Origin of the sequence: Streptomyces sp. NPDC101160 (genome assembly GCF_044768205.1) — a bacterium.
GTDB lineage: Bacteria > Actinomycetota > Actinomycetes > Streptomycetales > Streptomycetaceae > Streptomyces.
Genome location: NZ_JBIWPJ010000008.1, coordinates 87,691 through 200,593 on the forward strand (window position 1 = coordinate 87,691; position 112,903 = coordinate 200,593).

Consider the following 112,903-nt stretch of genomic DNA (forward strand, 5'->3'; position numbering starts at 1 on the left):
TGCACAGGTTGCGCCCGTCCTACTCCCCGGGGGGCCCGTGCACCCCCTACAACGGCCCCTTTTCGGCGGCGTAGGGGCGCCCCGCCCCCGGGGGGGGGGGGGCCCCCCCTTCCGGCGATCCGAAGGCCCTACGCGGGCGAGCCCGAGGAGAACCGCCGCAGCAGCGGCGACAGCACGAGCACGGACTTGGTGCGCTCCACGAAGGGCTCGCCCGCGATCCGCTCCAGGACGCGCTCGAAGTGGCGCATGTCCGAGGCGAAGACCTGGACGACGGCGTCCGCGTCACCGGTCACGGTCGACGCGGACACCACCTCCGGATACCGCTCGAGGCCGCGCCGGATGTCCTCCGGCGAGGTGTTGTGGCGGCAGTAGATCTCGACGAACCCCTCCGTCTCCCAGCCGAGCGCCGCCGGGTCCACCCGTACGGTGAAGCCGGTGATGGCGCCCTCGGCCCTGAGCCGGTCCACGCGCCGTTTCACGGCGGGCGCGGAGAGACCGACCAGCGAGCCGATGTCGGCGTAGCTGCGGCGGGCGTCTTCCGCGAGGGCGTGGACGATGCGTTCGTCGAGGTCGTTGAGTCGCACTACGGGTGGATCACTTCTCTGCAGGGGCCTCTGCCAGGACCGGAGCGTCGGCCGTGGCCGTGGCCAGACGGGAGCGGCGCATGCCGTACAGGAAGTAGAACACGAGTCCCGCGGCCATCCAGCAACCGAAGACCACCCAGGTCACGGTGTCGAGGCTGAACATGTTGTACGCGCAGAAGAAGAATCCGAGCACCGGGAAGACCGGGCCGAACGCCACCTTGAAGGTGCGCGGCATGTCGGGGCGGGTGTAGCGGAGCACGATCACCGCGATGTTGACCAGACCGAAGGCGAAGAGGGTGCCGATGCTGGTGGCGTCGACGAGCTTGCCCAGCGGGATGACCGAGGCGAGGACGGCGCAGAAGAGGGAGACGATCACCGTGTTGATGCGCGGGGTGCCGGTCTTGGCGCTGACCTTGCCGAAGACCTTCGGCACCAGGCCGTCGCGGGACATCGCGAAGAGGACGCGGGTCTGGCCGTAGAGCACGGTGAGGACGACGCTCGCGATGGAGATGACGGCGCCGGCGGCGAGCATGGTGCCCCAGAAGGTCTGGCCGGTGACGTCGTTCATGATCGCCGCCAGGGTGGCCTCGGAGCCCGCGAAGTCCTTCCAGTGCCAGGCGCCGACCGCGACGGCGGCGACGAGCACATAGAGGACGGTCACGATGAGCAGCGAGAGCATGATCGCCCGCGGCAGGTCGCGCTTGGGGTTCTTGGCCTCCTCGCCGGCCGTGGAGGCGGCGTCGAAACCGATGTAGGAGAAGAACAGGCTGGCGCTGGCGGCGCCGACGCCCGACATGCCGAGCGGCATGAAGTCCTTGTAGTTGCCGGACTTGAAGCCCATGAAACCGATGGCGCAGAAGAGCGCGAGCGCGGCGATCTTCACGACGACCATGATCGTGTTGACGACGGCGGACTCACGGGCGCCGCCGAGCAGGAACACCATGGCGAGCAGCACGACGATGAGGCCCGGCAGGTTGATGATGCCGCCCTCGCCCGGGGCGGACGACAGCACGTCGGGGATGGTGACGCCGATGGTGCCGTCGAGCAGCTCGTTCAGGTACTCACCCCAGCCGACGGCCACGGCGGCGACCGAGACGCCGTACTCGAGGACCAGACACCAGCCGCAGACCCAGGCGACGAGTTCACCCATCGTTGCGTACGCGTAGGAGTACGAGGAGCCCGCGACCGGGATGGAGCCGGCCAGCTCGGCGTACGAGAGGGCCGAGAAGAGCGCCGTGAGACCGGCGATCACGAAGGACAGCGTGACGGCCGGGCCGGCCTTGGGGACCGCCGAGCCGAGCACGACGAAGATGCCGGTGCCGAGCGTCGCACCGATGCTGATCATGGTCAGCTGCCACATGCCGAGCGAGCGGCGGAGCGAGCCGCCCTCGCCCTGCCCACCCTCTGCGACCAGGTTCTCCACCGGCTTGCGACGGATGAGGGCGGAGAGCCCGGAGGTCCTGCGGGCGGTCGGGACGGACATGTCCTCGACGGGTGGGGCTGCGCCGTGGTCAAGCACTGCGGGGGCTCCTTATCGCTGCCTGTCGACGAGCGGGGACCGCGGCGGTGACGTGGGCAGACAGAAGAAAGCCCACGGGGGAAGGGGGAACCGCCGAGCAGGCGGTCGCCGCCACTCCTGGTACGGGGCATGAGCCTAAGCGCTAATGCTTCGCACTCGTAATGCAGGGTTGTTGCGCAGTGGTGGATGATCATTGCGCGCTTGGGGCACAGACGGGGAAACATTGCGCGCTGCCGCATGAATCGACACATCGGGGGCAATGGGGCACCCTGCCCGCACACCTTGACTCCTCGGGCCGGATCGACCACTCTGCACCCGCCCGAAGGAGGTCCCGTGAGCCCGTCGGCACCCTGGCTGGAGCCCGAACCCTTTCTGCGCGGCACGGCCTGGCGGGACGGCGCCGGCCGGCCGGTACGGGCCGATCCGGCCGACCTGGCACGCCTGCCCTGGGACATCGCCGAGCGGGCCGGACTGCCCGTCGGGGTGCGCCTCGAGTTCACGGCGGCGCCCGGCACCAGGGCGGTCGAGGTGCGCTACCGGGCGGCCGTGCCCGGGGCGGGCGATCCGCTGCGCGCACTGCGGCACGGCTTCGCGCTCTGGCGGGGCGCGCGCTGCCTCGCGGAGGTGTTCGCGGAGCCCGCCGAGCAGGCCACCGTGCGCATCGAACTCCCGTCCGACGGCGGAGAGTTCACGGTGCGGCTGCCGGAGCAGCAGCGGCCGCTCGTCCTCGGACTGCGACCCTCGCGCGGCGGCGCCCTCTCCCCAGCGCCGCACCGCCCGCGCTGGCTGGTTCACGGCGACTCGATCACCGAGGGCTGGTGGGCGACCCGGCCCGCGCACGCCTGGCCCGCCGTGGCCGGCCGGGCGCTCGGCCTCGACCCGGTGAACCTCGGCTACGCGGGCGGGGCGCGCGGCGAACTCCCGCTCGCCGAGCAGCTCGCCCGCCTCCCCGGCGCCCTGATCACCCTCGCCTTCGGCACCAACTGCTGGGCCTCCGTGCCCAGTTCGGCGCCGCTGCTGTACGAGACCACCCGGGCCTTCGTCGCCCTGGTCCGCCGCGGCCACCCGGACACCCCGCTGCTGCTCCTCTCCCCCGTGCTGCGCCCGGCGGCCGAACACACCCGCAACGCCCTCGGCGCCGGCCTCGCGGAGCTCCGTACGGCCATGGAGGAGGCCGTACGGGACCTGGTGGCGGCCGGCGACACCCGCCTCGCCCTGCTGCCCGGGCGCCCGCTGCTCGGCCCCGAGGACCTCGCCGACGGCCTGCACCCGAACGACCGGGGCCACGCGCGGATCGCGGCGGCGGTGGCGGCGGCGCTGCGGGCGGCGGGCTGGGCGGGGCGAGCGGGCCGGGAGAGCCGGGTGGGGCGGGGTGGCTGAGAACGCCGCAGGGCCCCCGGGAACGGATTCCCGGGGGCCCTGCGGACGGATTCGGCCGATGCCGCCGATACGTTTCGGCGACTAGCTCCAGCTGGCGTGCAGCGGCTTGCCCTCCGCGTAACCGGCGGCGGACTGGATGCCGACGACGGCCTTCTCCTCGAACTCGGCGAGCGAGGCCGCACCGGCGTAGGTGCAGGAGGAGCGGACACCGGCGATGATCGAGTCGATCAGGTCCTCGACGCCCGGGCGCTGCGGGTCGAGGAACATCCGGGAGGTGGAGATGCCCTCCTCGAACAGCGCCTTGCGGGCGCGGTCGTACGAGGACTCGTCGGAGGTCCGGTTCTTGACGGCGCGGGCCGAGGCCATGCCGAAGGACTCCTTGTAGGCACGGCCCTTGGCGTCGTGCTGGAGGTCGCCCGGGGACTCGTAGGTGCCGGCGAACCAGGAGCCGATCATCACGTTGGACGCGCCGGCGGCCAGCGCCATGGCGACGTCGCGCGGGTGCCGGACACCGCCGTCGGCCCACACGTGCTTGCCGTACTTCTTCGCCTCGGCGGCGCACTCCAGGACGGCCGAGAACTGCGGGCGGCCCACGCCGGTCATCATGCGGGTGGTGCACATGGCGCCGGGGCCCACACCGACCTTGATGATGTCCGCGCCGGCCTCGATGAGGTCCTTGACGCCCTCGGCGGCGACGATGTTGCCGGCCACGATCGGGACGTGCGGGTCGAGCGCCCGGACGGTCCTGATCGCGCTGATCATCGACTCCTGGTGGCCGTGCGCGGTGTCGATGACGAGCGTGTCCACGCCCGCGTCGAGCAGCAGCTTGGCCTTGCCCGCGACGTCACCGTTGATGCCGACGGCGGCGGCGATGCGCAGCCTGCCCTCGCCGTCCACGGCCGGGTTGTAGAGGGTCGCGCGCAGCGCGCCCTTGCGGGTGAGGATGCCGACCAGCTTGCCGTCGGCGTCGACGGCCGGGGCGTAGCGGCGGTTGGCGGCGTCGAGGGTGTTGAACGCCTCGCGCGGCTCGATGTCGGCGTCGAGCAGCAGCAGGTCCCTGGACATGACCTCGGACAGCTGGGTGAAGCGGTCCACGCCGGACAGGTCGGCGTCGGTGACGACGCCGACCGGGCGCCGGTCCTCGTCGACGACGACACCGGCGTCGTGCGCGCGCTTGGGCAGCAGCGAGAGCGCGTCGGCGACGGTCTGGTGGGGCTCCAGGACGATCGGGGTGTCCAGGACCAGGTGGCGGGACTTCACCCAGGCGATGACGTCGGTGACGACGTCGATCGGGATGTCCTGCGGAATGACGACCAGGCCGCCACGACGGGCGACGGTCTCGGCCATGCGACGGCCGGCGATGGCGGTCATGTTCGCGACGACCAGCGGAATCGTCGTACCCGTACCGTCGGGCGAGGAGAGATCCACGGCCTGGCGGGAACCGACGGCCGAGCGGCTCGGCACCATGAACACATCGTCGTACGTGAGGTCGTACGGCGGCTTGACGTCATTGAGGAAACGCACGTGCTGACATCCCAGTCGTTCGGATCGGCCCCTAGGCATTTCAGCCAGGGGAAAAAGCACGTAGTTCAGTGTTGCACGGGGGGTGCCGCGGGCGGAGGGGACGGATCATCCGAGCCTGACGACGGGGCGTCTGTCGGATCCTCCAATCCGGCGACTTCGCCGCCGAGCCAGAGCAGGACCGCGAGGCCGGCCGAGCTGGCCCGGGCAGCCGCCGAGAACACCTCCTGGGCGACGGTCCACTCCTCCGGTTCGGCCTCGGCGTAAGCCTGCCAGCCCGTCACCACGATCGCCATGGGTCGGCGCATATCCGCGAGGCAGTCGGCGAGCGCGTCCCAGTTGCGGCCGAACCAGACCGGCAGCGGGAGCGCGCGGACACAGCGGTTCATGAAGGCCGTCTTGTCGGTGACCCCGTGGAGGTCGAGGACGGTGAGGTCCCCGAGCTCCTCGAGTCTCGCCCCGATCCCGGTCATCCCGCGACCACCTCCCGGAAGCTCGCGTAGTGGTCGTCCGTGTAGTAGACCTCGCCGTCGCCGCCGGTGACGAGCCGCCGGGCCCCGCGGTCGCGCTCGCCCGGGGTCCTGACCGTGTACTCGTGGTAATAGCCGCGCTTTTCCTTCGGCAGGACGCGCTCGAAGTTCGAGAACACCGCGCCGTCCTTGGCGTATGGGAAGGGCCCGCCGGCCCGGATGAGGACCAGCGTCTTCCGCGCCTCGGCCGGCAGCTGCGACTCCCGGACGGTGGGGAGGCCGGAGCGGGCGGACGGCGCAGCCGTCGAAACCGCTGCCGTCGTACGGGTCGGGGTCGCCGAGTCGCTGCCCGCCCCGCCGCCGGAGCACCCGGTCAGGAACAGCGAGGCCCCGGCGAGCAGGGCGAGCCCGAGCCGGGCGCATCGAGAGAACATGCCCCGATGCTGCCACCGCGACGCCGACCCCATTCCGGGGACGCGCCGCGGGGAGGAAGGCGGGCCGGGTCGGGCCCCGGGGTGACCACCGCACCGGGGCCCGGCCGCCTTCGGGTCAGATGCCGTCCGGGTCCGCGCGGTCGAGGGCCGGGCGGGGGCCGGGGCTGGACTCGGTGAGCAGGTAGTCGGCGGCCGAGCGGTCGGTCACCAGGCTGGTGACGAGGCCTGAGCGGAGCACCGCGCCGATCGCCGCCGCCTTGCGGTGGCCGCCCGCGATGGCGACGACCTCGGGGATCCGGCGCAGCCGGTCCGTCTCGACGGTGATGCACCGCTCGCCGAGGTCGCGGCCGACCCGGCGGCCCTCCGCGTCGAAGAGGTGCGCCGACATCTCGGCGGCGACGCCGAGCGAGGCGTAGTGGGCGCGCTCCTCCTCCGACAGCATGTCGTGGACGGTGGAGACGCCCGGCTCCCAGGAGCCGATGGACACGCAGGCGACCGTCACCTTGTCGAAGTACTCGAAGGCCCGGGCGATGCCGGTCTGGCTGCGCAGCGCGTTGGCGGTCGCCGCGTCGGGCAGCAGCATCGGCGCGTAGATGGGGTGCGCCTCGCCGCCGGAGACCTGTGCGGCCCGCCGGACCGCCTCGACCGAGCCGCGCTCGGCCGTGCCCGCGTCGTACACGCCGGTGAGCTGCACGACGGTGCAGGGCGGCAGCCGGTCGAGCGCGGCGGCCATGTGGATCGTGGAGCGGCCCCAGGCGAGGCCGAGCACGTCGCCCTCGGTGACCAGCTCGCCGAGCAGGTCGGCCGCGACCTCGCCGAGGTTCTCCGGGTCGGGCGACTCCTCCTCGCCCTCCGCCGGGGACTCGACGACGACGGCATGACGCAGGCCGTAGCGGGCACGGAGCGCGTCGGAGCGCTCGGCGTCCAGCTCGGCCGGTACGCGGATCTCGATGCGCACGAGGTCGCGCTCAAGGGCGGTCTCCAGGACCCGGGCCACCTTGAAGCGGCTCACGCCGAACTCCTCGGCGATCTGGATCTTGGACTTGCCCTCGAGGTAGAAGCGACGGGCCATGGCCGCCGCCTGCACGAGCTCCGCGGGTCCCATCCGCAGGGCTGACCGTCCCGCCGACATACCCGCCACCGCGATCTCCTCACTGCTGTTCACGTGCCGCTGCCGCGCTTCATTTGCTGCTGGTGCTGCTGCCACTGGTGCTGACACTGGTGGTGCCAGTGCTACTGCTGTTCCTGGTGCTGTTCACACTCTGGACCCACTGTTCATCCTGTCAGATCCGGCGGGCCCAGAACGGCCGTGTCGGCGGCCCGACGGGCCGCGTTCACGTACCGGTGGGTCAGTGGAGGCTCAGTGGCCACACGCCCACGCGGCGGAGGCGCTCGCGGCCTCCGCCCTGTCCCGCAGCGAGCGGACCGCGGCGGCCGGGTCGGCGGCTCCGTAGACCGCGGAACCGGCCACGAAGACGTCCGCGCCGGCCTCGGCGCACCGCTCGATGGTGGCCTCGGAGACGCCGCCGTCGACCTGGAGCCAGAGCTCGAGACCGTGCTTGGAGATCAGCTCACGGGTGCGGCGGATCTTCGGCAGCATGATGTCGAGGAAGGCCTGACCGCCGAAGCCGGGCTCGACCGTCATGATCAGCAGCATGTCCAGCTCGGGGAGCAGGTCCTCGAACGGCTCGATGGGCGTGGCCGGCTTGAGCGCCATCGACGCCCGGGCCCCCTTGGCGCGGATCTCCCGGGCCAGGCGTACGGGCGCGGCCGCGGCCTCCACGTGGAAGGTGACGGAGCCGGCGCCGGCCTCCACGTACTGCGGGGCCCAGCGGTCCGGGTCCTCGATCATCAGATGGCAGTCGAGCGGGGTGTCGGTGGCCCGGGCCAGCGATTCGACGACGGGCACGCCCAGCGTCAGGTTGGGCACGAAGTGGTTGTCCATCACGTCGACGTGCAGCCAGTCGGCCCCGTCGACCGCCTTCGCCTCATCGGCGAGCCGGGCGAAGTCCGCGGACAGGATGCTGGGATTGATCTGCGCCATGTGCCAAGCCTGCCATGTTCTTGAGGACTTCTTTGCCGCTGCGGAGTTTGAATCCTAGGGGGTACCGAGCGTACTGGTACAGACCAGGAGAAAACTCCGCCGCGAAGTGACCTCCGAGCGCCTCCGAGCCGGCGTCAGGCCGTGCGGCGGATCAACGCCAGATACATGGCGTCCGTACCGTGCAGATGCGGCCACAGCTGGACGTCCGGACCGTCGCCGAGGTCCGGTACGCCGGGCAGCAGCGGGCGGGCGTCGATCAGCTCGGCGCCGCCGACCTTCTTCAGGACGTCGTCGACGACCACCCGGGTCTCGGCCAGGTGCGGGGAGCAGGTCGCGTAGCCGACCACGCCGCCGATCCGGACCGCGCGCAGCGCCTCGGTGAGCAGCCCGCGCTGCAGCGGGGCGAAGCCGTCGAGGTCGCCGGGGCGGCGGCGCCAGCGCGCCTCGGGGCGGCGGCGCAGCGCGCCGAGCCCGGAGCAGGGCACGTCCATCAGGACCCGGTCGAAGCTGCCCTCGCCCCACGGCGGGCGGGTGCCGTCGGCGGCGATGACCTGGTACGGGCCGGGGTTGCCGGCCAGCGCGCGCTCGACGAGCCGGGCGCGGTGCGGCTGCTTCTCGGAGGCGAGCAGGGCGGCGCCGCGCTCGGCGGCGAGGGCGCCGAGCAGGGCCGCCTTGCCGCCCGGGCCGGCGCAGCCGTCGAGCCAGCGGGTGTCGGGGCCGTCGAGCGGCGCGTTGGCGAGCGCGATCGCCACGAGCTGGCTGCCCTCGTCCTGCACGCCGGCCCGGCTCTCCCGCACGGCCTCGATGGTGCCCGGATCGCCGCCCTCGGCCATGCGCAGCGCGTACGGGGACCAGCGGCCGGGCTCGGTCTCGGCGGCCTGCTCCAGCTCCGCGACGGTGGCGCGGCCGGGGCGGGCGACCAGGGTGACCTCGGGCCGCTCGTTGTCGGCCGCGAGCAGCGCCTCGATGCCGGCCCGGCCGCCGCCGAGCGCGTCCCAGAGCGCGGAGACCACCCAGCGGGGGTGGGAGTGGACGACCGCGAGGTGGTCCTCGGCGTCCTCGTCGTACGGCGGCGCGACCCGCGCCACCCAGGTCTCGAAGTCGTCCTGCGCGATCTTGCGGAGGACGGCGTTCACGAACTTGGCCCGCCCGTCCCCGAGCACCACCCGCGCCAGCTCCACGGTCGCGGACACGGCGGCGTGGCTCGGGATCCGCGTCCCGAGCAACTGGTGCGCCCCGAGCGACAGCACGTCGAGCACCGGCGGGTCGACCTCCCGCAGCGGCCGGTCCACGCACGCCGCGATGATCGCGTCGTACGTCCCCTGCCGCCGCAGCGTCCCGTACACCAGCTCGGTCGCGAGCGCCGCGTCCCGCCCGTCGAACCCCTCGTTCTTCTCCCGCGCCTTCTTCAGCAGCGGCGGCAGCACGAGGTTGGCGTACGCGTCCCGCTCGTCCACGGCCCGCAGCACCTCGAACGCGAGGATCCGCACGGGATCCTTCTTGGGCCGGCGGTGGGGCCTGGGGGCCTTGCCCGAGGTGGGCTGGGGCGCACGACGACGTGCCTGCTCGCTCAAAGGTGCTCCGCGTGACGAAATGAGGGGTCGAACCCCCTCAGCCTACGTCCGCGCGCCACGACCGGGGAAAACGGGCCCGCGGGGCCCGGTCAGGCCCCGACCCGCTCCCCCGCCGCGATCCGTACGCCGCGTGCCCAGTCCGCCGCCTTCATCGGCTTCTTGCCCTGGGGCTGGACCCAGAGCAGTTCGACGGCGTGGGAGCCGGTGCCGACGTGCACGTTGTTCTTGCCGACGGCGAGTTCGCCGGGGGCGAGGTCGGTGCGGTCCGGGAGGAGGGCGACCTGGATGAGCTTGAGGCGTTCGCCGCGGAAGAGGGTCCAGGCGCCGGGGGCCGGGGTGCAGCCGCGGACGACGCGGTCGACGCGGAGGGCCGGGGCCTTGAAGTCGACGTGGGCGTCCTCGACCTGGATCTTCGGGGCGAGGGTGATGCCGTCGGCGGGCTGCGGGACCGCCTTGAGGGAGCCGTCCTCGATGCCGTCCATGGTCGCCGCGAGCAGCCCGGCGCCCGCGAAGGCGAGCCGGGTGAGCAGGTCGCCGCTGGTGTCGGTGGGGCGGACGTCCTCGGTGACGACGCCGTACACCGGGCCGGAGTCCAGGCCCTCCTCGATCTGGAAGGTGGACGCGCCGGTCACCTCGTCACCGGCCATGATCGAGTGCTGCACGGGCGCGGCGCCGCGCCACGCGGGGAGCAGCGAGAAGTGCAGGTTGACCCAGCCGTGGGTGGGGATGTCGAGGGCGACGCGGGGCAGCAGCGCGCCGTACGCGACGACCGGGCAGCAGTCCGGCGCGATCTCCCGCAGCCGGGCCAGGAACGCCTCGTCGCGCGGCCGCTCCGGCTTCAGGACCTCGATCCCGGCCTCCGCCGCCCGCTCGGCGACGGGGCTCGCGAGGAGCCGCCGCCCGCGCCCCGCGGGGGCGTCGGGCCGGGTGACGACGGCGGCCACCTCGTGCCGCCCGGAGGCGAGCAGGGCGTCCAGGGCGGGTACGGCGACCTCGGGGGTGCCGGCGAAGACGAGCTTCACGCGCGAAAACCTCGTATCTCGGGGCGTAGGAAGGGCAGCGCACCAGTCTAGGCCGCGTCCGCCCGCGACGCCCTCGGGGGCGTACGCGAGGACGAGCGCCCCGCGCATATGCGGATACGCCCCCGCAGCGTGACCCAACTCCCCGTGGCGCGTTGGTCAAGAGAGATTGACCGAAACGGGTCGCCCTCCCCCAGCGACCCGCCCCTTTTCACGCCGGTTCGAGAGGCTCATCCATGGCCGACCACGCCACCCACGACGCCCAGGCCCGGGCAAGTCTGCACCTGCTCGTGCGGGACATCGAGCGGGTCCGGCGGCAGGTGGACGCACTGCGCACGCTGACGGCCCAGCTGGGCAATGTCTACCGCCCTCGCCGCTCCGCCCCTTCGACGGGCTTCGTCGTCTACGGGCGCGCCCCCGCCCCGACCGTCCGTCTCGCCCAGGAACTGCGGGACAGCGTCGAGACCCTGGTGACCGCGGCCGTCGACTTCGACCGCTCGCTCGGGTTCTCGTGGGACGCGGTGGGCTCCGCGCTCGGAGTCACCAAGCAGGCGGTGCACCGCCGTTACGGTTCCCGCCGCGCCCCGCAGCCGGGCGGCGGCCCGCTGGAGCAGGACCGTACGCAGGAGGCGGGCGCGACCCGCACGCTGCCGGTCGTCCCGTCGGCCCGCAGCATGCCGCCGCAGCCGACCTCGGGCAGCCGGACCCTGCGCGAGGAGCCGCGCCCGCCGGCGTTCCCGGCCCCGCGCAACGGCTGACCGGCGCGGCACAGCCGACAGACCCCCGCTCCGTGCAACGGCCGGCCGCCACCGCGCGGCCCACGCGCCCGCCGCGTTCCCTCGGTGCCCGCACAGCGGTTGACCACCGCAGGGCACCCGGCCCGCCCGCCGGCGCTCCCCGCCGAGCGCAACGGCTGACGGTCACGCAGCCGCCCCCGAAGGCCGCCCGCCCCCGCGGGCGGCCTTCGTGTCGTCGGCCCTGCGGGCGGGCGTGGGGCCCCCGCGCGGGCGTAGGGCCTCCGCGCGGGCGGGCCGGCCTCCCCTCAGCCCGCGCGCGGCCTCGGGCAGTCGGACGGGCTGTCAGCCGATGTCCGGCGGGTCCACCCGGACCCGGACCGGTTCCCCGCCGCCCCGTGCCAGGCGGGCCGCCTGGGCCTTCTTCAGGGCGGTGGCCAGGGCCGCGCCGCTGCCCGGCGGGACGCGGATCAGGGCCCGCTCCCACTGTTCGCCCGGCGGGGTGTCGCCGGGGCGGCGGGGGCCGCCGGGGCGGGTGACGGGGAGTGGGACGGGGCCCAGGATCTCGGCGTCCGGGGGCAGTTCGGCGGCGGCCAGGAACGCGGCGAGGGCCTCCGGCGGGCCGGAGGCGGCCGCCATCCGGGAGACCGGCGGGAAGCCCAGCTCGGCCCGCTCGGCGAGTTCGCGCTGCGCGTGGCCGACCGGGTCCCAGCGGACGAGGGCCTGCACGGGCCGCAGGGTCGGCTCGGCGACGACCACGACGGTGCCGCCGTCCCCCTGGCCCCGTACGAGCGAGGCCGCGTCGATCCAGCGGCGCAGCGCCTCCTCGCCGGCCCGCAGGTCGGGGCGGCCGAGCATGGCCCAACCGTCGAGGAGCAGCGCGGCCGCGTAGCCGCCGTCGGCGACGGGTTCGGCGCCGGGGGTGCTCACCACCAGGGCGGGGCGTCCTGGGACGCGGTCGAGGACGTGGTCGCGTCCGGAGGTCCGTACGGGCACGGCCGGGAACGCCCGGCCCAGCTCCTCGGCCGTACGCCGGGCGCCGACGACCTGGGCGCGCAGCCGGTCGGAGCCGCAGGCAACGCAGTGCCAGTCGGGCGCGCCCCGGCCGCACCAGCCGCAGTGCAGCTCCCGCTGTTCGGGGGCCTCCAGGGGCCCGGAGCAGTGCCGGCAGCGGGCGGGCGTCCGGCACCGCTCGCACGCCAGCCGCGGTACGTAACCGCGGCGCGGCACCTGGACGAGCACCGGGCCCGTCTTCAGTCCCTCGCGCACCACCTGCCAGGCGAGCGTCGGCAGCCGGGCGGCGCGGGCGGCCTCGTCGCGGGCGAGGTCGGTGTCGCCGACGGTGCGGACGAGCGGCGCTGCCGTGCGCACCTGGTCGCGGGCTGGCAGCAGGGGCTGGGCCCAGCCGGACTCGACGAGCTGGGCGGCCTCGACGGTGCAGCTGGTGGAGCCGAGCAGGAAGGCGCAGCGGTCGTGGGCGGCGCGCAGCAGCAGCACGTCCCGGGCGTGCGGCTGCGGGGCGTGCGGCTCGCTGTGGCTGGAGTCGCCGTCGTCCCAGATGACGGCGAGCCCGAGCTCCCGTACGGGCGCGAACATGGCCGCCCGGGTGCCGACGACGGCCCGCACGGCGCCGCGCCGGACGGCGAGCCACTGCGCGTACCGCTTCTCGGGGCCGGCCTCGGCGGTGAGCAGCGCGTGCCGGCCCTCGTCGAGCAGCCCGGTGAGGGCCGCGTCGACGCGGGCGGCGACCCTGCCGTCGGGGACGACGACGAGCGCACCGCGCCCGGAGGCGAGGGTCGCGGCGACGGCCCGGGCGATCTCCTCGGCCCAGTGCGGACCGGGCAGCGCGTTCCACACGGCCCGGGGCGCGCCGCCGCGCGCCAGCGACTCCAGGAACGCGGCCCCGCGCTCGTACCGCACCCAGCTCCCCGGCGCCGGTGCGGCGGGCGGCGGCAGCGGCTCGGGCGAGGGCTTGCGCTCGGCGCTCGCGTTGCGCGGCGGCACGGCGAGCTGGAGCACGTCGGCGAGACTTCCCGCGTACCGGTCGGCGACCGCGCGGGCGAGCCCGAGCAGCTCCGGCCCGAGCACCGGTTCCGGCGAGACGACGTCGGCGAGCGCGGCCAGCGGCCCCGAGTAGTCCGACTCGGCGCGCCGCTCCACCAGGAAGCCGTCGATCAGCCGCCCGCCCTCGCGCCGCCCGCCCCGCACCTTGTGCGCCCCGGCCCCGAACCGCACCCGCACCCGCACTCCGGGCTGTGCCGCCGCGTCCAGCTCCTCCGGCACGGCGTAGTCGAAGAACTGGTCGAGATGGAGCACGCCCTTGTTCACCACGACACGGGCCACCGGCAGCTCCTTCGCCAGTGCGGCCCCCCGCCACGTCCGCGGCTTGGCCCGCGGCACCTTCGCCTGCCGCACGGTCTCCCGGATGAGCGCGAGCTGCTCGGGCTCCGGCTGCCCGGCCGGCCCCGGCTCCCCCGCGGACTTCTCGTTCTCGCTGCTCACAGCGTCATACCTACCAGACGCCACCGACAGACGGCCGCGGGCCGGCGAACGGTCCGCGGCCGCCGTCCGGTCAGCTGCCCGGCTTGGTGCAGACCGTGCTGGTTCCGTTGGTCACGCAGGCGCGGACCGCGGGGCTCGGCACGCCGGCCATGCCGGTGGCACCGCTGGTGGTGCGCTCGGCGATCGTGCGGTAGACGCCGTCGGCACCCTTGTCCTCGATCCAGATCCTCGCCCCGGCCGTGGCGGGCACGGTGCCGTCGGCCCAGGCGTAGACGCCGGTGCGGGACCAGCGCGGGTCACCGGTCTTCAGGGCGACCGAGCCGCCGCCGCTCAGGGTGACGCGCTGCCCCTCGGTGGGGCCGGACCACCACCAGTCGGTGATCGTGGTCGGGTCGAGGCCGGTGCAGGGCTCGGCGCAGGGGGCGTCGGGGCGCTGGATGTTGCCCGGGGGGAAGCCGCCGTCACAGCCCCATTCCTTGCCGTCGTCGAAACAGGCCCGGATCCGGCGGTTGCCGGCCCAGTTCGCGACGAACATCCCGGTGCGGCCGGAGGTGGTGCGGGATGCCTCGGGCCGGGCGAGGGGCGTGAGCACCAGGCGCTTCTCGGCTCCCACCCGGTCCTGGTACTCGAGCCAGGCGCGCGCCTTGGTGCTGTTCGGCGGCAGTTCGGCCTCGGCCCAGCGGTACTCGTGCTCGGGGTCCCAGGCGGGCGTGCCCTCGTAGACCGTGACCTTGCCGCCCTGGTAGGCGGAGACCGCGGCGACCTGACGCGGCTCGTGGTTCTCGAGCCAGGTGACGGTGGAGGCGTCGACGCCCTCGCAGGGCAGCTGGGCGCACGGCGCCTGGGTGGGCACGACGGCCGCCGTGCCGTCGTCCTTGGTGCAGCGCGTCTCGCTGCCGTCGGTGACGCAGGCCCGCAGCTCGCCGAGGGACACGAAGGCGTGGGTGTGGCCGGAGGTGGTGCGGCGGCCGTTGTCCCCGCCGATGGAGACCCAGATGTTGCCCCAGCGGCCGGCGCCCTCGTACTGCTCCAGCCACATGCGGGAGCCCGCGGTGGGGAGACCCGTGTCGGCCCAGCTGTACTGGGTGCCGTAATAGGCCTGCCCGGTGACGATCTGGACCCAGGCGCCGCCGGCCAGCTGGACCCTCTTGGCCGCGTCACGCGTCGGGCCGTACGACCACGAGGTGACGGTGTCCGGGTCGACCTCATCGCAGTGGTCCTGGCAGGGGACGACCGGGGCGACCTCCCTGGCGGGGTTGACGCCGGCGCCGTAGCCGCCGGTGCAGCCCTGCTGGACGCCGTCGTTGACACAGGCCCGGACGAACTCTCCGTCGTCGAACATGGCCGTGGTTCCCGAGACGGTACGGAACGCCGACGGATGCTTGATCAGGTCGGGCTCCAAGGTCCAGTCGTTGGGCTCGATCATGTCGGACAGCCACGCCTTGACGCCCGGCTTCGCCGGCAGGGTCACCTCCGCCCAGGCGTAGGTCTCGGAGCTGTCCCAGCTCGGCTTGCCCTGGTAGAGCTTCAGGCTCGCGCCGCTGCTCAGGGTGAACTGGTCGATCACCTTGGGCGCCGACGCCCAGGAGGTCACGGCCTTCGGGTCGGCGCCGTCACAGCCCTTGGACGGGCACGGTCTGGTCTGGGCCGTCACCGCGGCGGCCGGCACGGTGGCCGCGCCGAGCAGCGCGATTCCGAACAGGGCCGAGGCGGCCGTCAGGAACCGGCGTAACTTTCCCCGCACTCTTCTCACTTCTCCTCTGAAGACTCTGGAATCTGTGATCACCATCAACACCCAGAGCCCTCTCTCCGCCCTCTCGGCGGCCTCCCTTCCGCCTCGGACCCAGAGGCCCTCCGGTCCCGGGGGCCGCCGGAGGCGGACACGCGTGAGGGCCCCGGACCGCAATGCGGTCCGGGGCCCTCACGGGGAAGCAGTGCCTCCTACAGGCCGGCGGCCTTCTTCAGCGCGTCCACGCGGTCCGTGCGCTCCCAGGTGAAGTCCGGCAGCTCACGGCCGAAGTGGCCGTAGGCGGCGGTCTGGGCGTAGATCGGGCGGAGCAGGTCGAGGTCGCGGATGATCGCGGCCGGGCGGAGGTCGAAGACCTCGGCGATGGCCTGCTCGATCTTGTCCGTGTCGACCGTGTTGGTGCCGAAGGTCTCGACGAAGAGACCGACGGGCTCGGCCTTGCCGATCGCGTACGCGACCTGGACCTCGCAGCGCGAGGCGAGGCCCGCGGCGACGACGTTCTTGGCGACCCAGCGCATGGCGTAGGCGGCCGAGCGGTCGACCTTGGACGGGTCCTTGCCGGAGAAGGCGCCGCCACCGTGGCGGGCCATGCCGCCGTAGGTGTCGATGATGATCTTGCGACCGGTGAGGCCGGCGTCGCCCATCGGGCCGCCGATCTCGAAGCGGCCGGTCGGGTTGACCAGGAGGCGGTAGCCCTCGGTGTCGAGCTTGATGCCGTCCTCGACGAGCTGCTTGAGGACGTGCTCGACGACGAACTCGCGGATGTCGGGCGCGAGGAGCGACTCGAGGTCGATGTCGGAGGCGTGCTGCGAGGAGACGACGACCGTGTCGAGGCGGACGGCCTTGTCGCCGTCGTACTCGATGGTGACCTGGGTCTTGCCGTCGGGGCGCAGGTACGGGATGGTCCCGTTCTTGCGGACCTCGGTCAGGCGGCGCGAGAGGCGGTGCGCGAGGTAGATCGGGAGCGGCATGAGCTCCGGGGTCTCGTCCGACGCGTAGCCGAACATCAGGCCCTGGTCGCCGGCGCCCTGCTTGTCGAGCTCGTCCTCGTCACCCTCGACGCGGGCCTCGTAGGCGCTGTCGACGCCCTGCGCGATGTCCGGGGACTGCGACCCGATGGAGACCGAGACGCCGCAGGAGGCGCCGTCGAAGCCCTTCTTCGAGGAGTCGTACCCGATCTCGAGGATCTTGCCGCGGACGAGGGTGGGGATGTCCGCCCAGGCCTTGGTGGTGACCTCACCTGCGACGTGCACGAGGCCGGTGGTGATCAGCGTCTCGACGGCGACGCGGGAGGTGGGGTCCTCCTTGAGCAGCGCGTCGAGGATGGTGTCGCTGATCTGGTCAGCGATCTTGTCGGGGTGACCCTCGGTCACGGACTCCGAGGTGAACAGTCGACGGGACACAACGCTCCCTGGGGTTGCAGCGGCTGCTGGCTATCGATTGCGGACCGGCAGGGGGCTGCGCCCCGCGACGTTCCGAGAACAGTCTATCGGGCACGATCGGGCAGATGGCCAGGTCCCCGGCCGTGGATAGCGTGATCTGTGCGGTATTCGACCTTGAACCGCGCGATGATCAGGCCGCAGACCTGGCCCTTTGTCCAAAAGTGCCGGGTTTGCCGTCGTCAGCTCGGCGCAGTGCGCACGCCGTGCCGCGTTGCCGTGGAATTCACTCCGACACGGTACGCAGACGCGGCACCACGAGGTCCCAGACCGTCTCCGCGAGGGCCTCCTTCGGCCCGTACGGTACGGGGGTCTCGGCACCGTCGGCGGCGAGGATCACGGCCTCGTTCTCCTCCGAGCCGAAGGTCTTGCGCTCCCCCACCTCGTTGACGACCAGCAGGTCACAGCCCTTTCGGCGGAGCTTGGTGCGTCCGTTGGCGAGCACGTCGTCCGTCTCGGCGGCGAAGCCGACGACGACCTGGCCGGGCAGCGCGCGCTCGGCGGAGATCTCCGCGAGGATGTCGGGGTTGCGGACCAGCTCGACGGTGGGTGCGCCGCCGTCGTCGGTCTTCTTGATCTTTCCGGTGGCGTAGGAGGCGGGGCGAAAATCGGCCACCGCCGCGGCCATCACGACCGCGTCCGCGTCCGCGGCGGCCTTCAGCACGGCCTCGCGGAGCTGGACGGCGGTGCCGACCCGCACCACGTCGACGCCCGCCGGGTCGGGCAGCCCGGTGTTGGCCTCGATCAGGGTGACCCGGGCGCCGCGGGCAGCGGCGGCCTTGGCGAGCGCGTAGCCCTGCTTGCCGGAGGAGCGGTTGCCCAGGTAGCGGACCGGGTCCAGGGGCTCGCGGGTGCCGCCGGCGCTGACCACGACATGGCGGCCGGCCAGGTCGGGCGCCGCGGCACCGCGCGCCAGACGGTGCCTGTTCAAGATGTGTCGGCAGATCTCGAAGATCTCGCCGGGGTCGGGCAGCCGGCCCTTGCCGGTGTCGACGCCGGTGAGGCGGCCGACGGCGGGCTCGATGACGACGGCGCCGCGACGGCGCAGCGTGGCCACGTTCTCCTGGGTGGCCGGGTGCTCCCACATCTCGGTGTGCATGGCCGGGGCGAACACCACCGGACAGCGGGCGGTGAGCAGGGTGTTGGTGAGCAGGTCGTCGGCGAGGCCGTGGGCGGCCTTGGCGAGCATGTCGGCGGTGGCGGGGGCGACGACGACGAGGTCGGCGGCCTGGCCGATGCGGACGTGCGGGACCTCGTGGACGCTCTCCCAGACCTCGGTGGAGACGGGGTTGCCGGAGAGGGCGGACCAGGTGGCCGCGCCGACGAAGCGCAGGGCGGAGTCGGTGGGGACGACACGGACGTCGTGCCCGGACTCGGTGAGCCGGCGCAGCAGCTCGCACGCCTTGTAGGCGGCGATGCCGCCGCTCACGCCCAGGACGACCTTCGGCTTGGTCACGATTGCCACTCCCCGCACTCGGATGCGTACGACTCCATGAGACACCACAGGCCCGGCGGATGTTCCGCCGGGCCTGTGGCCGATACTTCCGGATGCTTACTGAGCCGGGCCCTCGATGGCCTCGGAGGTCAGCAGGCCCGCGTTGATCTCGCGCAGCGCGATCGAGAGCGGCTTCTCGTGGACGTGGGTGTCGACGAGCGGACCGACGTACTCGAGCAGGCCCTCGCCCAGCTGCGAGTAGTACGCGTTGATCTGGCGCGCGCGCTTGGCGGCGTAGATCACGAGGCTGTACTTGGAGTCCGTCGCCTCGAGCAGCTCGTCGATCGGCGGGTTGATGATGCCCTCGGGCGCGGTGATGGAAGAGGACACGCTCTACCTTCCGAAGATGGATATCCGATCACGGATCATGACGGATAAAAGATCAGACAACGTTCATCAACGTTAGCAGCTCACGCGCGACGTCCTCGACCGAGGTGTTGACGAGCGTGGTGTCGAACTCCGACTCGGCCGCGAGTTCGATCTTCGCGGCGTCCAGCCGGCGCTCGATGACCTCGGGCGACTCGGTGCCGCGGCCGGTGAGCCGGCGGACCAGCTCCTCCCAGCTCGGCGGGGCCAGGAAGACCAGCTGGGCCTCGCTCATGGAGTCCTTCACCTGGCGCGCGCCCTGGAGGTCGATCTCCAGGAGAACGGGCTCGCCGGCCTCCAGGCGGTCCAGGACCGCGCGGCGCGGGGTGCCGTAGCGGTTGCCCGCGAACTCGGCCCACTCCAGCAGCTCGCCGTTGGCGACCAGCTTGTCGAACTCGTCGTCCGTGACGAAGAAGTACTGGACGCCGTGCTTCTCGCCGGGCCTCGGCTTCCGTGTCGTGGCCGACACCGAGAGCCAGACCTCGGGGTGGACCTTGCGCATATGAGCGACGACCGTGCTCTTCCCCACCCCGGAGGGGCCGGAGAGCACGGTCAGCCGCGGACGTACCTCTGCTGCCATGCAGCGATTATTCCAGCTTCACCGGGGTGCCCGGGACGCGCGGTCCCGGGCCGCCGGTGCCGCCGGGGCGCCATCAGGCGCCGGCGCCGCCGAACTCGCGCTCCAGGGAGGCGATCTGGTTGGAGCCGAGACCGCGCACACGACGGCTCTCGGAGATGCCGAGGCGCTCCATGATCTGCTTGGCGCGGACCTTGCCCACGCCCGGCAGGGACTCGAGCAGCGCGGAGACCTTCATCTTGCCGATGACGTCGTTCTCCTGGCCCTGCTTGATGACCTCGTGGAGAGAGGCGCCGGAGTGCTTGAGTCGATTCTTGACCTCGGCCCGCTCCCGGCGAGCCGCGGCGGCCTTTTCGAGCGCGGCTGCGCGCTGTTCAGGGGTAAGGGGCGGAAGAGCCACGCCTACGTCACCTCGGATGTCGAACTGTCGGATACGGACCGGTGGGAAGCCGGGCACGCCACACGAGTGGAGCACCCACACCAGTGGAGCAGCGAACCGCGTGGAGTACGCCGAACGCCGACTCTGTCCCGGAGACTAGCGGCCACGGGCGCTCCAGTCAGCGAGAACAGAGGAAAAGTCCTGGTCAGCATCGACCGACCAGGACTTTTCGGGCATTTCGCCCCAGTTTTGGGTCAACTTTTGTCAAGGAGTGAGACGGCTCAGACACGCCGCTCCGACCTGCGGATTGGCGAGAAAGCGCCCCGGAAGGCCTCCGAGGTGCCTCAGCCGGCCACGGACTCCCGGATCTCGTTCGCGTAACGTTCCGCCGCCGAGCGCAGCGCACCGGCGTCCGGACCCGCCTTCAGGACCCCGCGGCTGACGTTCGGGACCACGTTGCGGACGGCCGCGCCGAACACCTTCGGCAGGTCGGCCGGGGTCGCGCCCTGGGCGCCGATGCCGGGGGCGAGCAGCGGGCCGTTGATGGCCAGGTCGAAGGCGGACAGATCGCCGAGCGTGGCGCCGACGACCGCGCCGAAGGAGCCCATCGGGGTCTCCCCCGCGTTCTCCTCGGCCAGGTGCGCCAGCATCGTCGCGCCGATGGTCCGGCCGTCCTCGCGGACCGCGCGCTGCACCTCCGCGCCCTCCGGGTTGGAGGTCAGCGCGAGGACGAAGAGGCCGGCGCCGGACGCGCGGGCCAGGTCGACGGCCGGCTTCAGGGAGCCGTAACCGAGGTACGGGGAGACCGTCAGCGCGTCCGAGAAGAGCGGCGAGTCGGGGCGCAGGAACGCCTCCGCGTACGCGCCCATGGTGGAGCCGATGTCGCCGCGCTTGGCGTCCATCACGACCAGACCGCCGGCCTGCCGCAGATCGGCGGTCGCGCGCTCCAGGACGGCGACGCCGCGCGAGCCGAAGCGCTCGAAGAAGGCGGCCTGCGGCTTGAAGACGGCGACGGTGCCGGCCAGGGCCTCGACGACGGTGTACGTGAAGCGCTCCAGGCCCGCGATGTCGTCGGCCAGGCCCCAGGAGTCGAGCAGCGCCGCGTGCGGGTCGATGCCGACGCACAGCGGGCCGCGCTCGTCCATGGCGGCGCGCAGGCGGGTGCCGAAGGGGGCCAGGGCGGGGGCCGGGGTGTTCTCCAGGGTCACTTCGCGGCCTTTCGGGTGTCGGCGCCGACGGCCTCGGCGAGGGTGGCGTACGGGGAGGCCGCGAGGCGCGCGGCGAGGCCCTTGTGGATGGCGCGGGCGTAGAACGGGCCCTCGTAGATGAAGGCGCTGTAGCCCTGGATCAGGGTGGCGCCGGCCAGGATCCGCTGCCAGGCGTCCTCGGCGTTCTCGATGCCGCCGACGCCGACGAGCACCATCCGGTCGCCCACGCGCGCGTAGAGGCGGCGCAGCACCTCCAGGGAGCGCTGCTTGACGGGGGCGCCGGACAGGCCGCCGGTCTCCTTGACGAGGGCCGGGTCGGACTTCAGGCCGAGGCCCTCGCGGGCGATGGTGGTGTTGGTGGCGATGATGCCGTCGAGGCCGAGCTCCAGGGCCAGGTCGGCGACGGCGTCCACGTCCTCGTCGGCGAGGTCGGGGGCGATCTTGACCAGGAGCGGGACGCGGCGGCCGGTCACGGAGCGGTCGGCGGCCTCGCGTACGGCGGTGAGCAGCGGGCGCAGCGACTCGGTGGCCTGGAGGTTGCGCAGGCCCGGGGTGTTCGGCGAGGAGACGTTGACGACCAGGTAGTCGGCGTGCCGGGCGAGCCGCTCGGTGGACTTCACGTAGTCGGCGGCGGCCTCGGCCTCGGGCACGACCTTGGTCTTGCCGATGTTGACGCCGACGACCGTCCTGAACACCGGGTTGCGGGCGGCCAGGCGGGCGGCGACGGCGGCCGAGCCCTCGTTGTTGAAGCCCATGCGGTTGATCAGGGCGCGGTCCTGGACCAGCCGGAAGAGCCGCTTCTTGGGGTTGCCCGGCTGGGCCTCGCCCGTCACGGTGCCGATCTCGACGTGGTCGAAGCCCAGCATGGACATGCCGTCGATGGCGACGGCGTTCTTGTCGAAGCCGGCGGCGAGGCCGAAGGGGCCGTGCATGCGCAGGCCCAGGGCCTCGGTGCGCAGCTCCTTGTGGCGCGGGGCGAGGACGGCCGCGACGAAGGTGCGCAGGACCGGGGTGCGGGCGGCGAGCCGGATCCAGCGGAAGGCCAGGTAGTGGGCCTTCTCGGGGTCCATCCGCTTGAAGACCAGGTTGAAGAAGAACTTGTACATATGTCTCAGATGTCCAGGTCTGCTCGTGACGAGGGGGACACCGGCAGGTCGTGCCGGTGCCCCCCTCGTCGTTCGGGCTGCTTAGTCGCGGGCCGCGGTCAGGTGCTCCGCGTGCTCCTGGAGCGAGCGGACGCCCACCTCGCCGCGTCCGAGGGCCTCGATGCCCTGGACGGCCGCCGCGAGGGCCTGGACCGTGGTCAGGCACGGGACGGAGCGGGCCACCGCCGCCGTACGGATCTCGTAGCCGTCGAGGCGGCCGCCGGTGCCGTACGGGGTGTTGACGATCAGGTCGACCTGGCCGTCGTGGATGAGCTGGACGATGGTCTTCTCGCCGTTCGGGCCCTCGCCCTCGGACTGCTTGCGCACGATCGTGGCGTTGATGCCGTTGCGCTTGAGCACCTCGGCCGTGCCGGAGGTGGCGAGCAGCTCGAAGCCGTGGGCGACCAGCTCACGGGCCGGGAAGATCATCGAGCGCTTGTCGCGGTTGGCGACCGAGATGAAGGCGCGGCCCTTGGTGGGCAGCGGGCCGTAGGCGCCGGCCTGCGACTTGGCGTACGCCGTGCCGAAGACCGCGTCGATGCCCATGACCTCACCGGTGGAGCGCATCTCCGGGCCGAGGACGGTGTCCACGCCGCGGCCGTGCACGTCGCGGAAGCGCGACCACGGCATCACGGCCTCCTTGACGGAGATCGGCGCGTCGAGCGGCAGGGTGCCGCCGTCGCCGGTCTTCGGCAGCAGGCCCTCGGCGCGCAGCTCGGCGATGGTGGCGCCGAGCGAGATGCGGGCGGCGGCCTTCGCGAGCGGCACCGCGGTCGCCTTCGAGGTGAAGGGGACGGTGCGGGAGGCGCGCGGGTTGGCCTCGAGGACGTAGAGGATGTCGCCGGCCATCGCGAACTGGATGTTGATCAGGCCGCGCACACCGACGCCCTTGGCGATGGCCTCGGTGGAGGCGCGCAGGCGCTTGATGTCGAAGCCGCCGAGGGTGATCGGGGGCAGGGCGCAGGCCGAGTCGCCGGAGTGGATGCCGGCCTCCTCGATGTGCTCCATGACACCGCCGAGGTACAGCTCCTCGCCGTCGTAGAGCGCGTCGACGTCGATCTCGATGGCGTCGTCGAGGAAGCGGTCGACGAGGACCGGGCGGGTCGGGGAGATCTCGGTGGACTCGGCGATGTACGCCTCCAGGCGCGCCTCGTCGTAGACGATCTCCATGCCGCGGCCGCCGAGCACGTACGACGGGCGTACGAGCACGGGGTAGCCGATCTCGTCGGCGATGGCCTTGGCGCCGGCGAAGGTGGTCGCGGTGCCGTGCTTCGGGGCCGGCAGGCCCGCGTCGGCGAGCACCTGGCCGAAGGCGCCGCGGTCCTCGGCGGCGTGGATGGCCTCCGGGGAGGTGCCGACGACCGGCACGCCGTTGTCCTTGAGCGCCTGGGCGAGACCCAGCGGGGTCTGGCCGCCGAGCTGGACGACGACACCGGCGATCGGGCCGGCGAGCGACTCGGCGTGGACGATCTCGAGGACGTCCTCGAGCGTCAGCGGCTCGAAGTACAGGCGGTCGGAGGTGTCGTAGTCCGTGGAGACGGTCTCCGGGTTGCAGTTGACCATCACGGTCTCGTAGCCCGCGTCGCTGAGCGCGAAGGAGGCGTGGACGCAGGAGTAGTCGAACTCGATGCCCTGGCCGATGCGGTTCGGGCCGGAGCCCAGGATGATCACGGCGGGCTTGGTACGCGGCGCGACCTCGCTCTCCTCGTCGTACGAGGAGTAGAAGTACGGGGTCTTCGCGGCGAACTCGGCGGCGCAGGTGTCGACCGTCTTGTAGACCGGGCGGACGCCGAGGGCGTGCCGGACCTCGCGGACGACATCCTCGCGCAGGCCGCGGATGTCGGCGATCTGGGCGTCGGAGAAGCCGTGCCGCTTGGCCTCGGCGAGCAGCTCGGGGTCGAGCTTCTCGGCCTCGGCGAGCTCGTCGGCGATCTCCTTGATGAGGAAGAGCTGGTCGACGAACCACGGGTCGATCTTCGTGAACTCGAAGACCTCCTCGGGCGTGGCGCCCGCGCGGATGGCCTGCATGACCGTGTTGATCCGGCCGTCGGTCGGGCGGACCGCCTCGCGCAGCAGCTCGGCCTTGTCGCCCGGCTCGCCGGTGAAGGCGAACTGCGAGCCCTTCTTCTCCAGCGAGCGCAGGGCCTTCTGCAGGGCCTCGGTGAAGTTGCGGCCGATCGCCATGGCCTCGCCGACCGACTTCATGGTCGTGGTCAGCGTGGAGTCGGCGGACGGGAACTTCTCGAAGGCGAAGCGCGGGGCCTTGACGACGACGTAGTCGAGGGTCGGCTCGAAGGAGGCCGGGGTCTTCTCGGTGATGTCGTTCGGGATCTCGTCCAGCGTGTAGCCGACGGCGAGCCGGGCGGCGATCTTGGCGATCGGGAAGCCGGTGGCCTTGGAGGCGAGCGCGGAGGAGCGGGAGACGCGCGGGTTCATCTCGATGACGATGATGCGGCCGTCGTCCGGGTTGACCGCGAACTGGATGTTGCAGCCGCCGGTGTCGACGCCGACCTCGCGGATGATCGCGATGCCGATGTCGCGCAGCACCTGGTACTCACGGTCGGTGAGCGTCATCGCCGGGGCGACGGTGATCGAGTCACCGGTGTGCACGCCCATGGGGTCGAAGTTCTCGATGGAGCAGACGACCACGACGTTGTCGTGCTTGTCGCGCATGAGCTCCAGCTCGTACTCCTTCCAGCCGAGGATGGACTCCTCCAGGAGCACCTCGGTGGTCGGGGAGAGCGTGAGGCCCTGGCCGGCGATGCGGCGCAGCTCCTCCTCGTCGTGGGCGAAGCCGGAGCCGGCGCCGCCCATGGTGAAGGAGGGGCGGACGACGACGGGGTAGCCGCCGAGCGTCTCGACGCCCTTGAGGACGTCGTCCATCGAGTGGCAGATGACCGAGCGGGCGGACTCGCCGTGGCCGATCTTGGCGTTGACGGCCTCGACGACGCCCTTGAAGAGGTCGCGGTCCTCGCCCTTGTGGATCGCCTCGACGTTGGCGCCGATGAGCTCGACGCCGTACTTCTCGAGGACGCCCTGCTCGTGCATGGAGATCGCCGTGTTGAGGGCCGTCTGGCCGCCCAGCGTCGGCAGGAGGGCGTCGGGGCGCTCCTTGGCGATGATCTTCTCGACGAACTCCGGGGTGATCGGCTCGACGTAGGTGGCGTCGGCGATCTCCGGGTCGGTCATGATCGTGGCCGGGTTGGAGTTGACCAGGATGACGCGCAGGCCCTCGGACTTGAGGACCCGGCAGGCCTGGGTGCCGGAGTAGTCGAACTCGGCGGCCTGGCCGATGACGATCGGGCCGGAGCCGATGACCAGGACGGACTGGATATCGGTGCGCTTAGGCACGCTCGGCCTCCATGAGGGTCACGAAGCGGTCGAAGAGGTACGCGGCGTCGTGCGGGCCCGCGGCCGCCTCGGGGTGGTACTGGACGGAGAAGGCCGGCTGGTCGAGCAGCTGCAGGCCCTCCACGACGTTGTCGTTCAGGCACACGTGGGAGACCTCGGCGCGCCCGAAGGGGGTGTCGGAGACCTTGTCGAGCGGCGCGTCGACGGCGAAGCCGTGGTTGTGCGCGGTGACCTCGACCTTGCCCGTGGTGCGGTCCTGGACCGGCTGGTTGATGCCCCGGTGGCCGTACTTCAGCTTGTAGGTGCCGAAGCCGAGCGCGCGGCCGAGGATCTGGTTGCCGAAGCAGATGCCGAAGAGCGGGGTCCTGCGGCGCAGGACCTCCTGCATGACGGCGACGGGGCCGTCGGCGGTGGCCGGGTCGCCCGGGCCGTTGGAGAAGAACACACCGTCGGGGTTGACGGCGTAGACGTCCTCGGCGGTGGCGGTGGCGGGCAGCACGTGGACCTCGATGCCGCGCTCGGCCATCCGGTGCGGGGTCATGCCCTTGATGCCGAGGTCGACGGCGGCGACGGTGAACTTCTTCTCACCGATCGCGGGGACGACGTACGTCTCCTTGGTGGCGACCTCGGCGGAGAGGTCGGCGCCGCTCATCTCGGGCGCCTGGCGGACCTCGGCGAGCATGGTGCCCTCGTCGGGGAGCGCGCTGCCGGAGAAGATGCCGACGCGCATGGCGCCGCGCTCGCGCAGGTGGCGGGTGAGGGCGCGGGTGTCGATGCCCTGGATGCCGACGACGCCCTGGTGGCGCAGCTCCTCGTCGAGGGAGCGCTGGGCGCGCCAGTTGGAGGAGACGCGGGCGGGGTCGCGGACGACGTAGCCGGCCACCCAGATGCGGGCGGACTCGGGGTCCTCGTCGTTGACGCCGGTGTTGCCGACGTGCGGGGCGGTCATGACGACGACCTGGCGGTGGTACGACGGGTCGGTGAGGGTCTCCTGGTAGCCGGTCATGCCGGTGGAGAACACGGCCTCGCCGAAGGTCTCCCCCACGGCCCCGTAGGCGCGGCCGCGGAAGATGCGGCCGTCCTCCAGGACGAGTACGGCGGGAACCTTGCTGGCTCCCCTGGTGGAGGTTGTCATCGTGCGATGCCTTCCGTCGTGCTTGCGGTGTTCAGGTTGTTCAGGGTCTCGACCCAGGCGGCGTGCTCGTCCGCCCGGTCGGCGCGGAAGCCGGAGTCGAGCAGCTTGCCGCCGTGCTCCCAGGTGACGACCAGGAGGCCGCCCTCGGTGAGGACCTTCCCGGCGATGCCCTTGTCGAGGCGGGCCTCGCGCAGGGCCGCGGCCGGGATGAGGAAGTCGTTCGCCCCGGGGCGTACGACGCCGATCCCGGCGTCCGTCAGGGTGAGCTCGGCGCGGCTGCGCAGCCCGAGGCCGTGGGCGACGATCCGGTCGAGCCACTGTCCGGCGGTGGTGGAGCCGTGGTAGCGGCCGCTGAGCCTCAGCTTCGCCTCACCCGGGGCCTGCGGCACCTCGGGGAGTTCCGGGAGGTCGGACTGGAGGCTGCCGCGCCACTTCCATCCCTGGCGCATCAGCCAGTAGACGAGGGTGACGAAGAGCAGCAGTCCGGCGACCCAGCCGAGCCGTCCGGCCCAGTCGGTGACCTCGGCGGACTTCTGTCCGGCCGCGAGGGGGACGAGCGGTGCGAGTGGTACGAGTGGTGTCACGCCAGCTTCCCGTCGACGAGCGTTGCCCGGCCCCGCAGGAACGTGTGGGTGACGCGTCCCGGCAGCTCGCGGCCCTCGTAGGGGGTGTTGCGGCTGCGGGAGGCGAAGTCGGCGGGGTCCACGACACCACGGTATGCCGGATCGACCAGCGTCAGGTTGGCGGGCTCACCTGCCGAGACGGGGCGTCCGTGCTCCGTGGCCCGGCCGATCTGCGCGGGCTTGACGGACATCCGGTCGGCGACGCCGGCCCAGTCGAGCAGCCCGGTCTCGACCATCGTCTGCTGGACCACGGAGAGCGCGGTCTCCAGGCCGACCATGCCCATGGCGGCGGCGGCCCACTCGCAGTCCTTGTCCTCGTGCGGGTGCGGGGCGTGGTCGGTGGCCACGATGTCGATCGTGCCGTCGGCGAGGGCCTCGCGCAGCGCCATCACGTCACGCTCGGTGCGCAGCGGCGGGTTGACCTTGTAGACCGGGTTGTACGAGCGGACCAGCTCGTCCGTGAGGAGGAGGTGGTGCGGGGTGACCTCGGCGGTGACGTCGATGCCGCGGGACTTGGCCCAGCGGACGATCTCGACGGAGCCGGCGGTGGAGAGGTGGCAGATGTGCACGCGGGAGCCGACGTGCTCGGCGAGCAGGACGTCGCGGGCGATGATCGACTCCTCGGCGACCGCCGGCCAGCCGCCGAGGCCCAGCTCGGCGGAGACGACGCCCTCGTTCATCTGGGCGCCCTCGGTGAGCCGGGGCTCCTGGGCGTGCTGGGCGACGACACCGCCGAACGCCTTCACGTACTCCAGGGCGCGGCGCATGATCACGGCGTCGTCGACGCACTTGCCGTCGTCGGAGAAGACGGTGACGCCGGCGGCGGAGTCGTGCATGGCCCCGAGCTCGGCGAGCTTCTTGCCCTCGAGGCCGACGGTGACGGCGCCGACGGGCTGCACGTCGCAGTAGCCGGCCTCCTTGCCGAGGCGGTAGACCTGCTCGACGACGCCGGCGGTGTCGGCGACCGGGTGGGTGTTGGCCATGGCGAAGACGGCCGTGTAGCCGCCGGAGGCGGCGGCGCGGGTGCCGGTGAGGACGGTCTCGGAGTCCTCGCGGCCCGGCTCGCGCAGATGGGTGTGCAGGTCGACGAGGCCGGGCAGCAGGATCTGGCCCTCGGCCTCGATCACCTGGGCGCCGTCGGCCGACAGGCCCGTGCCGACCTCAGCGATGGTCTCGCCGTCGATCAGGACGTCCTGCGCCTCGCCGCCGAGCACCTTCGCACCACGGATCAGGATCTTGCTCATGGGGTTCGGTTCTCCTCGGTGGTCAGGCGGTGGTGGCGGGGGCGGCGGGCTCGGAGCCGCCGAGCAGCAGGTAGAGGACGGCCATCCGGATGGAGACGCCGTTGGCGACCTGCTCGACGACCGTGCAGCGGTCGGAGTCGGCGACCTCGGCGGTGATCTCCATGCCGCGGACCATCGGGCCGGGGTGCATGACGATCGCGTGCTCGGGCATCTTCGCCATCCGGTCGCCGTCGAGCCCGTAGCGGCGCGAGTACTCGCGCTCGGTCGGGAAGAAGGCGGCGTTCATCCGCTCGCGCTGCACACGCAGCATCATCACCGCGTCGGACTTCGGCAGCACGCTGTCGAGGTCGTACGAGACCTCGCAGGGCCAGCTCTCCACGCCGACCGGGACCAGGGTGGGCGGGGCCACCAGGGTGACCTCGGCGCCGAGGGTGTGCAGCAGGTCGACGTTGGAGCGGGCGACCCGGCTGTGCAGGACGTCGCCGACGAGCGTGATGCGCTTGCCGGCCAGGTCCTTGCCGAGACCGGCGTCGCGGCCGACCAGGCGGCGGCGCATGGTGAAGGCGTCCAGCAGGGCCTGGGTGGGGTGCTGGTGGGTGCCGTCACCGGCGTTGATGACGGGGGCGTCGATCCAGCCGGAGGTGGCCAGGCGGTACGGGGCGCCGGAGGCGCTGTGCCGGATGACGACGGCGTCGACGCCCATCGCCTCCAGGGTCTGCGCGGTGTCCTTGAGCGACTCGCCCTTGGAGACGCTGGAGCCCTTGGCCGCGAAGTTGATCACGTCGGCGGAGAGGCGCTTCTCGGCCGCCTCGAAGGAGATCCGGGTGCGGGTGGAGTCCTCGAAGAAGAGGTTGCAGATGGTCCGGCCGCGCAGGGTCGGAAGCTTCTTGATGGGCCGGTCGGCCACCCGGGCCATCTCCTCGGCGGTGTCGAGGATCAGGACGGCGTCGTCGCGGGTGAGGTCGGCGGCCGAGATGAGGTGACGCATCATCGGGGTTTTTCTCCGTGGTGGGGAGGATGAGGGCAGACGGGTGCGCAGGGGTGTGCCCCGGTCCCGTCAGAGGCCGGTGAAGGTGTCAGGAGGCGGGCTTGCTGCCGAGCAGCACGGTGTCGCGACCGTCCTCCTCGGCGAGCTGGACCTTGACCGTCTCCCGCAGCGACGTGGGGAGGTTCTTGCCGACGTAGTCGGCGCGGATCGGAAGTTCGCGGTGGCCGCGGTCGACGAGGACCGCGAGCTGGACGGCGCGCGGGCGACCGATGTCGCCGAGGGCGTCGAGCGCGGCGCGGATGGTGCGGCCGGAGAAGAGGACGTCGTCGACGAGGACGACGAGACGGCCGTCGATGCCGTCGCCGGGGATCTCCGTGCGCCCGATGGCGCGGGCCGGCTTCAGCCGCAGGTCGTCCCGGTACATCGTGATGTCGAGGGAGCCGACCGGGATGGCGGTGCCGGTGATCGATTCGAGCTTCTCGGCGAGCCGCCGGGCGAGGAACACACCGCGGGTCGGGATGCCGAGGAGGACCACGTCGTCGGCGCCCTTGGCGCGCTCGACGATCTCGTGGGCGATGCGGGTCAGGACCCGCGCGATGTCGGGGGCCTCGAGAACGGGCCTCGCCGTATCGGCGTACTGCGCTTGAGCGTCCATGTGGAAACGGACCTCCTTCTCCGCCTCACGGGACGGACCTTAAAGGACGTCGGAATTGCGCCGTCCACCTTACCAGGGGCGGACGGCGTGCCTGCTCACCACCCGGGCGCCACTCCGGACGCCGTCCCTCGGGAGGGGGCGGTATGGACCATTCGGCTTGACGGGAGAGTGTCACGCTGCGTAACCTCACAGTGAGTTACCAGCCGCGCGGCGCAGCCGCACTTCGTCACAGCGAGCGGGAGCGTTATGTCAAGCGAATACGCAAAGCAGCTCGGGGCCAAACTCCGTGCGATCCGCACCCAGCAGGGCCTTTCCCTCCACGGCGTGGAGGAGAAGTCCCAGGGCCGCTGGAAGGCGGTCGTGGTGGGGTCCTACGAGCGCGGCGACCGCGCCGTGACCGTGCAGCGGCTTGCCGAGCTCGCTGACTTCTACGGGGTGCCGGTGCAGGAACTGCTGCCGGGCACCACGCCGGGCGGGGCCGCCGAGCCGCCGCCGAAGCTGGTCCTGGACCTGGAGCGGCTGGCCCACGTGCCCGCCGAGAAGGCCGGCCCGCTGCAGCGCTACGCGGCGACGATCCAGTCGCAGCGCGGTGACTACAACGGCAAGGTGCTGTCGATCCGCCAGGACGACCTGCGCACCCTCGCCGTGATCTACGACCAGTCCCCCTCGGTCCTCACCGAGCAGCTGATCAGCTGGGGCGTGCTCGACGCGGACGCGCGCCGCGCGGTCGCCCATGAGGACGCGAGCTGACCTTCAGGGTCGTCGCAGAAACGTGCCGCCGGGGCCCCGGGAGTCATCACGACTCCCGGGGCCCCGGCGCTTTCGCCTACCAGTGCGGCGGTACGACGAAGGGGCCCGCAGCACACGAGGTGCTGCGGGCCCCTTTCGACTGCCTGAGGGCTCGTGGACGGACTAGGCGTCCGCGTCCCGGCGCAGCCGCGGCTTCAGGTCCTTGAAGCGCGCGAGCAGACCGTTGACGAAGGTCGGCGACTCGTCCGTGGAGAACTCCTTGGCGAGGTTCACGGCCTCGTCGATCGCCACCGCGTCCGGCGTGCCGTCCTCCCAGATCAGCTCGTACGCGGCGAGGCGCACGATGTTCCGGTCGGCGGCCGGCATCCGGTCGAGGTCCCAGTCCACCGCGTAGGTGGCGATGAGCTCGTCGATCCGGGCCACGTGCTTGGCGTAGCCCTCGACCAGCTGCATGGTGAACTCGTTGACCGGCGGCTGGCGGTCGTCGTTCCGGTGCATCCGGACCTGGTCCGCGAGGACCTCCTGCACCGAGGCACCGCGCTGGTCGGCCTCGAACAGGATCTGGAAGGCCCGCCTGCGGGCCTTGCTCCGGGCAGCCACGGTTAGTCGTTCACCCGGCCGAGGTAGGCGCTGGTGCGGGTGTCGACCTTGACCTTCTCACCGGTGGTGACGAAGAGCGGGACCTGGATCTCGTGGCCGGTCTCCAGCGTGGCGGGCTTGGTGCCACCGGTGGAGCGGTCGCCCTGGACGCCCGGGTCGGTGTGCTTGATCTCCAGGACCACGGCGGCCGGGAGCTCGACGTAGAGCACCTCGCCCTCGTGGCGCGCGACGGAGGCCTCGAAGCCCTCGATGAGGAAGTTGGCGGCGTCGCCGACGGTCTTGCGGTCGACGTGCAGCTGGTCGTACGTCTCCATGTCCATGAAGACGAAGTAGTCGCCCTCCATGTAGGAGAACTGCATGTCACGGCGGTCGATGGTGGCGGTGTCGACCTTCACGCCAGCGTTGAAGGTCTTGTCGACGACCTTGCCGGACAGCACGTTCTTGAGCTTGGTGCGCACGAAGGCCGGGCCCTTGCCGGGCTTGACGTGCTGGAACTCGACGACGGACCAGAGCTGGCCGCCTTCGAGCTTGAGCACCATGCCGTTCTTGAGGTCGTTCGTGGAAGCCACGGTTGCGGAATCTCCTGGACTGACGGACCAAGAGGCATGGCGCGCGCTACAGCGCGAGCAGCTCCTTGGTCGTGATGGTGAGTAGCTCGGGTCCGCCGTCCGCCTCCTGGCGTACGACGAGCGTGTCATCGATCCGGACCCCGCCCCGGCCCGGGAGGTGGACCCCCGGTTCGACGGTGACCGGCACACAAGCGTCCAGTTTACCCATGGCCGCGGGTGCGAGCTGCGGGTCCTCGTCGATTTCCAGGCCCACGCCGTGCCCGGTGAGGGCCGTGGTCGCGTCTCCGTGGCCCGCCGCGGCGAGGATCTGCCGGGCCGCGCGGTCCACGTCGCGGTAGTCGGCGCCGGGCGCGAGGGCCTCCCGGCCGGCCCGCTGAGCGGCGAAGACGAGGTCGTAGAGCTCGATCTGCCAGTCGGCCGGTGTGGTGCCGATGACGAAGGTGCGGCCGATCTCGCAGCGGTAGCCGCGGTAGCTGGCACCGAGACAGACGGAGAGGAAGTCACCCTCCTCGACCCGCCGGTCGGTGGGCTTGTGCCCGGGCCGTCCGGAGTGCGGCCCGGTGGCCACGGAGGTGGGGAAGGCGGCGCCGTCGGCGCCGTGGTCCACCAGTCGCCGCTCCAGCTCCAGCGCGAGGTGCCGCTCGGTCCGGCCGACCAGGATGGACTCCAGGAGTTCGCCGAGGGCCTGGTCGGCGATCTCGGCGGCGATCCGCAGACAGGCGATCTCGTCCTCGTCCTTGACGATCCGCAGCTGCTCGACGGCCGTCGACAGGTCGGCGAGCCGCAGGCCGGGCGCCACGGAGCCCATGGCCCGGTGCCGGGCGACGGTCAGGTGGTGCTCCTCCACGGAGAGGGCGTCCGTGCCCGCCTTGCGGGCGAAGTCGACGGCCGCGACCGCCGGATCGCCGCCGTCGACGGGCAGCACCAGCTGCCGCAGCAGCTCGTCGACGTGCCCGTCGGCCGGATCGCCGGCCGGGGCGGTCGGACGGAGCAGCACGTCCTCGTCGGGGCCGAGCAGCAGCACGGCGCCGGCGGGCGAACCACCCGTGAGATAGCGGACGTTGGCGGGCCGGGAGACCAGGGCCGCCGGGCTGCCCGTGGCCGCGCACCGGTCACGCAGCCGTACCCGACGCTCCGCATACACCTCTGACATGTTCCGAGCCTACGAGCGCCCGGACACCCCGGCCTGTTGTGCGCCGCCGACCGGGCGCGGCCGACCGGTCCTAGCCGAGGGGCTGGCCGGATATCGCGCGGGCGAGGACGTCGTCCAGGACCCGGGCGGTGGTCTCCACGTCGTACGAGGAGTTGTCGATGATCGGCAGCCCGGAGCCGTACCAGCCGGCCATCCGGCCGTGGATCGCGGCGACCTCCTCGTCGGAGAGGCGCCGGTTGCCGCTGCGCTCGGCGTTGCGCTCCAGGACGACGTCCAGGCCGGGCAGCAGCACGACGGGCAGCAGGCCGGGGCCGACATGGCGCTTCCAGCCGCCGAGGCCGACGACCGGCCAGTCGGGGAAGACGGCGTCGTCGAGGATGCAGGAGATCCCGTTGGCGAGGAAGTTGCGGGCGGCGAAGCCGCAGGTGCGGCGGGCGAGCCGGTACTGCGCCTCGGAGTTCTCGTTCCAGCCGGACTGGGGGTCGGCGAAGCCGGAGCAGACCCATTCGCGCACGTCGTCGAGGCTGATGTGGGCGGTCGGCACCGGCCGGCGGGCGGCCCAGTGCCGGGCGACGGTGGTCTTGCCCGCTCCGGCCGGGCCGATGAGCAGCACGGCGATGGTCGCCGCACCGGTGCCGGCGACCGGCGGCGGCAGCACGACGTGCCCGGTGGCCGGGCCGCCGCTCCAGCCGGCCGGGGCCCCGTGCGTGCCCGGGGCCGGGGCCGCGCCCGGCGGCGGGTACGGGTGGTGCCCGGGCGGCGGGGGCACCGGCGGGTGCGGACCGTGGGCGGGCGCCTGGGGGTGGTGAGCCGGCACGGCGGAGGCGGGGGCCTGCGGATGGTGCGCCGGTGCGCCGGGGGCCGGGGCTTGCGGATGGTGAGCCGATACGGCGGCGGCGGGAGCCTGCGGATGGTGAGCCGGCACGGCGGAGGCGGGCGCCTGGGGATGGTGAGCCGGTACGGCGGCGGGCGCCTGGGGAGGGGCGGGGGCGGGGGCCTGCGGGTCGTGCGGCAGTCCCACCGGGTGACCCACCGGTACCTGCGGCGGCAGCGGAGCCCCCATCCCGTGCTGCATCCGGTGCCACTCCGTCTCGTCCGCCGTCAGTTCCGTTGCCGGAACGTTACCGCCCCCGGCTTCCGCAAGGGAAACGGCCGGGGGCGGCTGAAGGTGCCCGGGAGGGCGGGACGGTCAGGCGTCCAGTTCCTCCACGAGCGCGCGCAGGGCGAGCCGGTAGGAGCCGATGCCGAAGCCGGCGACGGTCCCGGTGGCCACGGCGGCGACCACCGAGGTGTGCCGGAACTCCTCGCGGGTGTACGGGTTCGAGATGTGCACCTCGATCAGCGGCGCGGTGCGCTGGGCGGCCGCGTCGCGCATCCCGTACGAGTAGTGGGTGAAGGCACCCGGGTTGAGGACGACCGGGATCGAGCCGTCGGCGGCCTCGTGCAGCCAGCGGATCATCTCGCCCTCGTCGTTGGTCTCGCGCACCTCGACGTCCAGGCCCAGCTGCTCGCCGAGGCTCCGGCAGGACTCGACGAGCCCCTTGTAGGAGGTGGCGCCGTAGATGTCGGGCTCGCGGGAGCCGAGCCGGCCCAGGTTCGGGCCGTTGAGCACGAGGACGCGACGCAGCCCGGTCACGCGGCCACCTCGCCGTACGCCGCGAGGAGGACGGCCGGGTCGGGGCCCTCCATGACGACCGGCTTGCCGAGACCGTCGAGGACGATGAAGCGCAGCAGGTCGCCGCGGGACTTCTTGTCGACCTTCATGGTCTCCAGGAGCTTGGGCCACTGGTCGTAGCGGTAGGTGAGCGGCAGTCCGACGGACTCCAGGACGGTGCGGTGCCGGTCGGCGGTGGCGTCGTCGAGGCGGCCGGCGAGCCGGCCGAGCTCGGCGGCGAAGAGCATGCCGACGGAGACGGCGGCGCCGTGACGCCACTTGTACCGCTCGTTCTTCTCGATGGCGTGCGCGAGGGTGTGCCCGTAGTTGAGGATCTCGCGGCGGCCGGCCTCCTTGAGGTCGCCGGAGACGACCTCGGCCTTGACCTTGATCGACCGCACGATCAGCTCGGCGGTGTGCGGGCCGGCCGGGGTGCGGGCGGCCTCGGGGTCGGCCTCGATCAGGTCGAGGATGACCGGGTCGGCGATGAAGCCGGCCTTGATGACCTCGGCGAGGCCGGAGACGTAGTCGTTGACCGGCAGCGAGTCGAGCGCGGCCAGGTCGCAGAGGACGCCGGCCGGCGGGTGGAAGGAGCCGACGAGGTTCTTGCCCTCGGCGGTGTTGATGCCGGTCTTGCCTCCGACGGCCGCGTCGACCATGCCGAGCACGGTGGTCGGCACGGCGATCCAGCGCACGCCGCGCAGCCAGGTCGCGGCGACGAAGCCGGCCAGGTCGGTGGTGGCGCCGCCGCCGACGCCGACGATGACGTCGCTGCGGGTGAAGCCGGTCTGGCCGAGCGCCTTCCAGCAGTAGGCGGCGACCTCGGCGGTCTTGGCCTCCTCGGCGTTGGGTACCTGGATGGCGACGGCCTCGTAGCCCTGGTCCGCGAGGTCGGCGCGCAGCGCCTCACCGGTCTCGGCGAGCGCCTCGGGGTGGATCACCGCCACGCGCTTGGCGCCGGCGCCGATGAGCCCGGCGAGGTCGCCGAGCAGCTGCCGGCCGACCAGCACCTCGTACGGATCGGTGCCCGCGGAGCCGCCGACCTGGATACGGGTCACTTCCTGGTCCGTCATACGTCCTTCAACTCCAGTGCGTCGAGGACCGCCTGGGCGACCTCTTCGGGGGTGCGCTCGTCGGTGGCGACGACGACGCTCGCGACTTCTTCGTACAGATGGCGGCGCGCGTCCATCAGCTCGCGCCACTGGCGGCGCGGGTTGACGGCGAGCAGCGGCCGGGCGGCGCCGAGTCCGACGCGACGGACGGCCGCCTCGACGTCCATGGAGAGGTACGCGACGGGCAGCGGGGCGAGCAGGGCGCGGGTGCCGGGGTCGAGCACGGCGCCGCCGCCGAGCGCGAGGATGCCCTCGTGCTCGGCGACGGCGGTGCGGACGGCTTCCCGCTCCAGGGCGCGGAAGTGCTCCTCGCCGTCCTCGACGAAGATGTCCGCGATCTCGCGTCCCTCGGTGGCGACGATGTCCGCGTCGGTGTCCCGGTAGGCGGCGCCGAGCCGTTCGGCGAGCAGCGCGCCCACCGTGGACTTGCCGGAGCCCATGGGGCCGACGAGGACGACGACGGGTCCGCCGGTCACCGGATGTGCAGGTTGTCGAGGTACGACTGGACGTTGCGGCGGGTCTCGGGGACGCTGTCGCCGCCGAACTTCTCGACGACGGCGTCCGCGAGGACGAGCGCGACCATCGCCTCGGCGACGATGCCGGCGGCCGGGACGGCGCAGACGTCGGAGCGCTGGTGGTGGGCGGCGGCGGCCTCGCCGGTGGCGACGTCGACGGTGGCGAGGGCGCGCGGGACGGTCGCGATGGGCTTCATCGCGGCGCGTACGCGCAGCAGCTCACCGGTGGTCAGACCGCCCTCGGTGCCGCCGGCGCGGCCGGAGGCGCGCGTGATGCCGTCCGGGCCCTTGACGATCTCGTCGTGGGCCTTCGAGCCGGGCACGCGGGCGAGGTCGAAGCCGTCGCCGACCTCGACACCCTTGATGGCCTGGATGCCCATGAGCGCGGCGGCGAGCCGCGCGTCGAGCCGGCGGTCCCAGTGGACGTGCGAGCCGAGGCCGACGGGCACGCCGTACGCGAGGACCTCGACGACGCCGCCGAGGGTGTCGCCGTCCTTGTGGGCCTGGTCGATCTCGGCGACCATCGCCTTCGACGCGTCGGCGTCGAGGCAGCGCACCGGGTCGGCGTCGAGCCGCTCGACGTCGGCCGGGGTCGGGTAGACGCCGTACGGCGCCTTCGCGGCGGCCAGCTCCACGACGTGCGACACGATCTCGATGCCGGCCGCCTCCTTCAGGAAGGAGCGGGCCACGGCGCCGAGCGCGACGCGGGCCGCGGTCTCCCGGGCGCTGGCGCGCTCCAGGATCGGCCGGGCCTCGTCGAAGCCGTACTTCTGCATGCCGGCGAGGTCGGCGTGGCCGGGGCGCGGGCGGGTCAGGGGCGCGTTGCGGCCCGTCTCCTTGAGCTCCGCGGGGTCGACCGGGTCGGCCGACATGACCTTCTCCCACTTGGGCCACTCGGTGTTGCCGACCATGACCGCGATCGGCGAGCCGAGCGAGAGGCCGTGCCGGACGCCGCCGAGGAAGGTGACCTCGTCCTGCTCGAACTTCATGCGGGCACCGCGTCCATAGCCGAGGCGCCGCCGTGCGAGATGGTCCGCCACCAGCTCCGTGGTGACCGGAACGCCTGCCGGAAGTCCTTCAAGGGTCGCGACCAGCGCGGGGCCGTGCGACTCCCCCGCCGTCAGCCAACGCAACCTGCTCAACGATGCTCCTCATGCTCGCGCCTGGGCACTGCGGCGCGACCCGGGTGCGCGGCCCCGGTCCGCCGCCCCCGATCCTCCCACGTCCGGCGCGCCGATCGATCGCCGGTCCACGGGTCGGAACGCAAGTCTCGCGTGGCGAGCGCCACACTCATGTCAGGACACGGTCGGAAACGTCAGACCGCGGCCGGGAACGTCAGAGCCGGGCGAGCGGACGCCGGCGGGGATCAGCTCTCGCCGAGCGGCTTCCGCCGCGCCCGCCACCATGTGCGGCCGCGGGTCACCACCTCGTAGACGAGCAGAGCGCCACCGAGGGCGAGCACGGGATACCGGACCCAGTCGGGCATCGCCATGAGCGCGACCCTCACCAGCCCCAGCAGCAGGCGCACCAGGTCGAATCCGGCTTCCCACTTGGACGCGAGCAGCACGTCCCCGTCCCCCTGTCTGTCTTCCGTCTTCCCGCCCAGCCGTCAGCGCTCGCCGAGCGCCTTCTCCCCCGCCGCCCGCATGGCCGCGAGCGGCCCGGGCGCCCGGCCGGTCATCTGCTCGACCTGGAGCACCGCCTGGTGCACGAGCAGGTCGAGGCCGCCGACCACCTTGCCGCCGCGGGCCGACCAGGCGGCCGCGATCCGGGTCGGCCACGGGTCGTACAGCACGTCGAAGAGGGTGCCGGGCGCGTCGGGGACGGCCACGGCCAGCGTGTCCGTGGTCCCGGCGGGCGTGGTCGCGATCACCAGCGGCGCGGCGAACGCCTCGGCCGCGTCCTCCCAGGCCGCGGTGCGCACGTCGACGCCGAGCCGCTCGCCCCAGCCGCGCATCTCCTCGGCGCGCGCCTCGCTCCGTACGTACGCGGTGACCGGCCCGGAGCAGATCCGCGCGAGCGCGGCCAGCGCCGAGGAGGCGGTGGCGCCGGCCCCGAGGACCGCCGCCGAGTCGACCTTCTCGACGCCCCGCTCGCGCAGCGCGGCGACCATGCCGGGGATGTCGGTGTTGTCGCCGACGCGGCGGCCGTCCTCGGTGAGGACGACCGTGTTGACCGCCTCGACCGAGGCCGCGGTGTCGGTGATCTCGTCGAGCAGCGGGATGATCGCCCGCTTGAGCGGCATCGTGAGCGAGAGCCCCGCCCACGACGCGTCGAGCTCCCGCACGAAGCCGGGGAGCGCGGCCTCGTCGACCTCGAAGCGGTCGTACGACCAGTCGTCGAGGCCGAGCTCCCGGTAGGCGGCCCGGTGCAGGACCGGGGAGAGCGAGTGGGCGATGGGCGAGCCGAGCACGGCCGCCCGTCGGCTGGTGGTCATCTCAGTTTCCCGCGTTGAACTTCTCGACGAGCCTGTCGTGCTCGGCGAGGGTCTTGGCGAATTCGGTCTTGTTCATGCCGTCGGTGGCGACGAAGTACATCCAGCCGTCCTTCGTCGGGTTCATCGCGGCCACCAGGGCTTCCTTGCCCGGGTTGTCGATCGGCCCGGGTGTCAGGCCCTTCTGCCGGTACGTGTTGTACGGGTCGGGGTTGTTCAGGATCTCCTTGCGGGTGATCTTGATCTTGCTCTGACCCATCAGATAGTTGTACGTCGAGTCGAACTGCAGGAGCTGGTAGGTCTCCTTGTTCTCCGGACTCAGGCGGTTGTAGACGACCTCGGCCATCTTGGTGAAGTCGTCGTGGGTCTTGCCCTCGGCCTGCACCAGGCTGGCGAGGGTCAGCAGCTCCCAGGGGCCCTTGAGCCCGAGGTCCTTCGCCTTCGACTCCAGGTCGAGCTCGATGTACTCGGCGTTCGAGCGCGCGACCATCTTGCGCAGCACGTCCTCGGGCTTGTTCCCCTTGGCGACCGGGTAGCTCGACGGGAAGAGGAAGCCCTCCAGCGGGTCCTTCACGTTCTCGTGGTTCTTGGCCCAGTCGGGCAGGCCGAGGCTGTTCGCCTGTTTGACCGCGACGTCCTTGGTGGTGCCCGGTTTGAGGTCGAGGCGCTTGTCGATCTCCGCGTACACCCAGGCGTTCCGGCGGCCCTCGGGGATGACGAAGTTGGCCTGGCTCACCGGGTTCAGCATGAGAGCCACGGCGCTCTCGGCCGACATCCCCTTCCTCAAGGTGTAGACGCCGGCCTGGATGGTGATCCCCTTGGGGTTCTTCTGCTGGGCCGACACGAAGGCGTCGACGCTCTTGACCACGCCGGCCTTCTTGAGGATGTTGCCGATCTCGTAACCGCCGGCGGCGTTCGGGATCTCGACCTGGATGTCGCCCGTGCCCTCGCCGACATAGTCGGGGGCCGCGCCGAACTTGCCCTGGTAGAACTTGTAGCCGACGTAGCCGAGTCCGCCCACGCCGCCCAGGATGACGGCGGCGACCACCAGGCACGCCATGCCGTTCTTGGCCTTGCGGCCTTTGTTGCCTTTGCCGGACTTGCCGCCCTTGCCGCTCCGGCGGCCGCGGCGGCCGCCCGGCTCCTCCGCGTACCCGTCCTCGTCCTCGTCGTCGCGACCGTCGTCGCCGCCGGTGAAGAAGGGGTGGGTCTCCTCCGGCTCGGACTCCGGCCCCGACGGCTCCGACGGTCCCGACGGATCCTGCTGCGTCTGCCAGTCGTCGACCGGCTGCGGCGGCACCTGGCGCCGGCCGGGAGGCTGGGGCGGGGGGTACGCCTCGGGGGTGCCGTAGAGGTCGGGCTGCTGGCCGCCGTAGGGGTCGGCGGGCGGGGCGTTGTACGGCATGGCGGCCTGACCGGTCTCCCAGTTGCCGCCGTCGTACTGCTGTGCGGGATACCCGGGCGTGTCGTAACCGCCCGGGTTCCCCTGTCCGTACTGCTGCTCCCCGTACTGCTGTTCGGCGTACTGCTGCGCGCCGTAGCCCTGCGCCTGCTGCTGGTACATGCCGTCGGCATGCGGATGCTGGGGCTGCTGGGCGTGCTGCTGCCCGTAAGGGTCCTGGTGGGCGTACGGGTCCTGGTGGCCGTACTGCGCCTGTTGCGGGTACTGCTGCTGCTGGCCTTCCCACCCCTGGTCCCCGTACAGCGGGTCCGTGGGGTGCCACGGTTCGGAGCCGGGGCTCCGGCCATACTCAGTCATCGATCCCCAAACAGCCGCGAGGCTTCCGGACGTTCCGCCTCTACGTAGTGCGGCAGCTGTTCGAACACCGCCGCATCGCGCGGAACGTTACCGTATCGCGATCAGATGACCACTTCGACGCCCTCACCGGGCGGATTACCTGATACCCGTTCGGACTCAAGAGCGTTCTGAAGGATGATCACAGCGGCGGCCTGGTCGATGACGGAACGTCCCTTCTTCGACTTCACACCGGAGGCCCGCAGCCCCTGGGTCGCCGTCACCGTGGTCATCCGCTCGTCCACCAGCCGGACCGGGACCGGGGCGATGCCCTTCGCCATCTCGCGGGCGAAGGCGCGGACCTTCGTCGCGGCCGGGCCCTCCCGCCCGCTCAGCGAGCGGGGCAGGCCCACGACGACCTCGATCGGCTCGTACTCCTCGACGATCTGGCGCAGCCGCCGGTGGGCGGCCGGGACGTCACGCCCCGGCACGGTCTCCACCGGCGTGGCGAGCACCCCGTCGGGGTCGCACGAGGCGACCCCGATCCGGGCGTCCCCGACGTCGACCGCGATGCGGCGGCCTCGACGCATCGTCACGCGATCTCCAGCACCTGACGCTCGACGGCCTCGATGGCGGCGCCGACGGCCTCCGGGTTCTGGCCGCCGCCCTGGGCGACGTCCGGCTTGCCGCCACCGCCGCCGCCGAGGGTCTTGGCGGCCGTGCGGACCAGCTCGCCGGCCTTGAAGCCGCGCTCGCGGGCGGCCTCGTTGGTGGCGATGACCGTCAGCGGCTTGCCGTTGGCCGTGGTGAACAGGGCCACGACGGCGGGACGGTCGGAGGGGATGCGGCCGCGCACGTCGAGGACCAGCTTGCGCAGGTCGTCGGCGCCGGTGCCGTCCGGCACCTGACCGGTGACGAGGGCGACGCCGCGCACGTCCTGGGCGGAGTCGACCAGACCGGCGGCGGCCTGCAGGACCTTCTCCGCGCGGAACTTCTCGATCTCCTTCTCGGCGTCCTTCAGCTTGCCGAGCATGGCGGAGATCTTCTCCGGCAGCTCCTCCGAGCGGCCCTTGACCAGCTCCTGCAGCTGGGCGACGACCGTGTGCTCACGGGCGAGGAAGTTGTACGCGTCGACGCCGACCAGGGCCTCGATGCGGCGCACGCCCGAGCCGATCGACGACTCGCCGAGCAGCTTCACCAGGCCCAGCTGGGCGGTGTTGTGGACGTGCGTACCACCGCACAGCTCCTTGGAGAAGTCGCCGATGGTGACGACGCGGACCTGCTCGCCGTACTTCTCGCCGAACTCGGCGATGGCGCCCTGGCGCTTGGCCTCGTCGATCGGCATGACCTCGGCGTGCACGTCGAGCTCGCGCGACAGCACCTCGTTGATCTTCTGCTCGACGTCCGTGAGGACGGTGCCGGGGACGGCGTTCGGCGAGCCGAAGTCGAAGCGGAAGCGGCCCGGGGAGTTCTCCGAACCGGCCTGGGCGGCGGTCGGGCCGAGGGCGTCGCGCAGCGCCTGGTGGGTCAGGTGGGTGGCGCTGTGGGCGCGGGCGATGGCCCGGCGGCGGCGCACGTCGATGGCGGCGTAGGCGGTGGCGCCCACGGTGACCTCGCCGACCTGCACCGAACCCTTGTGCACGGAGACGCCGGGGACCGGCTGCTGCACGTCGCGGATCTCGATGACGGCGCCGGAGTGCAGCTTGATCCGGCCGTGGTCGGCGAGCTGGCCGCCGCCCTCGGCGTAGAACGGGGTGCGGTCGAGGACGACCTCGACGTCGTCGCCCTCCGAGGCGGCCGGCGACGGGACACCGTTGACCAGCAGGCCGACGACGGTGGTCTCGCCCTCGGTGTTGGTGTAACCGGTGAACTGGGTGGCGCCGGCGGTGTCGGCGATCTCGCGGTACGAGGTGACGTCGGCGTGGCCGGTCTTCTTGGCCTGGGCGTCGGCCTTGGCGCGCTCCCGCTGCTCCTTCATCAGGCGGCGGAAGCCGGCCTCGTCCACGGAGAGGCCCTGCTCGGCGGCCATCTCCAGGGTGAGGTCGATCGGGAAGCCCCAGGTGTCGTGGAGCAGGAACGCCTTGTCGCCGGAGAGGACCGTGCCGCCGGCGGCCTTGGTCTCGGTGACGGCGGTGTCGAGGATGTTGGTGCCGCCCTTGAGGGCCTTCAGGAACGCGGCCTCCTCGGCGAGGGCGACCGTCTCGATGCGCTTGCGGTCGGTCTCCAGCTCCGGGTACTGCTCGCCCATCGTCCGGATGACGGTGTCGACGAGCTCGCCGACGACCGGGCCGGTGGCGCCGAGCATGCGCATGTTGCGGACGGCACGGCGCATGATGCGGCGCAGCACGTAGCCGCGGCCCTCGTTGCCCGGGGTGACGCCGTCACCGATGAGCATGACGGAGGTGCGCATGTGGTCGGCGACCACGCGCAGCGAGACGTCCGAGTCGTGGGCCTTGCCGTAGGAGACGCCGGTGAGCTCGGTGGCCTTGTCGATGACGACCTTGAGGGTGTCCGTCTCGTACATGTTCTGCACGCCCTGGAGGATCATCGCCAGGCGCTCGAGACCGAGGCCGGTGTCGATGTTCTTGGACGGCAGGTCGCCGAGGATCTCGAAGTCCTCCTTGCCGATGCCCTGGCCCCGCTCGTACTGCATGAAGACGAGGTTCCAGATCTCGACGTACCGCTCGTCGTTGACGGCCGGGCCGCCCTCGACGCCGAATTCGGGGCCGCGGTCGTAGTTGATCTCGGAGCAGGGGCCGCAGGGGCCGGGGACGCCCATGGACCAGAAGTTGTCCTTCTTGCCGAGGCGCTGGATGCGCTCGGCCGGGACGCCCACGACGTCGCGCCAGATCTGCTCGGCCTCGTCGTCGTCCTGGTAGACGGTGATCCAGAGCTTCTCCGGCTCGAGCCCGTAGCCGCCGTGCTCCACCGGGCTGGTCAGCAGCTCCCAGGCGAGCTTGATGGCGCCTTCCTTGAAGTAGTCGCCGAAGGAGAAGTTGCCGCACATCTGGAAGAACGTGCCGTGGCGGGTGGTCTTGCCGACCTCTTCGATGTCGGGCGTGCGCACGCACTTCTGCACGCTGGAGGCGCGCTTGAAGGGGGGCTTCGTCTCCCCCAGGAAGTAGGGCTTGAACGGCACCATGCCCGCGTTGACCAGCAGCAGAGTCGGGTCGTCCGCGATGAGCGACGCCGAAGGGACGACGGTGTGCCCGCGCTCCTCGAAGAAGCTCAGCCAGCGGCGGCGGATTTCAGCCGACTCCATCAGTGGTCCTCATTCCGGTTGTACGAGAGCGTGTATACGCCTGTCGTGTCTGTCGTGTCTGCGGTGTTACGGGCGCCGAGCGCGGCCCGGCCGCGCGGGGCCGGCAGGGCCCGGCCCGGTTCCGGCTCCACGGGCGCGTCCAGGCCGAGCGCCTCGCCGAGCTCGGCCTCGCGCTGCGCCATGTTCGCCCGCACGTCGAGGGCGAAGTCCACAGCGCGGTCCTTGAGCCGGTGACCGGCCTCGACGGCCTTGTCGGCCGCCTTGAGCGCCAGGTTCTCCGGGGTCAGCTGCTTGAGCTTCCGGTTGACCTTGGTGGTGGCCCACACGCCGGCTGCGGCGCCCGCGGTGAACCAGAACGTACGGCGGAACATCGTGCTCAGCCCTTCTGCTTCCGGCGCCTCGCGGACGGCACGGCGCGGCCGACGATCACCGTACGCCGCTCGGTCGCGGCCGGTGCGTCCGGCCGGCCGCGGCCCAGCGCGCGGCGCACGCCGTAACCGAAGGCGGCGACCTTGACGAGCGGGCCGCCGAAGGTGGAGGCGACGGTGGTGGACAGCGCGGAGGCGTTGGCGGTGACCTCCTGGACGTCCGAGGCGATGGCGTCGACCCGGTCGAGCTGGGTCTGCGCCGCGCGTACGGCCGTGGAGGCGTCGGCGAGCAGCGGAACGGCCTGGTCGGTCACGTCCGCGACGAGCCTCGTGGTCGCCTTGAGCGTCTGCGCCAGCCTCACCAGCACCACGGCGAGGAAGGAGACGAGGATCGCCCAGAACACGGCCACCAGGATCCCGGCAACCTCACCACCGGTCACTGCGCACCGCTCTCTGCTGTCGTCGGGCCCCCGACGGTCGTCGGAACCCTGTTGATAAACGTCCTCCGACCCTATCGCGCCGGAGGTCTCTCGCCGTACCGCATTAGCGCTCGTGGGACGGGAGTTGCACGCAGTCGATTGTACGGAGCGCGCGCGGGTGAGTACGCTCCGTGTCCCATGCGACGGAGCAATCTCCCGGCGGAGCTGAACCGGTTCGTGGGAAGGGCCGCCGAACAGGACGAACTGGCCCTGCTCCTCGGCGAGTTCCGTCTGGTCACGGTCGTCGGGGTGGGCGGGGTCGGCAAGACCAGGCTGGTGCTGCGCTCCGCGGCGGCACTGCAGAAACGCTTTGCCGACGGGGTCCGGCTCGCCGAGCTGGCCTCCCTGCGCGACCCCGAGCTGGTGGCGCACGCGCTGGTCGAGGCGCTCGGTCTGACCGACCACACCGTGCGCGGGCCGCGCGAGGTGCTCGTGGAGCACCTCGCCGAGCTGCGGCTGCTGCTCGTGGTGGACGGCTTCGAGCACCTGGTGGAGGAGTGCGCGGCGCTGCTGCGGGAGCTGCTGCGCGGCTGCCCGGGGCTCACCGTCCTGGCGGCGGGCCGCCGGCCGCTGCGCGTGGACGGCGAGGCGGTGCTCACGCTGGCGCCGATGGCGGACGCCGACGCGATGGAGCTGCTCGCGGGCCGCGCGGCGGAGGCGGGGGCGCCGCGGGTGGCCGACGCGGGGATCCTGCGGGAGCTGTGCCGGCGGCTCGACGGGATCCCGCTCGCGCTCGAACTGGCGGCGGCGCGACTGCCGCTACTCACGGCGGAGCAGCTGCTCCGCCGGCTCGACGACCGCTTCCGGCTCCTCGACGGCGGGCGGCGGGGCGCGCTCGCCCGGCACCAGACGCTGCGCACGGCGATCGGCTGGAGCCACGAGCTGTGCACGCCGGAGGAGCGGCTGCTGTGGGCGCGGCTCTCGGTGTTCGCCGGGCCGTTCGACCTGGAGGCGGTGGAGTACGTGTGCGGGGGCACCGAACTGCCCGCGGACCGGGTCCTCGACGTGCTGGGCGAACTGCTCGCGCAGTCCCTCGTGGCCCGCGAGGAGACGGCGGCGGGCCCGCGCTACCGGATGCTCGACACGGTCGCCGCGTACGGGGCGGAGTGGCTGTCGGCGCTCGGCGACACGGAGCGGATGCGGCGCCGGCACCGGGACTGGTACATGGGGCTGGCGACCTGGTGCGAGCTGGAGTGGTTCAGTCCCCGGCAGGCGGAGGTGGCGGCGGCGACGGACGTGGCGCTGCCGAATCTGCGCGCGGCGCTCGAACTGTGCCTGGAGGTGCCGGAGGACGCCTCGCTCGCCCAGCATCTGGCGGGGACGCTGTGGTTCTACTGGGCGGGGTGCGGGCGCCTTTCGGAGGGCCGGCACTGGCTGGACCGCTCGCTCGGCGTGGCCGCGGAGCACGAGGACGCGCGGCTCAAGGCGCTGTGGGTGCTCGGCTATGTGGCGATCCTGCAGGGCGACGACACGGCGGCGGTGGCGGCGCTGCACGAGTGCGCGGAGCGGGCGCGGGACTCGGGCAACGCGATGGCGGGGGCGTACGCGACGCACCGGCTGGGCTGTCTGGCGCTGCTCTCGGACGACCTGCCGCGCGCCGAGGAACTGATCGGCCGGTCCCTTGAGGCGTACCGGGAGCTGGGCGAGCTGAACAGCAACGTGCTGATGGGCCAGGTCGAGCTGGCGCTCGCGCGGGCCTTCCAGGGTGATCTGGAGGGGGCGGTGGCGCTGTGCGCGGAGGTCCGGGAGATCTGCGAGGAGCGCGGCGAGCGCTGGACCCGGGCGTACGCGCTCTATGTGCTGGCGTACGCGGCGCTGACCGGCGGCGACCACGCGGCGGCGCGCGAGCTGCTCACCGAGTGCCTCACGATCAACCACCTCTTCCACGACCTGGTGGGCCTGGTGCTCGCGCTCGAACTGCTCGCCCTGGTGACGATGGCGGAGGGCGATCCGGCGGAGGCGGCGGTGCTGCAGGGCGCGGCGATGCCGGTGTGGGACGCGGTGGGTCTGCCGCTGTTCGGCTCGGCGAACTTCAACGGGCCGCGGCTGCTGTGCGAGCGGCAGGCGAGCGAGGCGCTCGGCGCCGAGGGGTACGCGGCCTGGTACGGCGAGGGGCAGGCGCTGTCGCTGGACGCGGCGGTGGACCGGGCGCTCGCCGAGCGCCGGGATCCGGCCGGCCCCGGGGGTGCGGGCGCCGGGGCGCAGCCGCGCCCGTTCCGTACCGGCCGGGCACCGGTCCCGGACACGCGGAAGCCCGCCGGCTCCCCCTCCACGTCGGGTGGGGAAGCGGCGGGCTGAACACCGCGGGGGTGGTACTACGGCCTGCTGGAGATCAGCGGGCGTAGTACTCGACGACCAGCTGCTCGTCGCAGATGACCGGGATTTCCTTGCGGTTCGGGTCGCGGTCGAGGCGGAAGGCCAGGGCCTTCAGGTTGACCTGCAGGTAGCGCGGGGTCTCGCCCTCGGCGGCGAAGCCACCCTCACGAGCGACCTGGAAGAGGGTCTTGTTGCGCGACTTCTCGCGGACCATCACGACGTCGTCGGGACGGACGCGGAAGGACGGCTTGTCGACCTTGCCACCGTTGACCTGGATGTGGCCGTGGACGACCATCTGACGGGCCTGGTAGATGGTGCGGGCGATGCCCGAACGCAGGACCAGGGCGTCGAGGCGCAGCTCGAGCTCGACGACCAGCGCCTCGCCCGTCTTGCCCTCGGCCTTCTTGGCGCGGTCGTAGGCGCGCGCCATCTGGCGCTCGCTGATGTCGTACTGGGCGCGCAGACGCTGCTTCTCGAGCAGACGGACCTTGTAGTCCGAGTTCTGCTTGCGGCCACGGCCGTGCTCGCCCGGCGGGTAGGGGCGGGCCTCGAAGTACTTGACGGCCTTCGGGGTCAGCGCGATGCCGAGGGCACGCGACTTCTTGACCTTGGGACGGGACTGGTTCGCCATGAACCAACCTCTCTCACTGTTTCGAATACGGCTTCACCAGGGTTAGGGAGGTCGCAATCCGCAGCCGGGGAAACCCGTCGGGTCCGCGAGGGACCTGCCGGGCAGCCGCTCCCTGGTCTGGGCACATACGTGCAGCACGCGAACGACCCACCGCCCGCTCCGGGGATTCCCGGTGGTGGTGGGTTGCCCGCGACACCTTCGAAGGTGCGCGACGCTCCTGGAGTCCCCGCCCGAAGGCCGGGGCTCCGGCTGCCTGTCCCGTTCTGGTGATGCCGGCCGAAGCCGGACACGGGACGCAGCACTTCAGACGAGTGTACCGGGTCCGCCGGACGCCCCGTACCCCGGCCTCGTCAGCCCTCGCCCCTGAGGCGCTCGCGGACCTTCTCCACCACGTCCGCGTACCGCGCCTCCGCGCCGTAGCGCGTCGGCTCGTAGTACCGCCGGCCGTGGACGGTGTCCGGGGCGTACTGCTGCGGCGCGATGGCGCCCGGGACGTCGTGCGGGTACACGTACCCCTGGGCGTGGCCGAGCTTGGCCGCGCCCTTGTAGTGGCCGTCGCGCAGATGCGGCGGGACCGGGCCGGCGAGGCCCGCCTGGACGTCGGCCCGGGCGGCGAAGATCGCGTTCGTCGCCGCGTTGGACTTCGGGGCCAGGGCCAGGGCGATGGTGGCGTGGCTCAGGGTCAGCGCCGCCTCGGGGAAGCCGATCATGGCGACGGCCTGGGCGGCGGCCACGGCGATCGGCAGCGCGTTCGGATCGGCGAGGCCGATGTCCTCGCTCGCGGAGATCATCAGGCGCCGGGCGATGAACCGGGGGTCCTCGCCCGCCTCGATCATCCGCGCCAGGTAGTGCAGCGCCGCGTCCACGTCCGAGCCGCGGATCGACTTGATGAGGGCGCTCGCCACGTCGTAGTGCTGGTCGCCGTCCCGGTCGTACTTCACCGCGGCCCGGTCGACGGTCTCCTCGACCGTCTCCAGACTGATCGCCGGCTCCCCCTTGGCGAGCGCCGCGCCGGCCGCCGCCTCCAGGGCCGTCAGGGCGCGCCGGGCGTCGCCGCCGGCGATCCGCAGCAGATGCGACTCGGCGTCCTCGTCGAGGGTGACCGCCCCGCCGAGTCCGCGCTCCTCCGTCAGGGCCCGGTGGAGCAGTCCGCGCAGGTCGTCGTCGGTGAGCGGCTCCAAGGTGAGCAGCAGCGAGCGGGAGAGCAGCGGGGAGATCACCGAGAAGTACGGGTTCTCCGTGGTCGCGGCGATGAGCGTCACCCAGCGGTTCTCGACGGCCGGGAGCAGCGAGTCCTGCTGGGCCTTGGAGAAGCGGTGGATCTCGTCGAGGAAGAGGACGGTCTCCCGGCCGAAGCCGCCCACGGCCCGCCGGGCCCCGTCGATGACGGCGCGGACCTCCTTGACGCCGGCCGTGATCGCGGAGAGCTCGACGAAGCGCTTGTTGGTGGCCTTGGAGACCACGTACGCGAGGGTGGTCTTCCCGATGCCGGGCGGCCCCCACAGGATCACCGAGGAGGCACCGGCCGGGCCGCCGGTGCCGTCACCGACGAGGCGGCGCAGCGGCGAGCCCGGCTTGAGCAGATGGCCCTGGCCCACGACCTCGTCGAGGGTGCGCGGGCGCATCCGCACGGCCAGCGGGCTGCTGGCCGGGTCCTTCTCCTGGCGTTCTTCCGCGGCGGCGGTGAAAAGGTCGGGCTCCACGTTGATGAAGCCTAAGCGAGACCACTGACAGCGCGGTGTGCCTCCGTGGACCTCAGCTGGTCCAGAAGTCCCACCAGCGGGTCAGGATCAGCATGCCGATGATGCCGATGTGCAGCACCGGCAGGACCCAGGTGAACTCGTCGAAGAAGGTGCGCAGGCCCTGCGGGGCGGGGATGACGCCCCGGCGGACGTTGTGCGAGGTCGTGTACCAGAACATGACGATGGTGGCGACCCAGGCCAGGCAGCACCACAGGCACAGGGCGTTGATCTCGTACAGCGACTGGGTCATCAGCCAGGTGCAGAAGCCGACGCCGAAGACCGTGCCGGCGTTGAGGCCGAGCCAGTACCAGCGGCGGTAGCGGGCGCCGGCGAGCAGGCCGACGCCGATGGCGATCACCACGGAGTACGTGACGAGGCCGAGCATCGGGTTCGGGAAGCCGAACGCCGAGGCCTGCTCGCTCTTCATCACGCTGCCGCAGGAGACGATCGGGTTCAGGCTGCACCCGGGGACGAAGTTCGGGTTCTCCAGGAGCTTGAACTTGTCGAGCGTGATCACCCAGGACGCCAGCAGCCCGGCGGCGCCGGTGATCACCAGAAGCCAGGCGAGGCCACGGCCGGCGCCGATGGTGCGGGAGTCCTCCCGCCCGGCGGTCTCGTTCGCGGCCGCTGCTTTCGTCATGTCGGTCTACTCGCTCTTCTCACTCGGGGCACAGGCACGGTCATTCTGCCGCACACGTTCGCACGGGCGGCGTGAGCGGTGGGTAAGGGCGGGATCTCGACGGCCGAGCGGCCGCCCGTACTGCCGGAAGGGCCCCCGGCGCGGTGCCGGGGGCCCTTCTCGGTACAGCCGTACGGGACGGACTCAGGCGAGCTTCGCCTTCACCGCGTCCACCAGCTCGGCCAGCGCGACCGGCTGCTGCTCGCCGGACTCCATGTCCTTGAGCTGGACCACGCCCTCGGCGAGGTCGCGCTCGCCGGCGACCACGGTGAGGCGGGCACCGGAGCGGTTGGCGTCCTTCATCGAGCCCTTGAGGCCCTTGCCGCCGAAGGAGAAGTCAGCGGCGACACCGGCCCGGCGCAGCTCGGTGACCTTGCCGAACAGCACCCGTCGGGCCTCCTCGCCGATCGCCACGGCGAAGACGCTGGTGGCCGGCGGGATGTCGAGCTCGACGCCCTCGGCCTCCAGGGCCAGGACCGTGCGGTCCACGCCGAGCGCCCAGCCGACGGACGGCAGCGCGGGGCCGCCGATCATCTCGGACAGGCCGTCGTAGCGGCCGCCGCCGCCGACCGCGGACTGCGAGCCGAGACCGTCGTGGACGAACTCGAACGTGGTCCGGGTGTAGTAGTCCAGGCCGCGCACCAGCTTCGGGTCGTCCTCGAAGACCACGCCCGCCGCGGTGATCAGCGCGCGCACCTCCTCGTGGTACGCCTTGCACGCGTCGCACAGGTAGTCGCGCAGCAGCGGCGCGTCGACCAGCTGCTTCTGCACGTCGGCCCGCTTGTCGTCGAGGACCCGCAGCGGGTTGATCTCGGCGCGGCGCAGGGTCTCCTCGTCCAGGTCGAGACCGCGCAGGAAGGTCTGCAGGGCCTCGCGGTAGACGGGGCGGCACTCCTTGTCGCCGAGCGAGTTCAGCAGGATGCGGAAGTTCCGCAGGCCGAGCGAGCGGTAGGCCTGGTCGGCCAGGATGATCAGCTCGGCGTCGAGCGCCGGGTCCTCGGCGCCGATGGCCTCGGCACCGACCTGCGAGAAGTGCCTGTAGCGGCCCTTCTGCGGGCGCTCGTAGCGGTAGTAGGAGCCCGAGTACCAGAGCTTGACCGGGAGGTTGCCCTGCTTGTGCAGGCTGGCCTCCAGGGCCGCGCGCAGCACGGACGCGGTGCCCTCGGGACGCAGGGCGAGCCTGTCGCCGCCCTTGGTCTCGAAGGCGTACATCTCCTTGGTGACGATGTCGGTGGACTCACCGACACCGCGGGCGAACAGGTTGACGTCCTCGAAGCCGGGGGTCTCGACATAGCCGTAGCCGGACGTCCGCAGCGGCGCGGCGATCGCGTCGCGGACCGCCAGGTACTTCGCCGAGAACGGCGGGATCAGGTCGTACGTGCCCTTGGGGGCCTTGAAGGTGCTCACGGAAGTCTCTCGTCACATTCCTCGTCGGGGAGCCTGGAAGTCACTCCCGAGGCCGGCCGCCACCTGCCGCAGATAGGGGTTGGTGGCGCGCTCCTGGCCGATGGTCGTCTGGGGACCGTGCCCCGACAGGACCACGGTCGAGTTGTCGAGCGGCAGGCACACACGGGCCAGCGACGCGAGCATCTCGTCCATGTCACCGCCGGGCAGGTCGGTGCGTCCGATGGAGCCGGCGAAGAGCAGGTCGCCGGAGAAGAACACGGAGGGGATCTCCGTGGTCTCCGGGGTCCTGAAGGTCACCGACCCCTTGGTATGACCAGGGGCGTGCGCGACGCCGAGTTCGAGGCCCGCGAGCTTCAGCTCGGCGCCGTCGGTGAGCTCGCGCACGTCGTCCGGCTCGCCCACGGTCAGCTCGCCCATGAGGGGCATCCCGATGGAGCGGCCGAGGGCCTTCTCCGGGTCGCTCATCATGTACCGGTCGTCGGGGTGGATCCACGCGGGTACGTCATGGGCGCCGCAGACCGGGACGACGGAGGCGACGTGGTCGATGTGGCCGTGGGTGAGGACCACCGCGACGGGCTTGAGCCGATGCTTCTTCAGCGTCTCCTCGACTCCCTGGGCGGCCTGGTGGCCCGGGTCGATGATGACGCACTCCTCGCCTGCGGCGGGGGCGACCACGTAGCAGTTGGTGCCCCAGGCCCCGGCGGGGAACCCGGCAATCAGCACGATCGTCCTTCTGTGTCGTCCGGCAGATGGCTGCGGCGGTGCGGAAAGCAACGGAATGCAGCAGATCAGAGCCTACCGGCGGTGTCTGTTCCACAGCCAACCCGTATACGGTACGGGCACATCCGGCCAGGACTGAACAGACGATCGACATCGACAAGGAGCGGACCCGGTGGTCAGCAGCGATCAGCGGCGGCGGCAGCTCGCCAGGGAGAAGTACGTGCGGCAGCAGCAGCGCCGGGAGGAGGCGCGGCGCAAGGCGCGACGGAACACCGTCATCGCCTCCTCGCTCGCGGTGGTGCTCGCGGCGGGCGGCGCCGTGTGGGCCTCGGTGGCACTGTCCGGCGACGACTCCAACGGCACGGACAACGTGGCGTCGGAGGCCTCGAAGACGCCGAGCGCGGAGCCGTCCACGCCCCCGCAGCCCGAGCCCGCGATGGCGATCGACAAGAAGGCCACGTACACGATGGCCCTCAAGACCAACGTCGGCGACATCACGGTCACGATGGACGCGGCGAAGGCCCCGCACACCGTGAACTCCTTCAAGCACCTCGCCGACAAGAAGTTCTTCGACGGCACCAAGTGCCACCGCCTCACCACCTCGGGCATCTACGTGCTCCAGTGCGGCGACCCGAAGGGCGACGGCACCGGCGGCCCGGGCTACTCCATCCCGGACGAGAACCTGAACGGCCTCGGCAAGGCCGGCAAGGACGGCACGGTCACCTTCCCGAAGGGCACCGTGGCGATGGCGAACGCCGGCCCGGGCACCGGCGGCAGCCAGTTCTTCCTCGTCTACAAGGACACCAAGCTGCCCCCGAACTACACCCCGTTCGGCACCTTCGACCCGGCGGGCGTCAAGGTCGTCGAGGACGTGGCCAAGGCCGGCGTCCAGGGCGGCTCGGGCGACGGCGCGCCGCAGAAGGCCGTCACGATCGAGAAGGCCACCGTCGCCAAGAAGTGAGCCGGTGGGCGGGACGGAGGCGGCCCGGCGGGCGCACCCGGGCGTGACCGTTGAATTTCGGTCGCGCTGAGTGCGGACAGCCGGGCCGCCGTTCGCCTAGATTGGCGTTGTGCAGCGCAGGCCGCCGGCCGCGCTGTGGAGGGCGGGCGAGGCCCGCCGGGAAACCGTGGACGATGCCAGGGGCGGGAACCCCGCGCCGGCATCATGTTGAGGAGGCGCTGTGAGCAGCGACCCGTGGGGCCGCGTCGACGAGACGGGCACCGTGTACGTGCGTACGGCCGAGGGCGAGCAGGTCGTCGGATCGTGGCAGGCCGGCAGCCCCGAGGAGGCGCTGGCCTACTTCGAGCGCAAGTACGAGGGCCTGGTGGTCGAGATCGGCCTCCTCGAGAAGCGGGTGAGGACCACCGACCTCTCGGCGAAGGACGCGACGGCCGCCATCGAGCACATCCGCCACCAGGTGGACGAGCACCACGTGGTCGGCGACCTGGCCGCCCTCTCGGCCCGGCTGGACAAGCTGGCCGAGACGGTGGAGTCGCGCCGTGAGGAGCGCAAGGTCCAGAAGGCGAAGCAGGCCGACGAGGCCCGCTCCGCCAAGGAGGCCCTGGTCACCGAGGCCGAGGAGCTGGCGCAGAGCGAGCAGTGGCGCGCCGCCGGCGAGCGGCTGCGGGCGCTCGTGGACACCTGGAAGGGCCTGCCCCGGCTCGACCGCAAGTCCGACGACGAGCTGTGGCACCGTTTCTCGCACGCCCGCTCGGCCTTCTCCAAGCGTCGCAAGGCCCACTTCGCCGCGCTGGACGCGCAGCGCGAGGACGCCCGCAAGACGAAGGAGCGTCTGGTCGCCGAGGCCGAGTCCCTGCAGAACTCGAACGACTGGGGCGCGACGGCCGCCCGCTACCGCGAGCTGATGGCGGAGTGGAAGGCGGCGGGCCGGGCCCAGCGCGAGCACGAGGACGACCTGTGGAACCGCTTCCGCGGCGCCCAGGACGTGTTCTTCGCGGCCCGCGGCGAGGTGTTCGCCGAGCGCGACGCCGAGCAGACCGAGAACCTCAAGCTGAAGGAGGAGCTCGCGGCCGAGGCGGAGAAGCTGGTGCCCGTGACGGACCTGAAGGCGGCCCGCGCCGCGTTCCGTGCCGTCAACGAGCGCTGGGAGGCCATCGGCCACGTCCCGCGCGACGCCCGCCCCCGCATCGAGGGCCGGATGCACGCCGTGGAGCGCGCGATCCAGGAGGCCGAGGAGGCCGAGTGGCGCCGCACCAACCCGGAGGCGCGGGCCCGCGCCGCGGGCCTCACGGGCCAGCTCCAGGACGCGGTCGACAAGCTGCGCAAGCAGATCGACGCGGCCCGTGCGGCGGGCAACGACGCCAAGGCCGACAAGCTCGCCAAGGAGCTCGAAGGCCGTCAGGCGCTGCTCGACCAGGCGCTGAAGGGTCTGCAGGAGTTCGGCGGCTGAGTCGTCCGCTGCCGTAGCCGTACGGTACGAGGAAGGGCCCCCGGCGACTCCCGCCGGGGGCCCTTCCTCGTACCGCCTCGTACGACCGCTACGGCCGGCGCGCGCTGGTCACGCGGTACACGTCGTAAACGCCCTCCACGCTCCGCACGGCCTTCAGGACGTGGCCCAGGTGCTTGGGGTCGCCCATCTCGAAGGTGAAGCGCGAGGTGGCCACCCGGTCGCGGGAGGTCTGCACGGCCGCCGACAGGATGTTGACGTGCTGGTCCGACAGGACCCGGGTGACGTCCGAGAGGAGCCGGGACCGGTCCAGGGCCTCGACCTGGATGGCGACGAGGAAGACCGAGGACTGCGTGGGCGCCCACTCGACGTCCAGGATCCGCTCGGGCTCCCGGGACAGCGACTCCACGTTGACGCAGTCGCTGCGGTGGACGGAGACGCCGCTGCCGCGGGTGACGAAGCCGATGATCGGGTCGCCGGGCACCGGGGTGCAGCAGCGGGCCAGCTTCACCCACACGTCGTCGACGCCCTTGACCACCACGCCCGGGTCGGAACCGGCACGCCGCTTGGAGCGGCCGCGGACCGGCGGGTGGGTCTCGGCGATGTCCTCGGTCGCGGCCTCCTCGCCGCCGAGCGCCTGGACCAGCTTCTGCACGATGGACTGGGCCGTGACATGGCCTTCGCCGATCGCCGCGTACAGCGAGGAGATGTCGCTGTAGCGCATCTCGTGGGCGAGGGTGACCAGCGAGTCGCCGGTGAGGATGCGCTGGATCGGCAGGCCCTGCTTGCGCATGGCCCGGGCGATGGCGTCCTTGCCCTGCTCGATGGCCTCGTCGCGGCGTTCCTTGGAGAACCAGGCGCGGATCTTGTTGCGGGCGCGCGGCGACTTGACGAAGCCGAGCCAGTCCCGGGAGGGTCCGGCGCCGGCCGCCTTGGAGGTGAAGACCTCGACCAGGTCGCCGTTGTCGAGGGTCGACTCCAGCGGCACCAGCCGGCCGTTGACCCGGGCTCCTATGGTGCGGTGGCCGACCTCGGTGTGGACCGCGTACGAGAAGTCGACGGGGGTCGCGCCGGCGGGCAGCGCGATGACGTCGCCCTTGGGCGTGAAGACGAAGACCTCGTTGCGGGAGAGGTCGAAGCGCAGCGACTCCAGGAACTCCGAGGGGTCCTCGGTCTCCTTCTGCCAGTCGAGCAGCTGGCGCAGCCACGCCATGTCGTTGAGGTGGTCGTCCTTGCCGGCCTTCTTCGGCACGTCGGCGCGCACCTTGGAGGCGCCGGCGACGGCCTCCTGCTTGTACTTCCAGTGCGCGGCGATGCCGTACTCGGCGCGGCGGTGCATGTCGAAGGTGCGGATCTGCAGCTCGACCGGCTTGCCGTTGGGTCCGATGACCGTCGTGTGCAGCGACTGGTACATGTTGAACTTCGGCATCGCGATGTAGTCCTTGAACCGGCCGGGGACCGGGTTCCATCGCGCGTGGACGGTGCCGAGGGCCGCGTAGCAGTCGCGGACGGTGTCCACGAGCACGCGGATGCCGACCAGGTCGTAGATCTCCGCGAAGTCACGGCCGCGGACGATCATCTTCTGGTAGACGCTGTAGTAGTGCTTGGGGCGGCCGGTGACGGTGGCCTTGATGCGGGCGGCCCGGAGGTCGGCCTGGACCTCGTCGGTCACTATGGCCAGGTACTCGTCGCGCTTGGGGGCGCGCTCGGCGACCAGCCGGACGATCTCGTCGTACATCTTGGGGTAGAGGATCGCGAAGGCGAGGTCCTCCAGCTCCCACTTGATGGTGTTCATGCCCAGCCGGTGCGCCAGCGGGGCGTAGATCTCCAGGGTCTCGCGGGCCTTCTTCTCCTGCTTCTCCCGCTTGAGGTAGCGCATGGTGCGCATGTTGTGCAGGCGGTCGGCGAGCTTGATGACGAGGACTCGGGGGTCCTTGGCCATGGCGACGACCATCTTGCGGACGGTCTCGGCCTGCGCGGCCTCGCCGAACCTGACCTTGTCGAGCTTGGTGACACCGTCGACGAGGAGCGTGACCTGGTCGCCGAAGTCCCGGCGCAGGTCCTCCAGGCCGTACTCGGTGTCCTCGACGGTGTCGTGCAGCAGCCCGGCCATCAGGGTCGCCGGGTCCATGCCGAGCTCGGCGAGGATCGTGGTGACGGCGAGCGGGTGCGTGATGTACGGGTCGCCGCTCTTGCGCTTCTGGCCGCGGTGCCAGCGCTCGGCGACCTGGTAGGCGCGCTCGATCTGGCGCAGGGTCGCCGTCTCGATCTTCGGGTCGTTGGAGCGGACGATCCGCAGCAGCGGTTCGAGGACCGGGTTGTACGGGGAGGAGCGCTGGACGCCCAGCCGGGCGAGGCGCGCGCGGACGCGGCTGGAGGAGCCGCCCGAGCGGGCCGGCGGCGCCGGCGTGGGCCGGGCGGCCGGAGCCGGTGCGGGCGCCGAGGGCCTGGGCCTGGTCTCCGCAGGCGGGTTCTGGGACGCGCCGGCTCCCGGCGCGGCCTGGCCGGCCTGCTTGTCGGGCTGCGCGGCGGAGAGTGGCTGGGCCTCGTCTGGCAAGAGCGCTCCTCTGGGGGTCCCCCCGGACGGGGTCTGGGGGAGGTTCCGGGTCCCCCGGTCAGGCCCGGAAAGGCCATCGTATCGACCTGACGGTGCCGGTGCTCACGCGGCTGAGTGCTGAGACGGCCGCCGTCAAGACCATGGTGCTCCGCCCGGGACCCGTTGCGGGGCTTGTCCGGAAAACGACGGGGGCGGGCCGGGGAATTCCCGGCGCCGCCCCGGGACGCCGACCACCCGGTCCCGGCCACGGGGCGCGGGGAACGGGCCCGTCACCATACGAAACCGCCCCGGCGCGAGGCGTGGGCCTCGGGCCGGGGCGGTTTCGTACCGGTCTGGGGTCAGACGGTGATCAGCGCCGTGAGCGGGGCGCCGGACAGTGCGGGCTCCAGGCGGGCGCGGCCCGGCAGGAAGCCGAGCTCCATGAGGACCGCGACGCCGGCGACCTCCGCGCCGGCGCGGCGGATGAGCTCGATGGAGGCCTCGGCGGTGCCGCCGGTGGCGAGGACGTCGTCGATGACCATGACGCGGTCGCCCGCGGCCAGGTCCTCAGCGTGCACCTCGATCTCGGCGGTGCCGTACTCCAGCTCGTACGCCTGCCGCAGGGTGGCCCCGGGCAGCTTCCCGGCCTTGCGGACCGGGATGAAGCCGAGTCCGGCGCGGACGGCGACCGGAGCGGCCAGGATGAAGCCGCGGGCCTCCAGGCCGACGATCTTCGTGGCGCCGGCGTCCTTGCAGAGCCCGGCGAGCGCGTCGGTGAGCGCCGTGAACGCCTCCGGGTCCGCGAGCAGCGGGGTGATGTCCTTGAACAGCACCCCGGGCTTCGGGTAGTCGGGGACGTCCCGGATGCGGCTCAGCAGCAGCTCGGCGGTCATCCGCGGCGCTCCGAGGAGCGGCCGCGGCGCGAGCGCTGGCCGACGACGGCCGGCTCGGGGTCGCCGTACTCGTCGCCGTCGACGCTCTCGCCCTTGGCGGCAGCGGCGGCCCGCTTGGCCAGGACGCGCTTCTTCAGCGCCTGCATGGCCGGCTCGCGCTCCTTGAGGTCGGCGACCAGCGGCGTGGCGATGAAGATCGAGGAGTACGCACCGGCGGCGAGACCCACGAACAGCGACAGCGAGATGTCGTTCAGCATGCCGGCGCCGAGCACGCCGCCGCCGATGAAGAGCAGACCGGCGACCGGCAGCAGGGCCACGACGGTGGTGTTGATCGAGCGGACCAGGGTGCCGTTGATCGACCGGTTGGCGATGTCGCTGTAGGTCCAGCGGGTCTGCTTGGTGATGCCCTTCGTCTGCTCCTTGAGGGAGTCGAAGACGACGACCGTGTCGTAGAGCGAGTAACCGAGGATCGTCAGCAGACCGATGACCGTACCGACCGTGACCTCGAAGCCGACCAGCGAGTAGATGCCGACGGTGATGGTGAGGTCGTGGATGAGCGCGACGAGCGCCGCGACGGCCATCCGCCACTCGAAGGCGATGGCGAGGTAGATCACCACGAGGATCATGAAGACCCCGAGGCCCGTCCACGCCTTGGTGGCGATCTGGTCACCCCAGCTGGGGCCGACGATCTCGGCCGCGATCTTCGTCTCGTCGGAGACGTTCAGGTCCTTGGCGAGCTCCGCGCGGACCTGGTCGGACTTGTCCGTGTCGAGGCCGCCGACCTGGATGCGCAGCGAGCCGTTGCCGAGCTTCTGGACGAGCGCCTCGTGGCCGGAGGCCTCCTTGGCGTACTCGGTGGCCTGCGAGACCGAGACGTCCGTCTTCGGGGTGGTGAAGACGGCACCGCCCTGGAACTCGATGCCCATGTTCAGTCCGCGCACCGCGAGCGCGACGATCGCCGTGATGGTGATCAGGATCGAGATGCCGTACCAGATCCTGCGGTTGCCGATGAAGTCGTAACCGACCTCACCTCGGTGGAGCCGGGCGCCGAGATCTCCGAGCTTCGACATCTCACGCCTCCTTCGTGTCGACAGCGCCAGCGGCGGAAGCGGACGTACGGCGGGTGCGGCGCAGCGGCGGCTTGGCGCCGAGGCTCTTCGGGTCCAGGCCGGACCACTTGTGGCCATTGCCGAAGAACTTCGTACGGGCCAGCAGCGTCATGACCGGCTTGGTGAAGAGGAACACCACGACGATGTCGAGGAGCGTGGTCAGGCCGAGCGTAAAGGCGAAGCCCTTGACCTTGCCGACGGTGACGATGAAGAGCACCGCGGCGGCGAGGAACGACACGAAGTCGGAGACCAGGATGGTGCGGCGGGCCCGCGGCCAGGCGCGCTCGACGGCCGGGCGCAGGGTGCGGCCCTCGCGGATCTCGTCCCGGATGCGTTCGAAGTACACGATGAACGAGTCCGCGGTGATACCGATGGCCACGATGGCGCCACAGACGGCCGGCAGGTTCAGCGCGAAGCCGATGCCCGGGCCGAGCAGGGCCATGATCACGTAGGTGAGCAGGGCCGAGACGCCGAGGCTGAGCAGGGCGATCACCGACAGGCCGCGGTAGTAGACCACCAGGTAGATGATGACCAGGCCGAGGCCGATGGCGCCGGCGATCAGACCCGCCTGGAGCTGGTCGCTGCCGAGGGCGGCGGTGACGGTGTCGACGCTCTGGGTCTGGAAGGACAGCGGCAGGGCACCGTACGACAGGATGTTGCCGAGGTCCTGGGCCGACTGCTGGTTGAAGCTGCCGGAGATCTCGGCGCTGGCGGACAGCGTCTGGCGCACGGACGGGGCCGAGACGACCTCGCCGTCGAGGACGATCGCGAACTGGTTCTGCGGCTCGGTCTGCGCCGACAGCTTGCTGGTGATCGTCTGGAACTTCTTCGAACCGGCGTCCGTGAAGTCCATGGTCACGATCCACATGCCACGGCGCTGGTCGAAGACGCCCTTGGCGTCGTCGACGTCCGTGCCCTCGACCTCGGCCGGACCGAGCAGGTACTTCTCCCACTGGCCGATGCTGTTCTTGCCACAGGCGACGGTCGGGTCGGTCGGCTTGACGCCCTGACCGGCGGCGGAGCGCTGCTTGGCGTCGAGGCAGTTCAGCGAGGCGAACTTCTGCTGCAGGGCCGCGGTGGCGGCGTCAGCGGTCGGGTTCGGCTTCGGCGTGCCGGTCGCCTTCGGCGACGGGGACGAAGAGGAGCTCGCGGTGGCCGTCGGGCTCGGGGCCTTCAGGGCCTCGGTGACGGCGCGGCCCTGGGTGGAGGCGGTGGCCGTCGGGGTGGCGGTCTTGCCGTCCTTGGCCTTGTCGTCCTTGCCCTTGTCCGCGGTGGGCGCGGAGGCGGTGGGCTTGGGCGAGCCGGACTTGGTGCCGCTCGGGGTGGCGCTCGGCTTCGGCTGCGGCTGCTCGGCCGCGGCCACGGCGAGGACCGGCCGGAAGTACAGCTGGGCGGTGGTGCCGACCTGCTCGCGAGCCTGCTTCTCGTTCGTCCCCTTGGGGATGTTGACGATGATGTTCTCGCGGCCCTGCGTCTGGACCTCGGCCTCGGAGACACCCAGACCGTTGACACGGCGCTCGATGATGCCGACCGCCGTGTTCATGTTGGTCTCGTTGACGGCGGACTCCTGTCCGGGCTCCGCCTTCGCCTTGAGCGTGATCGACGTGCCGCCGGCCAGGTCGATGCCCAGGCGCGGGGTGGTGTGCCCCGACCAGAACATGCCGCCGGTGAGCGCGACCATGGCGATCAGAATGAGTGCCAGGGCGCGGCCCGGCCGGCTCTGGCCCCCCGCCGGCCTTCGGCCCTTCTTCGGTGCTGCCACCTTGTCGTTTCTCCCTGTCCAAACCGCCCCCACCGGTTGGGCGGGAGACGGCCACGAAGTGTGTGTGGGGACGTGCCCCCGGGGACCTGCCCCCGCAGACGTGAGACCGTCGCGGGAGCCGCGCGCCGCCGGGTGGGCGGACGCGCGGCTCCCGCGCTCGACTACTTGGCCTCGGTCTCGCCGTCCGCCTTGCCGTCCTTGTCGCCCTCGCCGGCGTCGGCCTTCTTGGTGAGGTCCGTCTTGACCTCGGCCGAGGTCTCCTCGGCGGCCGCGTCGACGGTCTCGGTCAGCGACGAGGCGTCGTCCGGGACGACGGTCTCCGGGTCGTCGCCGTGGACGATCCGGTTGTACTCGGAGTCCTCCAGGACGGCGCCGATGGCGTTCTTCGCGTAGACCGCGTGGACGCCGGGCGCGACCTCGAGGAGGACGGTCTCGTCGCCGATCTCCTTGACGGTGGCGTACATCCCCCCGATCGTGCGTACGCCGGTTCCGGGCTGCATCTGGTTGCGCATCTCCGCCGCCTGCGACTGCTTCTTCTTGGCAGAGCGGGTCATGAGGAACATGGCCCCGATGAGCACGATGAACGGGAGGAGCATGCCGATGTTATTCACGGGACGGAATTTCCTTCGCAAGGCCGGGGAAGACTCCGCGGCCTGATTCGGGGGTGGATGCGCCGACCATAAGGGCGGCATCGGCGGAGTCTAGGCGAGTCCGCATCGATGGAACAACGCCCAGCATCGCACCCCGGTTCCCTAATGGGCGAGTCTCCGCGCCGTCACGCCCCGAAGAGACCCTGTTGTCCCGTTCCCGACCCGCCGCCGGCCGGCCCCGGGCCCGCTGCCTGCGGCGGAACCATTCCGAGGTGGCTCCAGGCCGCCGGAGTGGCGACCCGGCCACGGGGCGTACGGGCCAGGAGTCCCTCCCGTACGAGGAAGGGTTCGGCGACCTCCTCGACGGTCTCGCGCTCCTCCCCCACGGCGACGGCGAGGGTGGACAGACCGACCGGTCCGCCGCCGAAGAGCTTGAGGAGCGCCTGCAGGACCGCGCGGTCGAGGCGGTCGAGCCCGCGGCTGTCCACCTCGTACACGCCGAGGGCCGCCGCGGCGATCTCGCGGGTGATCACGCCGTCGGCCCTGACCTGGGCGTAGTCGCGGACGCGGCGCAGGAGCCGGTTGGCGATGCGGGGGGTGCCGCGGGAGCGGCCGGCGATCTCGGCGGCGCCGTCGGTGTCGATCTCGACGTCGAGGAGCCCGGCGGAGCGGCGCACCACCCGCTCCAGCTCGTGCGGCTCGTAGAACTCCATGTGCGCGGTGAAGCCGAAGCGGTCGCGCAGCGGCGGCGGCAGCAGGCCGGCCCGGGTGGTGGCGCCGACCAGGGTGAAGGGCGGCAGCTCCAGGGGGATGGCGGTGGCGCCGGGGCCCTTGCCGACGATGACGTCGACGCGGAAGTCCTCCATCGCCATGTAGAGCATCTCCTCGGCGGGCCGGGACATCCGGTGGATCTCGTCGAGGAAGAGGATCTCGCCCTCCTGGAGGGAGGAGAGGATCGCGGCGAGGTCGCCGGCGTGCTGGATGGCGGGGCCGCTGGTGATCCTGATCGGCGCGTTCATCTCCGCGGCGATGATCATCGACAGGGTGGTCTTGCCGAGGCCGGGGGCGCCGGAGAGCAGCACGTGGTCGGCGGTGGCGCCGCGCTGGCGGGCGGCCTTGAGGACGAGGTCGAGCTGCTGGCGGACCTTCTCCTGGCCGACGAACTCGCTGAGGTCCTTGGGGCGCAGCGCGGCCTCGACGGCCTGGTCGTCGCCCTCGGCGGAGGCGCCGACGAGGCGCGCGTCCGGCTCGGCGGTGTCCGTCTCGTCGTCCCAGTTCACGGTGTCTGCCTTCTCGGTGGTGGTGCGGTGGGGTGTGGGGTGCGGGGCGGTGGGATGCGGGGCGGTGGGGGGCGCCTGCGGCGGGCCGTTCCCCACCCCGCCCCTTCCCGGCTGTGACATGTGCGGCTCCGCCGCGTGGGGGGGGCTCCGCCCCGGACCCCGAACGGCCTGCGGCCGTGGCCTCGAACGCCGGACGGGCTGAAAATCAGCCCGTCAGCGCGCGCGGTTCAGGGTCTGCAGCGCGGCCCTCAGCAGCTGCGGCACCGGGGCGGAGCCGCCCGCGGCGATCGCGGCCTCGGCCTGCGGCGTCACCGCCGCCACCGCCTCCTCCGCCTCGCGGCTCGCGTAGCCGAGGCCGATGAGGGCGGCGGAGAGCTGTTCGGTCCAGGGGGCGGGGCCGGTGGCGGCCGCGCGCTGGGCGCCGACGAGACCGCTGCTGCCGAGCGGGGCGCCGAGCTTGTCCTTGAGTTCGAGGAGGAGCTTCTGGGCGCCCTTCTTGCCGATGCCGGGGACGGCGGTCAGCGCCTTCTCGTCGCCGGTGGAGACGGCGAGGCGCAGCGCGTCGGGGCTGTGCACGCCGAGCATGGCCTGGGCGAGCCGGGGGCCGACGCCGCTGGCGGTCTGGAGCAGCTCGAAGACCTGGCGCTCGTCGTCGTCCGCGAAGCCGTACAGGGTGAGCGAGTCCTCCCGTACGACCAGGGAGGTGGCCAGGCGGGCGTGCTCGCCGATCCGGAGGCCGGCGATGGTGTTCGGGGTGCACTGGACGGCCATGCCGACGCCGCCGACCTCGACGACGGCGGTCGTGGGGGCGAGCGCGGCGACCGGGCCGCTGACGAAGGCGATCATGACGTGCGGCCTTTCGAGGCGTGCAGGGCGACGGCCTGCTGGAGGCGGTTCTGGGCGGGGGCGCGCCAGATGTGACAGATGGCGAGGGCGAGGGCGTCGGCGGCGTCGGCCGGTCTGGGCGGCGCGGAGAGCCGGAGCAACCGGGTGACCATGGCGCCGACCTGGGCCTTGTCGGCGCGTCCGCTGCCGGTGACGGCGGCCTTGACCTCGCTGGGGGTGTGCAGGGCGACGGGCAGTCCGCGGCGGCTGGCGCACAGCATGGCGACGGCGCTGGCCTGGGCGGTGCCCATCACCGTACGCACGTTGTGCTGGCTGAACACCCGCTCCACGGCGACGAGTTCGGGCTGGAAGCGGTCGAGCCACTCCTCTATGCCGCGCTCGATGCCGACGAGTCGCTGCCCGATGTCGGCATCGGCGGGCGTGCGGACGACACCGACGCCGAGCATGGTCAGCGGGCGTCCCGCGACGCCCTCGACCACGCCCACACCGCACCGGGTGAGTCCGGGGTCCACCCCGAGTACGCGCACGCCGCCCCTCCCTGATCGCACTGTTCGCAAGTCTGTTTGTGCAGGCTATCGGCTGCCACTGACAACGCGTGACAAAGCAGCGGGCCGACGGGATGTGTCCCCGTCGGCCCGCTGCCGGAAATCCGCGATCAGGTCGTGATCAGGCGTCGACCTTCTCCATGACCTCGTCGCTGACGTCGAAGTTGGCGAAGACGTTCTGCACGTCGTCGCTGTCCTCGAGGGCGTCGATCAGCTTGAACATCTTGCGCGCGCCCTCCTCGTCGAGCTCGACCTGCATGGTCGGGACGAAGCTGGACTCGGCCGAGTCGTAGTCGATGCCGGCCTCTTGGAGCGCGGTGCGGACCGCGACCAGGTCGGTGGCCTCGCTGATGACCTCGAAGCTCTCGCCGAGGTCGTTGACCTCCTCGGCACCCGCGTCGAGCACGACCTCCAGGACGTCGTCCTCGGTCCGGTCGCCCTTGGGCAGCACGACGACGCCCTTGCGGTTGAACAGGTACGAGACGGAGCCCGGGTCGGCCATCGAGCCGCCGTTACGGGTCATGGCGACACGCACGTCGGAGGCGGCGCGGTTGCGGTTGTCGGTGAGGCACTCGATGAGCACCGCGACACCGTTCGGGCCGTAACCCTCGTACATGATCGTCGCGTAGTCGACGCCGCCGGCCTCGAGACCACCGCCGCGCTTGACCGCGGAGTCGATGTTCTTGTTCGGGACCGACTGCTTCTTCGCCTTCTGGATGGCGTCGAAGAGCGTCGGGTTACCCTCGGGGTCGGCACCGCCGGTACGGGCCGCGACCTCGATGTTCTTGATCAGCTTCGCGAAGAGCTTGCCGCGCTTGGCATCGATCACGGCCTTCTTGTGCTTCGTCGTAGCCCATTTAGAGTGGCCGGACATCTGCCTGTCTCCTTCGCGTAACCATTTTCTGAACGAACCCCAGAGATCCTACCGGGAACGGATCAGCGCTCGGCGCGCACCATGTCCACGAACAGGCCGTGGATCCGGTGGTCGCCGGTGAGCTCGGGGTGGAACGAGGTGGCGAGGGCCTTGCCCTGCCGCACGGCGACGATGTGGCCGCCGTGCTCGGCGAGCACCTCGACCTCGGCGCCGACGGACTCCACCCACGGCGCACGGATGAAGACGCCCTCGACGGGGGTGTCTATTCCGGCGACGGTGACGCCCGCCTCGAAGGACTCGTTCTGCCGCCCGAAGGCGTTGCGGCGCACGATCATGTCGATGCCGCCGAAGGTCTCCTGGCCCGAGCGCGGGTCGAGGATCTTGTCGGCGAGCATGATCAGGCCGGCGCAGGTGCCGTAGACGGGCATGCCCGCGGCGATCCGCTCACGCAGCGGCTCCATCAGGCCGAACAGCACGGCCAGCTTGGAGATGGTGGTGGACTCGCCACCGGGGATGACCAGGCCGTCGACCTCGGCGAGCTCCTCGGGGCGCCGGACCGGCCTGGCCACGGCGTCAGCCGCGGCCAGGGCGATCAGGTGCTCCCGTACGTCGCCCTGGAGGGCCAGGACACCAATGACGGGAGTGTGGCTCATGGTGCTTACCAGCCGCGCTTCGCGTAGCGCTCGGCCTCGGGCAGGGTGTCGCAGTTGATGCCGACCATGGCCTCGCCCAGGTTGCGGGAGGCGTCCGCGATGACCTTCGGGTCGTCGAAGAAGGTGGTGGCCTTCACGATGGCGGCGGCGCGCTTGGCCGGGTCGCCCGACTTGAAGATGCCGGAGCCGACGAAGACGCCCTCGGCGCCGAGCTGGCGCATCAGCGCGGCGTCGGCCGGGGTGGCGACGCCACCGGCGGAGAACAGCACGACCGGGAGCTTGCCGAGCTCGGCGACCTCCTTGACGAGCTCGTACGGGGCGCGCAGCTCCTTGGCGGCGGCGTACAGCTCGTTGTTGTCGAGGGCGCGCAGCTGGCCGATCTCGTTCTTGATCTGACGCAGGTGGCGGACGGCCTCGACGACGTTGCCGGTGCCGGCCTCGCCCTTGGAGCGGATCATGGCCGCGCCCTCGGCGATGCGGCGCAGGGCCTCGCCCAGGTTGGTGGCGCCACAGACGAAGGGGGTGGTGAAGGCCCACTTGTCGGAGTGGTTGATCTCGTCGGCCGGGGTGAGGACCTCGGACTCGTCGATGTAGTCGACACCGAGGGACTGCAGGACCTGGGCCTCGACGAAGTGACCGATGCGGGACTTGGCCATGACCGGGATGGAGACGGCCTCGATGATCTCTTCGATCATGTTGGGGTCGGACATGCGGGCCACGCCGCCGTCCTTGCGGATGTCGGCCGGGACCCGCTCCAGGGCCATGACGGCCACGGCGCCCGCGTCCTCGGCGATCTTCGCCTGCTCGGCGTTGACGACGTCCATGATCACGCCGCCCTTGAGCTGCTCGGCCATGCCGCGCTTGACGCGGGCGGTGCCGGTCTCGGGGGACTGGACGTTGGTGGAAGGCGTGGTGGACACGGGGTACCTCACTCGTGACAACGGGGTTGACGACTAGAGCGAGGAAACAGGCCACGGGCGGTCCACATCAAGGGCCAATGCGGACCCGGTGGCTCGTTTTGGCTCGTTACGAAGGCGAAGGGCCGTCAGGCCGGGCGATCCGCAAGGGCGACGGGCGGTTCGTCGTCCATTTCGAAGGCCATGGGGAACGGGGCGTGACCGGCCAGCCGGAACCAGCGGACCTTGCGGTGCCGGCGCAGCGCCCGCGCGGCCCGTACGGCGTCGTTGTGGAACCGCCGGGCCATCGGCACGCGGCGCACGGCCGCCGCGAGCTCTCCCGCGGCCTCCTCGCCGCCCGGCGCCTGCCGCAGGACGTCCACCTGCTCCGGCTCCCCGAACACCGCCCGCAGCGCCTGGCTGAGCTCGCTCTCCGCGACCTCCCGCTGGTCCTCCTCGGCCTGCCGGGCCGCGTGCGCCGCCTCGTACAGCACGATCGACGCGGCCGGGTCGAGGACCCCCGACGTGGCGAGCTCCTGGGTGACCGAGGCGCGCCGCAGCAACTGCGCGTCGAGCGCGGCGCGGGCGGCGTCGATGCGGGTGTGGAGGCGGTCGAGGCGGCCGGCGGTCCAGCTCAGATAGACGCCGACGAGGATCAGCGCCAAGACGGTCCAGATCAGTGTTTCGGTCACGGGCGCACAGGCTACCGGGCGGTGCACGGCGGCCCGTCGGCTCCACTACGGCCCCCGGCCCCGCGCCCGCCCCCGGCGGGCGCCCCCTACAGGCCCAGCCGCGCCCGCAAGCCGCCGCCCGTTCGTTCGTCCGTCGCCACCGACGCCGCGCCGTCCGTCACCGTCTCGTACACCGCGAGGATGTCCGAGCCGACCGTGGACCAGTCGAAGCGGCGCACGTGCGCCGAGCCGCGCTCGCTGAGTTCGGTGCGGCGGGCCTTGTCGCCGAGGAGGCGGATCGCGCGGTCGGCGAGGTCGTCGGCGTCCTCGTTGGCGAAGAGCTCGCCGGCCGCGCCCTGGTCGAGGACCTGGGCGAAGGCGTCCAGGTCGGCGGCGAGCACGGGCGCGCCCGCGGACAGCGCCTCGACGAGGATGATGCCGAAGCTCTCGCCGCCCGTGTTGGGGGCGACGTACACGTCGACGCTGCGCAGCAGGCGCGCCTTGTCCTCGTCGCTGACCATGCCGAGGAACTCGACGCGCGAGCGCATCTCGGCGGGCAGGGAGGCGACGGCCTCCTCCTCGTCGCCGCGGCCGGCGACGAGGAGCCGGGTGTCCGGGCGCTCGGTGAGGATCTTCGGCAGGGCGCGCATCAGGACGGGCAGGCCCTTGCGCGGCTCGTCGATGCGCCCGATGAAGCCGAGCGTTCCTCCCTGCCACTCCTTCTTCGGCTCGGCGCGGGCGAAGAAGTCGACGTCGACGCCGTTGGGGATGACGACGGCGTCGCCGCCGAGGTGCTCGACCAGGGTGCGCCGGGCGTACTCGCTGACGGCGATCCGCGCGCTGATCTTCTCCAGGGCCGGCTGCAGGATCGGGTACGCGGCGATCATCGCCCGCGAGCGCGGGTTGGAGGTGTGGAAGGTGGCCACGATGGGGCCCTGCGCCGCCCAGCAGGTGAGCAGCCCGAGCGACGGGGAGGTCGGTTCGTGGATGTGGACGACGTCGAAGGTGCCGTCGTGCAGCCAGCGCCGGACCCGCGCGGCGGAGAGGAAGCCGAAGTTGAGGCGGGCGACGGAGCCGTTGTACGGCACGGGCACGGCGCGCCCGGCGGAGACGACGTACGGCGGCAGCGGCGTGTCGTCGTCGGCGGGCGCGAGGACGGAGACCTCGTGGCCGAGCCGGATCAGGTGCTCCGCGAGGTCGCGGATGTGGAACTGGACGCCGCCCGGCACGTCCCAGGAGTACGGGCAGACGATGCCGATCCTCAAGAGCGGTTCGCCTCCAGGTCCGCCAGCCACAGCCGCTGGAGCATGTGCCAGTCCTCCGGGTGGTCCGCGATCCCGCCGGCGAACGCGTCGGCGAGGGCCTGTGTCATGACGGACGTCTTCTCGGCGCGCGTGCCCGACTCGGGCACCTCGACGGGCGCGTGGACACGGCCCTGCATGACGTCGCTGTCGTCGTACCAGAGCGTCACCGGCAGCAGCAGCGCCCCGGTCTGCTGGGCGAGCATCGCGGGCCCGGCGGGCATCCGCGCCTTCTCGCCGAAGAAGTCCACCTCGACGCCGGAGGCGGACAGGTCGCGGTCGGCGACCAGGCAGACGAGCCCGCCGGCCCGCAGCCGCCGTGCCAGGGTGCCGAAGGCGGCCCCGCCGGTGTGCGGCAGGACCTCCATGCCGAGGGACTCGCGGTAGGCGACGAACCGGTCGTACAGCGTCTCGGGCTTGAGCCGCTCGGCGACGGTGGTGAAGGGCACGCCGAGCGCCCGGGTGACCCACACGCCGGCGAGGTCCCAGTTGCCCATGTGCGGCAGCGCGAGGACGACGCCCTTGCCGGCCGCGAGCCCGTCGGTCAGGTAATGGATGTCCTTGGGGTCGAAGCTGTTCGCCGCCCGTTCGCTGCTCCAGGTGGGCAGCCGGAAGGACTCCATCCAGTAGCGCATGTACGAGCGCATGCCGGCCTTCGACAGCTCCTGGAGCCGCGCCGGCGTCGGGTCCGGCACGATCCGCGCGAGATTGGCCTCCAGGCGCAGCACGCTCTTGCCGCGCCGCTTCCACGCGGTGTCGGCGATCCGCCGGCCGAGGCCCTTGGCCACCGGCTCGGGCAGCTTCTTCACGGTGGCCCAGCCGAGCCCGTAAAGACCGTCCGTCAGCTTCTCCCGCATGCCGCCGCTCACGACGTCGCCTCACTCCCCCGGGCGGCGGCGTCCGCCTCCGCCGCTTCCCTGCGTACCGTCACGACCCGCTGTCCGAGGGTCACCGCCGAGCCGACCGCCACGATCCACAGGGCGATGGGCAAAAGCACCTGGATGCCGGGCACGCCGAACTTGTGCAGACCGGCGAAACCGGCCGCGACCAGCGAGATCACCAGCCGCTCGGCCCGCTCGACCAGACCGTTGACGGCGACCGGCAGGCCGATCGACTCGCCGCGCGCCTTGGTGTACGACACCACCTGGCCGGCGGCCAGGCAGAAGATCGACACGGCGCACAGGACGTTGTCGTCGCCCTTGCCCGCGTACCAGAGCGCGAAGCCGCCGAAGATCGCCCCGTCGGCGACCCGGTCGAGCGTCGAGTCGAGGAAGGCGCCCCAGCGGCTGGAGAGGCCGGCCTGCCGCGCCATGTTGCCGTCCACGAGGTCCGAGAAGACGAACAGCGTGATGACGATCGTGCCCCAGAAGAACTCTCCGCGCGGGAAGAAGACCAGCGCGCCGGCCACCACCCCGGCGGTGCCGATGAGCGTGACGGTGTCGGGGCTGACGCCCCGGCGGAGCAGAAACGCGGCGAACGGTGTGAGGACACGCGTAAAAAACGCACGCGCGTACTTGTTCAGCATGGCCTTGTGGCCTTCCCGAGGTTCATGGGCCGCGCGGCCCCTACGACCACCGGCTCGCCCATCGTAGCCACGCGGGCCCCGACCGGAGCGGCGGCACCCGGGAACGGCTCGCAGGAACGCCGCGCGGCCGCCGCCGGGCCGCCGGGCGTACGACGTATGGACGCACCGTGACGTCGGTGCAAAGCTCGAAGGACGACCGCGGGCGTCCCCGGAGCCGCACGCGACACGCGCCACACCGGGCCGTCCTCGCGCTCCCCCGCGCCCGCGCCGCCACCTCACCGTGCGAGCAGTCGGGAGGAACATCATGGGCGACAAGGCGAACCCCCACTCCGGAGCCGCCGGCAGGGCTCCAACGGCCGACCGGCCCTCGGCCGTACGGAACGTGGTGCTGGTCGGCCACAGCGGATCGGGCAAGACGACCCTCGTCGAGGCCCTGGCCCAGACCGCGGGCGCGGTCAACCGGGCCGGGCGCGTCGAGGACGGCGGCACCGTCTCGGACTACGACGAGATCGAGCACCGCCAGCAGCGTTCCGTACAGCTCTCGCTCGTCCCCGTCGAATGGGACGGCTGCAAGATCAATCTTCTGGACACCCCCGGATACGCCGACTTCGTCGGGGAGCTGAGGGCCGGTCTGCGCGCGGCGGACGCGGCCCTCTTCGTCGTCTCGGCGGCCCAGGAGCCCGACGCGCTCGTCGGCTCGACCCGCGCCGTGTGGGAGGAGTGCGCGGCCGTCGGCATGCCCCGGGCGATCGTCGTCACCCATCTCGACACGGCCCGCACCGACTACACCCAGCTCACGGAGATCCTCGCGTCGCTCTTCGGCGGCGACGACCCCGACGCCGTGCTCCCGCTCTACCTGCCCGTGCGCGGCGCCGAGGCCGCCGACGGGCACGCCCCGGCCACCGGCCTGGTGGGGCTGCTCACCGAGCGGGTCTTCGACTACACCACGGGCGTACGGCGGGAGGATCCGCCCGACGAGACACAGCGGCCGCTGATCGCCGCGTCCCGGGCCCGGCTCATCGAGGGGATCATCGCCGAGAGCGAGGACGAGACCCTGATGGACCGCTATCTCGGCGGCGAGGACATCGACCTCAAGACGCTGATCGACGACCTGGAGAAGGCGGTCGCGCGCGGCACCTTCCACCCGGTGCTCGCCGCCGCCCCCGCGTCGGACGGCGGCAAGCAGGGCCTGGGCACGGTCGAGCTCCTCGAACTCATCACGGGCGGCTTCCCCACCCCGCTGGAGCGCGAGGCGCCGGCCGTCACCACGCCCGGAGGCGCGTCCCGCCCGGCGGTGGTGTGCGACCCGGACGGGCCGCTGGTCGCCGAGGTGGTGAAGACCTCCTCCGACCCGTACGTGGGCCGGATCTCGCTGGTCCGCATCTTCTCCGGCACGCTGCGTCCCGACGAGACCGTGCACGTGTCGGGCCACGGGCTCACCGACCGCGGGCACGAGGACCACGACGTCGACGAACGGGTGGGCGCGCTCACCTCCCCGTTCGGCAAACAGCAGCGCACCCTCGCCCACGCCGTGGCCGGCGACCTCGCCTGCGTGGCCAAACTGGGCCGCGCCGAGACCGGCGACACGCTCTCCTCCAAGGACGCGCCGCTCCTGATGGAGCCGTGGTCCATGCCGGAGCCGCTGCTGCCACTGGCGATCGAGGCGCACAGCAAGGCCGACGAGGACCGGCTCTCGCAGGGCCTCGCCCGGCTCGTCGCCGAGGACCCGACCATGCGGCTCGAACAGAACCAGGACACCCACCAGGTGGTGCTCTGGTGCCTGGGCGAGGCGCACGCCGACGTGGCCCTGGAGCGGCTGCGCGGCCGGTACGGCGTACAGGTCGACACCGTGCCGCACAAGGTGTCGCTGCGTGAGACCTTCGGCACCGCCTCCGCCGGCCGCGGCCGGCACGTCAAGCAGTCCGGCGGTCACGGCCAGTACGCGATCTGCGAGATCGACGTCGAACCGCTGCCGCCGGGCAGCGGCATCGAGTTCGTCGACAAGGTCGTCGGCGGCGCCGTCCCGCGCCAGTTCATCCCCTCCGTGGAGAAGGGCATCCGCAGCCAGGCGGCCAAGGGAGTCGCCGCCGGATACCCGCTGGTCGACATCCGGGTCACCCTGCGCGACGGCAAGGCGCACTCGGTGGACTCCTCCGACGCCGCCTTCCAGACCGCCGGAGCCCTCGCCCTGCGCGAGGCCGCCGCTGACGTGCCGATCCACCTCCTGGAGCCGGTCGCGGAGGTGACCGTGCTCGTCCCCGACGACTACGTCGGGCCGGTGATGAGCGACCTGTCCGGACGGCGCGGCCGGGTCGTCGGCACCGAACAGGTCGGCCCCGGCCGCACCCTGGTGCGCGCCGAGGTCCCGGAGATCGAGATCGGGCGCTACGCGATCGACCTGCGCTCCGTGTCGCACGGCACCGGAAGCTTCGACCGCACCTACGCCCGGCACGAGCCGATGCCCGCCCACCTCGCCGACAAGATCCGCGAACAGGCGGAGAAGGGCGCCTGATCGGCCCCGTACCCCAGCCCGAGGAGCCGTCCCTGACGGACCGACAGCCGATGCCGCCCGCCAACTCCCCTCCGGCGGGCGGCATTCGGCCATTCGGTCGTCCCGGCCCGCTCCCGTGACGCATCCGTCGTCGCCCGGTTACGCTGTGGTGCCCAGCTCAGAAGGTGTGCGGGGCACGGCGGTTGGGAACAGCCCGCACAGGAACCGTGGCGATGGGGGCGGCAGTGACGATCGGCAGTTTCGGACCCGGGGCACAGATCCCCCTGCAGGGCTCGGACGCACAGACGGCGGCGACCTTTGCCCTCGCCTCCGCCGCGTACCGCGACAGCCCCGTCGAGACGATCCTCGATGCCAACAACGAGTGGCACAAGACGACGGTCAAGGAGGGCAAATGGACCAAGCTGTTCCGGCCCGACCTCGGTGAGGCGTTCTCCCGCGCCGTCCAGGTACGGATGCTCGGCGGCGCCCGCAAACCACTCATCCAGTCCTTCGGCGCCGAACCCCAGCCGGTCGTCGAGCACTGCCTCGCGGCCACCCGCATCCGCAAGCAGCGCGACATCAAACTGACCCTGGTCACCGTCGTCTTCGGGGTGCTGTTCCTGCCCGGACTGCTGCTCTGGCTCGGCGTCATCCAGCTCCGCCGCACCGTCGCCGGGAACGAGAACAGGCGCACCAGCGCCCTCGGCACCGCCCTGCTCGCCGCCGCCGGCCTCTTCGCCGTGCTCGTCCTGCTCAAGCTGCCCTTCGACGGACTGCTGTTCAACTACCTGCGCGCCATGATCGTCGCCCCCGTCGTCGGCTGGTTCCTGGCCCGGCGCATCTGCGAGACCACCGCCGTCGACCTGCGCGCACGCTGGACCGGCCTGCTCAGCGGCGGCGGCGTCGGCGCCGCCATCCCCGAGGCCGTACCGAAGGACCCCACCGAGAAGACCGCCGAGGAACTCCGCGTCAACCTGGAGAAACTCACCGCCGAGCAGCAGTCCAACGTCGTCTTCTACGCCGGCCCCAAGGGAATACTGGGCATGGGCACCCGTTGGGGCAGCTGGACCCTCGCCGAGGAGCTCTTCCCCCAGAACGGCAAGGAGATCCACGACTTCCGCGCCTGGGACGTCGTCCGCAAGATCTACACCGAGCTCACCCTGCTCGAACGCGGCTCGCTCAAGACCGGCTTCCCCAAGCCCACCGTCAAGCACTGGATCGTCTCCCCCGTCGGCGAGGGCGCCGACGAGGTCGCCCGCCCCGAGGGCGAGAACATCGTCCACTACCAGGTGAAGCCGCACGAGATACAGCGCATCTGCAACGACCAGCAGTTCGGCAGCGGCAACCGCCACTACCTCGGCGTCCAGTTCACGCTGTGGGACGGCCAGCTCGTCCTCACCATGATGGTGACGGTCACCTCGCTCCACCACACCCTGCGCGTCGAGGTCACCGGCCACGCCCTCGGCCCGGTCCACTCCCTCTTCACGACGAAGCCGAAGGCGAAGACGAAGGAGGTCTCCAAGACCGTCAGGTTCTGGGAGACCAGAGAGATCACACTGCCGCTGACCGACACCGACGACGTCGTCCGTCAGGCCGTGCGCGCCCCGCTCACCTGGTTCCCGCCGATCCTCGACTTCCTCGGCGGCAAGCTCGTCCTGCCCGAGCCCTTCGGCCTGCGCCACGCCTGGGCCGGCCAGCCCTGGCGGCACCGCTTCATGGCCGACGACGCCATCCGCGCCGCCACGCCGGTGCTGCGCGCGGTCCACGCCGCGACCCTCAAGGTGCTCGACGAGCACGGCGTGGACACCGAGAAGTTCAGCGCCCGCTCGCTGCTGCTGAGCGGCGGGATCCAGGATCCGGGCCCGAAGAAGGCGGACATCTACGACGCGTAGGCGTCACACGGGATACGAAATGCGGGATACGAAATGCGGGATCCAATATCTCGGATATCGGATCCCGCATTTCGTATCCCGCAGGCTGCTACCGGTCAGATACCGGCGGGCCAGGCGTCGGCCAGCATCTTCCGCGTGTCCGCCAGCAGCTGCGGCAGCACCTTCGTGTGCCCGACCACCGGCATGAAGTTCGTGTCCCCGCCCCAGCGCGGCACCACGTGCTGGTGCAGATGCGCGGCGATCCCGGCACCCGCCACCGAACCCTGGTTCATCCCGATGTTGAACCCGTGCGCCCCCGAAGCCGCCCGCAGCGCCACCATCGCCCGCTTGGTGAACTCCGCCAGCTCCGAGGTCTCGTCCGCGTCCAGGTCGGTGTAGTCCGCGACATGCCGGTACGGGACCACCATCAGGTGCCCGCCGTTGTACGGGTACAGGTTGAGCACCGCGTACACGCTCGTGCCCCGCGCGATCACCAGACCGTCCTCGTCCGACTTCGCCGGGATCGTGCAGAAGGGACAGCCGTCCTCGGCGCCCGGCCCGGTCGGCTTGTTCTCGCCCTGGATGTACGCCATCCGGTGAGGCGTCCACAGGCGCTGGAACGCGTCCTGCGTCCCCACTCCGATCTGCTGCTCCGGCTCAGTCGTCATGCTGTGCAGCATATTGCGTCGCCCGTTCGGAACGTGTCGCCGGGGCGGGAGATCCGTGCACCGGCCATGCTGATCGGATGAGCGACAGTCCGCCGACACCTCCGCGACAGGAACGCTGGGACCGACGGATGGAGACCCCGCTGGCGGTGTCGTCCCTGGTCTACCTCGGCGCGTACGCGATCCGTGTCCTCGCCCACGACCTGCCCGACGTCTGGCGGGACATCTGCCTGGCGCTGACCTTCGCCGCCTGGACGGTCTTCGTCGTCGACTACGGCGTGCGTCTCCGGCTCAGCGGTCTCACCCCGTGGCGCTTCGTGCGCCGCCACTTCCTCGACACCGTCGTCCTCCTGCTGCCGCTGCTGCGCCCGCTGCGCGTGGTGCGCGTCTACGACAAGATGCAGCGCCGCCACGACCAGCCCCGGCTCACCCTCTACGCCCGCGTCATGGCGTACGCGGGCCTCTCGACGGGTCTGATCGGCTTCGCCGGATCGCTCGCCGTCTACCAGGCGGAGTACGGCGCCCCGGGCGCGACGATCCGTACCTTCGGCGACTCGGTGTGGTGGACCTGCGCGACTCTGGCGACGGTGGGCTACGGCGACGTGACCCCGGTGACCCCGTGGGGCCGTGTGATCGCCGTGGGCCTGATGGCCTGCGGGCTCGCGCTGCTCGGCGCGGTGACGGGTTCGTTCTCGTCCTGGCTGGTCCAGGTGTTCACGCGGGAGGACGAGCGGGAGGACGGGAAGAGGCCCCCGGGGGGATCCCCGGGGGCCTCCTGACCTGCTCGTGAGTCCGTCAGGTCATCAGACCTGGACGCGGCGCTCCACCACGTCGGCGAGCTTCGCCAGCGCGTCCTCGCGCGGGATGCCGTTCTCCTGCGAACCGTCGCGGTAGCGGAAGGAGACCGTGCCGGCGCTCATGTCGTCGTCACCGACGATGATCATGAACGGCACCTTGAGCTTCTGGTGGTTCCGGATCTTCTTCTGCATACGGTCCGAGGAGGCGTCCACCTCGACCCGCAGACCCTTCTTCTTCGCCTCGGCGGCGAACTCCTGCAGGTACTCGATGTGCGCGTCGCCGATCGGGATGCCGACCGCCTGGACCGGGGCCAGCCACGGCGGCATGGCGCCCGCGTAGTGCTCCAGGAGCACGGCGAAGAAGCGCTCGATCGAGCCGAACAGCGCGCGGTGGATCATGACCGGGCGCTGGCGGGAGCCGTCCGGCGCGGTGTACTCCAGGTTGAAGCGCTCCGGCAGGTTGAAGTCGAGCTGCACGGTCGACATCTGCCAGGTACGGCCGATGGCGTCGCGCGCCTGCACGGAGATCTTCGGGCCGTAGAACGCGGCGCCGCCCGGGTCGGGGGTCAGCGGGAGGCCCTGCTTCTCGGCGACCTGCTGGAGGACCGAGGTGGCCTCCTCCCAGACCTCGTCCGAGCCGACGAACTTCTCCGGGTCCTTGGTGGACAGCTCCAGGTAGAAGTCGGTCAGACCGTAGTCGCGCAGCAGGTTGAGCACGAAGGTGAGGGTCCGGTCGAGCTCCTCCGCCATCTGCTCACGGGTGCAGTAGATGTGCGCGTCGTCCTGGGTGAAGCCACGGGCACGGGTCAGGCCGTGCACGACACCCGACTTCTCGTACCGGTACACGGTGCCGAACTCGAACAGCCTCAAGGGCAGCTCACGATAGCTGCGCCCGCGCGCGTCGAAGATCAGGTTGTGCATCGGGCAGTTCATGGGCTTGAGGTAGTAGTCCGTACCACCGTCGAGCTGCATGGGGGGGTACATGCCCTCCGCGTACCAGTCCAGGTGGCCGCTCTTCTCGAAGAGGGCACCCTTGGTCGCGTGCGGCGAGTAGACGAACTCGTAGCCCTCCTCCTCGTGCCGCCTGCGGCTGTAGTCCTCCATGACCCGGCGGATGATGCCGCCCTTGGGGTGGAAGACGGCGAGGCCGGAGCCGATCTCGTCCGGGATGGAGAAGAGGTCGAGCTCGTTGCCGAGCTTGCGGTGGTCGCGCTTCTCGGCCTCGGCGAGGAAGTCGAGGTGGGCCTTCAGCTCCTCCTTCGACGGCCAGGCGGTGCCGTAGATGCGCTGGAGCATCGGGTTCTTCTCGCTGCCGCGCCAGTAGGCGGCCGCGTTGCGCATCAGCTTGAACGCCGGGATGTTCCGGGTCGTGGGCAGGTGCGGACCGCGACAGAGGTCCTTCCAGCACAGCTCGCCGGTCTTCGCGTCCAGGTTGTCGTAGATGGTCAGCTCGCCGCCGCCCACCTCGACGTTCGCGCCGTCGTCGGTCGAGGCCGCGCCCTTGATGCCGATGAGCTCCAGCTTGTACGGCTCGTCGGCGAGCTCCTCGCGGGCCGCCTCGTCGGTGACGACGCGGCGCGAGAAGCGCTGGCCGCGCTTCTGGATCTCCTGCATCTTCTTCTCGATGGCCTTGAGATCCTCGGGCGTGAACGGCTTCGCCACGTCGAAGTCGTAGTAGAAGCCGTCCCGGACCGGCGGGCCGATGCCCAGCTTGGCCTCGGGGAAGAGCTCCTGCACGGCCTGGGCCATGACGTGCGCGGTGGAGTGGCGCAGGATGTTGAGGCCGTCCTCGGAGGAGATCTCCACGCCCTCGACGACGTCGCCCTCGGCGAGCTCGTACGACAGGTCCTTCAGCTCGCCCGCGACACGGGCGGCGATGACGGTGCGGTCGTCGGCGAACAGGGCGCCGGCCGTGGTGCCCGCGCTCACCGTCCTCTCCTCTGGCCCGGAGGCGGACTGGACGGTCACACGGACTTCAGACACGGGTGCTCCATACATAGGGGCGCAGGCAGACACGAGGTGCCGGCGCCGGCGGTGCGCGGCAGAGACGAGGTGCCGCGCAAGCCTTGATCCTACCCGGGGCCCGTGCCGGGCCCTCAGTCCTCGGCGGGCCCGCACGCCTCCTCGAAGACGTCGAGGTTCTCCTGGAGCGATTTCATCAGCCGGTCCCGTTCCGCGTCGTCCACCTGCACCGGTAGGACCTCGCTCGCGTCCGTCAGGCGCCGGAAGCCGCCGCGGCTCTCGAGCCGGCCGACGACCCGGATCGGGAGGCCGACGAGGTGCGCGTGGCCGGCGGTGCGGTAGCCCTCCTCGTCGAGGGTGACGCGGACGTGGCCGACCTCGGCGCCGGCCAGGACGCGGAGCCGTACGGTGCCCTCGCCGCGCGGGCCGGAGCGGCGCATGCGGACGACGGTGCCGGTGATGCGTACGGGTACGGAGGGCTCGCCGGCCCGGTAGCGGACGCCGGCCTCGCGCAGCGCGGGCAGGTCACCGGGCGAGAACTCGACGGGCTCGGGGCGGGCCGCGCAGCCCTCGGGGACGCCGGCGGCCGGGGACCATTCCAGGGCGATGCTGGCGCCCTCCGTACCGCGCACGAGCGCGACGAGCGCGTCGGTGAGCTCGCGGCTGACGCCGGCCTCGACGGCGGTGTCGAACGCCTCCATGCCGCCGGTGGCGCGCCGGTAGTCGACGGCCTCGCGGGCCGCGTACAGGGCGTGGTAGAGCCGCACCGAGACGGCGCGGCCGGGGTCGACCGGCAGGAAGGCGGTCAGTCCGCGGCCGCCGGGCGCCGCGCCGACGACGACGGACTCCAGGGAGGCCTGGGCCTGCCGGCGGTGCCGGGCGCCGTGGTAGCCGGCGCGGCCACGGACGGCGAGCGCGCCGGCCAGGAGCACTCCGCGGGCGGCGGATCTGAGCTGTTCCTGCACGGGCCAGGGCACCGTCCCGGCCGGGCCCGGCGGCACGTCGCGCCACCAGCGGATCTCGTCGCTGGGCACGGTGAGGCCGGTGAGGACCTCGCGGGCGGAGGGCGTGGCGCTGCGGGCGAGGGCGGTGAGGGCCTCGCCGATCAGGTCCTCGCAGTCGGGGAAGGCGCGGCTGTCCGGGACGAGGAGGCTGGTGCCGCGGCTGCCGGCCTCGGGTCCCGGCGGGCTCCAGCGGCTGTAGCGGCCGGGGGCGCCGCCGCGGCGCCGCCAGCCGTGCCGGGCGAGCAGCGCGCCGAGGACCCGCGGGTCGACGCGGCCGGGGTCGGGGGTGTCGCCCGCGTCGGCCCAGGGTCCGCGGGGCGCGGCGGGGACGCCGGTCCAGTGGCCGGGGAGTTCGCCGGGCGCGGGGTGGGGGCGAAAGGGCGGGGACGAGGGCGGTGGTGCGGGGCGGGCGGGCGGGAGCGCGGGGCCGGTGCCGTGGCCGGCCCCGTTCTCGGGTTCGTCGATCGGCCGGTGCATCAGGGTCTCCCTCCCACGCCGACCCGCGCCATGATCTCGCAGAGCGCCCGGTCGTCGAAGATCCGCGTCGTCGGGATGCGCACGGTGGTCCGGTGGCGTCCCGTGACCGGGTGGCCGGCCAGGTTGATCCAGTAGCAGCAGTGCCGCAGGTCGAGCCGGTCGTGGCCGGCCCGGAGCCAGTCCTCGCGGTCCCGGGGCACGAGCATCACGACCAGGATCTTGTGGACGGCGACCGGGGTGCGGGCGAGCTTCACCAGGTGCTCGTTGTCGAGCGTGAACGGGAAGGAGCCCGGCCCGTCCCGGGGCGCCGCCGTCCGGGGCGGTATCTGGTAGGTGCATTTCAGCTGCACCTTGATGGTGACCTCGTCGTCGATGGTGTGGTCCGGTGCGCTGTGGCTGACGTGCCAGTCGATGCCGTTGTCCGGGAACGGCTGCGAGAGCGAGCAGCCGGCCGCCGCCGCGACCGCGTGGAGGTATCCGACCTGGAGGGTCTCCATGCAGGCGGTGGTGGCGAGTGAGCCGCGCAGCGGTGCTGCCCGCTGGGGCGGCAGCCCTCCCGATTCCGGCTGGGCGAGCGCCATGTCAATGTCCTTCCCCGTCACCTCTGTTGTGACCGGTCCGCGTACGGCGCAAACAGCCCGGGTATCAACGATTCGGGCAGGGGGATGGCCATCTGCCGCGCACGTGCGAGGAGTTCGGGGATGACGACGCACTGGTACGAGGGGCCCCTGGCCGCTTTCGACACGGAGACCACGGGAGTGGACGTCGAGCAGGACCGCATCGTGTCCGCCGCGCTCGTCGTCCAGGACGCGGCGGGCATGCGTCCGCGGGTGACGCGCTGGCTGGTGAATCCGGGCATACCGGTGCCGCCGGAGGCCACGGCCGTGCACGGTCTGACGGACGATCACCTCCAGCGGAACGGGCGGTGGCCGTCGCCGGTGGTGGAGGAGCTGGCCCGGGCGATAGCCGAACAGAGCGCGGCGGGACGGCCGTTGGTGGTCATGAACGCGCCGTTCGACCTGACGATCCTCGACCGTGAGCTGCGCCGCCATCGCGCGTCCTCGCTGGGCCGCTATCTGGAGCACGTGCCGCTGTGCGTGCTCGACCCGCGGGTCCTGGACAAGCACCTGGACCGGTACCGCAAGGGCCGGCGGACGCTGGCGGACCTGTGCGAGCACTACGAGGTCCTGCTCGACGGCGCGCACGACGCGGCGGCGGACGCGCGGGCGGCGATGGAGGTCGTACGGGCGGTGGGGCGGCGGTTCGCCTCGCGGCTCGAGCGGCTGACGCCGGGCGAGCTGCACACGCTCCAGTCGGTGTGGCACGCGGCGCAGGCGCGGGGACTGCAGGCGTGGTTCGCTCGGCAGGGTACGCCGGAGACGGTGGACCCGGCGTGGCCGCTGCGTCCGGAGCTGCGGACGGCGGCGTGATCCCGGGTCAGGAATGGCCGAGGCCGGTCCGTCTTCTGACGGACCGGCCTCTCCCGGTGGGCGATACTGGGATCGAACCAGTGACCCCTTCGGTGTGAACGAAGTGCTCTCCCGCTGAGCTAATCGCCCGGGCAACGGGTGAAACCATACAGGCCCTCGCGCCCTTCGTTCAAACCGGCGGGGCCGGGCGGCGCAGGTGGGCGGCGAGTCCGCGGCGGCCGCCGCGCATCATCAGGGCGTGGTTGGCGCGGAACAGGGGCCGGCCGGGGACGGCGAGGGCGCGCATGAGCGGATTCCTGACGTCGACCTCCTGCTCGTAGAGCGCGCGGGTGGCGGTGCCGCCGGGCAGGGCGGTGAGCGTCCAGCGGGCCCAGCCCTCCAGGTCGCCGCCGAGCGTGATCTCCAGGACGCCGGCGGCGGGGTCGCGGCGCCGGGCCTCGGCGGTGACGTGGAGGTCGTACGGGAGGAGGGAGCGGAAGCGGGCGGTGCCGGTGCGCTCGCCGTGCGGGACGACCTCGCGGACCTGGGGCCACCACAGGGGGTACTCCTCGGCGCGTTCCAGGACGGCGTAGACGGCGTCGGGCGGGGCGGTGAGGCGCCAGACGGTGCGGAAGCGGTAGTGGCACCAGTCCATGGGGCCAGTGTGGGCTACTCAGGGCCGGATCTGAGTATCCGCGCGCATTCCTCGGCGTTGTGTCCGGGGCCACACTCCGGTTATGGATTCCTCCCTGCCTCCCGCGGAAGAGCTGGTGCTCGTCGACCGCGAACTGGCCCGACTCGACGCCCGCCGGGCGCAGTTGCTGCTCCGCCGTGACTGGCTGCTGCGGGTGATCGGCTCGCAGGTGCCGGCCCTCGGGTCGGCGCACCCGTCCGTCGCACCCCGGCCCGCGGCCGTGCCGCCCCGCGCGGAGGCGACACCGCGCAGCACGCAGAACGTGCTCCTGACGCTCGGCGGGGTGCTGCTCACGGTCGCGGCGCTGGTGTTCACGCTGGTCAGCTGGGGGACGATGGGCATCGGGGGCCGGGCGGCCGTGCTCGCGGTGGTGACCTCGGGCGCGCTCGGCGCACCGGCCCTGCTGCTGCGCCGGGGGCTCGCGTCGACGGCGGAGGCGGTGGCGGCGCTGGGTCTGGTCCTGACGGTCCTCGACGCGTACGCGCTGCACCGGGTGGCGCTGGCGGACACGGGCGGTCTTGCGTACACGGCGGCGGCGTCGGCGGTCCTGGCCGGGATGTGGGCGGGGTACGGCTCGGCCCTGTCGCGGCTGCGGTTGCCGGTCCCGGCGGCGGTGGTCGCGGCCCAACTCCCGCTGCCCCTCGGGGTGCTGGCCGCCGGTGGCGGTGTGCTGCCGGTGGCGTGGGCGGCGCTCGCGACGGCCGTGCTCGACCTGGTGCTGGTCCTCTTCACGACGCCGCTCGCGCCGCGGGTGGCGGCGGGTGCCGGCGCGGCCGGTCTGGGCGGCTGGGCGTTCCTCACCGGCCTGGCGCTCTCGCTCTCGTCACCGCTGCGGGGCGCGCTGCTGCTGCTCGCCTGCGCCGGGGTGCTCGGGTACCTCGCGGTGCGTCAGCCGCGTTCGGGTCTCGCCTCGGCCACGGGGGCCGGTCTGGCGGGGATCGCCGCGGTGGGTGGTCTGCTGCGTGCGGTGGCGCCGGAGGCGTGGATCATGCCCGGGTACGCGCTGTGCGCGGTGCTGCTGGCGGGGGCGGCGTGGCGGCTGCTCGCGGGGGTGCCGGCGCTGCGGAACGGGTTCGCGCTCGCGGGGGCCGGGGTGCTCGGCCTGGCCGTCGCGTGGGCGCTGCCGCCGGTCGTGGTCGGTGTGGTGGGGCCGCTGGCGCGGACGACGGACGTCTGGTCGGGTGCGCACGCCGAGCGGGCGCTGTCCGGCTATCCGGCGACCTCGCTCCTGGTGCTGCTGCTCGCGGCCGGCGCCCTCGCGGCGGTGCCGCGCCGGTGGGGCCGCTGGGGCGCCGTCGCGGTGGGCTGGGCGCTGCTGGTCGGTCTGCCGGTGTCCCTGGACCTGCCGTACGGGGCGACGCTCGCGGTCCAGCTCGTGGCGACGGCGACGGGCCTGGCACTGTCGGTGCGCCCGGGGGTCCTGACGCGCGGCCTGACCGGGCCCGAGGTGTCCGAGGCATCCGAGGCGTCCAAGGCTCCTGAGGCGGGCGAGGCCTCCGTGGCTTCTGAGGCTTCTGCAGCTTCTGCGACTTCTCAGGCTTCCGAGGCGCCCGCGCAGGGCGTGTCCGGACCGTGGCCGGGCTGGGCGCCGCGAGTCGGAGCTCCCGTCTCCCGTACGGCGGAGCCGGAGGCCGTCGTGGCGTGGCTCGGCCTCGGGTGCGGCCTCGCCGCCGCACTGTCGGCGGTGGCGCTGGGGCTCGACACGCGGGTGGCGACGTTCACGGTGCTGGGGGTGCTCGCGGTGCTGCTCGGCGGGGTCGCGGCGTACGGGGCCGGGGCGCAGCGCCTGGTCGGGGCGAGCGCGGCGGTGCTCGCGGTGGCCGGTCTCGTCGGGGCGGGTGCGGCGGCCGGGGATGCGGGCGCGGCGGTGAGCGGCCTGGTGCTGCTCGCCGTGCCGGCGGGGACGGCGGCGGTCGGGGCGCGACTGCGGCGCCACCCGGTGGCTGTGGCGGTGGAGGCGACGGGTGCCGCGGTGGGGCTGTGCGGTCTCGGGCTCGGTGCGGCCGCGGGGCGGCCCGCGCTGCTCGCGCTCGGGCTCGGCCTGGCCGGCGTGATCGCGTCGGCGACGGCGCTGCGGGCGGAGCGGCGCACGGTGGCCGGGGCGACGGCGGTGGTGCTGTTCGTGCTCGCCGCGTGGGTGCGTCTGGCGGTCTGGAGCGTCGTTGCCCCGGAGGCGTACGCGCTGCCGGTGACCATCCCGGCCCTGGCGGTGGGCGTACTGCGGCGGCGCCGCGATCCGGAGGCCTCGTCCTGGACGGCGTACGGGCCGGGCCTGGCGGTCACGCTGGTGCCGAGCCTGTTCGCGGCCTGGACGGACGCGCACTGGCTGCGTCCGCTGCTGCTCGGGCTCGCGGCGCTCGCGGTGACGCTGCTCGGTGCGCGGTTCCGGCTGCAGGCGCTGCTGGTGCTCGGCGGTGCGGTGCTCGTCCTGGACGGGCTGCACGAGCTGGCGCCGTACGTGGTGCAGGTGGTGGGCGCGCTGCCGCGCTGGCTGCCGCCGGCCCTGGCGGGGCTGCTGCTGCTCGCGGTGGGGGCGACGTACGAGCAGCGGCTGCGCGAGGCCCGCCGGCTGCGGGAGCGGCTGGGGAGGATGCGCTGACGCGGCCGGGTCGCGGCCCCGGCCGCGACCCGGCGCGGGAACGCCGAAAGCCCGGCGACGCGGGAACGCCGAAGGCCCGGAGACTTGTCGTCTCCGGGCCTTCGGTCCGGGTGGTGGGCGATACTGGGTTCGAACCAGTGACCTCTTCGGTGTGAACGAAGCGCTCTCCCACTGAGCTAATCGCCCGGGCGCACCGCAAACATTACCGCATGTCAGCGGGCCTCCCGAACCACCTCCGGGTCACTGGTCGATCTTCCACGGCATGACGAAGCCGAACTTCCAGAGGTAGACGCCCACGAGCACGGCCACGATCGCCAGGCCGATGCTGGTGAGGATGATGTTCCGGCGCCGGACCTTGGGGTCGAGGGCGCGCTGGGCGGCCTCGGTGACCTTCCGCTTGGTCCAGCGGAGCACCAGCTGGGCCCAGACGAACTCGGTCGCCCAGATCGCCATGCCGGCGAAGATCACCAGCCAGCCGGGGCCGGGCAGCGGCAGCATCACGATGCCGGCGCCGACCACGGCGAGTCCGACGACGAAGACGCCGACCTGCCAGCTCACGTGCAGGGTCCGGCGCGCCTTGATGAACTCGGGGGCCCGGGACCCCAGCGGCGCTTCCTCGGTCGTCTCCGGCTTCTCCTGGCCGGCCGCGCCGTCCGCCGCGGGCTCCCCCGCCCGCTCGTCACTGTCCGCATTCATGGGCCCCAACCTACCGGAACGCCCCGTCCGTCGCGGCCTCCTGAAATGGCGGTATTACCCAAAGTTACACACCGCCAAACGAGCTACCTGAACGATCACAAAACAGACAGAGGGGTTTACAACGGCACCGTAGGTGGCATGTCGATTTCGCCGACGTGCGAATCCCCGAGCGCACACTGAGCGAAAGGCCCTGGCGCTTATGAACACCACGGTCAGCTGCGAGCTGCACCTGCGCCTCGTTGTGTCGAGCGAGTCCTCACTGCCTGTACCCGCGGGCCTGCGGTATGACACGGCCGATCCGTATGCCGTGCACGCCACCTTCCACACCGGAGCCGAGGAGACGGTCGAGTGGGTCTTCGCCCGCGACCTTCTCGCCGAGGGGCTGCACCGGCCCACCGGCACGGGCGACGTCCGGGTCTGGCCGTCCCGAAGCCACGGCCAGGGAGTCGTCTGCATCGCACTGAGTTCCCCCGAGGGCGAAGCCCTGCTCGAGGCCCCGGCGAGGGCCCTGGAGTCGTTCCTGAAGCGGACCGACGCCGCGGTGCCACCGGGCACCGAGCACCGGCACTTCGACCTCGACACGGAGCTCTCCCACATCCTGGCCGACAGCTGAGCCAGCCCGAGAGCCGCACGGCGCCGTCCGACTCGGGGCGACGGCGCCGCGCGGGCAACCGCTTACGCCTTCCCATCGGCGCCCTCCACCGCGCACCCCGCGCGGCGGAGGGCGCCGATGCCCGTTTCCGGGTCGCGCTAGAGTCAGCGCAATTCCGCGGGCGCCCGCCCGCAGCCGGCCAGGGAGCGCATCGTGCTGATCCCCCACGACACCCGCATCGCCCTCGACACCGTCGTCGATCTGATGAACACCGCCCCACAGGGCGACCGCGACGACGAGCTCGGGGACATCCCGGCGCTGCAGTCCTTCGTGCTCAGGAACAAGATCAGCGACGTCGGTGAGCTCGGAGCCGACGACCTGAAGGCCGTCCGCGAGGTGCGCGAGCGGTTCGCGGCCGTCTTCTCGGCGCCCGACGCCCGGATCGCCGCGACGCTGATCAACCAGCTGGTCGCCGCCGCCGGCACGACGCCGCAGCTCACCGACCACGACGGCTACGACTGGCACGTGCACTACTTCGCGCCGGGGGCCTCGGTCGCCGACCACCTGGGCGCCGACTGCGGCATGGCGCTGGCCTTCATCGTCGTCGCGGGCGAGCAGGAGCGGCTGCGCCGCTGCGAGGCCCCGGACTGCGGCCGGGCCTTCGTCGACCTCTCCCGCAACCGCTCCCGCCGCTACTGCGACAGCCGCACCTGCGGCAACCGGCTGCACGTGGCCGCGTACCGGGCCCGCCGCAAGGAAGCCGCGAGCTGAGTCCGCCCGCCGCCCGCCTCACAGCAGGAACAGGTCGTGGACGGCGGCCATGAGCAGCAGTCCGCCGATCACCGCGAGGAAGATCATCAACGGCGGCTGGGAGAGCGCGAACAGACAGCCGCGCGGCTCCTCGGCAGGGGGTGCGGTGGAGGTGGGGACGGGGTCCCGCGAGGTATCGAGCATCTCGCGGGGATGATCGCGCACAGCGCGCCCCGGTAATCCCGCAACACACCCCACGGCCGGGTCCGTTCACCCCATCCCGTGGACGCCGGGAACGAGAAGCGTCAGAAGCGGTCGGATCGAGGACCGGTCCCGGTCATATTCCGTGCTTCTTCAGAATCGCCTCGATGTCGCTGAAGTCCTCGTCGCCGGTCCCGGCCCGCGGCTTCGTGGTCGCGCCGCGCTGACCCGCGCCGAGCGACGGAGCCGACGCGGCCGGCGCGGCCGGCGCCACGGCCCCGCGGCCCTCTCCCCCGGCGGCCACCGCGCGCCCGGCCCGGCGCCGCTCCACCGCCCGCGTGGCCAGCAGGAGCAGCCAGGCCCCGCCGAGCACACCGAAGCCGGCCCAGGCGACCGGGCTGAAGGCCGTGTCCGCGAGCCACTGCACCGCGCCCGTCATCACCAGGCCGAGCAGGAGCAGCGCATAGGCGGCTGTCCGGGCCGCGGCCAGGTACTTCTTGCGGAAGGCCATGACCGCGGCGATGCCCAGGCCCGCCGCGGACACCGCGGAGCAGATGGTCTCGGCAAGCATGCGATCCTCCAGGTCACGAGTGGTGCCCCACGAGCGGTACGCCACGATCGGTACGTCGCGAGTGGTCTGTCAGGGGTCGTCTGTCACGGGTCGGTCCGTCGCGGGTGGTACGTCCCTTCCATCCTGCACCGCCCGGGCCGCCCACGGCCATGCCCGGAGCCCCGGATCAGGGACATCTCCGGGTCGCCCCCCAGGGACCGGCGGATGGGAGACTTCTTCCCATGAGTGAGTCCACCACCCCCGCCTCCCCGGTCGTCCTGGAGACCTGGTTCGACCTGCAGTGCCCCGACTGCTTCAAGGCCCTCGACGACGTCCGCGCGCTGCGCGAGAAGTACGGCGCCCGCCTCGACGTGCAGCTGCGCCACTTCCCGCTGGCCAAGCACAAGCACGCCTACGCCGCGGCCCAGGCCGCCGAGGAGGCGTTCGCCCAGGGCAGGGGCTGGGAGTACACGGAGGCACTGCTCGCCAGGACCGCCGACCTCGGCGAGCGCGGCGAGCCCGTCCTCCTTGAGGTGGCGGGCGAACTGGGCCTGGACGCCGAGGAGTTCGACACCGCCCTGATCGACGGCCGGCACCTGCTCACCGTCGACGCCGACGAGGCCGAAGGCAAGGCGATCAAGGTCACCGGCACCCCGACCTATGTGGTCGGCGGCGAGCGCCTCGACGGCGGCCAGAGCCAGGACGGCCTGCGCGCGCGCATCGAGGAGATCGCCGACCGCCTCCTCGCGGGCTGACGGCCCTACAGCAGGCTCTTGGCGCTGTTCAGGCAGGTCGTGCGGTATCCCAGCGACTCGTAGAGGCGGATCGCCGGGGTGTTGCCCGTGAAGACGTGGAGTCCGAGCAGGCGCTCCCCGGCCGCCCGCACGGTCTGCTCGGCGAGCAGCATCAGCGCCCGGCCGTAGCCGTGTCCGCGGTGCTCCTCGACGACCTCGATGTCGTACACGTACCCGCCGCGCGTCCCCGGCTCCACGTCGCGGAAGCCGGTCCACACCCGGCCGACCACCTGTCCGTCCCGGACGGCCAGGTGGAACGCCATGCCCGGGGTGGCCAGGCCGTTCGGCAGCAGCTCCCGGTGGCCGGCCTCCGCCTTGGCGCGGGCCTGGTCCGCCGGCATGCCGCGCTCGATCCAGCTCCGGGCGTACTTCTCCCGCGCCCCGGCCTCCCACGGTCCGAACTCGGCCTCAATCATGGACCGCACCTCGAAACCGGGCGGCAGCGCGGCCGGCCGCTCCGGCAGCTCCTTGACCATGTTCCGGCTGCGCTCCGTGTAGCCGAGCGAGCGGGCCATCCGCAGCGCCGGCTCCACCGCCGTGGGCACCTGGACCAGCACCTGCCGGCAGCCCCAGTCGCGCAGCACCTCCTCCGAGGCGAGCGCCGCCACCGTACCGCGGCCGCGGCCGCGGTACGGTTCGGCGACCCGGAGGCTCTTGATGACGCCCGTGGCGGGACCGAAGCCGGGGTCGGTGGAGACATGCACGGAGCCGACGACGCGGCCGTTCACGCAGATGTCGTACGTGCGGGAACGGCCGCCGTCGGCGGAGCGCTGGAGCGGCTCGGACGGCCGCAGGGTGGTGGTCATCACCGGTGTTCTACCCGTCCTGGCGCCGCCCGTCATCCGGTCGGAAGGGGTCAGCCGCGCTTCGGGTCGCGGTCCTGGGCCGCCCGCTCGTCGAAGACGCGCATGGCCTTGGCGGTGACCGGTCCCGGGGTCCCGGCGAGTTCCCGGTCGTCGACCCGGTGCACGGCCTGGATGTCGCGCAGGGTCGAGGTCAGGAAGATCTCGTCGGCGCTCTCCAGGACCTCCAGCGGCAGGTCGGTCTCCTCGGCGCCGGTCCACTCCACGGCGAGGGCGCGGGTGATGCCCGCGAGGCAGCCGGAGGAGACGGGCGGGGTGAGGATGCGGCCGCCGACGACCACGAAGACGTTGGAGCCGGTGCCCTCGCAGAGCTGTCCGACCGTGTTGCCGAACAGCGCCTCGGAGGCGCCGCGCTCGCGCGCCCGGGCGAGGGCGACGACGTTCTCGGCGTACGAGGTGGTCTTCAGGCCGGTGAGCGCGCCGCGTTCGTTGCGGGTCCACGGCACGGTGATCACGGCGGTGGAGTCCGGGCGGCGGGTGGTCTCGCCGAGGGCCACGACCAGGCTCGGCCCGGAGTCGCCGCGCTCGGAGCCGAGCGGGGAGAGCCCGCCGGTGTACGTGATGCGGAGCCGGCCGAGTTCCATCGGGTTGGCCGCGAGGACGGCGGCGCAGGCGCGGCGGACCTCGTCGAGGTCCGGGTCGGGCAGGCCCAGGCCGCGGGCGGAGCGGGTGAGCCGCTCCAGGTGGAGGGTGAGGGCGAACGTTTCGCCGCGCTCGGCCTTGACCGTCTCGAAGATGCCGTCGCCGACGGTGAGCCCGTGGTCCAGGACGGACACCTGCGCGGCCCCGGCGTCGTGCAGTGCGCCGTTGACCCAGAGTTTCATCGGGATATGGCCTTTCCAGTCGCCTCGTACGCGTCGCTCGGCTCGTACCCGCCCGACGCTATCGCGACGAGCCGCGACGCCTTCAGTTCGGTCTCGGCCCACTCGCGCTCGGGGTCGGAGCCCCAGGTGATGCCGGCGCCGGTGCCGAAGCGCAGCATGCCCGCGGCCCGGTCGATCCAGAAGGTGCGGATGCCCACGGCGAGCTCGGCGGTGCGCCGGTCGGCGTCGACCCAGCCGATGCCGCCGCAGTAGGGGCCGCGCGGGGCGGTCTCCAGGGCCTCGATGATCCGCAGGGCGCTGGACTTGGGGGCGCCGGTCACGGAGCCGGGCGGGAAGGTGGCGGCGAGCAGCTCGCGCCAGCCGGCCCCGGCCCGCAGCTCGCCGCGGACCGTGGAGACCAGGTGCACGAGGCCGGGGTGCGGCTCGACGGCGCAGAGCTCGGGCACGGTGACGGACCCGGTGGCGCTGACCCGGCCCAGGTCGTTGCGGACCAGGTCCACGATCATCACGTTCTCGGCGTGGTCCTTCTCCAGGAGGTCCGCGGCGGTCCTGCCGGTGCCCTTGATGGGGCCGGACTCGACGGTGCTGCCGGTGCGGCGCAGATACAGCTCGGGCGAGGCGGTGGCGATCTCCACGCCGTGCGCGGGCAGCCGGATCGTTCCGGCGTACGGCGCGGGGTTGTCGCGGGCCAGCAGCGCGGTGAGCGCGTCGACGTCGGCGCCGTCCGGGTCGGGCAGCGGCGCGGACATCACCCGGCAGAGGTTCGCCTGGTAGACCTCGCCGCGCGCGATGTGCTCGCGGACCTGGCGCACGCCCGCCGTGTACGCGGCGCGGTCGAGCGAGGACGTCCAGTCGCCGGCGGCGGGGCCGCGCCAGGCTCCGGGCACCGGCGCGGGGATGGGGTCGGGACGCACGTCGCCGAAGCGGGCGCAGGTCAGGCGGCCCTCGAAGTCCGCGCAGACCGCCCAGAAGCCGGTGGAGTCCAGGGCCTCGGGATCATGGGTGACGTCCCGGAGGTCGGTGGCGAGGAGGCCGCCGAAGCGCGCCAGAGGAGTGTGGGTGTGCACTCTTGCGAGTCTAGGGCGGCGGCCGGAAGGGGGTCCCGGGCCGCCCGGAGGCGGCTCCCTGCCACCTCGGGGACACGAGGAGTGAACGTCGTACGAACGCTCCCGCACCGCCCGGTGCGCGCCGCGCGCGGACCCCGGCCGGTGCCCCGGAGGGGGTGCAGGTCAGCACGCTGCGCAAACGCGTTTTTGTACTGGCCGAGGAATCCGCTAAAGTTCAACACGTCGCCGGGACGCGGAAGCGAAACGGAAACGACAAGCGGACGTGGCTCAGTTGGTAGAGCATCACCTTGCCAAGGTGAGGGTCGCGAGTTCGAATCTCGTCGTCCGCTCGATGTGGGGGATCATCCCGAACCCCTGTTATCACTCCTGGTGGAGTGGCCGAGAGGCGAGGCAACGGCCTGCAAAGCCGTCTACACGGGTTCAAATCCCGTCTCCACCTCCAAGGACGATTAGCTCAGCGGGAGAGCGCTTCCCTGACACGGAAGAGGTCACTGGTTCAATCCCAGTATCGTCCACTGGACCCTCGGGTCCTGGATCCTCGGATCCCCCGCGCGATTAGCTCAGCGGGAGAGCGCTTCCCTGACACGGAAGAGGTCACTGGTTCAATCCCAGTATCGCGCACTGGACCTTCGGGTTCTTGATCTTCGAGTCACCCGCGCGATTAGCTCAGCGGGAGAGCGCTTCCCTGACACGGAAGAGGTCACTGGTTCAATCCCAGTATCGCGCACCGGATCTTCGGATCCTCGACTCTCGGATCGCCCGCGCGATTAGCTCAGCGGGAGAGCGCTTCCCTGACACGGAAGAGGTCACTGGTTCAATCCCAGTATCGCGCACCAGAGATGAGCCCCCGGCCGCTGCTCGCGGCCGGGGGCTTCGTCGTGTCTGGGAGCGCGCCTGAGGAGGGGGGCCGCCCCCGGAGGGGCGGCGCGCAGCCTCAGGAGGAGAACAGCAGCCGGCCGAAGCCGCCCCTGTGGTGGTGGCCGCCGTGGTGACCGTGGTGCCCGCCGTGGTGCGGGGCGCCCCAGGCCGGGGCCGCGGGCTGCGCCGGGTAGGCCGGCGGCGGCGCCTGCTTCACCCACTGCGACTCCAGCTGGGTCAGGGCCTCCAGCTCGCCGTAGTCCAGGAAGATGCCGCGGCAGCCGCTGCACTGCTCGATCTGGACGCCGCTGCGGTTGTAGGTGTGCATGGGCGCGTGGCACTTGGGACACTGCATGCGGATCTCAACTCCCTGCCGTTCGAATGGTGCTCTCACCCTAGGGGGACGCAGGCGGGGCCAACTCGGTTCGGAGCGTACCGATTCGGGCACAGGTGTCGATCATCACGTCCTCCACCTCGTCCAGCGGGCGTTCCTCGACAGTGGACTTGGCGACGGCGAGCGCCGCGGTCTGCACGGTCAGCGCGCGGGCCGGGACGTCGAGCCGCGACCAGGGATCGGAGCCGGGCGCCTGGCCCGGCGCCTGGCCGGGGGCCGCGGTCGCCGGGCCGCCGGCCGCCTCGTACGCGCCGAGGAAGCGCGCCCAGACCTGCGGCGCCAGCAGTCCCGCCGCGAACCACGCCGCCGGGCGGGCCAGATCCCAGGCCGGGTCGCCGACGCCGAGGTCGTCGACGTCGATCAGCCGCCAGTGCGGGCCGCCGCCCGGCCGGACCAGCTGGCCCAGATGGAAGTCGCCGTGGCAGAGCGCCCGGTACGGCCCGGGCCCCGCCTCCGCCGGCTCCGGGACAGTGCGCCAGGCGCGCAGCACCGTGGCCGTGGCCGGATGGTCCGGGGCGGCGCGGCGCATCCGCTCCACCGCGAGCGCTGCCTTCACCGGCGCCCGCATCGCCGGCAGGCCCGGCGGGGCCGGGGTGCGGTGCAGCAGGGCGAGCAGCCGGGCCGCCGCCTCCCAGGGGGCCGCGTCCGGGTCGGCCGGGTCGACGGGGACGCCGTACGGCCAGGCGGTGAGCGGGCGGTTCTCCGCGGGGGCGGACGTGCGCGGCGCGGGGAGCGAGGCCGGGAGGGGCGGGGACGGGAAGGGTGTGGCCGGGAGAGACGGGGCCGAGGGCGGCAGTGGCGGAAAGGCCGAGGCCGGGAGAGACGGGGCCGAGGGCGGCAGTGGCGGAAAGGCCGAGGCCGGGAGAGACGGGGCCGGGGGCGGCGAGGCTGGGAAGGGCGAGGCCGGGAGAGACGGCGCCGGGAACGGCACGGCCAGGAACGGCGGGGACGGGAGAGACGGGGCCGGGAGGGGCGGGAGGAGTACGTCCGCCAGGGCCGGGAGGGCCGCGACGGCGGTGCGCGAGCGCAGCTCCTCCGGGTCGCCGCCGGGGGCGTGCGCCTTCAGGACGAGGTCCCCGTGCCGTACGACCGTGCCGTCGTCCCGGTCCGCGAGCAGGTCCACCGGGCACGGGCAGGACGACGCCCCGTCGGGGTGGGCCGCGGCCCGTGCGAGCGCGTGCAGGCGGGTGAGATCGGTTTCCTCCACCCCGGGAGCCTAAGGGGCGCGGACCCGCCCGGGAAAAGCGCGAGGGCCGGTCAGCTCCCCAGCTGACCGGCCACACGCTGCCGTCCGCCGCACCCCCGTCCCCACGGGGTTGTTGGCCGGATGTCCCCGACCCGGGCCGCTCTCCCGGGTCCGGGGCGCCGCTCAGCGCCCCAGCATCACGCCCACGGACGACGCCTGTGTGACCACCGCGTCCCAGCCGCCGAAGACGACCACGAGCAGGGCCGCGAGAGGGAGGACCATGGCGGTCGCCACCAGCGGGTGACGGCGGCCGGTGGGACGGGGATTCATCCGCGGGGCCGGGATTGCCATGGTTCCTCTCCTGTCGAGCGCACTGTTCGGACCGTCCGGCCGTGCGGACCGGTGGGTCGGCGCGGCGGGTGCGGTGACCTCGGGGGACGAGTGCTGCACCCGCCGCTTGACATCCAATCTAGGCAGCGCGGGCCGCTCGGGCGTCATGCCCGCGTACCGACTTGCGGGCCTCCGGGAGGATGACGTCCGTCCCTCCGGAGTACTCCCCTGGGTGGAGACGGATCCTCCCGGCCCAGGGTCTTCCCGGAGGGGGTGGGTGACGTCGGTCACGTTTCACCCGCGCGCTCGGGGTGTCGGCCGGACGGACTCCCAACAAGCCTGATACGAGGGGGTGTTGGCGGCCGCTTGTGCTGACCGGGCCTCAAGTGTCCCCCTCAGCACTGACAATCGATGCGGCCCGGAGGGCGCGGCCTGTGAGCACGCCGCCGCGGCGGTACGTAAGCTGTGCCACGTCGAACGGACGAGGGGACGGACATGGCGATGATGCGGCTCCGGCGCGAGGACCCGCGGATCGTCGGGTCCTTCCGGCTGCACCGCCGGCTCGGGGCCGGCGGAATGGGAGTCGTGTACCTCGGCTCCGACCGCCGTGGGCAGCGCGTGGCGCTCAAGGTCATCCGGCCCGACCTGGCCGAGGACCAGGAGTTCCGCTCCCGCTTCGCGCGCGAGGTGTCCGCCGCCCGGCGGATCCGCGGCGGCTGCACCGCCCGGCTCGTCGCCGCCGACCTGGAGGCCGACCGGCCCTGGTTCGCCACCCAGTACGTGCCCGGGCCCTCCCTGCACGACCGGGTCGCCGAGGAGGGTCCGCTGCGGGCCGCCGACGTCGCCGGGATCGGCGCCGCCCTCTCCGAGGGCCTGGTCGCCGTGCACGAGGCCGGGGTCGTGCACCGCGACCTCAAGCCGTCGAACATCCTGCTCTCCCCCAAGGGCCCCCGCATCATCGACTTCGGCATCGCCTGGGCCACAGGCGCCAGCACGCTGACGCACGTGGGCACCGCCGTCGGCTCCCCCGGCTTCCTCGCGCCCGAGCAGGTGCGGGGCGCCCCGGTCACCGCCGCGACCGACGTCTTCTCGCTCGGCGCCACCCTGGCGTACGCGGCCATGGGCGACTCCCCGTTCGGGCACGGCAGTTCCGAGGTCATGCTCTACCGCGTCGTGCACGAGGAGCCGCAGCTGTACGGCGTGCCCGACGCCCTCGCTCCGCTCGTCCGGGCCTGCCTGGCGAAGGATCCGGAGGAACGTCCCAGCACCCTCCAGCTGTCCATGCGGCTCAAGGAGATCGCCGCCCGCGAGGCCCAGGGCCTGCCCGCCGCCGCCCGGCCGCCCGTACCGCTGCGGGACCGCGACCGGGGCGACGAGCGCGGCGCCGGGGGCATGCGGCCCACGGAGCGGTACACCGAGCGGACGACGGAGCGGTCGGCGGCGGAACGGGCGGGCGAGCGGGCGCCTGAGCGCGGCGAGCGCCGGTCGGCCGGCGAGCGGCCCACCGGCGGGCAGGGGCGGCCGGTCGGCGCCCGGCCCCCGGCTTCCCGGCCGTCGTCCTCGCGTACGGGCGGGAGCTCCCGGGCCTCGCAGTCCCGGCCGGGCGGCCGCAGCACCTCCACCGGACTGCGGCCCGCCAACCCGCGGCTGCTGCGGCAGCGGATCTTCGTCTTCGTCGTGGTGACGCTGGTGGTGGCGCTGGGCATCGCGGCGGCGCAGGCGCTGCAGGGCTGACGCCGCGGACCTGCCACCGCGGAAGCGGCCGAGGCGAAGCAGGCGGCCGCGGTCTGCCGCTACGGAAGCGCGCAGGCCACACAGGCCGCCGCGGACCTGCCGCCACGGAAGCGCGCAGGCCACACAGGCCGCCGCGGACCTGCCGCCACGGGACCGGCGCAGGCGCCTCAGGCCTGCGGGCGGCCGCTCGTCACCGCGTAGAAGGCCACCGCGGCGGCCGCCCCCACGTTCAGCGAGTCCACGCCGTGCGCCATCGGGATGCGGACCCATTCGTCCGCCGCGCGCAGCGCCTGCGTCGACAGGCCCTCGCCCTCCGCGCCCAGCATCAGCGCCACCCGGTCCAGCTTGTGCGGGGCCGCCTCGTCGATCGAGGCCGCCCGGTCCGCCGGGGTCAGCGCGAGCAGCTTGAAGCCCGCCTCGCGGACCGCCTCCAGACCGCGCGGCCAGGTGTCGAGTCGGGCGTACGGCACCGAGAACACCGCGCCCATCGAGACCTTCACGGAACGGCGGTACAGCGGGTCCGCGCAGTCCGGGGACAGCAGCACCGCGTCCATGCCGAGCGCCGCCGCGCTGCGGAAGATCGCACCGATGTTGGTGTGGTCGTTCACCGCCTCCATCACCGCCACCCGGCGGGCGCCCGCGAGCAGCTCCGGCGCCGTCGGCAGCGGCTTGCGCTGCATCGAGGCCAGCGCGCCGCGGTGCACGTGGTAACCGGTCACGCGCTCGGCGAGGTCCGGGCTCACCGCGTACACGGGAGCGGGGAGTTCGTCGATGACGTCGCGCATGACGTCGACCCACTTCGCCGAGAGCAGCATCGAGCGCATCTCGTAGCCGGCGTCCTTGGCGCGGCGGATGACCTTCTCGCCCTCGGCGATGAACAGGCCCTCGGCGGGCTCGCGTCTGCGGCGCAGCTCGACATCGGTCAGTCCGGTGTAGTCGCGCAGACGCGGGTCGTCGGGGTCGTCGATCGTGATGAGTTCGGCCACGAGGTGATACTGCCCTGTTCCTGGGGTGGTGCCAATGCGAAGGGGTGCGGGACGGGACCCGCCAGTGGTCCGGGCTAGTGGTCCGAGGGCTGCGGCGGCTTGTTCGGGCCCTCGTGCACCACGTCGCCGATGACGATCACCGCCGGCGGGCGCACCTCCTCGGCCTTCACCGTCTCCGCCACCGTCGCCAGCGTCGCGTCCACCCGGCGCTGGGTGGCCGTCGTGCCCTCCTGGACCAGGGCCAGCGGGGTGTCAGGCGACTTGCCGTGTGCGATCAGCGTCTCCGCGATCTTGCCGATCTTGTCGACGCCCATGAGGATCACGAGGGTCCCGGTCAGCTTCGCGAGCGAGCCCCAGTCGACCAGGGAACGCGGGTCGTCGGGCGCGACGTGACCGCTCACGACCGTGAACTCGTGCGCCACGCCCCGGTGCGTGACCGGGATGCCGACCGCGCCCGGCACGGAGATCGAGCTGGAGATGCCCGGCACCACCGTGCACGGGATGCCCGCGGCGGCCAGCGCCTGCGCCTCCTCCATGCCGCGGCCGAAGACGAACGGGTCGCCGCCCTTCAGGCGGACCACCGACCTGCCCTGCTTCGCGTGCTCGATCAGCGCGTTGTTGATGGCCTCCTGGGCCATGTAACGGCCGTAGGGGATCTTCGCGGCGTCGATGACCTCGACGTGCGGCGGCAGCTCGCTGAGCAGGTCGCGCGGGCCGAGCCGGTCCGCGATCACCACGTCCGCCTCGGCGAGCAGGCGCCGGCCGCGGACCGTGATCAGGTCCGGGTCGCCGGGGCCGCCGCCGACCAGGGCGACGAACGGGGTACGGGCGCGGTGCGCGGGCGCCGCGAGCGAACCGTCGCGCAGGCCCTCCACGATCGCGTCCCGCACGGCCGCCGAGCGGCGCGGGTCGTGGCCGGTGAGCACCGCGACCGTCACGCCTTCACTGGCCCCGGTCGCCGGGGTCCACGCGGTGGCCGCCTCGGCGTCGTCCGAGCGCACGCACCAGGTCTTCGTCCGCTCGGCCTCGGCGGAGATGGCGGCGTTCGCGACCGGGTCGCTGGTCGCGACGAGCGCGTACCAGGCGTCGGCCAGGTCGCCCTCCTCGTACCGGCGCTTGATCCAGGTGATCTCGCCGGCCTCGGCCATCGCGTCCACGGAGGGGGTGGCCGAGGGGGAGACCAGGGTGACCCGCGCGCCGGCCGCGATCAGCGCGGGCAGCCTGCGCTGGGCGACCTGGCCGCCGCCGAACACGACGACGCGGCGGCCGGCGAGGCGCAGTCCGACGGGGTAGGCGGGGTGCTCGGCGTGCTCGGCCATGGTGCGGGCGGCTCCTCGGGGCGGCGGGTCTCGGGCGGTGCTTGGCGCACCTCACCCTATCGGTGACCTGCGGGCTTCACTCTGTGACGGATGTCCCCTCGGCAGAGCGCCGTCGGTCGGTGCGCGGGGGATGTGCACGTCCCCCACTCCCGGTCGTTCATGGGGAGTGGGGGACGTCTCGCTGCTGCGTTCGCTGCTGCGTTCGCTGCTGGTTCTCGGTGACGCCGGCTACTTCTCGGTGACGCCGGCCGAGTCGAACGTGGCCACCTCGTGCATCGCGCGCGCCGCGCTCTGCACCACCGGGAGGGCGAGGAGCGCGCCCGTGCCCTCACCGAGGCGGAGGTCCAGGTCGACCAGCGGGCGCAGGCCCAGCTTGTTGAGGGCGGCGACGTGGCCCGGCTCGGCGCTGCGGTGGCCGGCGATGCAGGCCGCGAGGGACTCGGGCGCGATGGCCCGGGCCACGAGCGCGGCCGCGCCGGTGGAGACGCCGTCCAGGATGACCGGGGTACGGAGCGAGGCCGCGCCCAGGATGAGGCCGACGAGCGCCGCGTGCTCCAGGCCGCCGATCGCGGCGAGGACGCCGATCGGGTCCGCCGGGTCCGGCTTGTGGAGGTCGAGCGCGCGGCGGACCACGTCCACCTTGCGGGCGTGCATCTCGTCGTTGATGCCCGTGCCGCGGCCGGTGACCTCGGTCGGGTCCACGCCGGTGTAGACCGAGATGAGGGCCGCGGACGCGGTGGTGTTCGCGATGCCCATCTCGCCGGTGAGGAGCGCCTTGTTGCCGGCGGCCACCAGGTCGCGGGCCGTCTCGATGCCCACCTCGATGGCGGCGACGGCCTCTTCGCGGGTCATGGCCTGGCCGATGGTGAAGTCGGCGGTGCCCGGCCTGACCTTGCGCGGCAGCAGGCCCGGGGTGGAGGGCAGGTCGCTCGCGACGCCCACGTCGATGACGCAGACCTCGGCGCCGACCTGGTTGGCGAACGCGTTGCAGACCGCTCCCCCGCCGAGGAAGTTCGCGACCATCTGGCCGGTGACCTCCTGCGGCCAGGCGGTGACGCCCTGGGCGTGCACGCCGTGGTCACCGGCGAAGATCGCGACGGCGGCCGGCTCCGGGATCGGCGGCGGGCAGACCCGGGAGAGCCCGGCGAGCTGCGCGGAGATGATCTCCAGCATGCCGAGCGCCCCGGCGGGCTTCGTCATGCGCTTCTGCCGCTCCCAGGCCTCGCCGAGCGCCTTGGCGTCCAGCGGACGGATGTTGGCGACGGTCTCCTGGAGCAGGTCGTGCGGCTCCTCGCCGGGCAGCGCGCGGCGGCCGTACGTCTCCTCGTGGACCACCCAGGACAGCGGGCGGCGCTTGGACCAGCCCGCCTGCATCAGCTCGGGCTCGTCCGGGAACTCGTCGACGTAGCCGACGCAGAGGTACGCGACCACTTCGAGGTGCTCGGGCAGGCCGAGGGCGCGGACCATCTCGCGCTCGTCGAAGAAGCTGACCCAGCCGACGCCCAGGCCCTCGGCGCGGGCGGCGAGCCAGAGGTTCTCGACGGCGAGCGCCGAGGAGTACGGGGCCATCTGCGGCTGCGTGTAGCGGCCGAGGGTGTGGCGGCCGCCCCGGGTCGGGTCGGCGGTCACGACGATGTTCACCGGGGTGTCGAGGATGGCCTCGATCTTCAGTTCCTTGAACTGCTTCGCCCGGCCCTTGGGCAGCGACTTGGCGTACGCCTCGCGCTGGGTCGCGGCCAGCTCGTGCATCGTCCGGCGGGTCTCCGCGGACCGGATGACGACGAAGTCCCACGGCTGCGAGTGGCCGACGGACGGTGCCGTGTGGGCCGCCTCCAGTACACGGAGCAGCACCTCGTGCGGGATCGGGTCCGGGCGGAAGCCGTTGCGGATGTCGCGGCGCTCGCGCATCACGCGCAGCACGGCCTCGCGCTCGGCCTCGTCGTAGCCCGGGGCCCGTTCGGTGACCGGGGTCTCCTGCTGCGGCTGCTCGGCCTGGGGCTCGGCCTCGGGCTCGGCCTCCGCCGTGCGGGCTTCCCCCGTGGTGGCTTCGGCCGTGGGGGCCTCTGCCGTGGGGGCCTCCGCCGCCGCGCCGGTCTCTTCCGCCAGGGCGTCCTCAGCCGGGGCCGGGGCCGCGGGCTGGACTTCGGCCTCGGCCTCCGGCGCCTGCGCGGCTTCCTGCGGGGCCTCGGGGGCGGCGGCCACCGGCGCCTCCGCGGCGACCGGCTGCTCCGGCGCCTCCGGGGCGGCCTCGGGCTGCTGCTCCGGGGTGCCCTCGGCGGCGACCGGGACCTGCTCGGCGGCCACCTCGACCGGAGCCGGGGCCTCCATCACGGCCTCCGCCGTCACGGGCGCCTCCGCCACCGGGGCGGGCTGCTCGGGGGCGGCCTCGGCCGGGGCCGCCGGCTCGCCCTCGCGCGGGGCGGGGACGACGGCCGGGGCCTCCTTGGCGACCGGCTCGGCTTCGGCGGCCGGTACGGGTACGGGCTCGGGCTCGACGACCGGCTCCTCGGCGGGGGCCTCGGCCACCGGCTCGGCGACGGCCGGCTCGGCGACGGCCGGCTCGGCGGCCGGCGGCGCCTCCGTCACGGGCTCCGCCGTCACGGGCGCCTCCGCGGCCACCGGGGCCTGCTCGGCGACCGGGGCCTGCTCGGCGACCGGCTGCGGCTCGGGAGCGGGCTCCGGCTGCGGGGTCGGGGCCAGGTGCGGGGCGGTCGGGACGGAGCCCTCGACCGGGACGAACTGGGCGACCGGCGGAACGACCGCCTCCACCGGCGCGGCCACGGGGGCCGGGGCCTCCTGCGGCTGGGCGGTCCACGGCACGGCGCCCTGCGGGGCGGTCTGCTGGTCCTGCGGGATGTCCAGGTACTCCGGACCCATGGTCGGCGGGCCGGGCGTAGGGACGGGCATCGGGGCCGGCGCGGTGGCGGCCGCGGGCGCCGGTACGGGCACGGGCTGCGGGGCGGCGACCGGCGCGGCCGGGCCGCGGTCGGCGAGCGAGCGGACCACGCCGCCGGTGGCGTCCGGCGGCACGGGCGGGCCCATGTGCAGCGGACGGCGGGCGGGCGGCGGGGTGGGCGCGGCCTGCGGCTCGGGCATGCGGACGCCGCCGAGGTCGACGGAGCCGGAGTCGCGGCCGGCCGCCTCGTGGGCGCCGGTGTCGAGGATGCCGGGCTGGTAGCCGTGCTCGGTGACGACGGGCTGCTCCTGCGGGACGGTCAGGGGCACGCCGTGCGCGGGGGTGGGCAGCGGGGGCAGCGGGACGCCCTGCGGCGGGGTCGCGCCGGTGACCTGCTCCAGGGGGGCGGTCAGCGGGTCGACGTCCATCGCCGGCGGGGCGGGCACGGTGACCGGCGGCGCGGGCATGACGCCCGGCGGCTGCTCGCTCCAGGCGCCCTGCGCGCCCGGCATCAGGAGCACTTCGTCGTCCTCGGCCGCGTGCGCCGCGTGGGCCGCGTCGGCTGTGCTGGCTGTGTCCTCGGAGGGGCTCGGGTAGGTGAACGCGCCGGGGGCGGGGACGCCCGGCTGCTCGACCGTGCCCGCGTTCTCCGGCAGCCCCTCGCCGGGGATCTGGCCGGTGTCCGTCATGCTGCGTACCCCTCGCCCATCGGTTGTGCTCCTTCAGACCTGCGCCCGTCGACAAGAACGAGCGTGCGCGCCGCTCGGCACGAGACCCGCGGACACCCATGCATTGTCGCGGTCTTCGGCCATCGTGGCAGGCGGATCCGCCACGGTGCGCTGTGGACTGCGCCACGTCGCGCGGTCCCCCGGTTGCTCCGTACCACACCAGGGGTCCAAGAGGGCCCCTTTTTCCGGACATTGGAGAACAAACCGCCGGCTGTCCGGGGGCGGTACAACAATCGGCCAGCCTACCCCGCTCGGTGGGCGGCGCGATCACGGGTGGGGCCCCGTGAGACGCGGCGGAGTTCGCGAGGGAGTCCGCGGGAGATGCGCGCGAGGGGCCGTCAGGTCCGGCGGCCGGACAGGAGGAAGACGACGGATCGGGCGCGCTCGGTCCAGTCGGCCGGGTCGAGGCCGACGGTCTGCAGCAGGGCGCACTCGACCTCGTAGCCGCCGTCGGCCAGGGCGTTGCTCATGGCCTCGGCCTCGTCGCGGGTGGCGGCGTGCGCGACGATCCGTTCGGGCCTGCGGTCGGTGCAGGCGGTGACGACGGGGACGCCGCCGCCGCCGATGCGTACGACATCGGGCTCGGGGAGCCGTTCGAGTACGTGCGGGGCGCGCCCGGGGACGGCCTGGAGCTGGACGCCGGCGGCGCGGGCGGCGGTCTCGGTGCGGGCGCAGGCCTCGGGGTCGGCGTCGACGGCGAGGACGGCGGCGCCGAGGCGGGCGGCCTCGACGGCGAAGGCGCCGCCGGCGCAGCCGACGTCCCAGACGAGGTCGCCGACGCGCGGGCCCAGGCGGCCGAGTTGGGCGGCGCGCAGGGTGGGGTCCTGGCCGGTGTGGCCGCCGGTGTCCTCGGCGGGCAGCGCCCAGCCGCGTACCGCCGGGGTGTCGTGGCCCATCAGCCAGCCGCCCGCGGGGGCGCCGCCGGGGGCGCCGCCGCCGATGACGAGGACGACGTTGGGGTCGCGCCAGACGTGGTCGGCGGCCTTGTCGGAGGTGAGGACGGTGACCTGTTCGCGTTCGGTGCCGAGCTCCTCGCAGATGACGAAGGTGCGGTGGACTCCGTCGAGGAGCAGGGCGAGTTCGGCGGGTCCGGCGCCGGGCGAGGTGAGGACGGCGACCTTGGGGTGGGCGCGGCAGACGTTGACGGCGCGGCGCAGGGTGCGCTGGTGGGCGACGACGACGCGGGCGTCGTCCCAGGGCATGCCGGCCCGGGCGAAGGCGGCGGCGACGGAGGAGACGGCGGGCACGACCTCGACTTCCAGGCCGTGTTCGGGGGCGCGCAGGGTGCGGACGACGCCGAAGAGGCCGGGGTCGCCGTCGGCGAGGACGACGGCGGTGCCGCGGTGGCCGGCGATGCGGCGGGCGGCGAGGTCGACGCTGCCGAGCCGGACGCGTTCGGCGGCGGCCGGTACCTCGGGAAGCGCCAGGTGGTGCGCGGCGCCGGCCACGAGCGTGGCGGCGGCGAGCGCGGACCGGGCCGCCTCGGTGAGGGGCGAGCCGTCCCAGCCGATCACCGTGACCCGGTCGGCCATCTGTGTCTGTCTCCCTGGGGTGGGTGTGCGGGTCGGGGGCTGTCGAGCCTACCCGGGCGGTCAGCCCCAGTCGGCGTAGGTGGAGAGGCCGGCCTCGGACATCTGGTCGGCGACGCCGTCGAGGTCCTCGGGGAGCAGGCTCCACACGATGAGGTCGGTGCGGATGTCGGTCCATTCGCCGCTCTCGGTCTGGCTGCGCGCTATCCAGGCGTTGCGGAGCACGCCCTCGCTGATGCAGCCGACCTTCTGGGCGACCTGCTGGGAGGCGGTGTTGTCGGCGGCGGTGCGCAGTTCGAGGCGTTCGAAGCCGCGGTCGCCGAAGAGCCACTGGGCGACGGCGAGGACGGATTCGGTGGCGTATCCCTCGCCGCGGGCCCAGGGGGCGGTGACGTAGGCGATCTCGGTCGCGCGGGTGCGCCAGTTGGTGTGGTGGAGATGGACGGTGCCGACCAGGCGCTGGGTGAGGAACTCGGTGACGGCGAAGACGATGCCGCGGCCCTCGGCGCGTTCCGCAGGAGCGATCCTGCGCACCCAGGCCTCGGCGTCGGCGGAGGTGTAGGGGTGCGGTACGGAGGTCCAGGCGACGACGAGTTCGTCGTTCATCATCTCCACGAAGGCGGGGATGTCGGCCTCTTCGTATGGGCGCAGCACCAACCGGTCCGTGCTGATGGAGACGTCCGGGAAGGTCGTAGTCATGCGCAACTCCATACGTGAATGACCGTGAACGCACAGCATGCAGCATGCGGCTGCCGCCTCGCATGCGCGGGTGACACGGGTGAGCCGAAGGCCCCGTGCGCCGGACGGGGCGCGCGGGGCCTTCTGGGCAGTGGACGGTACCGCGTGGGCGCGGTCCACGGGGGTGGTACGCGAGGACTACTGGGCGGCGGCGCCGAAGGCCGGGACCACCGAGCCCTTGTAGGTGTCGTCGATGTACTTCTTCACCTCGGGCGAGTTGAGGAGCTTGGCCAGCTTCTGCACGCGGGCGTCCTTCTCGTTGCCGGCCTTGACGGCGAGGAAGTTGGCGTAGGGGTTGCCCTCCGCCTTCTCCAGGGCGAGGGCGTCCTTCGCCGGGGACAGCTTGGCCTCGATGGCGTAGTTGCCGTTGATGACGGCCGCGTCGACGTCGTTCAGGGCGCGGGGCACGGTGGCGGCCTCCAGCTCCTTGAACTCCAGGCCCTTCTTGTCGGTGATGTCGGAGAGCTTGGCGTCGGTGCCGATGCCGGGCTTCAGGGTGATGAGGCCGTTGTCGGCGAGCAGGTGGAGCGCACGGCCCTCGTTGGTGGTGTCGTTGGGGACGGCGACGGTCTGGCCGGCCTTGATGTCCTTCACCGACTTGACCTTCTTGGAGTAGAGGCCGAGCGGCTCCAGGTGGACGTTGACCACCGGGACGATGTGGGTGCCGTTCTTCTTGTTGAAGTCGTCGAGGTACGGCTTGTGCTGGAAGTAGTTGGCGTCGACCTGGCCGGACTCGGTGGCGGTGTTCGGCAGGACGTAGTCCGTGAACTCCTTCACCTCCAGCTTCAGACCGGCCTTCGCGGCGAGGTTGTCCTTGACGAAGTTGAGGATGTCCGCGTGCGGCGTCGGGGACGCGGCGACGACCAGCGGCTTGTCGGCGGAGCCGGCGCCGTCCTTGGTGGAGGACGGGTCGGAGGAGGTGCCGCAGGCGGTCAGGCCGAGGGCGAGGGCGGCGGTGGCGGCGATGCCCGCGGTGAGCTTGATGTTCTTGCGCACGAAGAGTGCCTCTTTCCGGGTGGAGCGGATACTTCGCCTGGACAACAAGTCCGGGCTGTTTCTTCGGGTTGCGAAGTCTGGGGGTCCGGCGCGGCGGGGCGGTTACGAGGCGCGGCCGCGGCGGGCGAGGAGGCGGACGGCGCCGTCTCCGATGAGCTGGACGACGGTCACGATCACGACCAGGACGACGACGGTCACGAGCATGAAGGTGGTGTCGAAGCGCTGGTATCCGTAGGTGATGGCCTTGGATCCGAGGCCCTCGCCGCCGACCGCGCCGGCCATGGCGGAGTAGCCGATGAGCACGATCACGGTGGTGGTGACGGCTGAGACCAGGGACGGCAGGGCCTGCGGGAGCAGCACCTTGCGGACGATGGTGGGGATGCCGCCGCCCATGGCCTGGACGGCTTCGACGAGCCCGTGGTCGACCTCGCGGATGGCGGTCTCGACGAGGCGCGCGAAGAACGGGATGGCGCCGATGGCGAGCGGCACGATCATCGCGGTCGGTCCGATGAAGGTGCCGACGACGAAGGTGGTGAAGGGGATCAGGGCGATCAGCAGGATGATGAAGGGCAGCGAGCGGCCCACGTTCACGATCGCGCCGACGACCTTGTTCACCGGCCGGTTCTGCAGCAGTCCGCCCTTGTCGGTGAGGACGAGGAGGATGCCGAGGGGGAGGCCGCCGAGGATGGTGACGACGGTGGCCCACAGGACCATGTAGAGGGTGTCGACGGTGCCCTGCTCGAGCAGCGGCTGCATCTCGGACCAGGTCACTTGGCACCTTCCTTGACCAGCGCGGAGGCCTCGGTGGAGGCCTGCGCGGGCACGTGCGCGTCCTGCGCGTCTTCGACGATCTCGACCTGGAGGCCCTGCTCGCGCAGGAAGCCGACGGGGACGACGTTCTCCTCGTAGCGGCCGGGGAGCTCGATGCGCATCCGGCCGATCTGGCGGCCGCCGACGGTGTCCATGGCGGCGCCGAGGATCGAGATGTCGATGTTGTACGTACGGGAGAGCTGCGAGATCACCGGCTGGGTGGCGGTCTCGCCGTGGAACGTGACGTCGACGACCGTGTGTTCGGGGCCGGTGGCGGTGCCGCCGACCGGGAACAGCTCGGCGGCCAGCTGCGAGCCGGGCGTGGCGAGCAGTTCGCCGACGGTGCCGGACTCGACGATGCGGCCCTTCTGCATGAGGGCGGCCGAGTCGCAGATGGTCTTGACGACGTCCATCTCGTGCGTGATCAGCAGAACGGTGAGGCCGAGCTGCTGGTTGAGGTCGCGCAGGAGCTGGAGGATGGAGCGGGTGGTCTCCGGGTCGAGGGCGCTGGTGGCCTCGTCGGAGAGCAGCACCTTGGGCTCGCCGGCCAGGGCGCGGGCGATGCCGACGCGCTGCTTCTGGCCGCCGGAGAGCTGGCCGGGGTAGGCCTTGGCCTTGTCGGCGAGGCCGACGAGGTCGAGGAGTTCCAGGGCGCGGCGGGAGCGCTCGGCGCCGGAGACGCCGAGGATCTCCAGGGGGAGCTCGATGTTGTCCTTGACGGTGCGCGAGGACAGCAGGTTGAAGTGCTGGAAGACCATGCCGATGCTGCTGCGCGCCCGGCGCAGGTCCCTGCCCGCGCGGCGGCCCTTGCCGGCGAGGGCGGTGAGGTCGACGCCGTCGACGGTCACGGTGCCGGAGGTGGGGCGCTCCAGAAGGTTGACGCAGCGGATGAGCGAGGACTTGCCGGCGCCGCTCTGGCCGATCACGCCGAACACCTCGCCCTCGCGGACGTGGAGGTCGACACCGTCCAGAGCGGTGACCTGGCGGCCTCGCGACTCGTAGACCTTGGTCAGGCCCGTAGTGGTGATCACAGGGTTTCCGTCACTGTCGAGTGCCCGGCGCGTGGGTCCGCCGTGCACGGCTTTCGTCATGAGGACAGTCAGGCGCAGGGCGGCCGGCCGCTGGATGTGACCGGCGGGCAGCACGTGCGCGGGGCGGCGCGGTCCGCCGCCTGGGTTGGCGGGACCGGCTCGGCCGTCGGGGCTCGCTTCGGGGCGCGAGGCTCAGGCGGGGGCCCTCAGTTGGCGCACATTCGACACATACAACGAGCACCGGGCGTCTGGTTCGCCTCGGTCGCAAGGCTGCGGCTGCTCGTCGTGGTCATGGCTGCAAGTAAAGCATGCGCAGCTGCGAACGAAAGGGGACTGTCCGAATAGCGGACAGCGCTGAGACGACATCCGGACAGGAGTGCGTACGGAGGTACGGCCCCGTGCCGGCGGCGGCCCCGCTCCCCCGGGCGTGGCCTGGGCCGATCACGGGCGCGACCCGTCACCGCCGGGACGGCGTGAGGGGCGCCCCGAGGCGTGGGTGCGGTGCGGGTGTGGTCAAGACCACTTCCCGGCGGCTCGCGGCACGGCCTCCGGAGTGGGGCCGCGCGCATCGGGCCATTCGGCCCGTAATACCCTCGGGCGCATGCTTGACGCCCTGACGGTCGCGGTCTCGGTGGCCGCGCTCGCCCTCGCCGCCTGGTGCGGCTTCGCCTTCAGCCGTGACCAGTCCACCAAGGACTGGCACTTCATCGGCATGGCCGTGGTGACCTTCCTCGCCCTGGTGCAGCTCGTGGTCGGCATCGTGCAGCTGGCGCGCGGCGAGAAGGCCGACGAGGGTACGACGATCTTCATCGCCTACCTCGTCGGCGCGCTGTGCGCGGTGCCGGCGGCCGGCCTCATGTCGCTCACCGAGCGCAGCAAGTGGGGTTCGGCGACCGTGACGGCGGGCGCGGTCGTGCTCGCCGTCCTCGAAGTGCGTCTCTACGACATCTGGACGGTGGGCTGATCATGACCGCGACCGAGAACGGGGCCGGGACCGTGGCCGAGGCCGGGACCGAGGGACGGCGGGCCGGGCGGCTCGTGTCGGGCCCGGGCATGGTGGTCGTCTGGCTGTACGGCGTGATGTCGGTGGGCGCGGTCTCCCGCTCGATCTACCAGATCGCCACCGACTTCGACCGCGCGCCGCTCGCGTACAGCCTCTCGGCCGTCGCCGCCGTGGTGTACGCGTTCATCACGTACACGCTCGTACGGGGCGGGGAGACGGCCCGGAAGGCGGCGCTGGTGTGCTGCGCCGCCGAACTCGCGGGCGTACTGACCGTGGGCACCTGGACCCTGGTCGAACCGTCGGCGTTCCCGGATGCGACGGTCTGGTCGGACTACGGCTACGGCTACGTCTTCATTCCGGTGCTGCTCCCGCTGACCGGCATCTGGTGGCTGCGGAAGGCACGCGCCGAGGCCGTCTGAGGGCCGAAGCCGTCTGAGGGCCGAAGCCGCCTGACGGTCGCGGACGCCTGAGGGCCCAAGCTGTCTGACGGTCGCGGCGGTCCCAGGCCCGACGTCGCCTAGGCGGCCTTCTCCAGGGTGACCAGGGTCAGCGTCGGGCCCACCTCGCGGGTGGCGACCTGCTCGTACCCCTTGCTGCGGTAGAGCCGCAGGTTGCCCTCGCTGCGGTGGCCGGTGAAGAGCTGGAAGCGCTTGGCGGGGGCCGGTGCCGGCTCGCCGGCGAAGTGGCCCTCGATGGCGTCGAGCAGCCGGCCGCCGAGGCCGTGGCGCTGCATCCGCGGGTGGACGATGAGCTTGGCGATCCGCACGGTGCCGTCCTCGTCGAGCCGGCCGCGCACGGAGGCGACGATCTCGTCGCCGAGGCGGGCGACGAAGGCCGTGCCCTCGACGAGTTCGGCACGCAGCTCGGCCAGTGACTGGGTGAGCGGTTCGATGGACCAGTCCTGGTAGATCTCGGCCTCACGCTGGTAGCAGAGGTACTGCAGCTTGAGGATGCTCTCCGCGTCCTCGGCCGCGTCCGCCGCTGAGATCGTCACGCTCATGCCCATGTGTGCATGCCTCCCGCTCACCTGGTCCGCCGTCGGTCTACGGCACCCTTCCCCGCACGCCGGTGCCGGGAACCTCCGCAGCCAGCATTCTGCGCAGGCATCCCAGGCAACGGGAACGCATCGGCCCCAGACTCCCCTGTGAGATACCCAACGCCCCTGCGATTTCCCGGTAGGTCGGGTCGTCCGGGTGCAGCATCGCGGTCAGCAGCCGCGGGCAGTGACCGGGGGTGCGGCGCACGGCGGCCCGCACGGTGCGGCGGCGCTCGGCGACCAGCGCGGAACCCTCCGGTGACGCCGTCTCGGGAACCGGGGCCGGTTCACCGCGGTACGGCCGCTCGCGGGCGTGCGCGCGCCGGGCCCGGCGCGCCTCGGCCCGTACGGCCCGGCGCAGCCACTCGGCGGGCCGCTCGGGCGCGGCCCCGTCCTCATCGATGCGCTCCAGTAGCCGCAGCCACACGGCCTGTTCGAGGTCGCCCGCCTCGACGCCGGCCGCGGACGCCTCGGCCCGGGACTCCGCGGCGAGCAGCGGCGTGAGGGTGGTGAGCAGGGTTTCGCGGGAGGTTCGGGAGGTGCGGGAGGTCATGCCCGCCACGATGCGGGGCGGGCCGGGCCCGGTTGCGGGCCCGGCCGTGAATCACCCGGTCGGACGTACGGCGTCGGACGTACGGGACCGGACGTACGGGACCGGAGGTACGCGGATGGAGCGTCAGCGTCCCGCGAAGTCCGCCGCCGCCAGCAGCGCCGTGTCCGAGTTGTCGGAGAAGACCGCGTCGATGCCGGTCTCGAAGTAGCGCTTCAGCACTCCGAACGCGTCGCCGTACGCCGTCGGGTCCGTGCCCTTCCGGTACTCCACCGGCAGGAAGGTGTTCTCGTTGCGCTGGGTGTACGGGTGGAGGATCAGGTCCTCGGCGTGCGCGTCGCGGACGAGCGTGGTCTCGGTGCCGAGCCGGCCGCTCGCGTCGCGGGGCAGGATCAGGTCGATGGTGGGCCCGATGCCCTGCGCGTACGAGGCGATCCAGCGCAGTCCCTCGGGTGTGACCAGGTCGGCGACGGTGCGCGGGTCACCGGCGGCGACGAAGTCGTAGGGACGGCTGGTGGCGCTGGAGAGCAGCACCACGCGCGGGGAGTCCACCAGTTCGGCGAGCCGCTGGATGCTGCTGGGCTCGAAGGACTGCAGGAAGAGCGGGGAGTTCGCGCGGTGGCGTCCGTAACGGCGCAGCAGCCTGGCGAGCCGCTCCTCCAGCGGGAGGCCGATGGAGCGGAAGTAGGTGGGGTGCTTGGTCTCGACGTGCAGCCACACCTCGCGGCCGAGGCGGCGGCCCTCGTCCTCGGCCCAGCGCAGCACCTCCTCGAAGGTGGGCACGGCCCAGCGGCCGTCGTAGAGGGTGTTCCGCTGGCGGACGGCGGGGATGCGCTCCTTGGCCCGCAGGGTCTTGAGCTCGGCGAGCGTGAAGTCCTCGGTGAACCAGCCGGTGACGGCGGTGCCGTCGACGGTCTTCGTGGTCCTGCGGGAGGTGAACTCGGGGTGGTCGGCGACGTCGGTGGTGCCGCCGATCTCGTTCTCGTGGCGGCAGACCAGGTGGCCGTCCTTGGTGGGGACGAGGTCCTGCTCGATGACGTGGGCGCCGAGTTCGAGGGCGAGCTGGTAGGAGCCGAGGGTGTGCTCGGGGCGGTAGCCGCAGGCGCCGCGGTGGCCGATGACGTACGGGACGGGCAGCGCGCGGTAGCCGCGGCCGCGGCCCTGGCTGCGGGCGGCCGGCTCGCCGTCGGCGGCGACGGCCGACTGCACGGCCTGCGCGGTGCCGCCGGCGAGGACGGTGGAGCCGCCCAGGACCGCGGCTCCGGCCGCTCCGAGGACCGCTCGTCGGGCCGGGGTCCGGCGCTCGGGCTGGGTCATGAACACTCCTTCGGTGAGCTTCGATGTGATGTCCCGCACCTGTCAAAGACGGGCACGACGCTAGGCGTCGCGGCCCTCCGTGCGGCAGACCTGGGCGGAACATGGCGGAAACACACGTCAACACGGCGTATCCACTCCGTGAACCCGATGTGCGACACACCGTGACCCGCGAGTATCGTCGCCACCTGCACACCGTCGGCTCCGTCCCGAGCCGCACCGCCCCGACACCGCCCCGACACCGGAGGAACCGTTGTCCCGTCTCGCGATCATGAAGGCCATCCTGGGCCCGGTCCTGCGCCTCATGTTCCGGCCTCGCGTCGAGGGCGTCGAGAACGTCCCCGGCACCGGGCCGGTCATCCTCGCGGGCAACCACCTGACGTTCATCGACTCGATGATCATGCCGATCTGCCTGGACCGCCCGGCCTACTTCATCGGCAAGGACGAGTACGTGAAGGGCAAGGGCGTGAAGGGCCGGCTGATGGCCTGGTTCTTCACCAGCGTCGGCATGATCCCGGTGGACCGCGACGGCGGCCGCGGCGGTGTGGCCGCGCTGATGACGGGCCGCCGGATCCTGGAGGAGGGCAAGATCTTCTCCATCTACCCCGAGGGCACCCGCTCCCCCGACGGGCGCCTCTACCGTGGCCGCACCGGCATCGCCCGGCTCACCCTGATGACGGGCGCGCCGGTGGTGCCGTTCGCGATGATCGGCACCGACAAGGTCCAGCCGGGCGGCTCGGGCATCCCGCGTCCCGGCCGGGTGACGGTCCGCTTCGGCGAGCCGATGGAGTTCTCCCGCTACGACGGCATGGACCGCGACCGGTACGTGCTGCGCGCAGTGACGGACTCGGTGATGGCGGAGGTCATGCGGCTTTCGGGCCAGGAGTACGTGGACATGTACGCCACGAAGGCGAAGGAAGCCGCGTAACGGACGCCAACGCGCACGTGAGGGCGCCCCGTACGGAACGTTCCGTACGGGGCGCCCTCACGTGTCGTTCACGTCGTGCGCGTCAGTGCTCGATGCCGTCGGCCAGCTTCTGGCCCCTGAGCAGGAACCAGGCCGCGACCGCCGTCGCGAGCAGGACCGCGGCGCCGGCGCCGGCCGCGAGGCGCAGGCCGTCGACGAAGGCGTCCTGGGCGGCGGTGACCAGGGCGTCGGCCTGGGCCGGGGCGAGGCCCGCGGCGGCCTCGACGGCGCCGCCGAGCGAGTCGTGGGCCGCGGCGGCGGTGTCGGCGGGGAGGCCGGCCGGGGCGGTGAAGTCCCGGTAGACGCCGGTCACGATGGAGCCGAGGAGCGCGATACCGAGGGCCGCGCCCAGCTCGTACGCCGTCTCGGAGACCGCGGAGGCGGAGCCGGCCTGGTCCCGGGGGACGCTGGACAGGATGACGTCGGCGGTGACGGTGAACGCGAAGCCCGCGCCCACGCCGACGACGAGCAGGCTCGCGCCGAGCAGCGGGTATCCGGTGGACTGGCCGAGCGCGGTCAGCGCCGCGAGGGCGAGGCCGATGGCGGCGAGACCGCCGGAGACGACGGACCTGACGGAGAACCGGCGGGCCACGTTGCCCGCGATCAGACCGGCCGTCACCGCGCCGACGGCGGCGGGCAGTTCGGCGAGTCCGGCCTCCAGGGGCTGGCGGCCCTGGACCAGCTGGAAGAACTGGGACAGGAAGAACACCAGGCCGGACAGGCCGAGGATGGTCAGCAGGTCGGCGAGGACGGCGCCGGAGAAGCCGCGGTGGCGGAACAGGCGCATGTCCAGGAGCGGGGCCGGCAGGGTGAGCTGACGGCGCACGAACCAGATCAGAGCGCCGATGCCGAGGACCGCGGCGACCGCGGCTCCGAGGGTGGGGCCCTGGGCGGCGAGCTCCTTGACCGCGTAGACGACGCCGATCATGCCGACGAGCGAGAGACCGACGCTGGGCAGGTCCCAGGGGCCGGACTTCGGGTTCTTCGACTCGGGGATCAGCTTGGCGCCGACGAGGACCAGGACGGCCATCACGGGCAGGTTGATGAGGAAGACCGAGCCCCACCAGAAGTGTTCGAGCAGGAAGCCGCCGACGACCGGTCCCACGGCCGCGCCGGCCGAGGCCATGGCGCCCCAGATGCCGATGGCGAGGCTGCGCTCGCGCGGGTCGTGGAAGAGGTTGCGGATCAGGGCGAGCGTGGACGGCATCAGGGTGGCACCGGCGACACCGAGCAGGGCGCGGGCCAGGATCATCATCTCGGGACTGCTCGCGTAGGCGTTGAGCACGGAGAGGGCACCGAACGCGACGGCGCCGCTGAGCAGCAGCTTCTTGCGGCCGATGCGGTCGCCGAGGCTGCCCATGGAGACCAGGAGTCCGGCGATGACGAAGGAGTAGACGTCGCCGATCCACAGCAGCTGGGTGCCGGACGGCTTGAGGTCCTCGGAGAGGAAGGGCGTCGCGAGGCCGAGGACCGTGGCGTCCACGGCCACGAGCAGCACGGCCAGGACGAGCACGGCGAGGGCGAGCCACCGGCCGGGGCGGCGGACGCCCTCGGTATGGCTCTCGTGCTGCTTCGCACTCGTGACGCTGTCGGTGATCACTTCTCCACGCTCCTGCGCGCTCCGCCGAGCAGCAGCTCGGCGATCATGAATTGGAAGTCGTTGGCGGCGACCCGCCCGTCGGCGACGGCCCAGGCGCCCGAGCCGATCAGCCCGTAGTAGGCCTCGCAGAGCCAGGCGGGCGTCAGGTCGATCCGGAAGACGCCGTCTTCCTGTCCGCGCCGGAAGAGCGCGGCGACCCGGACGTCGATGCGGGCCCAGCCCTCGTTCTGCTGGTCGCCCTCGAAGAGCTGGTTCTCGGTGTAGAGGAAGGCGAGCAGGGGGGCCACGGGCTCCGAGGCGCCGATCAGCCGGCGGACGGCCTCGTCGGCGGGCCCCTCGTCGAGGCGGGCCCCGTCGAGGGCGGCCTCGGTCTCCTCGAGGCACATCTGCTCCAGCGCCCGCACCAGCGCGTCCCGCCCGGCGAAGTGCCGGTGCAGCGTGGCG

General features: G+C 72.4%; 104 protein-coding genes and 8 tRNA genes (1 of these 112 cut by a window edge). 24 read left to right on the forward strand and 88 right to left on the reverse strand.

Annotation, left to right across the window (positions count from 1 at the left end):
* Nucleotides 1–128: 128 nt before the first annotated feature.
* Both ACIRSU_RS26105 and ACIRSU_RS26110 read right to left on the reverse strand, forming a co-directional pair.
* Nucleotides 129–584, reverse strand: coding sequence for an Lrp/AsnC family transcriptional regulator (locus tag ACIRSU_RS26105; RefSeq protein WP_030691274.1), 456 nt, complete (start codon nt 582–584; stop codon nt 129–131).
* Between the two features lie 10 nt (nt 585–594).
* Complete coding sequence (locus ACIRSU_RS26110) at nt 595–2,103, reverse strand: amino acid permease (protein ID WP_403796687.1); 1,509 nt, start codon at nt 2,101–2,103, stop codon at nt 595–597.
* Between the two features lie 333 nt (nt 2,104–2,436).
* Between ACIRSU_RS26110 and ACIRSU_RS26115 the strand changes: the two genes are divergently transcribed.
* The gene (locus ACIRSU_RS26115) at nt 2,437–3,483 is read left to right on the forward strand and encodes a GDSL-type esterase/lipase family protein (RefSeq protein ID WP_403796688.1); all 1,047 of its coding nucleotides are present in this window, start codon (nt 2,437–2,439) and stop codon (nt 3,481–3,483) included.
* 81 nt (nt 3,484–3,564) lie between these two features.
* Here ACIRSU_RS26115 and ACIRSU_RS26120 read toward each other — a convergent pair whose 3' ends face one another.
* The 7 genes from ACIRSU_RS26120 to fmt all read right to left on the reverse strand — a co-directional run bounded on the left by ACIRSU_RS26120 (nt 3,565) and on the right by fmt (nt 10,548).
* Nucleotides 3,565–5,007, reverse strand: coding sequence for a GuaB1 family IMP dehydrogenase-related protein (locus ACIRSU_RS26120; RefSeq protein ID WP_403796690.1), 1,443 nt, complete (start codon nt 5,005–5,007; stop codon nt 3,565–3,567).
* Between the two features lie 65 nt (nt 5,008–5,072).
* Nucleotides 5,073–5,477: a barstar family protein gene (locus ACIRSU_RS26125; RefSeq protein ID WP_403796692.1), complete on the reverse strand. Its 405-nt coding sequence runs from the start codon at nt 5,475–5,477 to the stop codon at nt 5,073–5,075.
* A complete protein-coding gene (locus ACIRSU_RS26130; RefSeq protein ID WP_403796694.1) occupies nt 5,474–5,908 on the reverse strand; it encodes a ribonuclease domain-containing protein in 435 nt (144 codons plus the stop codon). The genes ACIRSU_RS26125 and ACIRSU_RS26130 overlap by 4 nt, the downstream gene beginning before the upstream one ends.
* 115 nt (nt 5,909–6,023) lie before the next feature.
* Nucleotides 6,024–7,073, reverse strand: a complete 1,050-nt coding sequence (locus tag ACIRSU_RS26135; RefSeq protein WP_403796696.1) for a sugar-binding transcriptional regulator — start codon at nt 7,071–7,073, stop codon at nt 6,024–6,026.
* Nucleotides 7,074–7,268: 195 nt separating this feature from the next.
* Nucleotides 7,269–7,952 (reverse strand): ribulose-phosphate 3-epimerase, encoded by a 684-nt coding sequence (rpe, locus tag ACIRSU_RS26140; RefSeq protein WP_403796699.1) that lies wholly within the window; start codon nt 7,950–7,952, stop codon nt 7,269–7,271.
* Nucleotides 7,953–8,086: 134 nt separating this feature from the next.
* Nucleotides 8,087–9,526, reverse strand: coding sequence for an RsmB/NOP family class I SAM-dependent RNA methyltransferase (locus ACIRSU_RS26145; RefSeq protein WP_403796701.1), 1,440 nt, complete (start codon nt 9,524–9,526; stop codon nt 8,087–8,089).
* Between the two features lie 89 nt (nt 9,527–9,615).
* Nucleotides 9,616–10,548: a methionyl-tRNA formyltransferase gene (fmt, locus tag ACIRSU_RS26150; protein ID WP_403796704.1), complete on the reverse strand. Its 933-nt coding sequence runs from the start codon at nt 10,546–10,548 to the stop codon at nt 9,616–9,618.
* A gap of 233 nt (nt 10,549–10,781) precedes the next feature.
* Between fmt and ACIRSU_RS26155 the strand changes: the two genes are divergently transcribed.
* Entirely contained in the window at nt 10,782–11,303 is a 522-nt protein-coding gene (locus ACIRSU_RS26155; RefSeq protein WP_403796707.1) for a hypothetical protein, read from the forward strand.
* Nucleotides 11,304–11,624: 321 nt separating this feature from the next.
* Here the strand turns inward: ACIRSU_RS26155 and ACIRSU_RS26160 are convergent, their stop codons facing one another.
* The 15 genes from ACIRSU_RS26160 to pyrR all read right to left on the reverse strand — a co-directional run bounded on the left by ACIRSU_RS26160 (nt 11,625) and on the right by pyrR (nt 30,133).
* Nucleotides 11,625–13,781, reverse strand: coding sequence for a primosomal protein N' (locus ACIRSU_RS26160; RefSeq protein WP_403796709.1), 2,157 nt, complete (start codon nt 13,779–13,781; stop codon nt 11,625–11,627).
* 70 nt (nt 13,782–13,851) lie between these two features.
* Nucleotides 13,852–15,525 (reverse strand): hypothetical protein, encoded by a 1,674-nt coding sequence (locus ACIRSU_RS26165; RefSeq protein ID WP_403796711.1) that lies wholly within the window; start codon nt 15,523–15,525, stop codon nt 13,852–13,854.
* 197 nt (nt 15,526–15,722) lie between these two features.
* Complete coding sequence (gene metK, locus ACIRSU_RS26170; protein WP_403796714.1) at nt 15,723–16,931, reverse strand: methionine adenosyltransferase; 1,209 nt, start codon at nt 16,929–16,931, stop codon at nt 15,723–15,725.
* A gap of 262 nt (nt 16,932–17,193) precedes the next feature.
* A complete protein-coding gene (gene coaBC, locus ACIRSU_RS26175; RefSeq protein WP_403796716.1) occupies nt 17,194–18,423 on the reverse strand; it encodes a bifunctional phosphopantothenoylcysteine decarboxylase/phosphopantothenate--cysteine ligase CoaBC in 1,230 nt (409 codons plus the stop codon).
* A 96-nt stretch (nt 18,424–18,519) separates the two neighbouring features.
* Nucleotides 18,520–18,792, reverse strand: coding sequence for a DNA-directed RNA polymerase subunit omega (gene rpoZ, locus ACIRSU_RS26180; protein ID WP_005319902.1), 273 nt, complete (start codon nt 18,790–18,792; stop codon nt 18,520–18,522).
* A gap of 52 nt (nt 18,793–18,844) precedes the next feature.
* Nucleotides 18,845–19,408, reverse strand: coding sequence for a guanylate kinase (gene gmk / locus ACIRSU_RS26185; protein ID WP_403796718.1), 564 nt, complete (start codon nt 19,406–19,408; stop codon nt 18,845–18,847).
* A gap of 73 nt (nt 19,409–19,481) precedes the next feature.
* Nucleotides 19,482–19,805 carry an integration host factor gene (locus tag ACIRSU_RS26190; RefSeq protein WP_030493613.1) on the reverse strand — a complete coding sequence of 108 codons (324 nt, stop codon included), beginning with the start codon at nt 19,803–19,805 and terminating at the stop codon, nt 19,482–19,484.
* 323 nt (nt 19,806–20,128) lie between these two features.
* Nucleotides 20,129–20,992 (reverse strand): orotidine-5'-phosphate decarboxylase, encoded by an 864-nt coding sequence (pyrF, locus tag ACIRSU_RS26195; protein WP_403796720.1) that lies wholly within the window; start codon nt 20,990–20,992, stop codon nt 20,129–20,131.
* Nucleotides 20,989–22,098: a quinone-dependent dihydroorotate dehydrogenase gene (locus ACIRSU_RS26200; protein WP_403796722.1), complete on the reverse strand. Its 1,110-nt coding sequence runs from the start codon at nt 22,096–22,098 to the stop codon at nt 20,989–20,991. The genes pyrF and ACIRSU_RS26200 overlap by 4 nt, the downstream gene beginning before the upstream one ends.
* A gap of 81 nt (nt 22,099–22,179) precedes the next feature.
* On the reverse strand, nt 22,180–25,488 hold the full coding sequence (carB, locus tag ACIRSU_RS26205; protein WP_403796725.1) for a carbamoyl-phosphate synthase large subunit: 3,309 nt from the start codon (nt 25,486–25,488) through the stop codon (nt 22,180–22,182).
* Nucleotides 25,481–26,623 carry a glutamine-hydrolyzing carbamoyl-phosphate synthase small subunit gene (carA, locus tag ACIRSU_RS26210; RefSeq protein WP_403796728.1) on the reverse strand — a complete coding sequence of 381 codons (1,143 nt, stop codon included), beginning with the start codon at nt 26,621–26,623 and terminating at the stop codon, nt 25,481–25,483. Before carA ends, carB begins: the two co-directional genes overlap by 8 nt.
* Entirely contained in the window at nt 26,620–27,207 is a 588-nt protein-coding gene (locus tag ACIRSU_RS26215) for a hypothetical protein (RefSeq protein WP_403796731.1), read from the reverse strand. Before ACIRSU_RS26215 ends, carA begins: the two co-directional genes overlap by 4 nt.
* Nucleotides 27,204–28,490: a dihydroorotase gene (locus ACIRSU_RS26220; protein WP_403796733.1), complete on the reverse strand. Its 1,287-nt coding sequence runs from the start codon at nt 28,488–28,490 to the stop codon at nt 27,204–27,206. Before ACIRSU_RS26220 ends, ACIRSU_RS26215 begins: the two co-directional genes overlap by 4 nt.
* A gap of 22 nt (nt 28,491–28,512) precedes the next feature.
* Complete coding sequence (locus ACIRSU_RS26225) at nt 28,513–29,481, reverse strand: aspartate carbamoyltransferase catalytic subunit (RefSeq protein ID WP_403796735.1); 969 nt, start codon at nt 29,479–29,481, stop codon at nt 28,513–28,515.
* 85 nt (nt 29,482–29,566) lie between these two features.
* Entirely contained in the window at nt 29,567–30,133 is a 567-nt protein-coding gene (pyrR, locus tag ACIRSU_RS26230; protein WP_403796738.1) for a bifunctional pyr operon transcriptional regulator/uracil phosphoribosyltransferase PyrR, read from the reverse strand.
* A 246-nt stretch (nt 30,134–30,379) separates the two neighbouring features.
* Between pyrR and bldD the strand changes: the two genes are divergently transcribed.
* On the forward strand, nt 30,380–30,883 hold the full coding sequence (gene bldD, locus ACIRSU_RS26235; RefSeq protein ID WP_403796741.1) for a transcriptional regulator BldD: 504 nt from the start codon (nt 30,380–30,382) through the stop codon (nt 30,881–30,883).
* Nucleotides 30,884–31,045: 162 nt separating this feature from the next.
* On the opposite strand, the gene nusB is transcribed toward bldD, so the two are convergent.
* From nusB to ACIRSU_RS26310, 15 genes are all read right to left on the reverse strand, one after another.
* Nucleotides 31,046–31,483, reverse strand: coding sequence for a transcription antitermination factor NusB (gene nusB, locus ACIRSU_RS26240; protein WP_403796744.1), 438 nt, complete (start codon nt 31,481–31,483; stop codon nt 31,046–31,048).
* Between the two features lie 2 nt (nt 31,484–31,485).
* Nucleotides 31,486–32,052 carry an elongation factor P gene (gene efp / locus ACIRSU_RS26245; RefSeq protein WP_403796747.1) on the reverse strand — a complete coding sequence of 189 codons (567 nt, stop codon included), beginning with the start codon at nt 32,050–32,052 and terminating at the stop codon, nt 31,486–31,488.
* Between the two features lie 46 nt (nt 32,053–32,098).
* Nucleotides 32,099–33,205, reverse strand: coding sequence for an aminopeptidase P family protein (locus tag ACIRSU_RS26250; RefSeq protein ID WP_403796749.1), 1,107 nt, complete (start codon nt 33,203–33,205; stop codon nt 32,099–32,101).
* Nucleotides 33,206–33,275: 70 nt separating this feature from the next.
* On the reverse strand, nt 33,276–34,280 hold the full coding sequence (locus ACIRSU_RS26255; RefSeq protein ID WP_403796752.1) for an AAA family ATPase: 1,005 nt from the start codon (nt 34,278–34,280) through the stop codon (nt 33,276–33,278).
* Nucleotides 34,281–34,394: 114 nt separating this feature from the next.
* On the reverse strand, nt 34,395–34,841 hold the full coding sequence (gene aroQ / locus ACIRSU_RS26260) for a type II 3-dehydroquinate dehydratase (protein ID WP_403796754.1): 447 nt from the start codon (nt 34,839–34,841) through the stop codon (nt 34,395–34,397).
* Nucleotides 34,838–35,932 carry a 3-dehydroquinate synthase gene (aroB, locus tag ACIRSU_RS26265; RefSeq protein ID WP_403796757.1) on the reverse strand — a complete coding sequence of 365 codons (1,095 nt, stop codon included), beginning with the start codon at nt 35,930–35,932 and terminating at the stop codon, nt 34,838–34,840. The genes aroQ and aroB overlap by 4 nt, the downstream gene beginning before the upstream one ends.
* Nucleotides 35,929–36,447 carry a shikimate kinase gene (locus tag ACIRSU_RS26270; RefSeq protein ID WP_403796759.1) on the reverse strand — a complete coding sequence of 173 codons (519 nt, stop codon included), beginning with the start codon at nt 36,445–36,447 and terminating at the stop codon, nt 35,929–35,931. Before ACIRSU_RS26270 ends, aroB begins: the two co-directional genes overlap by 4 nt.
* Entirely contained in the window at nt 36,444–37,628 is a 1,185-nt protein-coding gene (gene aroC, locus ACIRSU_RS26275) for a chorismate synthase (RefSeq protein WP_403796761.1), read from the reverse strand. Before aroC ends, ACIRSU_RS26270 begins: the two co-directional genes overlap by 4 nt.
* 224 nt (nt 37,629–37,852) lie before the next feature.
* Nucleotides 37,853–38,053, reverse strand: coding sequence for a hypothetical protein (locus ACIRSU_RS26280; RefSeq protein WP_403796763.1), 201 nt, complete (start codon nt 38,051–38,053; stop codon nt 37,853–37,855).
* 42 nt (nt 38,054–38,095) lie between these two features.
* The gene (locus ACIRSU_RS26285; RefSeq protein WP_403796765.1) at nt 38,096–38,923 is read right to left on the reverse strand and encodes a shikimate dehydrogenase; all 828 of its coding nucleotides are present in this window, start codon (nt 38,921–38,923) and stop codon (nt 38,096–38,098) included.
* A 1-nt stretch (nt 38,924) separates the two neighbouring features.
* On the reverse strand, nt 38,925–40,679 hold the full coding sequence (gene mltG / locus ACIRSU_RS26290) for an endolytic transglycosylase MltG (protein ID WP_403796766.1): 1,755 nt from the start codon (nt 40,677–40,679) through the stop codon (nt 38,925–38,927).
* 101 nt (nt 40,680–40,780) lie between these two features.
* Nucleotides 40,781–41,245: a Holliday junction resolvase RuvX gene (gene ruvX / locus ACIRSU_RS26295; protein WP_123954413.1), complete on the reverse strand. Its 465-nt coding sequence runs from the start codon at nt 41,243–41,245 to the stop codon at nt 40,781–40,783.
* A gap of 2 nt (nt 41,246–41,247) precedes the next feature.
* Nucleotides 41,248–43,917: an alanine--tRNA ligase gene (alaS, locus tag ACIRSU_RS26300; RefSeq protein WP_403796768.1), complete on the reverse strand. Its 2,670-nt coding sequence runs from the start codon at nt 43,915–43,917 to the stop codon at nt 41,248–41,250.
* Nucleotides 43,917–44,288 carry a hypothetical protein gene (locus tag ACIRSU_RS26305; RefSeq protein ID WP_403796771.1) on the reverse strand — a complete coding sequence of 124 codons (372 nt, stop codon included), beginning with the start codon at nt 44,286–44,288 and terminating at the stop codon, nt 43,917–43,919. Before ACIRSU_RS26305 ends, alaS begins: the two co-directional genes overlap by 1 nt.
* Before the next feature lie 5 nt (nt 44,289–44,293).
* Nucleotides 44,294–44,725: a DUF948 domain-containing protein gene (locus ACIRSU_RS26310; protein WP_403796774.1), complete on the reverse strand. Its 432-nt coding sequence runs from the start codon at nt 44,723–44,725 to the stop codon at nt 44,294–44,296.
* 177 nt (nt 44,726–44,902) lie between these two features.
* On the opposite strand from ACIRSU_RS26310, the gene ACIRSU_RS26315 reads away from it, so the two are divergent.
* Entirely contained in the window at nt 44,903–47,062 is a 2,160-nt protein-coding gene (locus tag ACIRSU_RS26315; protein WP_403796776.1) for an ATP-binding protein, read from the forward strand.
* Between the two features lie 34 nt (nt 47,063–47,096).
* Here ACIRSU_RS26315 and rpsD read toward each other — a convergent pair whose 3' ends face one another.
* From rpsD to ACIRSU_RS26340, 5 genes are all read right to left on the reverse strand, one after another.
* Nucleotides 47,097–47,711, reverse strand: a complete 615-nt coding sequence (gene rpsD / locus ACIRSU_RS26320; protein ID WP_403796779.1) for a 30S ribosomal protein S4 — start codon at nt 47,709–47,711, stop codon at nt 47,097–47,099.
* 350 nt (nt 47,712–48,061) lie between these two features.
* Nucleotides 48,062–49,414: a replication-associated recombination protein A gene (locus ACIRSU_RS26325; RefSeq protein ID WP_403796781.1), complete on the reverse strand. Its 1,353-nt coding sequence runs from the start codon at nt 49,412–49,414 to the stop codon at nt 48,062–48,064.
* A gap of 52 nt (nt 49,415–49,466) precedes the next feature.
* Entirely contained in the window at nt 49,467–50,093 is a 627-nt protein-coding gene (locus tag ACIRSU_RS26330) for a vitamin K epoxide reductase family protein (RefSeq protein WP_403796784.1), read from the reverse strand.
* 183 nt (nt 50,094–50,276) lie between these two features.
* Nucleotides 50,277–51,539: a histidine--tRNA ligase gene (hisS, locus tag ACIRSU_RS26335; RefSeq protein WP_403796786.1), complete on the reverse strand. Its 1,263-nt coding sequence runs from the start codon at nt 51,537–51,539 to the stop codon at nt 50,277–50,279.
* A gap of 12 nt (nt 51,540–51,551) precedes the next feature.
* Entirely contained in the window at nt 51,552–52,262 is a 711-nt protein-coding gene (locus tag ACIRSU_RS26340) for an MBL fold metallo-hydrolase (RefSeq protein WP_403796789.1), read from the reverse strand.
* 169 nt (nt 52,263–52,431) lie between these two features.
* Here ACIRSU_RS26340 and ACIRSU_RS26345 point away from each other — a divergent pair, with 169 nt between their 5' ends.
* Both ACIRSU_RS26345 and ACIRSU_RS26350 read left to right on the forward strand, forming a co-directional pair.
* Nucleotides 52,432–53,220, forward strand: a complete 789-nt coding sequence (locus tag ACIRSU_RS26345; RefSeq protein ID WP_403796792.1) for a peptidylprolyl isomerase — start codon at nt 52,432–52,434, stop codon at nt 53,218–53,220.
* Nucleotides 53,221–53,440: 220 nt separating this feature from the next.
* Nucleotides 53,441–54,670 carry a DUF349 domain-containing protein gene (locus ACIRSU_RS26350; protein WP_403796795.1) on the forward strand — a complete coding sequence of 410 codons (1,230 nt, stop codon included), beginning with the start codon at nt 53,441–53,443 and terminating at the stop codon, nt 54,668–54,670.
* A gap of 88 nt (nt 54,671–54,758) precedes the next feature.
* Here ACIRSU_RS26350 and ACIRSU_RS26355 read toward each other — a convergent pair whose 3' ends face one another.
* The 15 genes from ACIRSU_RS26355 to pgsA all read right to left on the reverse strand — a co-directional run bounded on the left by ACIRSU_RS26355 (nt 54,759) and on the right by pgsA (nt 70,148).
* Complete coding sequence (locus tag ACIRSU_RS26355; protein WP_403796798.1) at nt 54,759–57,224, reverse strand: RelA/SpoT family protein; 2,466 nt, start codon at nt 57,222–57,224, stop codon at nt 54,759–54,761.
* Between the two features lie 338 nt (nt 57,225–57,562).
* Nucleotides 57,563–58,096, reverse strand: a complete 534-nt coding sequence (locus ACIRSU_RS26360; RefSeq protein WP_403796800.1) for an adenine phosphoribosyltransferase — start codon at nt 58,094–58,096, stop codon at nt 57,563–57,565.
* Nucleotides 58,093–59,166 carry a protein translocase subunit SecF gene (secF, locus tag ACIRSU_RS26365; protein WP_403796803.1) on the reverse strand — a complete coding sequence of 358 codons (1,074 nt, stop codon included), beginning with the start codon at nt 59,164–59,166 and terminating at the stop codon, nt 58,093–58,095. Before secF ends, ACIRSU_RS26360 begins: the two co-directional genes overlap by 4 nt.
* Nucleotide 59,167: 1 nt before the next feature.
* Entirely contained in the window at nt 59,168–60,967 is a 1,800-nt protein-coding gene (secD, locus tag ACIRSU_RS26370; RefSeq protein ID WP_403796806.1) for a protein translocase subunit SecD, read from the reverse strand.
* A gap of 161 nt (nt 60,968–61,128) precedes the next feature.
* Nucleotides 61,129–61,563, reverse strand: coding sequence for a preprotein translocase subunit YajC (yajC, locus tag ACIRSU_RS26375; protein ID WP_403797495.1), 435 nt, complete (start codon nt 61,561–61,563; stop codon nt 61,129–61,131).
* Nucleotides 61,564–61,742: 179 nt separating this feature from the next.
* The gene (gene ruvB, locus ACIRSU_RS26380) at nt 61,743–62,837 is read right to left on the reverse strand and encodes a Holliday junction branch migration DNA helicase RuvB (protein ID WP_403797498.1); all 1,095 of its coding nucleotides are present in this window, start codon (nt 62,835–62,837) and stop codon (nt 61,743–61,745) included.
* A 213-nt stretch (nt 62,838–63,050) separates the two neighbouring features.
* A complete protein-coding gene (ruvA, locus tag ACIRSU_RS26385) occupies nt 63,051–63,683 on the reverse strand; it encodes a Holliday junction branch migration protein RuvA (RefSeq protein WP_403796809.1) in 633 nt (210 codons plus the stop codon).
* Nucleotides 63,680–64,210 carry a crossover junction endodeoxyribonuclease RuvC gene (gene ruvC, locus ACIRSU_RS26390; protein WP_403796812.1) on the reverse strand — a complete coding sequence of 177 codons (531 nt, stop codon included), beginning with the start codon at nt 64,208–64,210 and terminating at the stop codon, nt 63,680–63,682. The genes ruvA and ruvC overlap by 4 nt, the downstream gene beginning before the upstream one ends.
* 139 nt (nt 64,211–64,349) lie before the next feature.
* Nucleotides 64,350–65,102 (reverse strand): YebC/PmpR family DNA-binding transcriptional regulator, encoded by a 753-nt coding sequence (locus ACIRSU_RS26395; protein ID WP_319009839.1) that lies wholly within the window; start codon nt 65,100–65,102, stop codon nt 64,350–64,352.
* A gap of 62 nt (nt 65,103–65,164) precedes the next feature.
* Nucleotides 65,165–65,755, reverse strand: coding sequence for a pyridoxal 5'-phosphate synthase glutaminase subunit PdxT (pdxT, locus tag ACIRSU_RS26400; RefSeq protein WP_403796815.1), 591 nt, complete (start codon nt 65,753–65,755; stop codon nt 65,165–65,167).
* Between the two features lie 5 nt (nt 65,756–65,760).
* Nucleotides 65,761–66,675, reverse strand: coding sequence for a pyridoxal 5'-phosphate synthase lyase subunit PdxS (gene pdxS, locus ACIRSU_RS26405; protein WP_403796817.1), 915 nt, complete (start codon nt 66,673–66,675; stop codon nt 65,761–65,763).
* A 125-nt stretch (nt 66,676–66,800) separates the two neighbouring features.
* Nucleotides 66,801–67,343 (reverse strand): hypothetical protein, encoded by a 543-nt coding sequence (locus tag ACIRSU_RS26410; RefSeq protein ID WP_403796819.1) that lies wholly within the window; start codon nt 67,341–67,343, stop codon nt 66,801–66,803.
* A gap of 86 nt (nt 67,344–67,429) precedes the next feature.
* Nucleotides 67,430–68,587: a glycosyltransferase family 4 protein gene (locus ACIRSU_RS26415; protein WP_403796821.1), complete on the reverse strand. Its 1,158-nt coding sequence runs from the start codon at nt 68,585–68,587 to the stop codon at nt 67,430–67,432.
* Nucleotides 68,584–69,480 (reverse strand): phosphatidylinositol mannoside acyltransferase, encoded by an 897-nt coding sequence (locus ACIRSU_RS26420; protein ID WP_403797501.1) that lies wholly within the window; start codon nt 69,478–69,480, stop codon nt 68,584–68,586. The genes ACIRSU_RS26415 and ACIRSU_RS26420 overlap by 4 nt, the downstream gene beginning before the upstream one ends.
* An 8-nt stretch (nt 69,481–69,488) precedes the next feature.
* A complete protein-coding gene (gene pgsA / locus ACIRSU_RS26425; RefSeq protein ID WP_403796824.1) occupies nt 69,489–70,148 on the reverse strand; it encodes a phosphatidylinositol phosphate synthase in 660 nt (219 codons plus the stop codon).
* A gap of 304 nt (nt 70,149–70,452) precedes the next feature.
* Between pgsA and ACIRSU_RS26430 the strand changes: the two genes are divergently transcribed.
* Together ACIRSU_RS26430 and ACIRSU_RS26435 are read left to right on the forward strand one after the other, a co-directional pair.
* On the forward strand, nt 70,453–72,660 hold the full coding sequence (locus tag ACIRSU_RS26430) for an elongation factor G-like protein EF-G2 (RefSeq protein WP_403796827.1): 2,208 nt from the start codon (nt 70,453–70,455) through the stop codon (nt 72,658–72,660).
* 212 nt (nt 72,661–72,872) lie between these two features.
* The gene (locus ACIRSU_RS26435) at nt 72,873–74,531 is read left to right on the forward strand and encodes a hypothetical protein (RefSeq protein WP_403796829.1); all 1,659 of its coding nucleotides are present in this window, start codon (nt 72,873–72,875) and stop codon (nt 74,529–74,531) included.
* A gap of 95 nt (nt 74,532–74,626) precedes the next feature.
* On the opposite strand, the gene ACIRSU_RS26440 is transcribed toward ACIRSU_RS26435, so the two are convergent.
* The gene (locus ACIRSU_RS26440) at nt 74,627–75,190 is read right to left on the reverse strand and encodes an HIT family protein (protein ID WP_403796832.1); all 564 of its coding nucleotides are present in this window, start codon (nt 75,188–75,190) and stop codon (nt 74,627–74,629) included.
* Nucleotides 75,191–75,255: 65 nt separating this feature from the next.
* Between ACIRSU_RS26440 and ACIRSU_RS26445 the strand changes: the two genes are divergently transcribed.
* Complete coding sequence (locus ACIRSU_RS26445) at nt 75,256–75,954, forward strand: potassium channel family protein (protein ID WP_403796835.1); 699 nt, start codon at nt 75,256–75,258, stop codon at nt 75,952–75,954.
* Between the two features lie 24 nt (nt 75,955–75,978).
* On the opposite strand, the gene thrS is transcribed toward ACIRSU_RS26445, so the two are convergent.
* The 3 genes from thrS to ACIRSU_RS26460 all read right to left on the reverse strand — a co-directional run bounded on the left by thrS (nt 75,979) and on the right by ACIRSU_RS26460 (nt 79,996).
* On the reverse strand, nt 75,979–77,955 hold the full coding sequence (gene thrS / locus ACIRSU_RS26450; protein ID WP_403796837.1) for a threonine--tRNA ligase: 1,977 nt from the start codon (nt 77,953–77,955) through the stop codon (nt 75,979–75,981).
* A 113-nt stretch (nt 77,956–78,068) separates the two neighbouring features.
* The gene (locus tag ACIRSU_RS26455; protein ID WP_403796840.1) at nt 78,069–79,415 is read right to left on the reverse strand and encodes a hypothetical protein; all 1,347 of its coding nucleotides are present in this window, start codon (nt 79,413–79,415) and stop codon (nt 78,069–78,071) included.
* The gene (locus ACIRSU_RS26460) at nt 79,415–79,996 is read right to left on the reverse strand and encodes a DUF4365 domain-containing protein (protein ID WP_403796843.1); all 582 of its coding nucleotides are present in this window, start codon (nt 79,994–79,996) and stop codon (nt 79,415–79,417) included. Before ACIRSU_RS26460 ends, ACIRSU_RS26455 begins: the two co-directional genes overlap by 1 nt.
* A gap of 120 nt (nt 79,997–80,116) precedes the next feature.
* On the opposite strand from ACIRSU_RS26460, the gene ACIRSU_RS26465 reads away from it, so the two are divergent.
* A complete protein-coding gene (locus ACIRSU_RS26465; protein WP_403796846.1) occupies nt 80,117–80,845 on the forward strand; it encodes a 3'-5' exonuclease in 729 nt (242 codons plus the stop codon).
* Between the two features lie 57 nt (nt 80,846–80,902).
* Here ACIRSU_RS26465 and ACIRSU_RS26470 read toward each other — a convergent pair.
* Nucleotides 80,903–80,974 (reverse strand) — tRNA-Val (locus ACIRSU_RS26470).
* 40 nt (nt 80,975–81,014) lie between these two features.
* Nucleotides 81,015–81,479 (reverse strand): SRPBCC family protein, encoded by a 465-nt coding sequence (locus ACIRSU_RS26475; RefSeq protein ID WP_403796849.1) that lies wholly within the window; start codon nt 81,477–81,479, stop codon nt 81,015–81,017.
* A gap of 82 nt (nt 81,480–81,561) precedes the next feature.
* Between ACIRSU_RS26475 and ACIRSU_RS26480 the strand changes: the two genes are divergently transcribed.
* A complete protein-coding gene (locus ACIRSU_RS26480) occupies nt 81,562–84,117 on the forward strand; it encodes an SCO7613 C-terminal domain-containing membrane protein (protein WP_403796852.1) in 2,556 nt (851 codons plus the stop codon).
* Nucleotides 84,118–84,228: 111 nt separating this feature from the next.
* Here the strand turns inward: ACIRSU_RS26480 and ACIRSU_RS26485 are convergent.
* A tRNA-Val gene (locus tag ACIRSU_RS26485) sits at nt 84,229–84,303 on the reverse strand.
* A gap of 54 nt (nt 84,304–84,357) precedes the next feature.
* A complete protein-coding gene (locus ACIRSU_RS26490) occupies nt 84,358–84,813 on the reverse strand; it encodes a TIGR02611 family protein (RefSeq protein ID WP_403796854.1) in 456 nt (151 codons plus the stop codon).
* A 199-nt stretch (nt 84,814–85,012) separates the two neighbouring features.
* Between ACIRSU_RS26490 and ACIRSU_RS26495 the strand changes: the two genes are divergently transcribed.
* Nucleotides 85,013–85,426, forward strand: a complete 414-nt coding sequence (locus tag ACIRSU_RS26495; protein WP_015032345.1) for an SsgA family sporulation/cell division regulator — start codon at nt 85,013–85,015, stop codon at nt 85,424–85,426.
* Nucleotides 85,427–85,618: 192 nt separating this feature from the next.
* Complete coding sequence (locus ACIRSU_RS26500; protein ID WP_403796857.1) at nt 85,619–86,176, forward strand: CGNR zinc finger domain-containing protein; 558 nt, start codon at nt 85,619–85,621, stop codon at nt 86,174–86,176.
* 18 nt (nt 86,177–86,194) lie between these two features.
* On the opposite strand, the gene ACIRSU_RS26505 is transcribed toward ACIRSU_RS26500, so the two are convergent.
* Nucleotides 86,195–86,359, reverse strand: a complete 165-nt coding sequence (locus ACIRSU_RS26505) for a hypothetical protein (protein ID WP_403796860.1) — start codon at nt 86,357–86,359, stop codon at nt 86,195–86,197.
* Between the two features lie 133 nt (nt 86,360–86,492).
* A complete protein-coding gene (locus tag ACIRSU_RS26510; RefSeq protein WP_403796863.1) occupies nt 86,493–86,927 on the reverse strand; it encodes a hypothetical protein in 435 nt (144 codons plus the stop codon).
* Nucleotides 86,928–87,148: 221 nt separating this feature from the next.
* On the opposite strand from ACIRSU_RS26510, the gene ACIRSU_RS26515 reads away from it, so the two are divergent.
* A complete protein-coding gene (locus ACIRSU_RS26515; RefSeq protein WP_403796866.1) occupies nt 87,149–87,661 on the forward strand; it encodes a DsbA family protein in 513 nt (170 codons plus the stop codon).
* 5 nt (nt 87,662–87,666) lie between these two features.
* Here the strand turns inward: ACIRSU_RS26515 and ACIRSU_RS26520 are convergent, their stop codons facing one another.
* The 3 genes from ACIRSU_RS26520 to ACIRSU_RS26530 are packed head-to-tail and all read right to left on the reverse strand — an operon-like array spanning nt 87,667 to nt 90,454.
* Nucleotides 87,667–88,506, reverse strand: a complete 840-nt coding sequence (locus ACIRSU_RS26520) for a GNAT family N-acetyltransferase (protein WP_403796869.1) — start codon at nt 88,504–88,506, stop codon at nt 87,667–87,669.
* Nucleotides 88,507–88,556: 50 nt separating this feature from the next.
* Nucleotides 88,557–89,387 (reverse strand): aminotransferase class IV, encoded by an 831-nt coding sequence (locus ACIRSU_RS26525; protein WP_403796872.1) that lies wholly within the window; start codon nt 89,385–89,387, stop codon nt 88,557–88,559.
* Complete coding sequence (locus tag ACIRSU_RS26530; RefSeq protein ID WP_403796873.1) at nt 89,384–90,454, reverse strand: chorismate-binding protein; 1,071 nt, start codon at nt 90,452–90,454, stop codon at nt 89,384–89,386. Before ACIRSU_RS26530 ends, ACIRSU_RS26525 begins: the two co-directional genes overlap by 4 nt.
* Nucleotides 90,455–90,710: 256 nt before the next feature.
* Between ACIRSU_RS26530 and ACIRSU_RS26535 the strand changes: the two genes are divergently transcribed.
* From ACIRSU_RS26535 to ACIRSU_RS26560, 6 genes are all read left to right on the forward strand, one after another.
* A tRNA-Gly gene (locus ACIRSU_RS26535) sits at nt 90,711–90,783 on the forward strand.
* Nucleotides 90,784–90,822: 39 nt separating this feature from the next.
* Nucleotides 90,823–90,896, forward strand: a tRNA-Cys gene (locus ACIRSU_RS26540).
* A gap of 1 nt (nt 90,897) precedes the next feature.
* A tRNA-Val gene (locus tag ACIRSU_RS26545) sits at nt 90,898–90,969 on the forward strand.
* A 34-nt stretch (nt 90,970–91,003) separates the two neighbouring features.
* Nucleotides 91,004–91,075, forward strand: a tRNA-Val gene (locus ACIRSU_RS26550).
* Nucleotides 91,076–91,109: 34 nt separating this feature from the next.
* Nucleotides 91,110–91,181, forward strand: a tRNA-Val gene (locus ACIRSU_RS26555).
* 34 nt (nt 91,182–91,215) lie between these two features.
* Nucleotides 91,216–91,290 (forward strand) — tRNA-Val (locus tag ACIRSU_RS26560).
* Between the two features lie 98 nt (nt 91,291–91,388).
* Here ACIRSU_RS26560 and ACIRSU_RS26565 read toward each other — a convergent pair.
* The 3 genes from ACIRSU_RS26565 to ACIRSU_RS26575 form a co-directional block, all read right to left on the reverse strand.
* Entirely contained in the window at nt 91,389–91,667 is a 279-nt protein-coding gene (locus ACIRSU_RS26565; protein WP_403796876.1) for a zf-TFIIB domain-containing protein, read from the reverse strand.
* 40 nt (nt 91,668–91,707) lie between these two features.
* Entirely contained in the window at nt 91,708–92,913 is a 1,206-nt protein-coding gene (locus tag ACIRSU_RS26570; protein WP_403796879.1) for a phosphotransferase family protein, read from the reverse strand.
* A 162-nt stretch (nt 92,914–93,075) separates the two neighbouring features.
* Nucleotides 93,076–93,243, reverse strand: coding sequence for a hypothetical protein (locus ACIRSU_RS26575; RefSeq protein WP_403796882.1), 168 nt, complete (start codon nt 93,241–93,243; stop codon nt 93,076–93,078).
* Nucleotides 93,244–93,717: 474 nt separating this feature from the next.
* On the opposite strand from ACIRSU_RS26575, the gene ACIRSU_RS26580 reads away from it, so the two are divergent.
* Nucleotides 93,718–94,956, forward strand: a complete 1,239-nt coding sequence (locus ACIRSU_RS26580) for a serine/threonine-protein kinase (RefSeq protein WP_403796885.1) — start codon at nt 93,718–93,720, stop codon at nt 94,954–94,956.
* 167 nt (nt 94,957–95,123) lie between these two features.
* Here ACIRSU_RS26580 and ACIRSU_RS26585 read toward each other — a convergent pair whose 3' ends face one another.
* From ACIRSU_RS26585 to ACIRSU_RS26620, 8 genes are all read right to left on the reverse strand, one after another.
* On the reverse strand, nt 95,124–95,942 hold the full coding sequence (locus ACIRSU_RS26585) for a TrmH family RNA methyltransferase (RefSeq protein ID WP_403796888.1): 819 nt from the start codon (nt 95,940–95,942) through the stop codon (nt 95,124–95,126).
* Between the two features lie 74 nt (nt 95,943–96,016).
* Entirely contained in the window at nt 96,017–97,261 is a 1,245-nt protein-coding gene (gene cobA, locus ACIRSU_RS26590; protein WP_403796891.1) for a uroporphyrinogen-III C-methyltransferase, read from the reverse strand.
* 228 nt (nt 97,262–97,489) lie between these two features.
* Nucleotides 97,490–100,846: a nicotinate-nucleotide--dimethylbenzimidazole phosphoribosyltransferase gene (gene cobT, locus ACIRSU_RS26595; protein WP_403796894.1), complete on the reverse strand. Its 3,357-nt coding sequence runs from the start codon at nt 100,844–100,846 to the stop codon at nt 97,490–97,492.
* Nucleotides 100,847–101,223: 377 nt separating this feature from the next.
* Entirely contained in the window at nt 101,224–102,417 is a 1,194-nt protein-coding gene (gene cbiE / locus ACIRSU_RS26600; protein WP_403796897.1) for a precorrin-6y C5,15-methyltransferase (decarboxylating) subunit CbiE, read from the reverse strand.
* A 60-nt stretch (nt 102,418–102,477) separates the two neighbouring features.
* Nucleotides 102,478–103,125 (reverse strand): GNAT family N-acetyltransferase, encoded by a 648-nt coding sequence (locus ACIRSU_RS26605; RefSeq protein WP_403796898.1) that lies wholly within the window; start codon nt 103,123–103,125, stop codon nt 102,478–102,480.
* Between the two features lie 165 nt (nt 103,126–103,290).
* Nucleotides 103,291–104,148: a MetQ/NlpA family ABC transporter substrate-binding protein gene (locus ACIRSU_RS26610; protein ID WP_403796901.1), complete on the reverse strand. Its 858-nt coding sequence runs from the start codon at nt 104,146–104,148 to the stop codon at nt 103,291–103,293.
* A gap of 102 nt (nt 104,149–104,250) precedes the next feature.
* Nucleotides 104,251–104,919: a methionine ABC transporter permease gene (locus tag ACIRSU_RS26615; RefSeq protein WP_403796904.1), complete on the reverse strand. Its 669-nt coding sequence runs from the start codon at nt 104,917–104,919 to the stop codon at nt 104,251–104,253.
* Nucleotides 104,916–105,989: a methionine ABC transporter ATP-binding protein gene (locus ACIRSU_RS26620; RefSeq protein WP_403796907.1), complete on the reverse strand. Its 1,074-nt coding sequence runs from the start codon at nt 105,987–105,989 to the stop codon at nt 104,916–104,918. The genes ACIRSU_RS26615 and ACIRSU_RS26620 overlap by 4 nt, the downstream gene beginning before the upstream one ends.
* A 601-nt stretch (nt 105,990–106,590) precedes the next feature.
* Here ACIRSU_RS26620 and ACIRSU_RS26625 point away from each other — a divergent pair.
* A complete protein-coding gene (locus ACIRSU_RS26625; RefSeq protein ID WP_403796910.1) occupies nt 106,591–106,953 on the forward strand; it encodes a hypothetical protein in 363 nt (120 codons plus the stop codon).
* Between the two features lie 2 nt (nt 106,954–106,955).
* The gene (locus ACIRSU_RS26630; protein WP_403796912.1) at nt 106,956–107,411 is read left to right on the forward strand and encodes a hypothetical protein; all 456 of its coding nucleotides are present in this window, start codon (nt 106,956–106,958) and stop codon (nt 107,409–107,411) included.
* Between the two features lie 98 nt (nt 107,412–107,509).
* On the opposite strand, the gene ACIRSU_RS26635 is transcribed toward ACIRSU_RS26630, so the two are convergent.
* The 3 genes from ACIRSU_RS26635 to ACIRSU_RS26645 form a co-directional block, all read right to left on the reverse strand.
* Nucleotides 107,510–107,998, reverse strand: coding sequence for a GNAT family N-acetyltransferase (locus ACIRSU_RS26635; protein ID WP_403796915.1), 489 nt, complete (start codon nt 107,996–107,998; stop codon nt 107,510–107,512).
* Between the two features lie 37 nt (nt 107,999–108,035).
* Nucleotides 108,036–108,581, reverse strand: coding sequence for a sigma-70 family RNA polymerase sigma factor (locus tag ACIRSU_RS26640; protein WP_403796917.1), 546 nt, complete (start codon nt 108,579–108,581; stop codon nt 108,036–108,038).
* A gap of 123 nt (nt 108,582–108,704) precedes the next feature.
* Nucleotides 108,705–109,895 (reverse strand): glycerophosphodiester phosphodiesterase, encoded by a 1,191-nt coding sequence (locus ACIRSU_RS26645; RefSeq protein WP_403796919.1) that lies wholly within the window; start codon nt 109,893–109,895, stop codon nt 108,705–108,707.
* A 250-nt stretch (nt 109,896–110,145) separates the two neighbouring features.
* Here ACIRSU_RS26645 and ACIRSU_RS26650 point away from each other — a divergent pair, with 250 nt between their 5' ends.
* Entirely contained in the window at nt 110,146–110,820 is a 675-nt protein-coding gene (locus tag ACIRSU_RS26650; RefSeq protein ID WP_403796922.1) for a lysophospholipid acyltransferase family protein, read from the forward strand.
* 82 nt (nt 110,821–110,902) lie between these two features.
* Here the strand turns inward: ACIRSU_RS26650 and ACIRSU_RS26655 are convergent, their stop codons facing one another.
* The gene (locus ACIRSU_RS26655; RefSeq protein ID WP_403796925.1) at nt 110,903–112,459 is read right to left on the reverse strand and encodes an MFS transporter; all 1,557 of its coding nucleotides are present in this window, start codon (nt 112,457–112,459) and stop codon (nt 110,903–110,905) included.
* Nucleotides 112,456–112,903, reverse strand: partial view of a TetR/AcrR family transcriptional regulator gene (locus ACIRSU_RS26660; protein ID WP_403796928.1) — the 3' portion only. It continues 107 nt past the right edge of the window; 448 of the gene's 555 nt are visible here — the last part of the coding sequence; the start codon falls outside the window, past its right edge — the gene reads right to left on this strand; its stop codon occupies nt 112,456–112,458. The genes ACIRSU_RS26655 and ACIRSU_RS26660 overlap by 4 nt, the downstream gene beginning before the upstream one ends.

Coding starts and splice junctions, on each gene's coding strand:
- ACIRSU_RS26495 (WP_015032345.1), top strand. CDS start 85,013: ATGAACACCACGGTCAGCTGCGAGCTGCACCTGCGCCTCGTTGTGTCG.
- ACIRSU_RS26125 (WP_403796692.1), bottom strand. CDS start 5,477: ATGACCGGGATCGGGGCGAGACTCGAGGAGCTCGGGGACCTCACCGTC.
- ACIRSU_RS26645 (WP_403796919.1), bottom strand. CDS start 109,895: ATGACCCAGCCCGAGCGCCGGACCCCGGCCCGACGAGCGGTCCTCGGA.
- ACIRSU_RS26395 (WP_319009839.1), bottom strand. CDS start 65,102: ATGTCCGGCCACTCTAAATGGGCTACGACGAAGCACAAGAAGGCCGTG.
- ACIRSU_RS26635 (WP_403796915.1), bottom strand. CDS start 107,998: ATGGGCATGAGCGTGACGATCTCAGCGGCGGACGCGGCCGAGGACGCG.
- ACIRSU_RS26440 (WP_403796832.1), bottom strand. CDS start 75,190: ATGCTGCACAGCATGACGACTGAGCCGGAGCAGCAGATCGGAGTGGGG.
- yajC (WP_403797495.1), bottom strand. CDS start 61,563: ATGCTCCTCCCGTTCATCGTGCTCATCGGGGCCATGTTCCTCATGACC.
- ACIRSU_RS26305 (WP_403796771.1), bottom strand. CDS start 44,288: ATGTTCCGCCGTACGTTCTGGTTCACCGCGGGCGCCGCAGCCGGCGTG.
- pdxT (WP_403796815.1), bottom strand. CDS start 65,755: ATGAGCCACACTCCCGTCATTGGTGTCCTGGCCCTCCAGGGCGACGTA.
- rpsD (WP_403796779.1), bottom strand. CDS start 47,711: ATGGCGAACCAGTCCCGTCCCAAGGTCAAGAAGTCGCGTGCCCTCGGC.
- ACIRSU_RS26330 (WP_403796784.1), bottom strand. CDS start 50,093: ATGACGAAAGCAGCGGCCGCGAACGAGACCGCCGGGCGGGAGGACTCC.
- ACIRSU_RS26510 (WP_403796863.1), bottom strand. CDS start 86,927: ATGCTTGCCGAGACCATCTGCTCCGCGGTGTCCGCGGCGGGCCTGGGC.
- ACIRSU_RS26420 (WP_403797501.1), bottom strand. CDS start 69,480: ATGCGGGAGAAGCTGACGGACGGTCTTTACGGGCTCGGCTGGGCCACC.
- ACIRSU_RS26200 (WP_403796722.1), bottom strand. CDS start 22,098: ATGTACAAGTTCTTCTTCAACCTGGTCTTCAAGCGGATGGACCCCGAG.
- ACIRSU_RS26640 (WP_403796917.1), bottom strand. CDS start 108,581: ATGACCTCCCGCACCTCCCGAACCTCCCGCGAAACCCTGCTCACCACC.
- ACIRSU_RS26625 (WP_403796910.1), top strand. CDS start 106,591: ATGCTTGACGCCCTGACGGTCGCGGTCTCGGTGGCCGCGCTCGCCCTC.
- pgsA (WP_403796824.1), bottom strand. CDS start 70,148: ATGCTGAACAAGTACGCGCGTGCGTTTTTTACGCGTGTCCTCACACCG.
- gmk (WP_403796718.1), bottom strand. CDS start 19,408: ATGGCAGCAGAGGTACGTCCGCGGCTGACCGTGCTCTCCGGCCCCTCC.
- ACIRSU_RS26475 (WP_403796849.1), bottom strand. CDS start 81,479: ATGGACTGGTGCCACTACCGCTTCCGCACCGTCTGGCGCCTCACCGCC.
- ACIRSU_RS26630 (WP_403796912.1), top strand. CDS start 106,956: ATGACCGCGACCGAGAACGGGGCCGGGACCGTGGCCGAGGCCGGGACC.
- ACIRSU_RS26480 (WP_403796852.1), top strand. CDS start 81,562: ATGGATTCCTCCCTGCCTCCCGCGGAAGAGCTGGTGCTCGTCGACCGC.
- carA (WP_403796728.1), bottom strand. CDS start 26,623: ATGACAACCTCCACCAGGGGAGCCAGCAAGGTTCCCGCCGTACTCGTC.
- ACIRSU_RS26285 (WP_403796765.1), bottom strand. CDS start 38,923: ATGACCACCAGCCGACGGGCGGCCGTGCTCGGCTCGCCCATCGCCCAC.
- alaS (WP_403796768.1), bottom strand. CDS start 43,917: ATGGAGTCGGCTGAAATCCGCCGCCGCTGGCTGAGCTTCTTCGAGGAG.
- ACIRSU_RS26505 (WP_403796860.1), bottom strand. CDS start 86,359: ATGCTCGATACCTCGCGGGACCCCGTCCCCACCTCCACCGCACCCCCT.
- ACIRSU_RS26130 (WP_403796694.1), bottom strand. CDS start 5,908: ATGTTCTCTCGATGCGCCCGGCTCGGGCTCGCCCTGCTCGCCGGGGCC.
- ACIRSU_RS26155 (WP_403796707.1), top strand. CDS start 10,782: ATGGCCGACCACGCCACCCACGACGCCCAGGCCCGGGCAAGTCTGCAC.
- ACIRSU_RS26445 (WP_403796835.1), top strand. CDS start 75,256: ATGAGCGACAGTCCGCCGACACCTCCGCGACAGGAACGCTGGGACCGA.
- bldD (WP_403796741.1), top strand. CDS start 30,380: ATGTCAAGCGAATACGCAAAGCAGCTCGGGGCCAAACTCCGTGCGATC.
- ACIRSU_RS26225 (WP_403796735.1), bottom strand. CDS start 29,481: ATGATGCGTCACCTCATCTCGGCCGCCGACCTCACCCGCGACGACGCC.
- ACIRSU_RS26455 (WP_403796840.1), bottom strand. CDS start 79,415: ATGCACCGGCCGATCGACGAACCCGAGAACGGGGCCGGCCACGGCACC.
- ACIRSU_RS26465 (WP_403796846.1), top strand. CDS start 80,117: ATGACGACGCACTGGTACGAGGGGCCCCTGGCCGCTTTCGACACGGAG.
- cobA (WP_403796891.1), bottom strand. CDS start 97,261: ATGGCCGAGCACGCCGAGCACCCCGCCTACCCCGTCGGACTGCGCCTC.
- cobT (WP_403796894.1), bottom strand. CDS start 100,846: ATGACGGACACCGGCCAGATCCCCGGCGAGGGGCTGCCGGAGAACGCG.
- pyrR (WP_403796738.1), bottom strand. CDS start 30,133: ATGGACGCTCAAGCGCAGTACGCCGATACGGCGAGGCCCGTTCTCGAG.
- ACIRSU_RS26315 (WP_403796776.1), top strand. CDS start 44,903: ATGCGACGGAGCAATCTCCCGGCGGAGCTGAACCGGTTCGTGGGAAGG.
- ACIRSU_RS26525 (WP_403796872.1), bottom strand. CDS start 89,387: ATGAAACTCTGGGTCAACGGCGCACTGCACGACGCCGGGGCCGCGCAG.
- ruvA (WP_403796809.1), bottom strand. CDS start 63,683: ATGATCGCCTTCGTCAGCGGCCCGGTCGCCGCGCTCGCCCCCACGACC.
- ACIRSU_RS26220 (WP_403796733.1), bottom strand. CDS start 28,490: ATGAGCAAGATCCTGATCCGTGGTGCGAAGGTGCTCGGCGGCGAGGCG.
- ACIRSU_RS26250 (WP_403796749.1), bottom strand. CDS start 33,205: ATGTCAGAGGTGTATGCGGAGCGTCGGGTACGGCTGCGTGACCGGTGC.
- ACIRSU_RS26435 (WP_403796829.1), top strand. CDS start 72,873: ATGGGGGCGGCAGTGACGATCGGCAGTTTCGGACCCGGGGCACAGATC.
- ACIRSU_RS26605 (WP_403796898.1), bottom strand. CDS start 103,125: ATGGAGTTGCGCATGACTACGACCTTCCCGGACGTCTCCATCAGCACG.
- ACIRSU_RS26360 (WP_403796800.1), bottom strand. CDS start 58,096: ATGACCGCCGAGCTGCTGCTGAGCCGCATCCGGGACGTCCCCGACTAC.
- ACIRSU_RS26565 (WP_403796876.1), bottom strand. CDS start 91,667: ATGCAGTGTCCCAAGTGCCACGCGCCCATGCACACCTACAACCGCAGC.
- cbiE (WP_403796897.1), bottom strand. CDS start 102,417: ATGGCCGACCGGGTCACGGTGATCGGCTGGGACGGCTCGCCCCTCACC.
- aroB (WP_403796757.1), bottom strand. CDS start 35,932: ATGACGGACCAGGAAGTGACCCGTATCCAGGTCGGCGGCTCCGCGGGC.
- ACIRSU_RS26575 (WP_403796882.1), bottom strand. CDS start 93,243: ATGGCAATCCCGGCCCCGCGGATGAATCCCCGTCCCACCGGCCGCCGT.
- ACIRSU_RS26460 (WP_403796843.1), bottom strand. CDS start 79,996: ATGGCGCTCGCCCAGCCGGAATCGGGAGGGCTGCCGCCCCAGCGGGCA.
- ACIRSU_RS26520 (WP_403796869.1), bottom strand. CDS start 88,506: ATGACCACCACCCTGCGGCCGTCCGAGCCGCTCCAGCGCTCCGCCGAC.
- secF (WP_403796803.1), bottom strand. CDS start 59,166: ATGTCGAAGCTCGGAGATCTCGGCGCCCGGCTCCACCGAGGTGAGGTC.
- mltG (WP_403796766.1), bottom strand. CDS start 40,679: ATGACTGAGTATGGCCGGAGCCCCGGCTCCGAACCGTGGCACCCCACG.
- ACIRSU_RS26490 (WP_403796854.1), bottom strand. CDS start 84,813: ATGAATGCGGACAGTGACGAGCGGGCGGGGGAGCCCGCGGCGGACGGC.
- ruvX (WP_123954413.1), bottom strand. CDS start 41,245: ATGCGTCGAGGCCGCCGCATCGCGGTCGACGTCGGGGACGCCCGGATC.
- ACIRSU_RS26255 (WP_403796752.1), bottom strand. CDS start 34,280: ATGCAGCACGGGATGGGGGCTCCGCTGCCGCCGCAGGTACCGGTGGGT.
- ACIRSU_RS26515 (WP_403796866.1), top strand. CDS start 87,149: ATGAGTGAGTCCACCACCCCCGCCTCCCCGGTCGTCCTGGAGACCTGG.
- ACIRSU_RS26430 (WP_403796827.1), top strand. CDS start 70,453: ATGGGCGACAAGGCGAACCCCCACTCCGGAGCCGCCGGCAGGGCTCCA.
- ACIRSU_RS26580 (WP_403796885.1), top strand. CDS start 93,718: ATGGCGATGATGCGGCTCCGGCGCGAGGACCCGCGGATCGTCGGGTCC.
- rpe (WP_403796699.1), bottom strand. CDS start 7,952: ATGGCGCAGATCAATCCCAGCATCCTGTCCGCGGACTTCGCCCGGCTC.